The organism is Winogradskyella psychrotolerans, from assembly GCF_018860545.1.
GTDB classification, from domain to species: domain Bacteria; phylum Bacteroidota; class Bacteroidia; order Flavobacteriales; family Flavobacteriaceae; genus Winogradskyella; species Winogradskyella psychrotolerans_A.
This window is the reverse complement of record NZ_JAHKPN010000034.1, coordinates 1-94,094: the sequence shown is the minus strand read 5'-3', so window position 1 is coordinate 94,094 and position 94,094 is coordinate 1. Positions and strand designations below refer to the sequence as shown.

General features: G+C 33.1%; 85 protein-coding genes and 1 pseudogene. 50 read left to right on the top strand and 36 right to left on the bottom strand.

Annotated elements, in window-relative coordinates; all coding sequences use genetic code 11:
• The 5 genes from KO515_RS11865 to KO515_RS11845 form a co-directional block, all read right to left on the bottom strand.
• Positions 1–663: TolC family protein (locus KO515_RS11865; RefSeq protein WP_215936559.1), on the bottom strand; the 663-nt coding region annotated here is incomplete at its 3' end.
• Positions 664–674: 11 nt separating this feature from the next.
• A complete protein-coding gene (locus tag KO515_RS11860) occupies positions 675–3,833 on the bottom strand; it encodes an efflux RND transporter permease subunit (RefSeq protein ID WP_215936558.1) in 3,159 nt (1,052 codons plus the stop codon).
• A 12-nt stretch (positions 3,834–3,845) separates the two neighbouring features.
• The gene (locus KO515_RS11855) at positions 3,846–5,033 is read right to left on the bottom strand and encodes an efflux RND transporter periplasmic adaptor subunit (RefSeq protein WP_215936557.1); all 1,188 of its coding nucleotides are present in this window, start codon (positions 5,031–5,033) and stop codon (positions 3,846–3,848) included.
• Positions 5,034–5,192: 159 nt separating this feature from the next.
• Complete coding sequence (locus tag KO515_RS11850; RefSeq protein ID WP_215936556.1) at positions 5,193–6,395, bottom strand: DUF1566 domain-containing protein; 1,203 nt, start codon at positions 6,393–6,395, stop codon at positions 5,193–5,195.
• Positions 6,396–6,415: 20 nt separating this feature from the next.
• A complete protein-coding gene (locus tag KO515_RS11845; RefSeq protein WP_215936555.1) occupies positions 6,416–7,819 on the bottom strand; it encodes an MATE family efflux transporter in 1,404 nt (467 codons plus the stop codon).
• Between the two features lie 223 nt (positions 7,820–8,042).
• Between KO515_RS11845 and KO515_RS11840 the strand changes: the two genes are divergently transcribed.
• Positions 8,043–8,843 (top strand): AraC family transcriptional regulator, encoded by an 801-nt coding sequence (locus KO515_RS11840; RefSeq protein ID WP_215936554.1) that lies wholly within the window; start codon positions 8,043–8,045, stop codon positions 8,841–8,843.
• A 33-nt stretch (positions 8,844–8,876) separates the two neighbouring features.
• On the opposite strand, the gene KO515_RS11835 is transcribed toward KO515_RS11840, so the two are convergent.
• The 9 genes from KO515_RS11835 to KO515_RS11795 all read right to left on the bottom strand — a co-directional run bounded on the left by KO515_RS11835 (position 8,877) and on the right by KO515_RS11795 (position 18,454).
• Entirely contained in the window at positions 8,877–10,181 is a 1,305-nt protein-coding gene (locus KO515_RS11835) for a YHYH protein (RefSeq protein ID WP_215936553.1), read from the bottom strand.
• A gap of 11 nt (positions 10,182–10,192) precedes the next feature.
• Entirely contained in the window at positions 10,193–10,792 is a 600-nt protein-coding gene (locus KO515_RS11830) for a YbhB/YbcL family Raf kinase inhibitor-like protein (protein ID WP_215936552.1), read from the bottom strand.
• 13 nt (positions 10,793–10,805) lie between these two features.
• Positions 10,806–11,816: a hypothetical protein gene (locus KO515_RS11825; protein ID WP_215936551.1), complete on the bottom strand. Its 1,011-nt coding sequence runs from the start codon at positions 11,814–11,816 to the stop codon at positions 10,806–10,808.
• Between the two features lie 112 nt (positions 11,817–11,928).
• Positions 11,929–13,224 (bottom strand): DUF1566 domain-containing protein, encoded by a 1,296-nt coding sequence (locus tag KO515_RS11820; protein WP_215936550.1) that lies wholly within the window; start codon positions 13,222–13,224, stop codon positions 11,929–11,931.
• A gap of 28 nt (positions 13,225–13,252) precedes the next feature.
• Positions 13,253–14,473 carry an ABC transporter permease gene (locus KO515_RS11815; RefSeq protein WP_215936549.1) on the bottom strand — a complete coding sequence of 407 codons (1,221 nt, stop codon included), beginning with the start codon at positions 14,471–14,473 and terminating at the stop codon, positions 13,253–13,255.
• Between the two features lie 2 nt (positions 14,474–14,475).
• Positions 14,476–15,219 (bottom strand): ABC transporter ATP-binding protein, encoded by a 744-nt coding sequence (locus KO515_RS11810; protein WP_215936548.1) that lies wholly within the window; start codon positions 15,217–15,219, stop codon positions 14,476–14,478.
• Positions 15,220–15,225: 6 nt separating this feature from the next.
• Positions 15,226–16,428, bottom strand: coding sequence for an efflux RND transporter periplasmic adaptor subunit (locus KO515_RS11805; RefSeq protein ID WP_215936547.1), 1,203 nt, complete (start codon positions 16,426–16,428; stop codon positions 15,226–15,228).
• A gap of 100 nt (positions 16,429–16,528) precedes the next feature.
• Positions 16,529–17,857 carry a TolC family protein gene (locus KO515_RS11800; protein ID WP_215936546.1) on the bottom strand — a complete coding sequence of 443 codons (1,329 nt, stop codon included), beginning with the start codon at positions 17,855–17,857 and terminating at the stop codon, positions 16,529–16,531.
• A 243-nt stretch (positions 17,858–18,100) separates the two neighbouring features.
• Positions 18,101–18,454: a 4Fe-4S dicluster domain-containing protein gene (locus tag KO515_RS11795; RefSeq protein WP_215936545.1), complete on the bottom strand. Its 354-nt coding sequence runs from the start codon at positions 18,452–18,454 to the stop codon at positions 18,101–18,103.
• Between the two features lie 109 nt (positions 18,455–18,563).
• On the opposite strand from KO515_RS11795, the gene KO515_RS11790 reads away from it, so the two are divergent.
• From KO515_RS11790 to KO515_RS11750, 9 genes are all read left to right on the top strand, one after another.
• Positions 18,564–19,622 (top strand): acyl-CoA reductase, encoded by a 1,059-nt coding sequence (locus tag KO515_RS11790; protein ID WP_215936544.1) that lies wholly within the window; start codon positions 18,564–18,566, stop codon positions 19,620–19,622.
• Positions 19,623–19,741: 119 nt separating this feature from the next.
• Positions 19,742–20,803: a 3-phosphoserine/phosphohydroxythreonine transaminase gene (serC, locus tag KO515_RS11785; RefSeq protein WP_215936543.1), complete on the top strand. Its 1,062-nt coding sequence runs from the start codon at positions 19,742–19,744 to the stop codon at positions 20,801–20,803.
• A gap of 150 nt (positions 20,804–20,953) precedes the next feature.
• On the top strand, positions 20,954–21,904 hold the full coding sequence (locus KO515_RS11780) for a D-2-hydroxyacid dehydrogenase (RefSeq protein WP_215936542.1): 951 nt from the start codon (positions 20,954–20,956) through the stop codon (positions 21,902–21,904).
• Between the two features lie 103 nt (positions 21,905–22,007).
• The gene (locus KO515_RS11775; protein WP_215936541.1) at positions 22,008–22,646 is read left to right on the top strand and encodes a DUF937 domain-containing protein; all 639 of its coding nucleotides are present in this window, start codon (positions 22,008–22,010) and stop codon (positions 22,644–22,646) included.
• Between the two features lie 211 nt (positions 22,647–22,857).
• A complete protein-coding gene (locus KO515_RS11770) occupies positions 22,858–23,301 on the top strand; it encodes a DUF6146 family protein (RefSeq protein WP_252723855.1) in 444 nt (147 codons plus the stop codon).
• A 49-nt stretch (positions 23,302–23,350) separates the two neighbouring features.
• The gene (locus KO515_RS11765) at positions 23,351–23,845 is read left to right on the top strand and encodes a DUF6787 family protein (protein ID WP_215936540.1); all 495 of its coding nucleotides are present in this window, start codon (positions 23,351–23,353) and stop codon (positions 23,843–23,845) included.
• Complete coding sequence (locus tag KO515_RS11760) at positions 23,842–24,183, top strand: hypothetical protein (RefSeq protein ID WP_215936539.1); 342 nt, start codon at positions 23,842–23,844, stop codon at positions 24,181–24,183. Before KO515_RS11765 ends, KO515_RS11760 begins: the two co-directional genes overlap by 4 nt.
• A gap of 37 nt (positions 24,184–24,220) precedes the next feature.
• Positions 24,221–26,620 carry a TonB-dependent receptor gene (locus KO515_RS11755; RefSeq protein WP_215936538.1) on the top strand — a complete coding sequence of 800 codons (2,400 nt, stop codon included), beginning with the start codon at positions 24,221–24,223 and terminating at the stop codon, positions 26,618–26,620.
• Between the two features lie 16 nt (positions 26,621–26,636).
• Positions 26,637–27,206 (top strand): type 1 periplasmic binding fold superfamily protein, encoded by a 570-nt coding sequence (locus KO515_RS11750; RefSeq protein WP_215936537.1) that lies wholly within the window; start codon positions 26,637–26,639, stop codon positions 27,204–27,206.
• 49 nt (positions 27,207–27,255) lie between these two features.
• Here the strand turns inward: KO515_RS11750 and KO515_RS11745 are convergent, their stop codons facing one another.
• Entirely contained in the window at positions 27,256–27,534 is a 279-nt protein-coding gene (locus tag KO515_RS11745; RefSeq protein ID WP_215936536.1) for a hypothetical protein, read from the bottom strand.
• Between the two features lie 210 nt (positions 27,535–27,744).
• Here KO515_RS11745 and KO515_RS11740 point away from each other — a divergent pair, with 210 nt between their 5' ends.
• Both KO515_RS11740 and KO515_RS11735 read left to right on the top strand, forming a co-directional pair.
• Positions 27,745–28,407, top strand: coding sequence for an ABC transporter ATP-binding protein (locus tag KO515_RS11740; protein ID WP_215936564.1), 663 nt, complete (start codon positions 27,745–27,747; stop codon positions 28,405–28,407).
• A gap of 146 nt (positions 28,408–28,553) precedes the next feature.
• Positions 28,554–28,850 (top strand): hypothetical protein, encoded by a 297-nt coding sequence (locus KO515_RS11735; protein ID WP_215936535.1) that lies wholly within the window; start codon positions 28,554–28,556, stop codon positions 28,848–28,850.
• 4 nt (positions 28,851–28,854) lie between these two features.
• Here KO515_RS11735 and KO515_RS11730 read toward each other — a convergent pair whose 3' ends face one another.
• Together KO515_RS11730 and KO515_RS11725 are read right to left on the bottom strand one after the other, a co-directional pair.
• Positions 28,855–30,084 (bottom strand): DUF3999 family protein, encoded by a 1,230-nt coding sequence (locus KO515_RS11730; RefSeq protein ID WP_215936534.1) that lies wholly within the window; start codon positions 30,082–30,084, stop codon positions 28,855–28,857.
• On the bottom strand, positions 30,068–32,416 hold the full coding sequence (locus KO515_RS11725; RefSeq protein ID WP_215936533.1) for a DUF2339 domain-containing protein: 2,349 nt from the start codon (positions 32,414–32,416) through the stop codon (positions 30,068–30,070). Before KO515_RS11725 ends, KO515_RS11730 begins: the two co-directional genes overlap by 17 nt.
• Before the next feature lie 227 nt (positions 32,417–32,643).
• Between KO515_RS11725 and KO515_RS11720 the strand changes: the two genes are divergently transcribed.
• From KO515_RS11720 to KO515_RS11700, 5 genes are all read left to right on the top strand, one after another.
• The gene (locus tag KO515_RS11720; RefSeq protein WP_215936532.1) at positions 32,644–33,417 is read left to right on the top strand and encodes an alpha/beta hydrolase; all 774 of its coding nucleotides are present in this window, start codon (positions 32,644–32,646) and stop codon (positions 33,415–33,417) included.
• Between the two features lie 2 nt (positions 33,418–33,419).
• The gene (locus KO515_RS11715; protein WP_215936531.1) at positions 33,420–34,832 is read left to right on the top strand and encodes a leucyl aminopeptidase family protein; all 1,413 of its coding nucleotides are present in this window, start codon (positions 33,420–33,422) and stop codon (positions 34,830–34,832) included.
• Positions 34,833–35,010: 178 nt separating this feature from the next.
• Positions 35,011–36,210: an ATP-grasp domain-containing protein gene (locus KO515_RS11710; RefSeq protein WP_215936530.1), complete on the top strand. Its 1,200-nt coding sequence runs from the start codon at positions 35,011–35,013 to the stop codon at positions 36,208–36,210.
• 51 nt (positions 36,211–36,261) lie between these two features.
• On the top strand, positions 36,262–36,870 hold the full coding sequence (locus tag KO515_RS11705; RefSeq protein ID WP_215936529.1) for a hypothetical protein: 609 nt from the start codon (positions 36,262–36,264) through the stop codon (positions 36,868–36,870).
• Between the two features lie 14 nt (positions 36,871–36,884).
• Entirely contained in the window at positions 36,885–37,649 is a 765-nt protein-coding gene (locus tag KO515_RS11700) for an RDD family protein (RefSeq protein WP_215936528.1), read from the top strand.
• A gap of 83 nt (positions 37,650–37,732) precedes the next feature.
• Here KO515_RS11700 and KO515_RS11695 read toward each other — a convergent pair whose 3' ends face one another.
• The 5 genes and pseudogenes from KO515_RS11695 to KO515_RS11675 form a co-directional block, all read right to left on the bottom strand.
• Positions 37,733–38,935 (bottom strand): hypothetical protein, encoded by a 1,203-nt coding sequence (locus KO515_RS11695; protein WP_215936527.1) that lies wholly within the window; start codon positions 38,933–38,935, stop codon positions 37,733–37,735.
• Between the two features lie 6 nt (positions 38,936–38,941).
• Positions 38,942–39,760 carry a type 1 glutamine amidotransferase gene (locus KO515_RS11690; RefSeq protein WP_215936526.1) on the bottom strand — a complete coding sequence of 273 codons (819 nt, stop codon included), beginning with the start codon at positions 39,758–39,760 and terminating at the stop codon, positions 38,942–38,944.
• 114 nt (positions 39,761–39,874) lie between these two features.
• Positions 39,875–40,969 (bottom strand): carboxylate-amine ligase, encoded by a 1,095-nt coding sequence (locus KO515_RS11685; protein WP_215936525.1) that lies wholly within the window; start codon positions 40,967–40,969, stop codon positions 39,875–39,877.
• Between the two features lie 361 nt (positions 40,970–41,330).
• A pseudogene (locus KO515_RS11680) lies at positions 41,331–42,281 on the bottom strand (ATP-grasp domain-containing protein); the annotation flags it as partial.
• A 41-nt stretch (positions 42,282–42,322) separates the two neighbouring features.
• Positions 42,323–43,027, bottom strand: a complete 705-nt coding sequence (locus tag KO515_RS11675; protein ID WP_215936524.1) for an alpha/beta fold hydrolase — start codon at positions 43,025–43,027, stop codon at positions 42,323–42,325.
• A gap of 464 nt (positions 43,028–43,491) precedes the next feature.
• On the opposite strand from KO515_RS11675, the gene fumC reads away from it, so the two are divergent.
• From fumC to hutI, 3 genes are all read left to right on the top strand, one after another.
• Entirely contained in the window at positions 43,492–44,889 is a 1,398-nt protein-coding gene (fumC, locus tag KO515_RS11670) for a class II fumarate hydratase (protein ID WP_215936523.1), read from the top strand.
• A gap of 89 nt (positions 44,890–44,978) precedes the next feature.
• A complete protein-coding gene (locus tag KO515_RS11665) occupies positions 44,979–46,403 on the top strand; it encodes a T9SS type A sorting domain-containing protein (protein WP_215936522.1) in 1,425 nt (474 codons plus the stop codon).
• Between the two features lie 97 nt (positions 46,404–46,500).
• On the top strand, positions 46,501–47,736 hold the full coding sequence (hutI, locus tag KO515_RS11660) for an imidazolonepropionase (protein WP_215936521.1): 1,236 nt from the start codon (positions 46,501–46,503) through the stop codon (positions 47,734–47,736).
• Between the two features lie 60 nt (positions 47,737–47,796).
• Here hutI and KO515_RS11655 read toward each other — a convergent pair whose 3' ends face one another.
• Entirely contained in the window at positions 47,797–48,687 is an 891-nt protein-coding gene (locus tag KO515_RS11655; protein WP_215936520.1) for a chromosome partitioning protein ParA, read from the bottom strand.
• A gap of 101 nt (positions 48,688–48,788) precedes the next feature.
• On the opposite strand from KO515_RS11655, the gene KO515_RS11650 reads away from it, so the two are divergent.
• Positions 48,789–49,808, top strand: coding sequence for a formimidoylglutamase (locus KO515_RS11650; RefSeq protein ID WP_215936519.1), 1,020 nt, complete (start codon positions 48,789–48,791; stop codon positions 49,806–49,808).
• A gap of 287 nt (positions 49,809–50,095) precedes the next feature.
• On the opposite strand, the gene KO515_RS11645 is transcribed toward KO515_RS11650, so the two are convergent.
• The 5 genes from KO515_RS11645 to KO515_RS11625 form a co-directional block, all read right to left on the bottom strand.
• Positions 50,096–50,902, bottom strand: a complete 807-nt coding sequence (locus tag KO515_RS11645; RefSeq protein WP_215936518.1) for a mechanosensitive ion channel family protein — start codon at positions 50,900–50,902, stop codon at positions 50,096–50,098.
• 196 nt (positions 50,903–51,098) lie between these two features.
• Positions 51,099–51,692 (bottom strand): RNA polymerase sigma factor, encoded by a 594-nt coding sequence (locus KO515_RS11640; RefSeq protein WP_215936517.1) that lies wholly within the window; start codon positions 51,690–51,692, stop codon positions 51,099–51,101.
• A gap of 86 nt (positions 51,693–51,778) precedes the next feature.
• Entirely contained in the window at positions 51,779–52,183 is a 405-nt protein-coding gene (locus tag KO515_RS11635; RefSeq protein ID WP_178985182.1) for a DUF2721 domain-containing protein, read from the bottom strand.
• 137 nt (positions 52,184–52,320) lie between these two features.
• A complete protein-coding gene (locus tag KO515_RS11630; RefSeq protein ID WP_215936516.1) occupies positions 52,321–53,544 on the bottom strand; it encodes an alpha/beta hydrolase-fold protein in 1,224 nt (407 codons plus the stop codon).
• A 134-nt stretch (positions 53,545–53,678) separates the two neighbouring features.
• Positions 53,679–54,077: a MotA/TolQ/ExbB proton channel family protein gene (locus tag KO515_RS11625; protein WP_215936515.1), complete on the bottom strand. Its 399-nt coding sequence runs from the start codon at positions 54,075–54,077 to the stop codon at positions 53,679–53,681.
• A 548-nt stretch (positions 54,078–54,625) separates the two neighbouring features.
• Between KO515_RS11625 and KO515_RS11620 the strand changes: the two genes are divergently transcribed.
• The 3 genes from KO515_RS11620 to KO515_RS11610 all read left to right on the top strand — a co-directional run bounded on the left by KO515_RS11620 (position 54,626) and on the right by KO515_RS11610 (position 56,681).
• A complete protein-coding gene (locus KO515_RS11620; protein ID WP_252723853.1) occupies positions 54,626–55,321 on the top strand; it encodes a sensor histidine kinase in 696 nt (231 codons plus the stop codon).
• Positions 55,314–56,024, top strand: a complete 711-nt coding sequence (locus KO515_RS11615; protein WP_215936514.1) for a LytR/AlgR family response regulator transcription factor — start codon at positions 55,314–55,316, stop codon at positions 56,022–56,024. Before KO515_RS11620 ends, KO515_RS11615 begins: the two co-directional genes overlap by 8 nt.
• 66 nt (positions 56,025–56,090) lie before the next feature.
• Positions 56,091–56,681: a hypothetical protein gene (locus KO515_RS11610; protein WP_215936513.1), complete on the top strand. Its 591-nt coding sequence runs from the start codon at positions 56,091–56,093 to the stop codon at positions 56,679–56,681.
• A gap of 3 nt (positions 56,682–56,684) precedes the next feature.
• Here KO515_RS11610 and KO515_RS11605 read toward each other — a convergent pair whose 3' ends face one another.
• The 8 genes from KO515_RS11605 to KO515_RS11570 form a co-directional block, all read right to left on the bottom strand.
• Entirely contained in the window at positions 56,685–57,515 is an 831-nt protein-coding gene (locus tag KO515_RS11605) for a DUF922 domain-containing protein (RefSeq protein WP_215936512.1), read from the bottom strand.
• A 60-nt stretch (positions 57,516–57,575) separates the two neighbouring features.
• Positions 57,576–58,766, bottom strand: coding sequence for an enoyl-ACP reductase FabV (fabV, locus tag KO515_RS11600; RefSeq protein WP_215936511.1), 1,191 nt, complete (start codon positions 58,764–58,766; stop codon positions 57,576–57,578).
• 11 nt (positions 58,767–58,777) lie between these two features.
• The gene (gene lpdA / locus KO515_RS11595) at positions 58,778–60,178 is read right to left on the bottom strand and encodes a dihydrolipoyl dehydrogenase (protein WP_215936510.1); all 1,401 of its coding nucleotides are present in this window, start codon (positions 60,176–60,178) and stop codon (positions 58,778–58,780) included.
• 238 nt (positions 60,179–60,416) lie between these two features.
• Positions 60,417–61,553, bottom strand: coding sequence for a hypothetical protein (locus tag KO515_RS11590; RefSeq protein WP_215936509.1), 1,137 nt, complete (start codon positions 61,551–61,553; stop codon positions 60,417–60,419).
• 9 nt (positions 61,554–61,562) lie between these two features.
• A complete protein-coding gene (locus tag KO515_RS11585; RefSeq protein WP_215936508.1) occupies positions 61,563–63,524 on the bottom strand; it encodes a hypothetical protein in 1,962 nt (653 codons plus the stop codon).
• A gap of 140 nt (positions 63,525–63,664) precedes the next feature.
• Positions 63,665–65,272, bottom strand: coding sequence for a S41 family peptidase (locus tag KO515_RS11580; protein ID WP_215936507.1), 1,608 nt, complete (start codon positions 65,270–65,272; stop codon positions 63,665–63,667).
• A 311-nt stretch (positions 65,273–65,583) separates the two neighbouring features.
• The gene (locus KO515_RS11575) at positions 65,584–66,354 is read right to left on the bottom strand and encodes a LuxR C-terminal-related transcriptional regulator (RefSeq protein WP_215936506.1); all 771 of its coding nucleotides are present in this window, start codon (positions 66,352–66,354) and stop codon (positions 65,584–65,586) included.
• 170 nt (positions 66,355–66,524) lie between these two features.
• Complete coding sequence (locus KO515_RS11570; RefSeq protein WP_215936505.1) at positions 66,525–66,983, bottom strand: Lrp/AsnC family transcriptional regulator; 459 nt, start codon at positions 66,981–66,983, stop codon at positions 66,525–66,527.
• A 158-nt stretch (positions 66,984–67,141) separates the two neighbouring features.
• Here KO515_RS11570 and KO515_RS11565 point away from each other — a divergent pair, with 158 nt between their 5' ends.
• The 26 genes from KO515_RS11565 to KO515_RS11440 all read left to right on the top strand — a co-directional run bounded on the left by KO515_RS11565 (position 67,142) and on the right by KO515_RS11440 (position 93,901).
• On the top strand, positions 67,142–68,341 hold the full coding sequence (locus KO515_RS11565; protein ID WP_215936504.1) for an aminotransferase class I/II-fold pyridoxal phosphate-dependent enzyme: 1,200 nt from the start codon (positions 67,142–67,144) through the stop codon (positions 68,339–68,341).
• 147 nt (positions 68,342–68,488) lie between these two features.
• A complete protein-coding gene (nhaC, locus tag KO515_RS11560) occupies positions 68,489–69,958 on the top strand; it encodes a Na+/H+ antiporter NhaC (protein ID WP_215936503.1) in 1,470 nt (489 codons plus the stop codon).
• Positions 69,959–70,176: 218 nt separating this feature from the next.
• Positions 70,177–70,815, top strand: a complete 639-nt coding sequence (locus KO515_RS11555; RefSeq protein WP_215936502.1) for a peroxiredoxin — start codon at positions 70,177–70,179, stop codon at positions 70,813–70,815.
• Positions 70,816–70,920: 105 nt separating this feature from the next.
• On the top strand, positions 70,921–71,229 hold the full coding sequence (locus tag KO515_RS11550) for a thioredoxin family protein (RefSeq protein ID WP_215936501.1): 309 nt from the start codon (positions 70,921–70,923) through the stop codon (positions 71,227–71,229).
• Between the two features lie 2 nt (positions 71,230–71,231).
• On the top strand, positions 71,232–71,489 hold the full coding sequence (locus KO515_RS11545) for a DUF6952 family protein (protein ID WP_092443256.1): 258 nt from the start codon (positions 71,232–71,234) through the stop codon (positions 71,487–71,489).
• A gap of 311 nt (positions 71,490–71,800) precedes the next feature.
• Positions 71,801–73,153, top strand: a complete 1,353-nt coding sequence (locus KO515_RS11540; protein WP_215936500.1) for a TrkH family potassium uptake protein — start codon at positions 71,801–71,803, stop codon at positions 73,151–73,153.
• A 163-nt stretch (positions 73,154–73,316) separates the two neighbouring features.
• On the top strand, positions 73,317–73,886 hold the full coding sequence (locus KO515_RS11535; RefSeq protein WP_215936499.1) for a Crp/Fnr family transcriptional regulator: 570 nt from the start codon (positions 73,317–73,319) through the stop codon (positions 73,884–73,886).
• A gap of 62 nt (positions 73,887–73,948) precedes the next feature.
• On the top strand, positions 73,949–74,953 hold the full coding sequence (locus tag KO515_RS11530) for an NAD-dependent epimerase/dehydratase family protein (RefSeq protein ID WP_215936498.1): 1,005 nt from the start codon (positions 73,949–73,951) through the stop codon (positions 74,951–74,953).
• Positions 74,954–75,337: 384 nt separating this feature from the next.
• Entirely contained in the window at positions 75,338–75,916 is a 579-nt protein-coding gene (locus KO515_RS11525) for a hypothetical protein (RefSeq protein ID WP_215936497.1), read from the top strand.
• A 182-nt stretch (positions 75,917–76,098) separates the two neighbouring features.
• Positions 76,099–76,281 carry a hypothetical protein gene (locus tag KO515_RS11520; protein ID WP_215936496.1) on the top strand — a complete coding sequence of 61 codons (183 nt, stop codon included), beginning with the start codon at positions 76,099–76,101 and terminating at the stop codon, positions 76,279–76,281.
• A complete protein-coding gene (locus KO515_RS11515; protein ID WP_215936495.1) occupies positions 76,281–76,856 on the top strand; it encodes an ABC-three component system protein in 576 nt (191 codons plus the stop codon). Before KO515_RS11520 ends, KO515_RS11515 begins: the two co-directional genes overlap by 1 nt.
• Positions 76,853–77,371, top strand: coding sequence for an ABC-three component system middle component 5 (locus KO515_RS11510; RefSeq protein WP_252723852.1), 519 nt, complete (start codon positions 76,853–76,855; stop codon positions 77,369–77,371). The genes KO515_RS11515 and KO515_RS11510 overlap by 4 nt, the downstream gene beginning before the upstream one ends.
• A gap of 19 nt (positions 77,372–77,390) precedes the next feature.
• On the top strand, positions 77,391–79,277 hold the full coding sequence (locus KO515_RS11505) for an AAA family ATPase (protein WP_252723851.1): 1,887 nt from the start codon (positions 77,391–77,393) through the stop codon (positions 79,275–79,277).
• 202 nt (positions 79,278–79,479) lie between these two features.
• Positions 79,480–80,028, top strand: a complete 549-nt coding sequence (locus KO515_RS11500; protein ID WP_215936493.1) for a hypothetical protein — start codon at positions 79,480–79,482, stop codon at positions 80,026–80,028.
• 663 nt (positions 80,029–80,691) lie between these two features.
• Positions 80,692–81,948, top strand: coding sequence for an aryl-sulfate sulfotransferase (locus KO515_RS11495; protein WP_252723850.1), 1,257 nt, complete (start codon positions 80,692–80,694; stop codon positions 81,946–81,948).
• Positions 81,949–82,170: 222 nt separating this feature from the next.
• Entirely contained in the window at positions 82,171–83,844 is a 1,674-nt protein-coding gene (locus tag KO515_RS11490; protein WP_215936492.1) for a MutS-related protein, read from the top strand.
• A 151-nt stretch (positions 83,845–83,995) separates the two neighbouring features.
• Positions 83,996–84,397 carry a hypothetical protein gene (locus KO515_RS11485; protein ID WP_215936491.1) on the top strand — a complete coding sequence of 134 codons (402 nt, stop codon included), beginning with the start codon at positions 83,996–83,998 and terminating at the stop codon, positions 84,395–84,397.
• Between the two features lie 15 nt (positions 84,398–84,412).
• Complete coding sequence (locus tag KO515_RS11480) at positions 84,413–84,649, top strand: hypothetical protein (protein WP_215936490.1); 237 nt, start codon at positions 84,413–84,415, stop codon at positions 84,647–84,649.
• Between the two features lie 148 nt (positions 84,650–84,797).
• Positions 84,798–87,494, top strand: coding sequence for a T9SS type B sorting domain-containing protein (locus KO515_RS11475; protein WP_215936489.1), 2,697 nt, complete (start codon positions 84,798–84,800; stop codon positions 87,492–87,494).
• A 48-nt stretch (positions 87,495–87,542) separates the two neighbouring features.
• Complete coding sequence (locus KO515_RS11470; protein WP_215936560.1) at positions 87,543–88,379, top strand: helix-turn-helix domain-containing protein; 837 nt, start codon at positions 87,543–87,545, stop codon at positions 88,377–88,379.
• 87 nt (positions 88,380–88,466) lie between these two features.
• On the top strand, positions 88,467–89,021 hold the full coding sequence (locus KO515_RS11465; protein ID WP_215936488.1) for a YbhB/YbcL family Raf kinase inhibitor-like protein: 555 nt from the start codon (positions 88,467–88,469) through the stop codon (positions 89,019–89,021).
• A 203-nt stretch (positions 89,022–89,224) separates the two neighbouring features.
• Positions 89,225–89,680, top strand: a complete 456-nt coding sequence (locus KO515_RS11460; protein ID WP_215936487.1) for a GyrI-like domain-containing protein — start codon at positions 89,225–89,227, stop codon at positions 89,678–89,680.
• Between the two features lie 198 nt (positions 89,681–89,878).
• Positions 89,879–90,367, top strand: a complete 489-nt coding sequence (locus KO515_RS11455) for a hypothetical protein (RefSeq protein WP_215936486.1) — start codon at positions 89,879–89,881, stop codon at positions 90,365–90,367.
• Between the two features lie 175 nt (positions 90,368–90,542).
• Entirely contained in the window at positions 90,543–92,051 is a 1,509-nt protein-coding gene (locus tag KO515_RS11450; protein ID WP_215936485.1) for a TlpA family protein disulfide reductase, read from the top strand.
• A 333-nt stretch (positions 92,052–92,384) separates the two neighbouring features.
• A complete protein-coding gene (locus KO515_RS11445; protein WP_215936484.1) occupies positions 92,385–93,041 on the top strand; it encodes a hypothetical protein in 657 nt (218 codons plus the stop codon).
• A gap of 362 nt (positions 93,042–93,403) precedes the next feature.
• Entirely contained in the window at positions 93,404–93,901 is a 498-nt protein-coding gene (locus KO515_RS11440; RefSeq protein WP_215936483.1) for a hypothetical protein, read from the top strand.
• The last annotated feature ends 193 nt before the right edge of the window (positions 93,902–94,094 follow it).

Sequence of the window (94,094 nt, the reverse complement as noted above, 5' to 3'; positions counted from 1 at the left end):
ATCAACAATGGCTGATTCTTTAAGCAATTTCATGGTTTCTTGATCCTTTTTTCTATTCTCAAGGGTTGCTTTAGTAATTTCTAATTGAGCGTCTAATGCCAGTAAATTATAATAACTTTCTGTGATATCAGATATTAATTGGGTTTGCACTGCTCTGGTAGCGGCTTCCGTTTTTAAGAAAGAAGCTAAAACAGAACGTTTATTGCTTTTTAACTTTCCCCAAACATCTAATTCCCAACTACTACTCAGCTGACCAACATAAGAAGTGGTGTTCAAATTAATACCACTTACACCTCCTAAATTTAACGCTGCTTCCGAAGTTTTTGAGCGTGTTACTTTCGCTGAACCTTCTAAACTAGGCAAGAATTGTAGTTTCGCTTCTACTAAACTTGCTTTGGCTTGATTGATATTTTCAATCGCAACTTTTAAATCGAGATTGTTTTGCAAGCCTTCCTCAATCAGATTTTGTAAAATAGAATCTGATATCAAATCTTTCCATGGTATATTAGCCATAGATGTGGTGTCTTGCACTAAAGTATCTCTATAATTTTCTGCATGCGCTATATCTGGTGCGACATAGGTTTTAGTCACTACGCCACACGAATTCAAAGTAAGCACAAATAGCGTAATTAGAGTGATATATTTTAAATTTTTAAATGTCATAATGATCTAATTTATGCGTTTAATGCTGTGTTTTTATCGTCTTCTTCATCTTCCCAATCATGTGGTAATCCCACTAATTTTTCTTGAAGGTTTTGAAAGATGATAAATAGTACTGGTATAATTAAAACACCCAAAATAGTACCTATTAACATACCTCCAATAGCACCTGTACCAATAGCTCTATTTCCTGTTGCGCCTGCTCCGGTTGCAATCATCAGTGGCAATAAACCGAAAATAAAAGCAAAGGATGTCATTAAAATTGGTCGGAATCTTGCTATTGCGCCATCTAGTCCTGCTTGCACGATAGACTCTCCTTCTCGTCGTCTCTGTATGGCAAATTCCACAATTAAAATGGCATTTTTAGCCAATAAGCCGATAAGCATTACCAAGGTAATTTGAATGTATATATTGTTACTAATTCCGAATAGATTTGCAAATATCAATACACCAGATAAACCTGCAGGAACTGCTAATAGTACAGCAATTGGAAGTATATAACTCTCGTATTGACCACATAAAAGGAAATACACAAAGATGAAACACAACATAAAAATGTATACCGTTTGGCTACCAGCAGATATTTCTTCTCTTGTCATACCTGAATATTCGTAACCATAACCTGTAGGTAGTGTTTGTGACGCCACGTCTTCGATTGCAGCAATAGCATCCCCAGAACTATAACCATCATTAGGTGCTCCTGTAATTTTAGCTGCTGTAAAGAGGTTAAATCGTGTTACACTTTGCGGTCCGTAAACACGTTTCAACGTTACAAACTCACTTATAGGTGCCATAATACCATTGCTGTTTTTAACTTTAATAGCATTTAGACTTTCGGTATTTTCTCTAAAGCTAGATTCTGCCTGATAAATAACGCGATATTGCTTTCCAAATTTATTAAAACTCGACGCATACACACCACTAAAATAGCCTTGCATCACACTTAAAACGCCTTCGACATCCAAACCTGCTAACTTGGTTTTTGCCACATCGACGACCACTTCATATTGTGGGATAGTTGGATCGAACGTGGTATTGGCATACTGTATTTCTGGGCGTTCACTTAAGCCTTTTATAAAATCTTGACTAACCGTATATAACTCATCAATAGTGCCCCCTTTTTGGTCTTGTAATTGCACTTCAAAACCGTTACTCATTCCAAAACCTGTAATGGTTGGTGGTGCAAAAAAGATAATTCTAGCATCTTTAATATGTGCCGTTTTTGCGAATAATCGTTTAATAATCGATTGTACATCTTGATCATCGCCTGTTCTTTCACTCCAATCTTTTAATTTTAAAATGACCATGCCGTAGTTAGATCCTTCTCCACTAATCATGCCTCTACCATACGACCTTAAAACGGCTTTAACTTCAGGAATATCTCCTACAATTTCTTGTATTTTAGTTACTACCTCTTCTGTTCTTTCTAGTGAAGAAGCAGCGGGCAAACTAATATCTGCCATAATAGTTCCTTGATCTTCATCAGGCACAAAACCTGTTGCTGTGGTATTCATTAAATAGACAAACAACCCAATAAACACGCAAAGTATGGTAATAGCTATGCCTTTTTTATGCATTAAGAAAGACACCGACTTTTTATATTTTCCTGTGGTTTTTTCAAAGGCTGTATTAAAAGCGACATAAAAACGCTGTAAAAATCCTTTTTTCTCGTGTTCTTCTTCATGTGGTTTCAATAATAACGCACACAATGCAGGACTTAAGGTTAAGGCATTAATCGCAGAAAGAATAATAGCAATGGCTAAGGTTAATCCAAATTGCTGATAAAAAACACCCGATGAACCACTTATAAAAGTTACCGGAATAAATACGGCAGACATCACCAAAGTAATAGAAATGATGGCTCCGGAAATTTCATTCATAGCATCTAAACTGGCTTTTCTTGCCGATCTGTAACCTGAATCTAATTTTGCGTGTACCGCTTCGACCACAACAATAGCATCATCTACCACAATACCAATGGCAAGCATAAGTGCAAATAGCGTTAGTAAGTTAATAGTGAAACCAAATACACTCAAGAAAAAGAATGTACCTACAATAGCCACAGGCACTGAAATTGCTGGAATTAGGGTAGATCGCCAATCTTGTAAGAAGATGAAAACGACTAAAAACACTAATAAAAAAGCTTCAATAAGTGTATGTATTACTTTTTCAATAGAGGCTTCTAAGAAATTGTTGGCATTCATTAACTCGACATACTTAATACCTTCTGGAAAATTTACAGAAGCTTTTTCTAGCGTTGCAAGTGCATTTTCTACAACCTCTTGTGCGTTAGAGCCAGAACTTTGAGCAATAGCAATACCAACTCCTGGACTTCCATTTATCAACGTTGATGTGCTGTATGATTGTGAACCTAATTCTACACGAGCAACATCTTTTAATCTTAAGATACGTCCATCATCAGTCGTTTTAATGATGATGTCTTCAAACTCGGATGCATTTTGTAATTTTCCTTTATACTTTAAAGTGTATTGATAGGCTTGGTCGCCTTGCAAACCTAATTCACCAGGTGCAGCTTCTAAGTTTTGGTCTGCCAATGCGGTACTAATATCCGAAGGAATTAATCCGTAGTTCGCCATAATATTGGCTTTTAACCAAATACGCATACTATAATCTCTAGAGCCAAAAGAAGAGGCACTACCAACACCGTTAATTCTTTTTAGAATAGGAACGATATTGATTTCGGCATAATTCTGAATAAACTCTTCGTCATAATCATCGTTATCACTATATAAACCAACAATTAACACATTACTACTTTGTTGTTTTTCAGTTGTAACACCAGATTGCGTTACTTCTTCTGGTAATAAGTTAGATGCACTAGACACACTGTTTTGCACATTTACTGCCGCAATATCTGGATCTGTACCCAATTCAAAATATACGGTAATGCTGGCAGAACCACTAGTAGCCGTAGACGTCATATAGGTCATACCTTCTACTCCATTAATCTGTTCTTCTAACGGCACAATGACACTATTTAAAACCGCTTCGGCATTGGCTCCATCATAAGATGCAGAAACTCGTACGGTTGGTGGTGCAATGTCTGGATATTGTGACATTGGCAAACTTGTAATTCCTATAACACCCAACACTAAAATAATGATGGAAATCACGGAAGAAAGTACCGGCTTTTTTATAAAATTCTTAAACATATCTTTTCTTCTTTATGAATTACTATCGATTGTAATATCTTCAATTTGTAAAGCTTCAATGTCGGATGCATTTACTTGTACGGCTTTAATTTCTTTACCGTCAGACAAGGTGTTGATGCCTTCAATAATCACTTGGTCATTCGCTTTTAAGCCATTGGTTACAATGTAGGCTTTACCAGAGGTTGAAGATTCTACCGTTAGTTTCGTTGCCTTAGCTTTCGATTCGCTATCTAACACATAAGCAAAAACATTGCCTTGAATCTCGTAGGTTGCCGATTGCGGAATAAGTAAAGCATTCTCTACTTCTCTAGGGATTTTTACAGTAGCACTATTTCCTGTTCTTAGCAATCCATCCGGATTATCAAAAATGGCATGCACATTAAATGACCCTGTTTCTTCATCTACTTGTCCGCTAATGGCTTGTATTTTTCCCACTTGATCAAACAAGGTGTAATCTGGTAATAATAGATAAACTTCTGGTGTGTTTTTTGCGCGTTCTTCTGGTGTATTGCCTTTACGAGAACGCATCACTTCTAAGTGAAATTTTTCATTAATAGAAAAATATGCATACACTTGTTTGATGTTTGAAACGGTTGTTAAAGCGGCTGTAGAACTACTAACTAAGCTTCCTAATTTATAAGGTAATGTGCCAATATAACCAGATACTGGCGCTTTAATTCTAGTGTAATTATTGTTAGTAATTGCGTTTGCTAAATCGGTTTTAGCTTGCTCTAAAGCAGCTTTTTTTGCAGTCACTGTGTTTTTAGCAGAAGCCAATTCAAAACTACTTATGATTTCTCGTTCTACTAAAGGCTTTGCTTTTTCTACATCTAATTGTGCCGAGCTTACTTCTGCTTCTGCACTACTAATTGCCGCCTTTGCACTCAATAAATCTTGCGAATATTGTGGTGCGTTTAAGATAAAAAGTAGTTGCCCTTTTTCAACATAATCTCCTTCATTAACTAATACTTGCTCTATAAAACCTTCTATTTTAGGTGTTATTTCTATATTTTCAATACCCTCAATACTTGCAGGAAATTCTCTAAAAAGATGTACCGTTTGCGGACTGACCGTTAACACATCATATTCTGAAACTTGATTTGCTGTTTCAGCCTTTTTATTGCTTGTACAAGACACGGAAAGCAGACCTATAAATAAGCCAAAACACAAAGTCTGGAATTTAATTGTTGTAGTTTTCATCTATTTTGATTGTTATTTAATTCTAATTTTTAATGGTTTATAAACTGTATATGTAAATTTCGATATTTTATAAAACGACCACAAGTGGAATAGACCAACCTGAAGATTACACCTAAGTTTTGTAAGTTTCAATCGATGGAATTTATTATGATTTTTTACTTAGTTATTTCTAACCAATCTCACGTAATTCTTTATTCTTAAGGAATCTGCAGCGTTTACCGATTCTAATAGATAATCTTCAATGTTTCCAGATTTAGGGTCCGAACGTTGTGCGCCTGCACCATGCCAATCATAATATTCTGTAGCGCTACTATTGTCTTTACTATACGCTTTTCCAAAAGCTATATAACAGGCTGTGTATTTAAAATCGCCTTGTGTTGTACTTGACCAGAACCAACTATCATCATTGGTACATTCAAAAAAGTTTTCATCTATTGCAGGGAATGTTTCTTTGTCATAATCCACAATACTTTGTAATTCTTTAGTATTAGGTAATCTCCAATCGTCGTAACCTGCAATGGTGCTCTCTTTTGCAACTTGTAATGCTTCAGCCCAATTGTAAGTATTGCCATCGTCTGTTTTTTGCCACATTAATCCGGTTGCTTTATCTGTGATTGTTCCGTCTTTATTATCTATGAAATCGTTAACACCGTACACATTTTCTGTTCCTCTAACTGCTCTTACATTGTTTCCTGGATCATGAATGCCTTCGGAACCATCAAAAAACAAACCCGTTTCGTAGGCTTTTATATGACCATCGGCGAAATTGAATCCGAAAGCTCCTTCCATTTGTATATTCTGCAATGGTCCTTTCACATATTTTGTACTCGACCAATATTGTCCCGCATACGGCATTCGTTTATCGTATTCAAAATCGAAATAATCTGTATTTAAATATGGCTGTGATTTTTCTAAATCTTGAGGAAATAATTCGCCATTAGAATTCAAAAGTGAACACAATTCTTTAATGGTTGGTAGTCTCCAATCCGTGTAACCACCAATTTCAAGGCTATCCACATAATCAAAAGCATCATAATAATTATGGTGTTTAAAATCTGGTGTTTTTTGCCACATTAAACCTGTGTTATTGTCGGTTATAGTGCCATCTCCATTATCTGTATACGAAGATTGAATCCCTATAAATTGAGCATCTTGACCATAAAATGCATCGTCTATGCTAGGTTTATCAATTTGATTGCCTTCATTATCATAAAATTTATCTTGACTAGTATCTGTTAATACGAAATGTACTTCATTTTCAGAAACACCTGTTGTTTCCTTTTTAGCATCTTTACAAGACACTAAACTTAAAATGACTAAACACGTGATTGTTCTGCTTATAGTTTTGTTTATAATAGTCATATTTATAGGTGTTAGGTGTTTTAATTAGTCATCGATAATTTATGAATCGTGTATCTTTTCACGAAGCCTAAAGAGATAAGCGCTCCAATACTGTCGCTAACAGGAAAGGCCATCCATATACCTATTAAACCATAATAATTATGCAGTAAGTAAGCCATGGGAACAAATAAAATTATAGGTCGAAGTAGGGCTAAAAACGTCGCTACTCTATTTTTTTGTAGAGCTTGAAAATAGCGTGTCACAACAATTTGTACAGAATAAAAAGGTATTGTAATCGCAAAAATTTGCAATGCTATTTTGGCAATCCTAATCACGTTTTGATTGCCGTCAGCATCCACAAAAATACGTGTGATTTGAGTAGGAAAAACTTCTAAAATCACCACACCAATTAAGGCAACTGCACTTACTATTTTTAAAGCAAGCGCTAAGGTTTTTCTAGACCTTGCGTAGAGCTTTGCTCCAAAATTGAAACTAACAATGGGTTGCATACCGTCTCCAGTACCTAAGGCAATCATCATGAAAAAGGCATTTACACCAAACAGTATGCCCATGGCTGCAACACCATCTACTCCACCAGAATGTAGCAATAAGTTATTAGCAAATATATTTTGAAAGCTAATGGCTAAATCCATTAAAAATGGGGCAAATCCTACCATTACGATAGGGATAATAATTTCCTTTTTGAGTTTAATTTTATTCCATGTTAATTTTACGACACTCTTTCCGCTGATATAGTATCTCATTAATAACAAGACATTTGTGGCTTGGGCTATTAAAGTTGCCAATGCTGCACCACGTATGCCTAGATTAAATATTTTCATAAAAACATAATCTAAACAGACATTGATAACACAAGACAACACCACCAATTTAGCTGGTAATTTTGGGTTACCTTCTGCTCTACAGGTAAACTCTAAAGCTAGAAAGAAACTAAGCGGAAAACCTAAAATAAGCACTAATAAATAGTCTGCAGATAAGTTTAATAATTCTTCTGTCGCACCAAATAATCCTAGCATGGGTTTGTAAAACAACAACCCAGCACTTGTAAAAAGTAGCATGATTAAAAAAAGGCCTGCAATAGCATTTCCTAATACTTCTTCTGCTTTTTCGGGTTTAGATTCACCTAAATATTTGGCGATTAAAACACCAGCTCCACTTCCAAAAAGCAATACAAATCCGTATTGAAAAAGGTTTACAGGAAAAACCATGGTTACTGCGGATAAGCCTTCGACGCCAACAAACTGGCCCACAAATATGCGGTCTACAAAATTATACAATGCATTAATTAGCATTCCTAAAACTGCAGGACCTACAAAAATGAAAAGCAACTTCAGTACACTATCTTCTTTAAGAGAATACTTTGTGGTTTCCTTTTTCGATTTTGAAAAAAAAGTGTGTTTAAGTTTTGCTATTAAATGGGTCATTTTGGATGATATACTTTATCTGACACAAAGATATCACGCACACAAACTTTAATAGACATTGTAATTTGAGTAAAATAGATTATAATTTAGGTTTTTATACTCTGAAGGCTTAATTTTGAAGAAATTGCAAGAATTCATGGAGGTATTTAGCGACATAAACAACTATTTTCTGAATGGCTTAGAATCAGCCAACGATTATTCGAATAGCTTTTACATTAGACGAATGGCAAAAAACAAGCAGTTTATAGCACCCGACAAAAAGTTTTCTGGTCCGCATAAACGTGATTTTTTTGAAATTGGTGTGTTACAAAAATCCACAAAAAACATAAAAATTGGAAATCAAACACTTCAAGAAAGCACAAATAGTTTGGCTATTATATCGCCTTTTCAAGTGATTGACTATAACAACATTCCGCCAAATGATGATGAAGGTTATATACTCTACTTTAATGCTTCTATTTTTACCAATTTGAATCAATCTTATGGTTTGCAAAATGAATTTCCGTTTTTCAAAATTCATACCATGCCCATATATCAATTATCAGAAACGAATTTTAAAGGCATTATATCCATTGTAGAAGAATTGTACATAGAATCAAGAAGTAAAAAAGCACACAATTTTGAAATTGTACGCTCATTACTCCTCTTTTTATTGTACAAAGTGAAACGTGCCACACATGGCAATAAAGGTATAGTTACCATGAATCGTTTTGAAGTGATTATGTCTAAATTTGAACATGTGATGCTCTCTAGTGATCATCATTTTTTATCTGTAAATGACTATGCTAAAAAAATGCATATTAGCCCAATTTACCTCACGGAATGCGTTAAGAAAGCGACAGGTAAAAGTGCTCAAAAAGTAATTATTGATTATAAAATATTATATGCCAAAACACTCTTACATCAAGCAGATAAAACGGTTGCTGATGTTGCTTATGCTTTAGATTTTAATGAAGTGGCTAATTTTAATCAGTTTTTCAAACGGAATACAGGAATGACAGCTACGCAATTTAAAAAGCAGTAATTATTTTTAATCTATGCTTTAATCACTTAAGTTTCACTTCCTTTTATAAGAGGAATGTGTTGCCGTACCATCTGGATTAATGAATTCGTAATTATAATTCCCGTTAGTATCCCAACCATAATTTATACTATAAACACTAGAATCTACTTTATATTTTAATATATATTGGTTTGTTTCCGGATTTTCAAAGCCAATAATTTCTGCATCACGCAAAGGCCGTAAATCGGGCCTTACACCTCTTGTTTTAGCTTGTGGCATAATTTCATTTTCCGGTGCTTCGGTTTTAGGATTAATTTTAACTTTACCTTTCATGGCAGCAATTAAATAAGGATATTCTTTAACTGCATGATATTGATACGTACTATCAGAAGTAAATCGCCCCAAATTTTCGTCTAATTGCTCCGAAGTTTCTCCATACACCGGAAAGCCATCTAAAGCATAAGCAATCGGTTTATTATTTCCTACTTGAGACTGTAGATGTGTTGGTGGTAAATGGTAATGATAATCATCGGCTCTTCCACAATGGCCTCCATATTTATCTAGTTCTCCTATGGCATTAGCATCTTCTCCTCTGTTGTTTAATGGATTAAAGATTGGAATTCCATTTGCGCCAATAGCAATAGCACCTTTCATAAAATTATCTTTAGTAGATAACGGTTGTTCTGCTAACTCTGGTTGTAAGGGAATTGCCCAGGCATTATCTCCAGAATAATCATGATTAATAGGCACCTGCTGTTGCCAATTTGTAATTCCTGTCATCATTTCATGCGCTGGTATTCCATCTGACTCTATGTAGAAATACGTATCGTCATAACGTGTGTTTACTTTATCGAAAACACCAAAAATAGATTCTAAATAAGCTATATTATTAGGCGCCATTGTTATTCCTTTCGACGAAACATTGGATTTACACCCTACTAAAATTAAAGACATTCCAATAAGACTATAAGCTACTATTTGTTTTTTATTCCCTCTCCTAAGTTTGAAAAGTCCGAATAGTATCACAAACACACCTAAGTACATTAAAATTCTAGAATAATTTATGGTGATTAGTTCCTGCGTTTCTTGCGAATTGTTTATAGTATTTATCCAATTGGCTTTACTCAAAATATATTGCTGTTCTTGGTCTGTAAACTCAGAAATATTAAAAATTACAACGTTGTGTTCTTCATTTATTAGATAAACACGTTCTTCTATTTTCTCAATAAAATCGGCTTTTAAATTCTTTTCTAAATCTGTAAACTGCCACACTTTCATTGTCGATTCATGTCCGTATTCGTGCGCATAAAGGTTAGTTGTAAAAAATGTGATTAAAAGTAAGACAATTAGTTTTTTCATATCTATTTATATTAAACTTTAAAATCTAAAGTTGTTCTATCAATTATGGTAACTTCAGAAATAGCTCCCATAAATACATGATAATCAACTTGTAATGAATTTGATTTAGGAAGTGATTTTGGTATTTCAGATAGTGCAAATAAAGCAATAGTATACTCATGCTTTCCTGGTCCATGAGAACATGGCGAAGTATAAGAAATAGCTGTTCCGTCTTTATTAGAGCCCATAAACCAATTGGGGTTATTGGCCATTTTATAAGGAATTTCAGTGATACTTGAATCTATATCCCATAATAATAAATAAGAATTCACTTCTGTTTTATCATCTTTCTTTGGGTAATGATACATAACAATTGCAAGAGAATTAGTACCTTCAGGAACATTAGACCATGATAGCGGTATTGAGTTCTCAACATCACCCACCTTTTTCTCGCATTTATATTTATCTAGTAGTAAACCTTTGACAACAGCTTTACTTGATAATTTAAAATCAGGATTCAACGTTTTAAAATCCTCAAAATTATTAGTGACTTTATTTTTATTACTACAAGAAATACCTAAAAACAATAGTAATAACAAAAATGATGTTGAGCGTATTATTTTCGTAAACATATATTTAAGCTATTTATTTAACGGTATATCTTACTAAAACTTCATTATCTAATACCACATTGGTAGACCATATAAATTTTGCATCTTCTTCAGCAGCATCAAAAATAGATGTAAAATTGGTATAAGCAGGTTTATTATCTACACCTATAGTTTCGTTAGTAAACGTTGTGGCGTCAGGCCAATTAGAATCATCAAAATTTGTATGCGTCCATTCTTTAGGTAATTCCCAATGTAATGCGTAGAAAGAGTTTCCATCTTGACCTCCATTGGTATCACAGTTTTTAGAATATCTATAATTACCTTCTTCTGAGACACAGCTCAAGTCTTTTACTGGTGCTGTGTAGAACGTCTGTGCTTTCCAGTTTTCATTTGTCGTTGTAATAATTTTGTTTTGTTCATCTTTAATTACAGCAACCATTCCGCCGTCACCATTATGAAATGCTTTCCCTCTATTCGCTTCACAACCCACTCCTAGATGTTCTTCCCAATCCACTAATTTCATGGCGATAGTAAATGGTTTCTGAACTTTAAATTTTACAATACTCGCATTAAATTCTGTAAACGGCACATTATCCTTTCCTACAGGAACACCGTTTACATACATTTCAAAGTAATTATCAGCAAAAACATAAGCTGTATAAACCTCTCCATCTGTATCAATTTCTACGGCATTAGAATCATCAAAATGAGAAAGTGCTTCCTCCGAAGTTGCATAGTTTTTACCTTCGCAAGAATTAAACAAATCACCTGATACAGGAAAGTCTTCATTAGTGAAATTAGTCTCTGCAGGTACAACCCAGGTTTTACCATCAGTAGACACAATTTCACCAACATCTGTTTTTCGTCCACGTTCACAAGTGTAGATATCTTCAGCAATAGTCGTCGCCATACCTTGGGTGACACTTGCAGTTCCTTTATAACTTGTAGTTTCGGTTGTACTGGCAAGTTCTTTTGTTTTCGATTTATTGTCTCCACAACTTACCATTAGTAGTGTTGCTATTAATAAACTAAGTGTTTTTTTCATAGGTCTTCTTCGCTTTCGTTATAGAAAAGCTTAGTAAAATTAATCTTTACAAATACTCTCCTTTTAAATATTGATACAATTGTTCTTTTAACCACTTATAAAATAGGCTTTATTATTCTACATTCCTAACCAAACGCACATAATTATAATACCGTTCTCCACCTTCTCCTGCTGGGCCATTTTTATGTTTAGTATCAAATCTTACCGCTCCTGCGCCATGAAAATCTAATCCCATTGGATTAACAGCTCTACCAAAAGCGACATACCAAGCATAGTAATACGGTTTTCCTTTTTGAAACCTTGCCGAAGTACTCGTCCAGAAATAGGGATAATCTTTATCCCCATTTTCATTCGTAATTTCAGAAATATTAAATATAGGATGTATTGCTGCGCTGTTAAAATCAGAATCTTTTGCACCAGGTGCGTAATCATAATCTACAATACCTTGCAACTCCTTAACATTAGGCAAACGCCAATTGGTATAACCAGCTAAGTCTGATTCTTCAGCATATACTAAAGCATTTTTCCAATCGAACCCTTGTTGACTATCGTTTTTAGACCACATTAAACCAGTAGCTTTGTCTGTAATTGTTTGGTCAGCATTATCTACAAAATCATTTGTTCCGTAAATATTACCACGAACAGCTCGTACATGTTTTAACATTGGGTTTCCCGTTGGGCGCTCTCCATTTCCTGGAGGTGGTGGTCGATTGTCATCTTTTTGTTCTCCCTGTTGCCCTTGTGGGTTTTGATTTCCTGGAGGTGGACCTTTGCGGTCTCCTCTATCTTCAGGCTCCTCGCCAGGGTAGGCTTTAATATGACCTGTGGCATGATTGACTCCAAAAGCAGCTGTATACCCACCTTCTTCAGTATGACCAACGTATGGATTATCGGCCCAATATTGTTCGCTCTTATCGACATGTTCATTATTAACTAACGAAAAATAAGCGGTATCTAAGTACGGCCAACCTTCGCTAAAATCGCTAATAGAAAATAACTCTTTTAAGGTTGGCATTCTCCAATCATCATAGCCTCCTAATTCTAGATTTTCGACATAATCTTTTGCGCCTTGCCAATCAAAGCCTTCTGTGGTAGGCACTTCTTGCCACATTAATCCTGAATTTAAATCTGAAATTGTTCCGTCTTCATTTTTTTGGAAAGACATTTCATTTCCTTTTAAATACGTGGCATCTTGTCCGTAGAGAGAATCTCCAGGTTTTAAATCATTTAGAATCTCACCATCTTCTCCATAAGCTACAACTTGTCCTGTAGCTATTTGTGTATAGTTACGTTCCGAAACTGCAACCGTAGTGGCATTCGTTTTTTTGTCATTGCATGATGCCATTGAAATCAAAAGAAATAGCAAAAATGCAGGTTTTAACATCGTTTTATTAATAAGCGTTTTCATATTATAAAATATAAGAATTAAACTTTTTTTATTCGTAACGCAATGCTGTAATAGGATCTAAAGCGGATGCTTTTCGTGCAGGATACCATCCAAAGAAGATTCCCGTGACTGCACATACCGCAAAAGAGATAACAATGGAATACAGCGCAACACTTGTAGGCCAATTTAAAAAGTTTTCGATAAAAACAGTGGCTCCTAGTCCTAATATGACACCAAGTAATCCACCGGTAACACTGATTAAAATAGCTTCAATTAAAAACTGCATTAAGATGTCTGCACCTTTTGCACCAACAGCCATACGTAATCCGATTTCCTTGGTTCGTTCTTTTACGGAAACATACATAATATTCATAATTCCAATACCACCAATTAACAATGAAATACTTGCCACAGCCACTAACAGAATAGTTAACATTTCACTCGTTGAACTAAACGTTGAAATTAATTCTTCCATAGAACGCACGCTAAAATCATCATCTTCACTATCCATTAGCTTATGTTGTGAACGTAAAATTTCGGTGACTTGCGTTACTGCTTCTGGTGCATCATCCTCACTAATAGCCGAAGCCATAATTTGATTTAAATAATCAATCGCTAATATTCTTTTTTGAACCGTTGTGTAGGGTGCAATAACCACGTCATCTTGATCTTGCCCAAAAGTGTTCTCCCCTTTTTCTTCTAATACACCAATGACTTTAAATGGAATATTATCAAAACGAATCATTTGTCCCACAGGATCTTGACCATCTGGAAATACATTATCAACTACAGTTTGGCCTATTAAAGCGACTTTTGAAGCCGATTGCACTTCAATATTTGTAAACATACTTCCGCTTTGTAAACCAACAACTTTAATATCTAAATAATCTGGATTAACTCCGTAAATAGTACTAGGCCAGTTGTTAGAACCACTAATAACTTGTCCACCACCATTAACCACAGGCGTAATATAACTTAACGTCGTAGCTTGTTCTTTAATAACATTGTAATCATCTAAGGTTAAAGTCTGTACATCACCTCCACTACCTCTTGCAGGACCTCTATCATCAGCTCCAGGTCTAATAGTAATCATGTTAGAACCCATAGCAGAAATAGTAGATCGTATACTTTCTTTAGAACCTTCACCAATCGCTAACATCGCAATCACAGAAGCTACACCAATGATAATACCTAGCATAGTAAGCAATGTTCTTGTTTTGTTAAGAATAATAGCTTTTGTCGCGATTTTTAATAAATTTAATACTCTCATAACTAATCGTCTTGTTTAGGTAATTTGGCTAATTCATCTGCTGCGGATTGCACACTATGATTTTTATAATCTTGCATAATCTCTCCATCTTTTAGAACCACTGTTCTACTGCTAAATGTGGCAATATCTGGCTCGTGAGTTACGAACGTAATTGTAATGCCTTTTTTGTTCAGCTCTTGAAATAGTGACATAATCTCGTAAGATGTTCTAGTGTCTAAGTTACCAGTGGCTTCATCTGCAAGTATCATTACTGGGTTATTTACCAACGACCTTGCAATAGCCACACGCTGTTGTTGTCCTCCTGAAAGCTGCGAAGGTGTATGATGCAATCGATCACCTAAACCCACCATTTCTAAGGCTTTGACTGCTCTTTCCCTTCGCTCTTCAGAAGTTACTTTACTGTTATATAATAAGGGTAATTCAACGTTTTCAATAGCTGATGTTCTGGCCAATAAATTATAAGATTGAAATATGAATCCTATTTTTTCATTTCTGATGGTGGCTAATTGATTTCGAGTTAAATCCTTCACACTTACACCATCAATTTCATAAACACCAGATGTGGGTTGATCTAAACATCCTAAAATGTTAAGCATGGTACTTTTTCCTGACCCACTAGATCCCATTATGGTCACAAATTCACCTTCATTTATACTAAACGATATTCCTCTTAAGGCATGAACCGTTTCCGTACCCATGGTAAACTCACGTTTTAAATCTTCTATTTTAATGATTTCTTTACTCATGGCTTTTTATTTTTTTCCTGGTGGTTTTGGCATAAACGGACTTTCATTAGACCCTGAAGGTGGACCAGAAGCTTCTGCTCTAGAAACACCTTTTAAACTGTATACAAGTTCGTCTCCTTCTGAAATTCCACTTAAAACCTGAACATTTACACCATCACTAGCTCCTAAAGTCACCGTTTTAGGGACAATACTTCTATCTTTTTCTAAAACCCAAAGTGTCTTTTCATTATCCGATGGCATGGTGGTGTTACTCGTTAAATTATGATGCTTATTATAAGTTGCTAAAGTTTCGGTTTCAGGCTTAAAGTTTATGGCTTTTGCTTCCGCCGTTAACACATCATTTAATTCTAAAGTAAAAATCGAAATGGTCGCTGTTAATCCTGGTTTCAGTTTTAAATCTTCATTTTCTGCCTTAACAACAACGGTATAAGTCACCACGTTAGAGGTTACTGTTGGATCTAAACGCACTTGCGTAATCACTCCATTAAACGTTTCTCCGATATAAGCATCTACAGTGAATTCTACACGTTGCCCTTCTTTCACTTGTCCGATATCAGCTTCATCTACATCAGCTTCTACCTGCATTTCTTTTAAATCTTGAGCAATTGTAAATAAGGTTGGCGTACTATAACTAGCAGCTACAGTTTGGCCTTCATCAATATCTCTAGATAATACAACTCCATCAATTGGGGAATAAATATTAGCATAACCTAAATTGGTTCTTGCGGATTGTAAGTCCGATAAACGTTGCGTCACGGTACCTTTCGCTGTTTGATAGCTGTATTCTGCATCGTCAAAATCCGATTTGCTAATGACCTGATTTTCGAACAACGTTTTTTGTCTATCGTAAATTGTTTTGGTATAATTTCTTTGACTAACAGCATTATCGTAAGACGCTTGTGCCTGAGTTAAAGCCGCTTGTAAGTTTGTTTTGTCTAACTCTGCAATAAGCTGTCCTTCTTTAACTTCGCTATTATAATCCACATATATTTTTTCTACCACACCAGACACTTGTGTACCAACATCAACTTGATTGATCGGTTCAATAGTTCCTGTTGCTGTAACCATAGTGGTTACATCTGCTGTTTTTGCTGCAACGGTTTTGGCTTCGATAATTATGGCATCATCACCTTTTAAAAGACTAAAAGCTGCTATAGCTATTGCAACGAGTACAACGCTTATTATGATTATTTTCTTTTTATTATTCATGTGTTTATATTTAATGTTATTTATCTGTCACATGGTGCTTCCATATAAGAACTTCTGTAGGTATCGAAATTTAGTTATGGAAGGTTCATGATTATATTAATTAAAGTTTGATCTCGTTTCCTTGGTAAAATTGTAATAATTGATGGTACAGAATACTTAAGTATTTAGCTTGTAAATAATTCTGCTGCGCATTTGTATATGTGTTTTGACTGATCACTAAATCAGTTGTACTTAATGCGCCCAATTCATACTTTCTTTGCGCTAGTTTATACGTTTGTTCCGCAGCAGCTTGTGAGGCTTCTGCAGCGACCAATTGCTCTTGTGCAGAAATTGCATTTTGATAGGCTGTCTCTACTTTTTTATACACTTCCTTTTCTGTAAGTTGCTGTGAGATTTGTGCTTTTTCTATATTGATTTGTGCCGATTGAACCGCTGCCTTTGTCGCATTTCTATTAAAAATCGGAATGTTTAGTGATAATGAAATACGTTGATTAAAATTGATATCAAATTGATCTGAAAAATTATTATCATTCACACTTGTATAACCAGAACCAACACTACTAACTAATGATAAGGTTGGTAAATAAGCACCTTTGGCAATGTCTAAATCTTTTTCACTAACCTCTACTCCAATTTTACTCGCATTAATTTCTGGCATTATCCCTAGAGCATTATTGTAAATGGCCATTTTATCGAGTTGAAGTGTAACGTAATCAACATCAGAACTTAAAGTTTCAATCTCTATGTCTTCCGTAGGATCTAACTCTAATAATTGCTTTAACGCTATAATATATTGCTGATACGTATTCTTAGCCGTAATTATGGCGTACTTGTTAGTTGCTGCTTGGCTTTGCGCTTCCGTGTAATCGCTTAATGCAATAGTGCCAGCATCTAATCTTGCTTTTGCACGTTCCACTTCTTTTTCTGAAGCCGTTAAATTGTTTTCAGCAATGGTGATTCCTTCTTTTGCATATAGTATTTGCAAATAATTTTCTAGAATGCTTATAATGATATTGTTTTTAGTTTCTTCTTCTAAAAACACACTTTGGTTTAAAAGCAATTCATTTTGTTCAATTTGATTATTAATTTGATTCCCTTGAAATAAGGTCATAGAACTATTAAGACTAACATTAGTACTATAAATTTGATCCGTAACATAGTCGCTCGTAATCGGATCAATAGAGTTACCATTAGAAAACGTTTCTGAAGCTGTGCCATAAAGGTTTGGCAATCGAGAAGATCTAGCCTCACTATAATCCACTTCCGCTTGTTCTTTATTTAGAGCAGCATCTTTTATGGTAATGTTGTTTTCTAAAGCATATTCCAAACAATCATCTAAACTCCATAATTTTGATGTTTCAGTGGTAATCTCTTGCGAAATACCCATCTGAAATATCAGAACTGTTATTATGATAAAAAATCGTTTCATTTTGAGTGTTTTTTAATTTAACACTACAAAAATGAAACGATATCCTTATTATATAAAGTGTAATAGAAGTTTGAGGTAATTGACTATACTAAAGCCATTTTTCTATCGATGAGATTTTTTACTTTTTTTAAAATTAGGCCAAAATATTTTTTTTGTTTAAGCCCAGCGAAATTGATTTGCAATAAAAAAAATCCCAAGCCAAAGACTCAGGATTTTTATTATAATTAATTCAAAATGGTCAATTTAACCATCAGGATGCATAAACTTCTGTTTACCTAATAAAACGGCTTCAGATTCTACATGGTCTTCATCAGGCACACAACAATCTACAGGACAAACTGCAGCACATTGTGGTTCTTCATGAAAGCCCATACATTCTGTACATTTATCTGGTGCAATGTAATAGACTTCATCGCTTATAGGTTCTTGGGTTTCGTCTGCATCTACTTCTTTTCCATCTGGTAAAACTATTTTTCCGTTTAAGCTGGTACCATCAGAATAACGCCAATCATCAGCACCTTCGTAAATAGCAGTATTAGGGCATTCTGGCTCACATGCTCCACAATTTATACATTCATCAGTGATTATTATTGCCATAGTATTTTATCTTTTTCTTTTTACTTTGCGTAATTTTGCATCCACTTTTACGAGTTTCAGCGGACGAAGTGCAAAAATAAAGCCAAAACATCGCATAACCAAACCATATATGGAATTACAACAAAGAATTAACGCATTTGTAAAATTAGGCGCCTTTTTAAATCAATTTAAAGAAAATGAGGTCGTAAAAAATGATACTTTAGAAGCTAATGATTTGTTTTTTGACGGTTTTAAACACCAATTAAAATTAGCACAAGAGTATAATGGTTGGTTTACAAAATCTAACATCTCATACACTTTAAAGAATTGGTCTAATGCACTCACTAACCCTAATATTAACGCGTGGATTAGCAAGTACAACTTTAAAACGCTCAATCCACAAACAGTGGCCATTATTATGGCAGGCAACATTCCTTTAGTTGGTTTTCATGACTTTTTGAGTGTCCTAATATCTGGACAGAATGTTCTTGTAAAGCAATCCTCTAACGATAAACATTTACTTCCATTTTTAGCGAAATATTTAGAAGTTGTAGAACCTGGATTTAAAGGTAAAATTAAATTTACAGAAGAAAAACTAGAGAACTTCGATGCTGTTATTGCAACAGGAAGCGACAATACAGCACGTTATTTTGAGTATTACTTTAAAAACAAACCCTCTATTATTAGAAAAAATAGGAATTCGGTAGCCATTTTAACAGGAAACGAAACCGAAAGTGAGCTAGAAGCTTTATCTGATGACATCTTTAGATATTATGGATTAGGCTGTAGAAATGTCTCTAAATTCTTTGTACCCAAGGATTATAATTTTGATGCTTTTTTTAATGCTGTTTATAAATGGCATCCTATTATTAATGAATCCAAATACGCTAATAACTATGATTATAATAAAGCGGTTTATTTAATGAGTGAATTTGACATGCTAGAAAATGGCTTTCTTATGATAAAAGAAGACGACAGTTACGCCTCACCCATTGCCACGTTATTTTATGAAAAATATAACGACATCTCCGAATTACAAGACAAATTAGCAACGGATTCTGACAAAATACAATGTATTGTAGCTAATGGTTTTGCTGATACTGAAATTGCTTTTGGCGAAACACAAAATCCGCAACTTTGGGATTATGCGGACAATGTAGACACTGTTGAGTTTTTATTAGAAATATGAGATAAAAATTATCATTTTCGTAACATATTTTAAGCAATTAATTAGCACCTTTGTAGCTGTTTAAAAAATAATAGATTCAAGGTTTAATTGTTAAAATCTTGAATTAAATTCAAAATACAATGAAAAAACACAATTTTAGTGCAGGTCCATGCGTACTACCAAAATCGGTAATAGAACAAGCAGCAGCAGCTGTATTAAACTTTGACGACGGACTTTCTCTTTTAGAAATCTCTCACCGAAGTAAACCTTTTGTCGATGTAATGGAAAATGCACGTTCCTTAGCCTTAGAGTTGTTAGGGCTTGAAGGAAAAGGCTATAAAGCATTATTTTTACAAGGTGGTGCAAGTACACAGTTTTTAATGGTAGCGTTAAACTTATTAGAAAAAAGAGCAGGATACTTAAACTCTGGTACTTGGGCAGACAAATCTATTAAGGAAGCTAAAATCTATGATGATATCTACGAAGTAGGCTCTTCAAAAAGTGCCAATTATAACTACATTCCAAAAGGGTATGATATTCCAGAAGATTATGATTATTTTCATTGTACTTCAAACAATACCATTTTTGGAACTCAGATGAAAAGTTTTCCAAACTCACCAGTTCCTATGGTATGCGATATGAGTAGTGATATTTTTTCACGTCAGCTCGATTTTTCTAAATTTGATTTAATCTATGCTGGAGCTCAAAAAAATATGGGGCCTGCAGGAACAACGTTAGTCGTTATTAAAGAAGATATTTTAGGAAAAGTATCTCGTAAAATTCCATCGATGATGGATTATAAAACACACATCAGCAAGGGAAGTATGTTTAACACTCCTCCTGTTTTTGCGGTTTACACCTCAATGCTAACCTTACAATGGTTAAAAGATTTTGGTGGTATCAAAGCAATTGAAGAAGAAAACGAAAAGAAAGCACGTTTAATCTATTCTGAAATTGATTTAAACCCATTATTTAAAGGGTATGCTGTAAAAGAAGATCGTTCTATTATGAATGCTACATTTACTTTAGAAAACGAAAACCTAAAGGAAACTTTTGAAGCTATGGTAAAAGAAGCTGGCATTAACGGTATCAATGGCCATAGAAGTGTTGGTGGTTACAGAGCCTCAATGTATAATGCGTTATCTTTAGATAGTGTAAAAGCACTTGTTGAAGTGATGAGCGAATTAGAAAGCAAAGCTTAAATTTTAGTTGTCAGTGTGCAGTATTCAGTACGCACTCAGACACCATAAAACAGCGCTTTTCAAAAGAATAATAAAATTTAATATTAACTATAAAATTACCCGAATCAATTCTCTTTTTTAATGAATAATGAAAGAGTTAGGGATAGGAAAATGAAAGTATTAGCAAACGACGGAGTTTCTCAAAGTGGAATTAATGCCTTAGAAGCTGCTGGTTACGAAGTTATCACAACAACAGTTGCACAAGAACAATTAGAAAACTACATTAACAAAAATGACATTTCTGTTCTATTAGTTAGAAGTGCAACAACAGTACGAAAAGATTTAATAGACAACTGCCCTAGCCTAAAAATCATAGGTCGTGGTGGAGTTGGTATGGACAATATTGATGTTGATTATGCACGAAGCAAAGGTTTAAGCGTTATTAACACTCCTGCAGCATCATCACATTCTGTTGCCGAATTAGTATTTGGACATTTTTATGGTTTAGCACGGTATTTACATAACTCTAACCGCGACATGCCATTAGAAGGTGATTCTAAATTTAAGAACTTAAAAAAGGCTTACGCTAAAGGCACTGAACTTAAAGGTAAAACTTTAGGAGTTTTAGGTTTTGGACGTATTGGTCAGGCCACAGCTAAAGTTGCCATTGGAGCAGGAATGAAAGTTGTAGCTTTTGATCCATTTTTAGAAAAAGCGAATTTAGAGTTAGATTTCTTTGATGGTCAAAAAGTCAATTTTGAAATTGAAACTATTTCAAAAGAAGACGTTTTAAAACAAGCCGACTTTTTAACGTTACATGTACCTGCACAAAAGGACTATGTTATTGATGAAGCAGAGTTCAAACAAATGAAAGATGGTGTTATTATCGCTAACGCTGCACGTGGTGGAGTTGTTAACGAAGTAGCCTTAGTTCAAGCGATTCAAAGCGGTAAAGTTTCTAGAGCAGCATTAGATGTTTTTGAAAAAGAGCCACAACCAGAAATTCAGTTATTAATGAATCCTGCATTGTCATTAACTCCGCATACAGGAGCAGCAACCAATGAAGCACAAGATAGAATTGGTACTGAGTTAGCTGAGCAAATCATAACTATTTTAGGTTAACATTATAAATGTGACCAAATCAAATAAAATGAGTCCTACTAACGTGGGACTTTTTTTTGTACCTTCAAATGCTTAAATTTTATTAACCTTAATTATATACAAAATGGCAGGAATTTTAGACTTATTAAACAGTGATATCGGAAAATCAATTATTAGTGGTGTTTCTGGTTCTACAGGAACAGATCAAGATAAAACAAGTAGCGTATTAACAATGGCGTTACCTGTACTTATGAAAGCAATGGAGCGTAATGCTTCTACTCCAGAAGGTGCAGCAGGACTTATGAGCGCTTTAAGCAGCAAGCATGACGGAAGCATCTTAGATAACCTTGGCGGTTTATTTGGTGGTGGCGTTGATGATAACGTAAAAGATGATGGAGCTAAAATCCTTAGCCATGTATTAGGTAGTAAGCAACAAGGCGTAGAACAAGTAATCGGCCAGAAAGCTGGTTTAGATTCTAGTTCTGTAGCTAACATATTAAAAGTAGCAGCTCCAATCTTAATGGGAGTTTTAGGAAAACAAGCTAGCCAAAGTAACGTCAGTTCACAGTCTGATATTAGTGGACTGCTAGGGGGGTTATTAGGTGGTAGTGGCTCTCTAAACGAACAGAGTTTCTTAGAAAACATATTAGATGCTGATGGTGACGGTAGTGTTGTTGATGACGTAGCTGGTATGTTTTTAGGAGGAGACAGCAAAAGCTCAGGAGGTATCGCTGGTGCATTAGGGAATTTATTTGGAAAATAATTCTTTACACAATATTTTTAAAAGCAGTTCTAACGAGCTGCTTTTTTTATTACTAAATATCTAAACTTAAAAAAACTATAGTTTCACGCATTGAAATCTATGGTTTACTTATTAGTAATTGTATATCACTTTAATTTCAACTTGATTTGTAGTGTTAAAATGAAGTAAAACCTGAAGCACACATACATTTTTTTAATACCTTTAATTCATTATGAATATAAAAACAATTATCCCATTTATTTCTGTCCTAGTTTTGATTGCAAGCTGTAAAACTTACGATACTAGCCCAACAATTAATAATGCCAATACACATAGCTTAATTCAAAACGACACGGTCTCAATTAGTAGTGACGAAAATGATTATGAAATCATTATTATAGAACCTGGTTTTAATTCATGGTTATTAAGCACGGCTAGACCAGAGGGCTATCATTCGCAGGAATGGTTAGAATCTAGAAATGCTATTTTGGTACAGGCTTGGAATCAAAGAAATTTGCAACCGCAAACGTATGACCCAAATTTGTATGAAGTTAGAATTGATTATGATACACACTCAGATTATGGCTATGAAGTCAATTATAAACTGTACAATTACTTTCTTTATTTTCAATTAACCTATAATCAACGTTTATCTGCTTTTATGCCTCGAATTTAGGCTAGAAAGATATCATAATTCACTAATTTTGTAGCACTGAAAATGTGTTATGAAAAAATTTAAAGAACAATGGGAAATTCAACATAATTGGCAGTTGTTATTTCCCTTTTTTGGTTTGCTTATTTTAGGGTACTCGGCTTTTAAACTTTCGAAGGCTATGTTAGAAGGTTACGGATTAACGTTAACAATCGTTGCTTCACTCTTAATATTCTTTTTATTATTAAAATTTACATTGTTTACTTTTAAAAAGCTTGAAAAAAAATGGATTCTTGATTATAAATGGGAAATGATCCGCGTTTTTATGGTATTTGCGTTTACGGGAACCTCCTCTTTATACATTGGTAGACCGATTATAGCGTTCCTAGGAATTACTAAAGAAAACTTAAACCCTATTCTTTATTGGTTTTTATTCATTATTATTGGGCTCCTTTTCTATCAAATTCTTTTAGTAACCTTTGGATGGCTTTTTGGACAATTCAAGTTTTTCTGGGAATTTGAAAAGAAAATGTTAAGCAGATTTGGATTAAAACGCTTTTTAAATTGAATTTAAAAACAGTACTTACGTCTATTTTTAAAACATTAGCATTTTTGCTAGTGCTAGCAGTGCTGTTGCCTTCTGCGGTTAAACTAAGTCATGTATTTACACATCATACACATAAGGTTTGTGAGAATGATCAGTCTTTAGACACGCATTTTCATGAAGCTGATGTAGAATGTAATTTTTATAAATTCAAACTCACCAATAATCTATTTCTAGTTATTAACAACTATGAACTAGCTTCAACAAAAACAGCTGTGACGCAGCTGCCTTCCTATTACACTTCTTTAAAAAACTATCATTATTTAATAAGCTTTGTTAGAGGACCTCCTGCGGTTAGTTAGAATTATAATTTTCTAATACTCTCATAAATCTATTTGAATGAAACGACTAATTATGGGCTTAGTTATAGCTATTTCTAGCTTTAGCTACAGTCAAAATTGTGATTATATATTTTTAGGCGAAATCAAAGATTTTCATGACGGAACACCAATAGAATCTGCTACTATTCACATTATAGAACGTGATAAGTATATAGTTTCAGACTTCGATGGCAAATTCAAAATTGAAAATTTATGTGCTGGCACTTTAACTTTAACGATGTCTCATATTGGGTGCGAAACTAAAACCGTATCGTATACTATTGAAAATGATATATCTAAAATTATTTTATTAGAACATCATTTAGAAGAACTTAATGAAGTAACAGTGAGTTCTAACTTTAAAACAGAAGGTACGAGTATAGAACAATCTATAAGCAAAGCTGATTTAGAAAAATACACTGACAAATCTTTAGGTGATGCTCTAAATGCTGTAAGTGGAGTGTCTTCTCTTAATACTGGAAATACTATAGTAAAACCGATGATACATGGTTTACACAGTAGTCGCTTATTAATTATCAATAACAATGTACGCTTGTTTGACCAAGAATGGGGAGACGAACATGCACCAAATATTGATATTAATTCTAGCGACAGAGTTGAAGTCATTAAAGGAGCTAACACGCTAAAGTATGGAAGTGATGCTATTGGTGGATTGATTCTTTTACAGCCTAGACGCTATGCTGCTATTGATAGTTTATTTGGTAGTACTATGGTGTCGTTAAATTCTAATGGTCGTGGTGGTAATATCAATTCTGAAATCATTAAAACTTATGCATCTGGGTTATATGGTAGAATTCAAACAAGCTACAAACAATTCGGAGACTTTAAATCCCCAGACTATTATTTAACCAATAGCGGTTTAAAAAACATCAATGCTTCTGCACGAATTGGTTATAGAACTTTTGAAAAAGGGTTCGATGCCTACTATAGTGTTGTGAGTAATGAGTTTGCTATTTTACAAGCGTCGCATATTGGTAATGTCGGTGATTTGGTTGCCGCAATAAATAGTAGAGAACCACGTGTCATTGAAGATTTCTCGTATAATATAGATTACCCTAAACAAAATATTTTGCATCATTTAGCTAAGATTGAAGCTTATAAACGGTTTAAAAATTTAGGAAAGCTAACGGTTCAGTACGATATGCAAATCAACAGACGTAAAGAATTCGATTTAAGGCGTGGTGATTTAGCTGACACTCCAGTTATAGACCTTAGGTTATTCACCAATTCTTTACAGTCTAATTTACATATAGATTATATTGACAACCTTAAAATAGATTCTGGTATTTTAGTCCGTTATCAGCAGAATGATGCCGTTTCAGGTACAGGTGTAAGTCCTTTGATTCCTGATTTTGAAAAATATGATGCGAGTATTTATATTATAGGAAATTATAATCTCAATGAATCCTCTGAAATAAGCGCAGGTATGCGTTATGATTTTACAAGAATAGAAGCTGAGAAACGTTACAATGTAACGGATTGGAATGAAACTTATAATTACGATGAATTATTCCCACAGTTTGAAACTAATGACATTGACAATTCTGAAATCTTGACATATCCTGAATTTACGTTTCATAACATTTCTGCTAACTTAGGCTATTCAAAGCTATTTAATAATGACCTCTCATTATTTGTGAATTATGGTTTAGCAACACGAGTGCCTAATCCTTCAGAATTGTTCAGCGACGGTTTGCATCATAGTGCAGCAAGAATTGAAACGGGATTATTAACGTTAAACAAAGAAGTCGCTCATAAATTTGCGGTGTCTTTTGAGCGAAATAATCAAGATTTTGGATTTTCAATTAGTCCTTATTTTAAATCTATTAATGGTTTTATTCAACTTATTCCTACAGGAATCACTACAACAATTCGAGGTGCTTTTCCAGTTTGGGAATACAATCAAATTAATGCACAGATTTTTGGTGTTGATATTGACATTAATAAAAAAATTACAAATAATTTTAATTACAACGGTAATATTAGTATTTTAAAAGGAGACAACCTTTCTGAGGATATTCCGTTGATTCATATGCCGTCAACAAATTTTACAAATGGCATATCATATAATAATAAAGCGTTAAATAATTTGTCTATCAATTTAATTAACAAAACTGTATTACAACAAAAAAGATATCCAAATTATAACTTTTATACATACGATCCTGTATTACAAGAGGATGTATATGTAGATATTAGCTCTACACCTGCTGCCTATTCGCTATTTAGTTTTAATAGTTCTGTTAATTTTAAAGCATTTAAAACCGGAACGTTAAAATTAGAACTTAATATCGAAAATTTATTTAATACCAAATACAATGAGTATTTAAATAGACAACGCTATTTCTCTCAAGAATTAGGCAGAAACATTAATTTAAAAATGAAAATCAATTATTAATAAAAAAATTCAACTTATGAAAAATTTCAAATCAATAAATACAATTAAATTATTAGCAGTACTTTTTATGTCAAGTATAGCTTTTGTAAGCTGTTCTAGTGATGATGATGATCACGATGACCATGACCACGAAGAAGAACTTATTACTACAGTTCTATACACACTTACAAGCCCAACAGGTTTTGTTACTATAGAGTTTCAGGATTTAGATGGTGCCGGTGGTGCAGACGGAACCTATGACGTGTCTGGCCCATTATCAGCAAACACAACCTACACCGGTGTCATTAAATTATTAAATGAAACTGAAGATCCTGCTGAGGATATTACCTTAGAAGTAGAAGAAGAAGGTGACGAGCACGAATTTTTCTATACACCTTCTATTTCAGATATCACAATCACAAAAGAAGATGCTGATGTTGATGGCAATCCTATAGGAATTGAAACAACCTTCACTACAGGTGAAGCTGGTACGGGTACGCTAACAATAGAATTAATTCACGAGCCTACTAAACCAAATGATGGAACCTCTGCTAGTGCTGGAGGAAGTACTGACGTAGAAGTAACATTTTCTATAGAAGTTCAATAATTATTTTTTGTAATACAGTTAAAAAAAGCACTCATTTGAGTGCTTTTTTTTATACATTCTTTTTAATAGACTCCTTTTGAATAACATAGGTATAAAACCACATTAATGTAAATGTTGGTATTACATCAAAGCCAGGTAAGCCTTCTTCGACTAAAGTGATTAATCCTGCGACTTTACCAGCTTTGCCTTCATATAACTTAGTCATTAACCAACCTGAAATTGGTGCCCAAATAATATCTGAAAACTCACCGATTCCTGGTATTATAAATGAGATTAAACCTAAAACGTCAAAGAGAAGACCTAACCCTAATTTTTTGTATTTATTCATATAATGTTTTAATTACTAGCTAGTTTAAAGCAATAATTATTCCAAATAATTTTCGGCTGTCAATGTAGCATTCAACGTATTAATTTTTATGCTAGTTTGGTATTTATCGACAATAGTAAATTTAAGCATAATCTTATAATTAATAATTCTAGGTCTTAGTATTGTAGATTAATCTATTAAGTATTAATTTCACATCGTATGAGTAAAACAGTGATATCCGCAAAGAAAATTAAGAAAGCCTATAAAGATCTTCAGGTCTTAAAAGGTGTTGATTTAACCATTTTAGAAGGTGAAGTTATTTCTATTGTTGGCGCTTCTGGTGCTGGTAAAACTACACTACTTCAAATTTTGGGTACTTTAGACAAGCCCGATTATACCTCAGACACGGAATTAATTATAAACGACCAATCCATAAAAACTCTAAATGACAAAGCTTTAGCGAAGTTTAGAAATAAGAACATTGGTTTCATTTTTCAGTTTCATCAACTATTACCTGAATTTACGGCTTTAGAAAACGTCTGTATTCCGGCTTTTATTCATAACACACCAAAAGTTGATGCCGAAAAACGTGCAAAAGAATTACTCGATTATTTAGGTTTAAGTGAGCGCATACATCATAAACCGAATAGCATGTCTGGTGGCGAACAACAACGTGTCGCTGTAGCAAGAGCTTTAATAAATAATCCGAATATTATTTTTGCTGATGAACCTTCTGGGAATTTAGATAGTGAATCTGCTGATCAATTACATAACCTATTCTTTAAATTAAGAGATGAGTTTAATCAGACCTTTGTCATTGTTACGCATAACCAAGAATTAGCAGCCATGGCAGACCGAAAGTTAACAATGGTTGATGGGAAAATTGTGGGGTAATCAATTTTATAGTTGTTTCATAAATGAATCTGGAAAATAAAACTGAATTAATAAAACAAAAGAAAACAATTAGTAAGGTTCTAGCTTTAGTTTTTATTCCAATATTCATAATAATCATAGCGATTTCCTTAATTCAAAATAATTCATTGAGTTATCTCGAAAAAAAATATAAAAGCATTCACAACTCATACTACTCCGGAAAAATCACGAATTTATATTTAGAAACAAATAATGGTAGTATAAGAACTATTAGAATAGATAATAAATGGGATAAAGAAATTCCTTTTTTTATTCATAACGAATTAAACATAGGAGATTCACTATTTAAAATAACAGAATCTGATTTTGAATATTTTATTAAAACATCTAATCAGGACACTATTAGAAGAGATGTGAATACATTTTATAGAACTAAATACTTCGATAAACTTAAGAATCAATAAAAGCTTAACTCTTCTTCAACATCTTCAAAGTAAAACCACCGAGAATTAAAATCACAACCCCAATAATTCCCCAAAGCCAATAACTGTTTTCAAATAATGGCTTTACCGTTTGTTCTTCTGGTTTTAAAATCTCTTGCTCCTTACCCACTTTCAATGCCCTTAAATCTTTAGGTACTTTAGTTTCGAATCTAGCAATATCATAATTTGGTCGTCTTGTTGAAGAATTCCCATAAACCAACATATAATCCGCAGGCTCCGTAAAACGAGCAATCACTTGATATTCATAACCTTTTACTGAAACACCGTCTATAGACAAGGGTTGATTGTCACTGTTGTAAATCGTTAATTTTAAATGTTTTGCAATGGTGTTGTCAACATTAAAACTATTGGATTCAAGAGAATTTAACGTGGCATTTGTGATGGTTTTATAATAGTAATTCCAGCCTTTTTCAGTTTTGACACTATCATTCCGATACTCAATTTTTAGTGGTCTGTAATAGTCAAACGTGTTACTTACATCAACATGGATCTGACTCATGGAAACAGTTTGATCTAGCTCTAAATTTATTTCCGTGGTTTTAATTGTCTTAACATCATTAGTCTCAAACTTTTTGATATGATGTTCAACAAAACTTCCACCTGAAATTTCATGTTTAGATAATTGCGCAGATACCAATTCTGGTTGCTCGTTGTGTTTCACTATAAGCCTAAAAAAACTGTATTTGGCATCCGGAAAAACGAGTTTTGTAAACTTGTAATCGGTGGTTTCATTTCTAATTGATAGTATTCGGTAATCCTCAAGTAGTGTAAACCACTCTTGCTGATTCTGACTACCCTGAAGTTCAATTTTCCAATCAAAATTTTGCTCTTTAAAATTTAAATTGATTTGATTGATTGTTGCTTCGGAATTCAACTGAAATGTAAAATAATACCCCTTATCCCCTTTCGTTTTGTTAATTATATTAAATGGTTTGGTCTTATGAATAACGTGGTCTGATAGAATTTGTAATAAATATGGTGCTTCAATAGTATCATTTACCGTTATTCCATAAATTCGAAGATCTGACAAATCAGATTTCACCTTTCCAAATACATCATCTGGCAATTTAAGTTTGTGCCACTCATCAGTTACATCATCTAAAGTTCTTTTATAATTATAAGTTGCCATTTGCGCTGTGCAAAAGGTAGAACAACCAATAAGAAAACCTATGAATAGTCTAGTCGTTAACGTCATCTGTAATCTGGTTTTTGTATTTATTGTATAAAAATGAAATAATTAAAAGTAGCACACCAAGCGACACAAATACAATAGTTTTTGAAATGGTATTCAAATGCACTATATCATAAAAGAATAGTTTTATTAAAGTAATCCCAAAGAAAATCATGCCACCGATTCTCAAGTATGCTTTGTCTTTCCATATACCAAAAGCAATTAAAAGGAAGGAATACACTCCCCAAAGTATGCTTAATCCTAGTTTATAGGATTGCGTAGATTCAGACATATCCATCCAATGAATAAGTTCACTACTCAACACCCAAATTATGGATATGTGCAATAAAATATCGTAGCCAATTTTGAATGCTTTAGAAATGCCTTCACGTTTTATAAACTTGTAACATGTAAATAATGCTAGGGCTAAAAACACAAACGACACATACCGAATTCCTAAATAAAAGCTGCTTTCTGAAAAATATTCTGATGGATTTAAATAACTCTCTCTCAAATCACTTAAAGCTAATAAACCTTGACTTAAGAAGACAAATATGCTCATTACAGTGAATCCTAAAATGATTTTCTCTAATAACGTGTTTTTTATCAACTTGAAATTTATAAATGATAACAAAGCCACAAATAATAATGAATAATTGAGAATCCAAATGGTTTTAAAATCCCTCAAATCATAATTAAAGATAGACATATCATAACTATCCTCAGAAGGTATTATAATTTTGGTCGTATGATATAATTGATCCCAGTACAATTCAATTTCTAATCTAAAGGCATAATAAGCACTAAATGCTAATATAGAGGGGATGACATAAGTTAATACCCGAGACCAAATTGAACCCGACTTCAATGCTGAGGTATACTCGTCTTTAAGAGACAACCACACAATACTTCCAAATGCAGCAACAAATAATAGAGAGTTTAAAAAATGAATATTAAAAATATTAGTTATATGATTCTCTTCATCTAAACCGTAGTACGCACTATATGCAAAAGACCAATCTTGTAGAAGGCTCAAAAATGCTAAAATCATTAAAGGATATGATAATTTCTCGTACACTTTAATCCCTTTTGTTCGTCCTAACCAGAACAATAAAGCGGCTTCACTTACCCAAAGTAGCGTTACCCAATTACCATCTAATTGCACAGGAATTGTAATGGTAATAAACACCAAAACCATAGCTGAAGCTAGATAAAACAGATTCTTATCCCCTAGTTTCATTTTATAGAAAATAACACTTACTATAAAATGAATAACGGCATTTCCAAGTGTAAACAACCCTAAGAGTTGTGTACCTGTTTCATGATTATCTAAAATGGCGAATCCAAAGCCGTAAAATAAAAATGAATTAAGAAGTAACAACACTACATCACTTATTTTAAACACCTCTTTTTTCAACATTTTATACGCCAAAAATGTCATATAAAATATAATGAAGAATATGGTTAAAAAGCTTAAACCTAAACTAAAGTGTTCGTCTTCATAGTATTCGAAGGAAAACCAAGATGCAAAAATTAGCCATGTAAAAATAAAGGCTGAATAGTAAAGTGATTTCCAGTATTTTTTGAAAGAAATAATTAAAATGCCGATATTAATTATGGCCATGTAACTAAACAATATTTCTATGCGTCCAGAGCCATCACTTAATAAAAACGGTATGGCATAAGCACCAACCAAACCAATATGAGCAATCACTTGGCGGTTATAACTTATGGCTGCAACGACTGTAAATGCCGTAAAAATGACCATAAGTGCAAAGGTCGGAGACTGGGGAATTAAATCGTAAAAGCTATAGGCAAAAAATGTGATAAAATATAAGATTACAATTGAGCCACTCACTAAAACAGCACTGTACGCTTCATATTTCTTTTTGAGTTTGATGCCAAAACCTAATAGACCAATGGCTGTGAAATACCCTAGAATAATTCGTGTTAAAGGACTAATTAAATCATTTTCAATAGAATATTTTGCACCGATGGCCACACCAATAATAGTGATAATAATGCCTATTTTGTTCAGAATGTTTTCACCAATAAATTTCTCTAAACTCGATTTTCCTTTAGGCTTTTTTTCAACTATAGGCTCCTCTTCAGTCTCAATAAATTTACTTTGAAATTCTGTTTCAATAATAGGTTTAGCATCTTTCTGAATCTCTAGTTCAGGTTCAGCAATAACCTCTTCATTAACCGGAAGTGCTTCTTCTTCAACAGATCCCGATTTTAAATGGTACAATTCCTCCTTTAAACTTTCAATTTCAGAAGAAAACTCAGCTTGCTTTTTAAACAATATCTCTAATTTCTCAATGAGTTTATCAATAAGCTCTTGATTTGTTGCCATATACAGTGGATTTGGTCATCTTTTCATGAAAAAGACAGTACTAAAATAGTTTATATTATTAGAATCGACTATTTCACGGTCATAAGTTGCGTTATAAATCTAATTAATTCTATTTCAAATTGAGCATATAAATTACTCCATCATTAAAACATTGTTAACATCTGTTTAAGTTTTTATGGCAATTAATACCATAAAATAGTACATTCGCTTTGCCTAAATTAAAACAAATGACAGTGACGGAGTTTGAACCTATAATAGAAATACTAGAAGAAGCTTACGAAATACCACATCTAAATGCCACGCGTAAAATATCGGCATTATTACCGCATGATTATTATGAAACTGAAAAACGCTATCCTGTACTTTATTTGCAAGATGGCCAAAACTTATTTAATCCCGCAGCTCCTTTTGGCGATTGGGCTATTGATAAATCCATGGCACAACTCGCAGAACAAGGTCTCGGTGATCTTATAATAATTGCTGTAGACCACGGCAACGAGGAACGCATCAGTGAATATTTACCTTATTATCACCCTCGTTTTGGTGAAGGTAAAGGGAATTTTTACATTCAATTTATGATTGAAAAACTCATTCCATATATCAATAGCCACTATAGAACCTTAACCGATTTTAAAAATACAGGTATTGGTGGCAGCTCTATGGGAGGCTTAATTAGCCTACATGCAGGCCTTAAAAATCCAGGTGTTTTTGGTAAAATGATGATTTTCTCCCCTAGCCTATGGCTTTCTAATAAAATTTTTAAAAGCACCAAGTCTTTTGAACCGCTTCAAAAATCAAAATTATATTTATATTCAGGTGGACAAGAAAGTGCAGAGCATTTGCCAAATGCCCATCGCTTAGGAGGCATTATCCAAGAAAAAATGATTAATGGCTATCAGATTGATTTTCATTTTTCTATTAATGAACACGGAAATCATTCTGAAGCCCATTGGAGAGAAGAATTTCCGAAAGCCGTAAAATGGCTCTATTTTAATTCATAGTTATGACTTACAAACACACCAAAACATTAGATACCACAAAGGACTTTATTCTACCTTGTAGAAAAGACAATCTTGATACTATAAAAGACTTTTTACCTATCTCTCAACCCGATTTTGACGGTAGTTTCGCAACGTATCAACTACTTTATGGAAAAGACGGTAATAGAATATATCTCATTGGTTTAGGAGAAGAAAAACATAGCGCTCAGTTAGAAAACACATTCCAAAAATTAGCCTTCGAAACGCAGAAGCATTGGGATAAAACCATTCAAGTTTATGCTGAAGATTTAACTGAAGACGCCGTTAAAAAAGCCGTTATTGGGCTAGAAATGGCACAATATAACATTGGTGAATTCAAATCAAAAAAAGAGAAATCAAATAAAACCACAGTTTCCTTTGCGTCGACTAAAACGCTTAAAACCATTTTAGACGAAGGCCAATATACAGGAGAAACCATCAACAAAATAAAAGCCTTAGTTGATGCTCCGCCAAATATTAAAACACCTGAATTCTTAGGAAAATGGGCAGAAAAATCAGCAAAAAAAGCCGATTATAAATGTACCGTTTTAAAACACAAAGAGCTCAAAAAACAAGGCTTCGATGCCGTTTTATCTGTTGGAAAAGGTAGCATTAATAAACCTGTCGTTATAATTACAGAGCACACTCCAAAACCAAGTAAAAAAATTGACATTGCTTTAGTTGGCAAAGGGATTACTTTCGATTCTGGTGGATTATCCATTAAGCCTTCAACCAACCTACATTACATGAAAAGTGATATGGGAGGAGCGGCTGTCGTTCTAGGTGTGGTGGAATTGGCTGCTAAATTAAAGCTTGACATTAATATTGTGGGTGTAGTGTGTTCTGCTGAAAATGCTGTGGATGCAGAAAGTTACAGACCAGGAGATGTTATTAATTCCTATTCTGGCAAAACGATAGAGATTATCGATACCGATGCGGAAGGCCGATTAGTATTAGCAGACGGCTTGAGTTATGCTGTTAAAAACATAAAACCAGAATATCTTATTGATTTAGCCACCTTAACCGGAAGCGTTGTAAGAACTTTAGGTTATGAAGCAGCCGGCATGTTTACCCACAATCAAGACATGGCAAGTACGATGTCTGACATTGGTTATAAAGTCCACGAGCGGGTTTGGCAACTGCCTATGTTTGAAGAATACAAAAGTGACTTACACAGTGATATTGCTGACTTAAGAAATTTCAGTGGTAAACCGTTGACAGGAGCGACAAATGCTGCACAATTTTTAGAAGCGTTTACAGAAGAGCATAAAAATTGGATGCATTTAGATATTGCTGGTGTGTCTTTTGGAAGCTCTTCTTATGCCAAGATGAAAAGTGCTTCAGGTTATGGCATTCAATTAATTACTGAATTTATTAAGAAAAAGGCTTCAAAATAATTCTCAGTTTTGTAAATTGAAACGGTATAAATATGTTCGTCTATTCTAGTGAATTTTTCTCGTAAAAATGAGAAAAATTAGTATTGAGATTTTTTTTTAATCTAAAATCTGTTCTCGATACAATTCCGATAAAAATCGCAATCACTAGAACTGACGCCGTAATAACTAATAAACAGCCATGTCCAAACAACCGCTCAATTTCCTCTGCATTTCTACCTATTTTAAAGGTGAAGATTTTCTAAAAAGCGCAAAAGCCGAAGGTAATAACGTCTATTTACTTACTAAGAAAAAGTACGAAAACGAACCTTGGCCGTGGGACTCTATTGACGATACATTTTATATTGAAGAATGGAATCAAAATGATGTTGTTAAAGGTATTGCTTATAAATTTAGAACAATTAAATTCGATCGTTTTGTCGCCCTTGATGATTTTGATGTTGAAAAAGTAGCCCTAATGCGTGAGCATTTTAGAATGCCAGGCATGGGCAGAACAACCGCACATTATTTTAGAGACAAACTAGCCATGCGTGTTAAGGCTAAAGAAGAAGGCGTTAACGTTCCTGAATTCACCGATTTATTTAATAACGATTCCATTAACGACTATGCAGATCGCGTAAGTCCTCCATGGTTAATTAAACCACGAATGGAAGCCTCTGCAACAGGCATTAAAAAAATTCACTCTAAGGATGAATTATGGCAGATTGTTAATGACTTAGGTGATGAGCGCGACAATTATTTAGTAGAGAAATTTGCACCAGGAGATGTGTATCATGTTGATGGTTTAAATGTAGATGGAAAAGTTGCTTTTGCTAGAGTGAGTAAATATTTAGACACACCGTTTGAAGTGGCACATGGAGGTGGCATCTTTAGATCCGCAAGTTCTAAAATTGGTTCTAAAGAAGAAAAAGGCCTACAAAAAATGAATGCTCAAGTGATGAAAGCTTTCGGCATGCAGTTTGGAGCGTCTCATACCGAGTTTATACAATCTAAAGCCACAGGTGAATTATTCTTCCTAGAAACCTCGTCTCGTGTTGGTGGTGCTAATTTAGCCGAAATGGTAGAAGCTGCATCTGGAGTTAATCTTTGGGGAGAATGGGCTAAAATTGAAGCTGCAAATCTTAGAAAGACTGCTTATAAACTTCCAAAAATCAATAATAAATATGCAGGCATCGTAGTGTCTTTAAGTCGCTTTGAACATCCTGATACGTCTAGCTTCACCGACAAAGAAATTGTTTGGAGAATGAACAAAGCGTGGCATATTGGTTTAATTGTGGTTTCTGATTCTAGTGAACGTGTTTTAAAATTATTAGATCAATATACGGAACGTATTGGTAAAGAATTTCACGCAAGTTTACCTGCCCCTGATAAGTCTGAGTAATTTCGAAATCATTCTCTTATAATAACCTTTTACCTAAAATTGGAAAATAATATGCTGAAATTTTGGAAATTAAGTGATTCTAAAACCAATAAATTAATTTTAGTAAAAGATAACTGTATTTATAAAGGAAACCCAAACCCAGATGAATTAAATAAGCTAAATTCAAATTCGTCTGATCTCGCATTTTTAAATCAGCTCTTTAGTATCCCATATTCATATATCACGAGTATTCAGAATCAAGATGGAAAAAATGAAATTAAAATATATTTTGGGAATGGTTCAGAAGATGAACTCATTATAAAAGATAGAAGCACTAAAAAAGAAGTTTTTGATTTCCTAAAACAAGATATTCCCCATTTTAAATATAGTTCTGAATTGCCAAGTGTCTTGAAATATGCCAAACCTCAATTTTTCGCTTTATTATTTATGACAGCACTATTTATTTGGTCTTTATATTTAGCTATTCAAATTGAAAATGGTGTTGAATACGAAATTATAGGAGGTGGAAGAAGTATTACTAGTATAGTCCTAGCCATAGCAAATTTAGGTGTTTTAAAAAATATTATAGGCTATATCATATTGCTAGGAATAATATCAATATCACTATTTGGAAAATTAAAATCACGCAGTGAAACCGAGTTTTTAATTAGGCAGACATAAAAGATAACTATAGCATGAACACAGAAATGAATACCAAATTTCCATTAGCTAGTCGAAAAAGAAGAATCGCAGCGTATATGATCGATCATTTTGCGATGAGTTTTTTAATCCTTTCAATTGCATTTTTGGCGCTTGGATCAGATTTTTTAAATGAACCTGATTTTAAGACTATCACTGCAACGATGTTAATTGTTTTACTTCCTGGTTTCGTTGTTTATTTCGGAAAAGACGCTATAAAAGGCATCAGTATTGGTAAATGGATTATGGGAATCATGATTAGAGATGAAGCCAATCCTGAGCATGTACCGTCATTTGGCAAACTGTTATTCCGGAATTTGTTTCTTATCATTTGGCCTATTGAATTTATTGTTCTAGCAGCAAGTAACGAGAAAAAACGACTTGGAGATAAAGTCGCTAAGACCATTGTGGTTCAAAATCCTAACAAACCTAGCAAAACACCTCGAGTTATTGCTTTAATTGGTATTGGTATCGTTTTTATAATTTTTATGGTGCTGTTCACAGGGTCTGCAATGAAAAATTCAGACGCTTACAAAATAGCCGTTGAAAACATAGAACAAAATCAAAAGATTTTAGATGAAACAGGTGGCATAACAGGTTACGGCATGATGCCAACTGGCAGTATCAATATTAATAATGGCTATGGAGAAGCGCAATTAAAAATTAAAGTTCTAGGAAAAAATAATGATATAAGTGTTGGTGCTTACTTAACTAAGCAACCAAATGGTGAATGGGAAGTAATAAATCTTTCTAAAGAATAGTAACTTTACCGCTGATAATAATATTAATCATCAGCATTTCAATAAAAAAATAACTAACGGTTAGAACATAGCAACGCGAGATGTTATCCCTCAAAAAAACCAGTGCTACCTCCTACCCAAGTTTTGTCCTTGTTATACTTTACTCCAACCATTTCACCTTTACTTAAGCGCATCAAATTACTAACAATTTCGGTTTTGTTGGTTTTAGAATTATGAAGTAGCATCATTCTAATTTCACATTTCGCTGGCTCATCCATAGTTTCAATAACTGGTGCATAAGCCACTTTTTCTTGGAGTAAATAGTTAGCTTTGTTTGTAATCTTATCAATCATGTTTTTAGTGACATGAATCTCTACTCCTGCGCCTGCAAATGAATATAAAGGTTTAAGAACGTAATTCTCTAAATCCTCAGGAATGCTTTCTAGTTGATCTAAATAATAAGATTTAGGAACATAATCCCCTTTTAACAAAGGCATAGTGTATTTACTTATTCGGTAAAACCAGTTAGGATGCCCAATCCATTCCGCATCAATGTCATCTTGAAAGCTAAATTCTGTTTTCAAATCCGTACGTTGGTGTAATTCATCAAAGATAATACGGTTGTATATTTTTAAGACTTCAACTTCATCTCCATTATTATCTAAATAAAAGAGGGTTTTTCCTCTCTTTTTCAAATCTGTAATACAAAGCACTTTAATCCCAAGCTTAGCTGCAGTGGCATAAAAATCTATGGCGGTTGTTTGTTGTTCGGGTTCTATTTCTAAAAGAATAACCTGTTTTGGGTTAGTATCACCAACAATTTCTTGCTGTAACAGATTAATATAATCGTTGGTCGTCATACCATTAAGATGCTGTGAAAACTCACTTGGAATAGCATCACCAAAATGCTCACGGTATTTACCTCCAATAAGTTCTTGAAAAAAATACAACGACGGGAATCCCTGTAACTCAATTAGTTTAGGAGTCAACTCTCCCTTATCATCTTTACAAATACCGAAATCTAATTGGATAAATTTTGAATGTTCATCTTCATTTGGCACTATTGTATTAGCATCGAAAAATGCACCATCTGTTAACTCTTTAAAGTTTGGCTTATTAATAATAGCCATAATATCGTGACAAGCTTCAACCAATTTTTGTTTTAAATCCTTCGGAATAAAAACGGGTGTTTCTGCGATTTTAAATTTAACCTTAAAATTAAATAACATATCAATATCATTTATGAACGATTGATAGGTTTCTTCAGAAAACTTGGCATTATAAGCGTCGCGGATCTTCTTTATCATCTTCAATTAAGACATTACGGGTTGATTAACTTTACTAATGGCATTTCTAATAAACTTTGGTAAAATCGTATTGTAAGTTAACTCAATTTTTTCAGGGTCATCTATACGATCCATCATTTGGTTGTACTTCTCTACTCCAAAACTATCTATAACTTTCTTCTTATTTTCTGCTAAACCAAAATACGCTTCCATACTCACAGGTTCGGCTTCAGGGTGAAATTGTGTTCCTACAAACTCATCAGAAAAACGAACAGCCATAATAGCACGTTCTAATTCTACATGCGTTCTAATTTTTTCTAAACTCAAAATAGTAGATCCATGATTTTTAAATACCGTTAGGCGTGGCTGAACAAGTTGCCAATCGCGAGAATCTACCGCAAAAAACGGATCACTCAACCCTTCAAAAATAAGATCGCTATGCCCTTTTTTCGTTTTATGCATTCGTAAAATCCCAAAAGACGTACTACGCCTCGGTTTTAACTCTCCTAATTGAAAATAATGGCACATCACCTGAAACGAGTAACAGATAAAAAATACCGATTTCTTGTGATCAGTAGATGTTTTGTTAAAATCCCAAAGGTCTTGCATTAATTGCAGATACGGTTGTCGCCACTCTCCATCATCTAAAGGACTTCCTGGTCCTCCACTCGAGATATAAATATCGAATGATGTATCTGGCAATTCATTTTTTGCTCTGACATTGAATATTTGATACTCTAAGTCGTCATTAAAAGTACTCACAATCTCAGTGATACAACGCAAACCTTGATTGGGTTCATCGTTGTTCATATCTAAAATTGCTAGTTTTAATTTATCTTTTTTCATATTCATTTGCTGCCTTTCGACTTACTTTGTAATCTATTTTCGTAAGACATATATTTCTTACTCAATAATGCTCAAGATAAACTTCAGCGGTAATCTAATACCTAGGGTTTATTTTTATAATCCTGAAACAGTTTGATCTACAATATAATCAACAACCTTAGTAAGGTCTTTTGTTTGTTTAAATATTTCTAATTGACGGTCTGCTCCTGTTCCGTTCTTAAGCATTTGGTGGATGTAATCGATTTCTTTTCTCGAACCTAAATCATCTACCACATCGTCAATAAAATCTAGTAATTCTAACATCAAAAGTCTGGTTTCCACTTCAGACTCTTTACCAAAATCTATCATTTTACCATCAATTCCATAGCGACTTGCTCTCCATTTATTTTCGTTAATCAACGCGCGATGGTAATTCATAAAATTAAGATTATGTTTTCTTAAGTCATATAATTTAGCCACCAAGGCTTGAATGATTGCAGTAATACAAATGGTTTCATCAACAGTTAATGGCACATCACAAATCCTAACTTCCAAGGTTGGAAAAAATGGATGCACTCTAATATCCCACCAAATTTTCTTTGGATTATCTATACAATTGGTTTTCACTAAAAGATTTACATAATGCTCATAATGCGCATAATTTTCGAAAACTCCTGGAATCCCTGTTCTTGGAAATTTATCGAACACTTTAGATCTAAACGATTTAAAACCCGTATTTCGTCCTTCCCAAAATGGTGAATTGGTTGATAAAGCGTATAAGTGCGGCAAAAAGTAACGCATGGCGTTTACTAAATGTATAGCCATTTCTTTATCTGCCATCCCCACATGAACGTGCAATCCAAAAATTAAATTCGAGCGTGCTGTATCTTGCAGCTCGGTTATAATCTCATCATAACGTGGATTAGGAGTGAGGAGTTGGTGTTCCCATTTTGAAAATGGATGCGTACCAGCCGCTCCAATTTTAAACCCTAAATCACCTGCGATTCCAGATATAGATTTTCTAAGAAACGAAATTTGAGATCTTGCATCCGTAATGTCTTCACAAATATTGGTACCAACTTCTACAACAGCTTGGTGCATTTCTGCCTTCACTTGATCGTTAAGATATTTGGCAGCCTCAGTTACAATTTTCTGATCGTGAGAAATTAATTCGCGAGAAACAGGATCAATAATTTGATACTCTTCTTCAATACCTAATGTGAACTTCATATAGAACGAGGGTTAAATTAAACCTGATTATTAAAAATAATCAGGTTTATGTGAAATTCTATTTTTTGGCAGTTTTTGACTTCGTTGCCGCTTTTTTTGCTGGTGCTTTCTTTTTAGCGACTTTCGTTGCTGTGGCTTTTGGTGTCGCTACTTTTTCCTCAACTTTTTTTGCTGAAGATTTCTTAACTCCAACCTTCGCCGTAGCTTTAGCTGGTGCTTTCTTTACTCTAGCATTTGTTGCTGTCGACTTTTTACGTGCCGCAGCTTTTACCGGAGCTTTTTTTGCTACTGCTTTTTTTACAGGTGCCTTTTTAGCAGACGCTTTCTTTGCAGGCGCTGTCTTCTTTGTTGCTTTTGGTGCTTCAATTTGATCTTTTACAAAAGTTCCCCAAGTCAGATTCATTTGACCTTTCTTGTATTTTTTTGCTTTTTCAATGGCCAAATTAGCCGCGTTTTCTACAATCCAATCAAAATTTTCTTGTCCTACAGAATTAATATCAGCATCTGGAGCTGGATTACAAAAATCAATAGCATAAGGAATACCATCTCTCACTGCAAATTCAACGGTATTAAAATCATAACCTAAGGCAGTGTTTAATTTAATACAATAGGCTTCAACTAAGTCCAAAAGTTTTTGATCTACAGGAGGTCCATCAATGACATAACGCAAGTGATGTGGGTTTCTAGGTTCATATTGCATAATATGTATTTGATCCGTACCTAAAGCGTAACATCTAAAATAATGCGTAAAATTAATCTCCTCTTGCAACATCATCACTAAATTCTCTGTTTCTCCATGCTTTTCCCATAAATCTTCAGGACTTTCTACACGATAAACACTTTTCCAACCTCCACCATCATGTGGTTTCATATATGCAGGAAAACCAATAGTAGCAAACATTTTTTCCCAATCGAATGGAAATTTCATGTTTCTAAAAGAATTGGCATCAGTATCTGGTGGACGATGAGATGATGGTAAAATAAACGTTTTAGGCACTGGTACTCCAATAGATTCAGCAAGGGCATTATTAAAAAACTTTTCGTCTGCACTCCACCAAAATGGATTATTTATTACAGCCGTTCCGGTAATAGCTGCATTTTTTAAATACGCTCTATAAAACGGAACATCTTGAGAAATTCTGTCTATAATAACAGCATATTCATCAGATTTTGCCTGTTCTACAGTATCAATCGATACCGCTTCCGCAACCATATCTTTTATACCTTGTGCTTTAATTTTTTCGTTAACTCTGTCAATAAAAGCCCAAGGGAAGGTGTCTTCTTGACCAAATAAAATACCTATTTTTTTCATATTGAAAGTAAATTTGATGGTTTAATTAATTAGTTCGTTATTTAAATTTTTGATAAATAATGTGGAAACATTTTATTCCATAATGGCCAATCGTGCTCAGCCCACTTATGCTCATCGTACCAGAAAGGTATGTTTTTTTCTGTTAAAATACCAGCTAATCTTTTATTAGCATCTAAACAAATATCCCACTCACCTACTCCAAGAACAATTTTCATATTCCATAAATCTGGATGATTAGCTCCTGGAAGAAAATCGACCGGATTATTAAAAAATACATTATCGTCATAATGGCCATCAACGAAAGATTTGATATCGAAAGACCCACTCATACTAAACATATGGCTGACACGTTCTGGATGTCTAAACGCAAAATTCGCTGCTTGGTATCCTCCAAAACTTGGTCCAGCTACAGCTAGTTTACTTATGCCTCTATCATGACATATTTTATTCACCAATTCGTTCATTATAAACTCATCATACCACACGTGATTTTTAGCACGTTCTGCAGGATGAATATTCTTATTATACCAGCTTAATTCGTTGATGCTATCTGGACAATAAATTTGAACCAAACCTTGTTCAACAAACCATCTTGCTGATTCTACAAGTTTCATGTCTCGACATTCATTATGTTTCCCCATAGTTGTAGGAAATAGAATTAATGGATAACCAGCATGCCCAAAAACAAGCATCTCAATATCCTTGCTTAGTGTTGGCGAGTACCATTTAAAATGTTCTTCTTTCATGTGTATTTTCTATTGTTTTTTAAGCGTCACATGGAACATCTTTATCAATCTTATTTCTAATTGATTAGCCTTAAGAAGCAGATGTTTCAATTGTTTAGTTTTGAGTGCGTTAATTAAAAATTTAAGTCGGCAAAAATAAGCTATTTGTATCAAAATTTAATCCATTGCTACTGAAAACCAAACAGATAAACAAACACTTAGTATAAAGACGTTTTTAAATATCGTTATTTAAATTGTAAATCGGATAACTATAATAATTGTTTTTATATCTTTTTAATAATTCTACATTTACAGCTATTCAAAATTGCTAAATCTGCAAAAGTTAAAATGTTATAATTTTCGTAATAAAAGATCGAATACTTATTAACTAATTGAATTAAAACCTGTTCAAATAAAACCTTCTTTTACAGCAAATAAAACTTACAAAACCGTTAAATTTGTAGTACATCAAATATTTAGTACACATGAATTACAGAATAGAAAAAGACACCATGGGTGAGGTTAAAGTACCTGCCGACAAACTTTGGGGAGCACAAACAGAACGCTCTCGTAATAATTTTAAAATAGGTGCATCTGCATCAATGCCTTTAGAAATCGTTCATGGCTTTGCTTATCTTAAGAAAGCAGCAGCTTATACTAACTGTGAATTAGAGGTATTATCTAAAGAAAAACGCGATTTAATTGCAAAAGTTTGTGATGAAATATTAGAAGGAAAACACAATGATCAATTTCCTCTAGTGATATGGCAAACAGGTTCTGGTACGCAGAGTAACATGAATGTTAACGAAGTGGTAGCTAATAGGGCGCATCAAATTGCTGGACAAGTCATTGGGGAAGGAGAAAAAACGATTCAACCAAATGATGATGTTAATAAATCACAGTCCTCTAATGATACGTTTCCAACCGGAATGCACATTGCAGCTTATAAAAAAGTGGTAGAAACTACAATTCCAGGAGTTATTCAATTACGAAATACATTACATAAAAAATCTTTAGAATTTAAAACGGTTGTTAAGATTGGCCGTACGCATTTAATGGATGCGACTCCATTAACCTTAGGTCAGGAATTTTCTGGCTATGTATCTCAGTTAGATCATGGTTTAAAAGCGTTAGAACACACTTTACATCACTTAAGCGAACTCGCTTTAGGTGGTACTGCCGTAGGAACAGGATTAAATACACCAGAAGATTACGATGTCTTAGTAGCCAAGTACATTGCTGAATTTACAGGTTTACCGTTCATTACTGCAGAGAATAAATTTGAAGCTTTAGCCGCACATGATGCTATTGTTGAAACGCACGGAGCTTTAAAGCAATTAGCAGTATCTCTAAACAAAATAGCCAATGATATTAGAATGATGGCTTCTGGTCCTCGTTCTGGAATTGGAGAAATTATCATACCTGCAAATGAGCCTGGAAGTTCAATAATGCCAGGAAAAGTGAACCCAACACAATGTGAAGCATTAACTATGGTTTGCGCACAAGTTATGGGTAATGATGTTGCGATTTCAGTTGGAGGTACACAAGGTCATTACGAACTTAATGTTTTTAAACCAATGATGGCTGCAAACATTTTACAATCGGCTCAGTTAATCGGTGATGCTTGTGTAAGTTTCGAAGAACATTGCGTAAGTGGTATAGAACCAAACCACCAAGTCATTAAGGAGTTATTAAATAATTCATTAATGTTAGTCACAGCTTTAAACACTAAAATTGGGTACTACAAAGCGGCTGAAATTGCAAATACAGCGCATAAGAATGGCACGACCTTAAAAGAAGAAGCTGTCAATTTAGGTTATGTTTCTGCTGAAGATTACGACGAATGGGTAAAACCAGAAAATATGGTCGGCACGCTCAAATAACTCAAATAACGTCTAAACGACCAAAAAATCGACGAAATACACATTTCGTCGATTTTTTAGTATATTAGCATATCTAAACTAAAATAATTATGAAACAAAAACTACTCGTATTTTTAATTTTTGCTATCAGCTGCAATCTAAATTACGCTCAAGACTGGGTTTTAACTAATGTGGATCCGGACACTGGTGATGAACCTTATGAAATTGAAACCGGAGATATTAATGGTGATGGATATATAGACATTGTAATGGCTACCTACAACTACAACGGGGGTACTCCAAACCAAGATTATATTAAATGCTATTTAAATGATGGAAGCGGTAATTTCCCAACTGAAATCACCGTGTCATCAACGATTCAATGGGTAGATGGATTAACATTAGCCGACATTAATGAAGATGGTGCTATGGATATAATAGCCACTTCGGTGAACCAAAATAAGTTAGTCTATTATTTAAGTGCCACAACCATGGATGCTACCTATAGTTATACTGAAGTTTCTGTAGATAGTGCTATTAGTGGCCCAGGACAAGTAGTTGCTGGTGATATAAATAATGATGGGCATGTTGACCTCGTAGCTCCTTCTTATGATAACAATAGAACACAATGGTATTCTGGTGATGGTTCTGGTAATTTTACAGTAGAGGCTGATGTAGAAAATGGTTCTACAAATTATCCTTACTACGTAGACGTTGCAGACTTTGATGCCGATGGTGATTTAGATGTATTAGTCGGTTTTTTTGCCGGTAACATAGAAATTTATTATAATCAATATGATGGCACAGATCCTGATCCTAGCTCTACAGTTTCTTGGATAAAAGATACGCAGTCTGTAGATACAGGAAATAATTACTTATTTGCTGTAAAATTTGCAGATGTGAATAACGATGGAAATATGGATGCCGTAAAATTAGATTATTATGGTGATGTGGAATGGTTTGATAAAGTAGTAAACGGAACATCTACAGGAACAATTATTTCTAATTCTAGTATTATAAATAATCCTTCTGCCATGATTATAGCTGATATGGACGAAGATGGATTAAATGATGTTATCGTAACGGATTATGGCAATGCTGATGATGCTATTATATGGTTTAAAGGAGCAGCAAATGCTTCACCAAGCACAACAAATCAATTAATAATTGATAATGGTAATCAAATGCTAGATATCGCTGTAGCAGATTTAGATGGTGATTCAGATATCGATATTGCTGCTGTTGGTAATCAAACAGATACTGTCGATTGGATAGAGAATAAACTTAATGCATTAAGTATTAGTGATTCTGAATTAACAACCCTAAGTATGTATCCAAACCCTGCCACAGATCAATTGCATATCAATGGTTATAATTCTGAGAGTATAGAAGTTGTGGTTTATGATACGATTGGAAAAATGGTATTAGAAAGTACATTATTACATGGAGAGTCATTAAATGTTTCAACATTAGCTAGTGGTTTATACACCATTAAATTGAATAATAAAATAACCTCTAAATTTATAAAAGAATAAAAAAATACGCTTTATAATATCTAAAACGCTTGTATATTTATACTAGCGTTTTTTTTTGTTTGAAAAAATTACAATATTTACAAAAATAGCAATTCATATGTCTCTACTAATTACTAATATTAAACAACTCATTCAAGTCCATGAACATAATACTACCATCTTAAAAGGTAGTGATATGAAAAATTTACCGGTCATAGAAAACGCGTACCTCTATATCGAAAACGACACTATTATTGAATATGGTAACATGACTGATTGTGAGGGGTTTGATGCTGAAACGACTATTGATGCCACCGGAAAATTAGTTTTACCGTCTTGGTGCGATTCACACACGCATATTGTGTATGCAGGTGATAGAACGTCGGAATTTGTAGATAGAATAAATGGCTTATCCTATGCGGATATCGCTCATAAAGGTGGTGGTATCTTAAATTCGGCTAAAAAGCTTCAAGACACCTCTGAAGACGAATTATACGAACAGTCCTTAAAACGATTAAATGAGCTTATAGCTATGGGAACTGGAGCTGTAGAAATAAAAACAGGTTACGGCTTAACGGTAGATGCAGAGTTAAAAATGCTTAAAGTTATAAAGCGTTTAAAGCAGGCGAGTTTAGCGAAAATCATACCTACATTATTAGCGGCTCATGCAATCCCTGAAGCCTACAAATCAAATAAACAAGACTATATTAATTACATCACAGAAGAATTAATACCTAAGGCTGCTGAATTAAATATCGCAAATTATGTTGATGTGTTTTGTGAAGAAGGCTATTTTGACATTAAAGATACTGATGCCATATTAGAAGCTGGAAAAACATACAATTTACAACCTAAAATTCACGTGAATCAGTTTAATATTTTAGGAGGAATTGCGCTGGGTGTAAAACACAATGCATTATCTGTAGATCATTTGGAAGAAATCAACGATGAAGATATTGAAGCTTTAAAAGGAAGCGATACTATCGCGGTAGCTTTACCGGGTTGCTCCTATTTTTTAAGTATTCCGTATACACAAGCTCGAAAAATTATTGATGCAGGCTTACCATTAGCAATCGCCACAGATTACAACCCAGGTTCTTCGCCAAGTGGAAATATGAATTTTATCGTAAGTGCCGCTTGTGTAAAGTTAAAATTAACACCAGAAGAAGCTATAAATGCTGCGACTGTAAATGGTGCTTATGCCATGGGAATTAGTAATATGTACGGCAGTATTACACGAGGAAAAAAGGCGAATCTTATTATAACGAAAGCCATGAATCATTATAGTGAAATACCCTATGCATTTGCTCACAACCCTATTGAACAAGTGATTGTTAACGGTCAATTATTATAACAAAAAAAATCCAGAAGCGAGCTTCTGGATTTTTTTATGGATTAATACAATATTTCTTTTTTACTTCAATTCAAATTCAGAAGAAGACACTAATGCTTTATCACTAAAAACATTGACTTTATAACGTCCTTTTTCAAATTTTGAATCTTTCAATTCATTAATATATTCGCAGATATTTAAGTTTCTATTTTCGTAATTAAATCTACTGATGAGACTATAGTTTAATACCTCTTGGTTTTCAAATTCAATTTGATCGTTAGCCCCCAAAACGTTATTCTTAGGATCAATAACTTGAACGTATAATTCTTTATCACCAGCTTCAGCTAACATATTTTTAGCAACAGTAAAGCAAACTTTAATTTTATCACTTCGAGTGGCGCGTTCCGTTGGGATTTGTTTACCGCTGTTTCTTTCTATAACTCCCATGCCTACTAAACCAACAGTTTGTAACGCTGCTGCGTCTTTAACAACAGTAGCAAGTTCTGTGTTTTGAACTAATAAAGAATCGGTGAACATCGTACGTTCCGCTAATTGCACTTGTGTACTATCTAAAGATGAAGCCAAGTACTGGTTCTCGCCTTTTAAACGATCATTTTCAGTTAATAAAACGTCCATTTCTTCTTGTAACGCCATATACTTCTTCTTATAGTTCCACAAACTACCAACACTATTTTGAGATATCTTCAATGAATCCATTAAACCTTGAATACGCTCTCTTGCCGTAATTAAATCTTGATTTTTAATCTCACTTTCAGCAATGGCTTCATCGTAATCTTTTGCCATGTTATTCAAATCATTCATCACTTGATTCTTTTCACTGACTAATAATTTTTCATTCTCCTGCTTTTCGCTATAAAGTTTAGAGGTGTAGAAAGCAGTTACTAAGAATAATACTAATAAGATGCCTAATCCTACTTTTAATCCTGTGCTCGATTTTTGTGAACCTTCCATAAGTTATTGGGTTTTAAGTATTGTTTTAATTATTACTAATTCGAGGCCAAAATAATTAAATAAAAATGTACTTTTAGTTTATATTAAATTTATTTATTCAAATGAAGCATCTTAACGTATTTACAGAAAAAGATAAACAACTACTTTTAAAGAAACGAAAAGGTGAAACAAAATTTGGAGAACATATTCAGTTAATCCCTAACCTCATTAAGATATACGATGATATTGTTAATTTAGACGTTGAGTATGTGGTTTTTGGAGTGAAAGAAGATATCGGAGTTACAGCAAACTTCGGTAAACCAGGCACTTATAATGCATGGGATGCTGCCTTAAAAGTTTTGTTAAATATTCAGAGTAACGCATTGACCTCGGCAAAACGGGTTTTGATACTAGGCCATTTAGATTATACGGAACAACGAAAGGCTATTGTGGACTTCGATCTATCCAAAAAGAAACAAATCTCCAAGGTTAGACATCTTGTAGAGGATATAGACAAAGATGTTACCTATGTAGTATCGTCTATTATAAAAGCAGGTAAAATTCCAATTATTATTGGTGGAGGCCACAACAATGCTTATGGCAATATTAAAGGCTGTGCTTTAGCAAACAATGGCAAAGTAAATGTGGTAAATTTTGATGCTCATTCTGATTTTAGAGCAGAAGAAGGCAGACATAGTGGCAATGGATTTAGTTACGCTTTTGCTGAAGGGTTTTTGAAAAACTATTTTATTTTTGGGTTACATGAAAATTATACTTCTGAGACGTTATTTAAAAAGATGAAGAAGGTAAAAACTATAAAACACAATACTTACGAGGCTATTGAAGTTAGAAATGAACTCGACTTTTCATCTGAAATAAAATATGCATTAGATTATGTTTCTAGTAGAAAATTTGGAATCGAAATTGATTGTGATGCCATCAGAAACATACCAAGCAGTGCTATGACACCAAGTGGATTTAGTGTAAAACAAGCACGGCAATTTGTAAATCGTTTTGGTAAACATCATAATGCGGCCTACTTACATATATGTGAAGCTGCACCAACTGAAAAGTCTGAAACTAAAATAGGGAAACTGATTACCTATTTAATTACAGATTTTATACGTGCCCATAAATCTTGATATTCATAAATCAACTTTTAGAAACATATTACACAGTGTTTCATAACAAAACGAATTCATAATATCACCTATCGTGAGCCGCCTTTAAACATAAATTTTAACGTTTAACTTTGACATTTAATAATACTTATTGTTAATTAGCGTATTGTTAATTAAATTAGTTGAGCACATTATTGTACTATTACAAAAAAACCCTAATCAAATTAATGAAAAGGGTTTTAAATATTTCAAGCACATGCAGGATCGCATTTTATTTGAACATAAAATCTATGACCCTAACCTCATAGTTAATCCTGCATTTGTACTTGATTTTCTACTATATCTTTAATAGGAACTATAAGTTTTCCTTTTGAATTTTTTAGTATCACTGAAATACTTTGTACAGCTTCTACTGTATAGGTTTCATCATTAAAAACAATCTTTTGTCCTACTTCATAAATCTTACGCGCATAGAATGTATTCAATAATTTACCTACTACTTCCCTTGCTCCTAACCCAAACGCGATAGCGAATGCCAGTAAAAAAGCAGCAATAATCATATTAATATTGTTAGTAATGATCTCTGTATCTATGCCTGCTTGATTTAAAGCTGTAACAGAAATAAATGTTAACAATAGAAAAAATACAACTTGACTGATCGCTTTTCCACCAGACATATCCATAGATTCAAAGAGCGATTTTAAACCCTTCTTTACAAAATTTGCAAAAAGCAAACCAAAAACGAAGACTAATACAGCCGAAATTAATTTGGGGGCATAAGATATTAAATCACTGATTTGATTTGATATAATCTCTAAGCCTAATGTCTCAGAGGCAATCATTATTAAAAGAACATATAAAATGTATTTAATAAAGGTTGAAATAATTTTAATCGAATCTATTTTAAGTTTTTTACCTTCTATTATTTCTATGTCGTTCAACTTCGCATCTAACCTATAAATTTTAGCTAAATTTAAAAGCTTTATAATTATTTTCACGATCACTTTGATGAGATATAACGCTACAATTATACCGATAAAACCAAAAATAATTTTTAATAAAATTGGCCAGGATGACGACAATATATCAGTTATAAATTCTTTAGAATCTTCCATTTATAATAAGGTTTATTTTAGGGTTTTATAAATATTGGTTTATTTTTTTCTTTTACTACTTACACTTTCAATTATATAACTTAGATTATACGAAAACAGCTCAGCTAACTCCATAAATAACTTAGCCATAGCAATATCATGCATAACTCTGCTCTTCAGTTCCGCTGGAACTTCCTTTAAAGGCTGGTCTATTTGTTTAAATGGATTTTCCATCTTTCGTATAATTAGTGTACTTCTGTACAAGTTTTTCTTTTGCTCTTTTTAATCGCATTTTAACTGCGCTTTCTCCAATATCTAAAGCGTCAGCTAATTCTTTAATTGATAAATTATCTTGATATTTTAATAATAAAATCATTTTTTCATCAGGTGAAATCAACTCCATCACTTTCTTTAACTGCTCAACTCTCATGCTTTCAAACTCAACAGTAGAATCAATATCTTCTCCTATATTCTCAATGTCAAAATTTTCAGAACTTACAGATTTTTTCTCAAGTTTCTTCGCTGTATTTCTAGTGACATAATTTACACAATGATTATAAGTAAATGCATATAACCATGTAGAAAATTTTGATTTCCCCTTAAAACTAGCCAATTTAACAAATACTCTTAAAAAAACATCTTGAGTTAAATCTTTAGCTTCATCCACACCATTAGCAAATCCATAACATTTGTTATAGACCATACTCGCATATCTGTCGTACAGCACCTCAAACAACATAGTGTCGTTGGTTTTTACGATAGCTTCTACAAGCGCTTCATCGGTTAGGTTATGAATAGCGTCTTTAGTCAAGGTGATTTTTTAATCTATTATTAATTGGTTATTGGTCTTAAGACACTCCTTTTTTTAAGAGGTCACATTATTATTAAATAAAATTCCTACTTTTTTAAATGATCTTCAATGTCACCTAAATGATGTTGTAAGGCTTTAGCTGAAATTTGGATTTCCCATATTAAAAATAATAGTGATAAAATGAGGAGCAATAGTCCTAAACCAAAAGACCAAACTGCAACAATATGGTAATTTATGTAAATTAAAAACATAGTTAAAACACAAAACAACAAGCTACTAATACCTGCAATTTGCATATATCGCGTTAATTTTACTCTTAATTTTAAATTTTTAATCTGTCTAAGAATAGAAGCGTCTTGATGTTTTAGGTACTTTTCGCTAAGATCTCGAATTATAGCAGCATAAGCTAAAAACCGGTTAGTGTAAGCAAGCATTATTAACGAAATAGCTGAGAATAAAAGTGCTGGTGTTGTGAGCGTTAATTCTTCCATAAATCAATTTTTACAAAATTACAGAATAAAAACACTACAAATTAAAAAAGCGAACTTTATTAAGTTCGCTTGTAAACAATATTTGATTGTATTTAATGAAGTTGTTCAATTATATCGTTTTATGAAGATACGAGCTTCTACTGCCCTAATTTCAGAAGTTTGGCTTTGGCATGCTCATTACCATCTATCTCAACAGCTTTTTTATAATATTCAATGGCTAATACTTTCTCTTTTTGAGATATATAATAATCACCTAAAGCCACTTGACTTTTTGAATCATTGGGATAGAAATCGAGATTCATTTCTAAGTATGCCAACGCCTTTTTAGGGAGATTATGACCTCTAAGCATATAGAAACCAACATCATTTAGTAATTGCCATTCTGGTTTTACATCTCGTTTCATTCGTGTACTCAATTTTTTATAATGCGAATAATAAGGTTCTATCAATTGCTTAATCGAATAGCTTTTGGGTGTATTAAATCTCCACATTTCAGGAAATGGGAACCAAGAAAATACAGATCGTAATCCATTGTATTGAGCTGGTATAACTACACTACCATGATCTTCGTTCTTAAAATATTCCCAAGAAAAATTAAGTTTATTTCTATGCTTAACTAATATATCATGAAATTTTAAATTAGCTCTAATCTGTTCTGTAGGCTCAGTTTTATCCCTTCTTACTTTTACCGTATCCATAGCTTTACCAAGACTATTAGCGACTGCGATATATAATGATTTCTCTGTTAAGTTTTTCGTATCTATTTTTTCTTCAGCTTCTTTTACTAGATATTCTTTATCCCACCAAAGGCTTGGGTCTATTGCTAAATAGTTATCAAAAACTTTCTCATGATTCAAAAAAGTGTAGAGTACAAATAAGCCTCCTGTTGAATGACCTATAATTGTGCTGTTATTCTCTGTTGGATATTTGTTAGCTATAAAAGGTTTCAATTCTTTTTCTACAAAATTTAAGAAATTACGAGCACCTCCAGAATTTTTTGATTCTTGTCCACGTTGAAATGGGACATTAGTTGGTGTAAAATCTCTTGTTCTATCAGTATTGGTAATGCCTACAATAATTGAGTTGGGAATCGTCCAAGGTATTAATTGCTTGAGCATCGCAGTTACTGAATAGAAATTTTTAGAGGCATCTAATACATAAATTACTGGATATCTTTTTGTGTTATCTGTACCTTCTGGAACTTGTACCCACACTTCTCTTTGCTCATTTAATATTTCGGAATACAAACTATCAACTTTACCTATTATAATTTGTTTATCAGTATTTGGACTTAACTGAGCATTAACTTTAAAGTATGCACATAAAATAATTAATGCTATAAAAAATCTATTAATTCTCATTAGTTTGATATTTGCTAGTTTATATTGTTTAATCATTTTTTTGCTTAAAGGTGTTGTAACCTCTCTTTTCTTCGATTCTATTAGAATAACTGCGTTCAAATGATTCTTACGCAAAAAATCGATTATCACATTGATTAAGCATCTTCTTCTGACTTTAGACTCCATTTGTAGATGAGGATACCTAATCTGCCTATGATAAAAGCAAACAAGCCAAACGTTACAGTAAGTAAAGAGACTTTTACACCTGCTGAAAATAAATCTGGTCTTGTCTCGCCTAGAGCCTCTAACATATCAAATAACCCAATAATTCCTAATAATGAACCTAGACAACCTATAACTAGTGATAATAAACTTGAATCCACTGCTAAGCCAATCATTTTTTTAGATATCTCTTGGTCATGCTTACTTATAAATGCTCTTGCTATAAAAAACAAAGACATTAGAAAACAAATTAGAATTATGTACATTACAGGTCCTCCGTCTGTAAATATTCTTCCGATAAAAAGGTGTTTAGGTGCAAATGATAAAGCCATGATTTTGTTTTAAAATTAAATTCACTCAAATTTACATCAAGAATTCATTGATCAAAATACAATGCGACAAACTACCGTTTTAGGATTGGATTTAACGGAATTGTCAAATCCAGTATTAAATTGGTCATTTATCTACAAAACCTTAATCAGAAAAAAAAATAATCTAATATTGTAATATAGAAAGACCTTTTTAATAAAAACCACAGATTATCAAACAATTAAACCAATCAGTTTTACATATATTATTTTGGTGCACAGTACTATTATTTTTCGCATACCTTATTGGTGTAGACAATACAATTAACAGTAATATATTTTACTTTTCATTATTTTTAATGCCTGTAACCATTGGCACAACTTATATTTCCATATATAATCTTATCCCTAATTATTTGATAGTTAAACGGTATTGGTTATTTAGTCTTTATTGTATTTATACGTTGATCATTTCTATATTTGCTATAGCATTTTCTATATTTTTGGGCTTATTTTTCCTATCAAGCCTCGACATTGATATCAATACGATAAGTCGAAGTGCCATATTTATAATGATATGTGTCTACTTAGTCGTCATTATAGTCAGTGCATTTAAGTTGTTAAAATTTAATCTTCAACAATCTAAAACCAATATTAAACTCGAAACCAAAATCCTTGAAACACAACTAAAATTAAAAGAGCAAGAACTGAGGTATTTAAAAATGCAGATTCATCCGCACTTTTTATTCAACACCTTAAATACCATGTATGGGTTTGCTTTGAAGAAAGCAGAGGAAACACCCGAAATGATTCTAAAACTATCTAATCTCTTAGATTATTTGCTATACCAAGTTGATAAGCCTCTCGTGCCTTTAACAGATGAGATGAACCATATTAAAGATTATATAAGTTTAGAACAAATGCGTTTTAATGATACTCTAGAAGTTAATTTTAGTGATAAAAGTTGCTCTGAAAATATAGAAATTGCCCCAATGTTATATTTGCCATTCGTAGAGAATAGCTTTAAGCATGGCCAGATTATAGATGGTAAACTTACTATTGACATGACATTTAAATGCAAAAACAATACTATTTATTTTAATATTAAAAATTCGCATTCTAAAACAGGTACAATTCAATCTGGTATTGGGTTAGACAACATAAAGAAGCGACTAGAACTACTCTATAAAAATCAGTTTAACTTAAACATTATAGAGAATGACGATTTTTTCGAAGTAGAACTCAAACTATCATTAATCAATGTCTAAAACCATATCTTGTATTATAGTCGACGATGAAGCTATAGCTAGAGAAATCATAGCCTCTCATTTGTCAAAAATTGAAAACATCCAAATTATAGCGCAATGTAAAAATGCCATTGAAGCCTTCAATTTTATTAGTAATCATAATGTAGATTTGATCTTTTTAGATATTAATATGCCTGAAATTTCAGGTATGGCCTTCGCTAAATCCATAAACAAAGCCATAAAAATTATTTTCACCACAGCCTATAGAGATTATGCGGTTGAGGGTTTTGATCTGCAAGCTGTAGATTATCTTTTAAAGCCCATAGCTTTCGAGCGCTTACTGAAAGCTGTTAACCGGTATTTTGAAGTGACATCAACTAAAAATAAAAGTATCTCTGAACCTTCTAAATCCAACGATTTCATTTTCGTACGTTCTGACCGTAGAATGCTTAAAATAGAATTCGACGCTATTCTTTATATTGAAAGTTATAGCGATTATATTAAAATTCACCTTTTAGATCAAACAATTGTGACACGAGAAACCATCACATCGATTGAAGCTAAACTACCAACATCTCGTTTTATAAGAATCCACAGATCGTATATAATTGCTCTAGAACACATACAGTCATTTACAAATGAACACATTACAGTTAATCGGAAAGCACTTTCCATTAGTCGAAGTTATAAGAAAGAAGTTTTGAAACGTCTAGAAAATTATTAACTTTAGATAATTAATATCCCAAATCTAACGTTATAATAGTAACTGCTATTTTTTTATACCTACTAAATGAACGATTACTTACACAGAACTATTCCTAATTTAAAACCATTTAATTATGAGCGTCATCACGATACTCATTTTATAAATAAACCATGGGTATTGGTGAATGGTATCTCTAAAAAAAAATCGATTTACACCTTTAAAGCCGATAATGTTCTTGAAATCTCAAGGAAGGATAATGTCATTAAAACGACTTGGAATATTAATATCCTGAACACCTTTTCCATTGAAACTGAAGATGGAAAAATAACGGTAAAAGCGTTTTTTAAAGATGATGATATCTTGGTGCTTAATAATGAAAACAAGGAAGAATTCGCGATGTACATCAACGTGTCCAACTATGACGATGACATTAATTCGGTTGAAGATATTCAAGACTTCTTAAAAGAGAAATATAAAAAGAAAGTCAGTACCATTATCTATGATCACAAATTCTACTACATTGAAAAATCCAAGGAATTTGGTCCCTTTAAAGTTGAAGTTTTAGCTGAAAAAGTAAAAACTGGTGATATAAGTGCCTATTGCTTTGTGAGAGATGTTAATGAGCACGATTATAGTAATCGTATGCGGATTGAGGATTTGCTACACGAATTATAATCCTTATTTTTTATATAAATCATATTTGGCAAGTTCAATTTCTACAATGGCTTCCCAATGTTCTTGAGTTTCTTTTTTATCACCATATTTGGTTTCATTGTCATATCTATTTTGACGTTCATTCAATTCGTTAAAAACCTTATCAAATATGGCCTTAGCTCGCACAAGATTCTCACTAGTTACCTTAGCATCTATTAACTCTTTTCTTAATTTCCGAGTATAAATTTCGGTAATATCAAAGTGAATTTGCTCATGTCTCAAAACATAGTCATTTCGTCCATTAGAAACCACCCAACTCTCATGGGTACTAAATACGCTTTGAACAAAAATTTGACCTTCCTTAAATAAATTAATACCAGATTCGTAACCAAAACTAGAACACGTTAATGCTAAAGTGTTGGGATTATTAATGACATCTGGCTCACCTTTAAAATCATCCCAAGTTAATTTTCTATTTGCACTCCATTCGATTTCAGTTTCATAAATCTTCGGATTCGCAACCTTATAAATGGTTCCGCGTAAACGATGACATGTGCTCCAATTATCAGGAGTTTTATATTGCGTTATTTTTATAAGATTGGCACCAGCTGCTCTTGCCATGTTCTTAAGGTTAAGAATATTCTCATAATAGGTGCAATTCACTGCTAAACCTCCGTCTTTAGCTTGTACAACCCCAAAATGGTCTCCAGTAATTGCTTGACCATCGTGTATATCTAAAACAACCACTAATTCATCCTCAGAAAGTGGAGGATAATTTTTATCTATTTTACTCTTTAACTTAGGTGAACAAGTAATAAAAATCACAAATAAAAAATAGAAGAATTTCTTTTTCATTACAACGTAATTAAAATAAAAAAGCGAACTCTATAAGTTCGCTTTTCAAATAAGTTTATGTTAAGCTTGCAATCCAGGGATCGCAACCATTTCATCAACTTCCTTATCATAATCAACACCGTCAACATTAAAACCAAAGAGGTTAAAGAAATCCGTTTTATACCCCTCTAAATCACCAATTTCCGGTAAGGTTTCAGTAGTCGCTTCTTTCCAAAGTTCTAATACTTTAGCTTGAATATCCTCACGCATTTCCCAATCGTCCACTCTTATTCTTCCAGCATCATCTAATTGTAAATCAGCATCATATAAACGTTCGTTAAATAAACGTGCTATTTGCTCTATACAACCTTCATGAATACCTTCTTCCTTCATTACTTTATACAACAATGAAATGTATAATGGAATGACCGGAATTGCAGAACTCGCCTGCGTTACTAAAGCTTTGTTTACAGAGACATAACCTTTTCCGTTAATGTCTTTTAAAGAATCCGTAATTTTAAAAGCAGTCGCTTCTAAATCATCCTTAGCCTTACCAATGGTTCCTTTTCTATAAACCGCTTCGGTTAATGAAGGGCCAATATAAGAGTAAGCCACTGTCTTAAAATCTTCAGATAAAACATCAGCCGATTTTAATAAATCAATCCACATTTGCCAATCTTCACCTCCCATTACAGCAATGGTATTGTCAATATCATCACCAGAACAAGGTGCTATGGATATTTCTTTGACAACTCCGGTATGAAAATCAACCGTATTATTCGTAAATGTTTCTCCAATAGGTTTTAAAACAGATTTAAAACGCTCTCCGGTATCAGGATGTGTTCGTACTGGTGAGGCCAAACTATAAATCAACATATCAATCTTCCCTAAGTCGTCTTGAATCAATTTTAAAGTTTGTGCTTTAATTTCATTCGAAAAGGCATCTCCATTAATACTCTTTGCATATAAGCCGTCTTTATGCGCTTGGGTTTCAAAAGCAGCACTGTTATACCAACCTGGTGACGCTGGACGTCCTTCTGTTGGTGGCTTTTCAAAAAACACACCAATGGTTGAAGCGTTAGAGCCATAAGCACTAGTAATTCTAGATGCTAAGCCAAAGCCTGTTGAAGCTCCAATAACTAAGACCTTTTTAGGACCGTTGGTTGTTGGGTTTGATTTTATATAATCTATCTGATTTAATACGTTTTTTTCACAGCCTGTTGGATGCGATGTTAAACATATAAATCCTCTAGTTTTTGGTTCTATAATCATAGTTTTGTTATCTATACGTGTAAAGCTCTATCGTCTGTTGCAGCTAAAGCGGCTTCTTTTACAGCTTCTGCAAATGTAGGGTGGGCATGAGACATACGCGAAATATCTTCAGCCGATGCTCTAAATTCCATAGCGGTTACAGCTTCAGCAATTAAATCGGCACAACGTGCACCAATCATATGAACTCCTAAAACCTCATCTGTGGTTTTATCGGCTAAGATTTTTACAAAGCCATCAATATCTCCACTAGCTCTTGCACGACCTAAAGCTCTAAATGGAAACTGTCCCACTTTATACTCCACATTATCGGCTTTTAATTGGTCTTCTGTTTTACCAACAGCAGCCACTTCTGGCCATGTATAAACCACACCTGGAATTAAGTTATAATCGATATGTGGCTTTTGTCCTGCCATCGTCTCGGCTACAAAAACACCTTCTTCTTCAGCTTTGTGTGCCAACATCGCTCCTTTAATAACATCACCAATCGCATAAATGTTAGATGCCGACGTTTGTAAGTGTTCGTTAACTTCAACCTGTCCTCTATCATTCATTGCAACTCCTGCTGCATCAAGATTTAAGCCAGCAGTATAAGGTTTACGACCAACAGAGACTAAACAGTAATCTCCTTTAAATTCTACAACCTCTCCTTTTTTGTTTTCAGCTTTTACGATTACCTCATCTCCATTACGCTCTACAGACTGCACTTTATGAGACAACATCATTTTGCATTTAGCTTTCTTAAAGACTTTATTTAATTCTTTAGACAAACCAGCATCCATCGTTGGTATAATTCGGTCCATATACTCGATGACCGTCACCTCAGCACCTAAACGACGATACACTTGTCCAAGCTCTAAACCAATAACACCTCCACCAATGATGATCATGTGTTTTGGAATTTCTTTTAGTTTTAAAGCCTCTGTAGAGGTTATAATACGTTCTTTATCTAAAGTAATAAAAGGTAATGTTGAAGGTTTAGAGCCTGTGGCGATAATGATCTTTTTTGCTTCAATCTCTTGCGCATCCTTCCCTTCTATCTTAATATGTGTCGCATCTATAAAAGACCCTAAGCCTTCAAAAACATCGATGTTATTTTTCTTCATTAAGAAATCAATACCTCCAGTAGTTTGGTCAACAACAGCTTGCTTACGACCAATCATCTTTTCGAGATTCACTTTGATTTCTCCAGGAATTTCAATACCGTGTTCTTCAAAATGTTTTGTAGCTTCTTCGTAATGATGTGAAGAACTTAATAAGGCTTTACTTGGAATACAACCCACGTTTAAGCACGTTCCACCAAGTGTTGCATATTTTTCAATAATGGCTGTTTTCATGCCTAATTGTGCGCAACGAATGGCTGCTACATAACCTCCAGGTCCAGAACCAATTATGGCTACATCGTATGATTTCATAAAAATATTTTTTGTCTATTTTGTTTAACACCAACAAAAATACGAATGTTTTATGGGAAGACAAACAGACTAGAGTATTGAATTTAATACTTTACGCTTTCAAAATTATAAACGCCTCTTAATTTTTGATTTAAATAAAAATTTAATCTTTATATCTTAATTACAGTTGTATATCTCACTCCATTAAGTAAAAACACACCTTGATTTACAAAAAAGCTTCAACTTTAATAAATAAAAATTAATCATTTGAAACACCTAATCGCACTCTTAAGTGAGGTGTAGAGTGATAATTTACCCATGTATTCATAATTTGGGTTATATCCCTTTTGCTGCATCCTTCTATATTAGCATCTATTATTGCTTCTAAAATACCATCTATAGATCGCGTTGGAATTAACGAGCTCAAAGCCAAAGATTTAACATATTTCATATGGCAATTATGACTCATTAAATTATTATAAATTTCATTAGCGAAATCAATATCTTCCTGTGTTAAAACGCCCAAATTATTAGCTTTAGCTTCTCCAAAAACAAATTTATAAATTTCATACGCTGTTTGTCTTGTGTGAGCTTTTGGATCTGTAAGCATATTACGAATTTCTAAAGCTCTATTACAACCGTCAAGTATTGGTCCTATATTATCATGAAATTTATCTATTTTGTTTATTGTACCATCTTCAATGTAGTATTTTATAACACCATGTGTTACCTCATAGGTTGAAAGTCTTTCAAAATTTGTGATTTTCACCTTCATGGGAAACTCAGATTTCAGCCTACCTTTTTTGTGATTTTTAACTGCCTTATCGTCTTTTGCATATTCATATCTTGTACAGTCACAATCATTATAGACATATTCATACAAGGGGCTTACTGAATCAAAATAATAATTTGTCCAAGTCCCAGATTTGAGCCCATAATTATATTCCCCTTTTCTATATACTACTTCCTTTCCGTCATAATCAATATATTTTCCATGCTTTATTCCATTATTATAATTTATTACTTCTGCCAAAAAACGCTTCCCTTCTATTAATTTAAACCTTTTAGATTCTCCATGTAGTGCACCAAATCTGTAGTGAGACTCTACCTCTAAAAACTTTATTTCAGGCTTATCAGAGCTTTTACTGTATTTAAAATAAACACCATGCCTTACCCATTTTCCGTTTAATTTAATACCTGTATATTTTTCATTATTCCTTGTTTTTATTGCATAATAATTACCATCATCACCAAGCCACTCGTACAATTTATCATTTTCTAAATTTTCAAAATGTCTTTCGGTTACGAGATCAACATTTGTACCAATATAGGTTTGAGAAAATGCAAGATTGCAGGTTAATAGAATTAATAAAATTTTTAACACAATAGATTTCATTGTTATTTATTATTTTGAAAAAAAGTCATCTAATGATCTTAAAAATCCTACTTGAATAAATAAACCACCATTTACGTCATCTCGAGGAGCGGTGATTACTCCTGTATGAGGATACCTAGGGAACACTTCCACAAAGAGCTGACTTGTGTGATCATGAGACCACTCCAACCTATAACCATGATAAATTTGGAATTCATCTGAAAAGAAATAAGGTTCTTCAACTTCTAATCGTTCTACGTACGTTTCATTTTGCGATTTAGTAACTCTTTCTTCCACTATACCTACATAAATATGATCTCTTTTGGCTGTTCTATCGTTTCTGTACCAGCTAAATTTTAAGCCTGCTTTAATATTTTCGAAATCAAAATTAGATTTCCCCTTTCCAGATTCTTCTTCATTGTACCATTTACCTGCTGTATAATTACGATTCCCTTTTTGATACTCACCAAAAACTTTTACCCAAGTCCAACCAGCAAAAATGCGAGCACCATAATTATAATTTAAGTTACTACCATCAAATAATGGTGAACCTCCAGCTTCTCCTACCCCAAAAACATAACCTCCTCCATATTCAGTTTCATAACCCATTTGAAGATCCAATTTAAGATTAATGGCAATTGGACTAATATTATCTACTGACTCAGAACTATAATAATCATCAATTATAGGATCATAGCCATTTGTTTTACTATCAAAATAAAGTGGGTAATTAGTTCCTGTAAAACCAAAATTCATTTTTATATGAAAGTTGCTACCAGTGTATAATTGTTTTGGATCATTAACCATTCCCATATCAGCATATATAAAACCTCCAATAGTATATAGAAAACCTGCTGCAGCGACTGCACCTGCTGCCGCAATTGCTGCATTTTCTTGACGTTGATTTTCTTTTCTTTTTAAATATTCATTTACTCTTTTATTTTTATCTTCCTCTTTTTTTGCGTCGTCTGCCTTTCTTTTTAATTCTTTCCTTGCTTCAGCCTCCCTTTTAGTCGCTTCTTTTTCTTTTTTTTGCTCTAGTTTGCTTTTTTTAATTACAGGTTTACTTTCTTCGGCTTTTTCTGTCTCTGGATCGTCCTCAGCACTTTTTTCTTCACTTTTTAAATCTGTTAAAGCTTTGTTTACGTCATTGACCTGTCCATCATAGTCATTATTTACGTCAAGATTGCTTAATTTTTCAAGAAGTGATTTCTTCTTTAATAAATCTTCTTTTGTTGTACCTAAACTTTGAATTTCATCTTTTAAAGAATTAATCTGTTCATTTATCAGTTTCTTTTCATCTTCAATATCTTTTACTTTTTCTTCTAAATCAGCAATTTTAGAAGCATAATTAGAGTTTTTATCGATTTTTCTTAATTCTCTATATAGGTTTAATTTTTTAAATAAATCTGCTTCGGTATTACCATAAGAATATATATCATTTTTTATTCTCTCTATATCTGCTTTTAATTTATTCTCTGCTTGAATTCTGTTGATATAAGAATTCACCGTTTCATTGCAATCCAGACTCTCAGACATTGCAGAAACCCCATACTCTTGTCTATCATTATCACTAAAGAAAAAATTAACGCTACTAAAAGTAATTGAACGCTCTCCGGATTTCATTTTAAATGCAGCAAAATCTCCACCACCATGAGATTGACCAGATCTTATCGTAGTACTACCTCCAGTACCTCCAAGTCCCCATTTAGAACAAGTAATATCTACAAGGAAAGGTGAATTATTAATAACTTCAACTTTATATATGAGTTCGTCTCCTGACGATTTTTCGTAAACTCTTATTGTTAAAAAACTAAAACAACTTAATGTTGATGTCGAAGTTTGCTGCCATTTAGGGATATCCCATACGGATTTACCATCTTTTAATGTTTTACCTGGAATATGAGTAATATTAATTGTAGCAGATTGTTGTCCGTAAACATTAAATGCAGTTATTAGAAAAAGCGTAATAATTAGATTTTTGAAACTCATAATAGAAATGTATTTAGTTCATAGTTTACCCTTATGTAAAACTATGAACTATCATGAGTAAAAAGAATACCCAGTTTAGGGTATTTTTTTTACATTTCTACGTCTTAAAAAAGTTCTTTTTTAGAAAAAAATTATTACTTTTATCCTTCTATGTCTTCTAAAACCCATTGTAATTCTGGATCAATATGATGTAATCGATCTTCATACGTTGGGAGTATTTCTACATCAGGTTTTACACCATAACCATCTGGTGTGGTTTTATAAGGAGCATCAATATGTGCCAACCCTATCCTAGCACGTACTTTGGTATGAGGCATTTCGTATACTTTATAGAATCCAGCGACTGTGCCGTTGTACGCACCACCTGTTTCCTCACCAACAAAAGTCGCACGTTCATCCCCTTGTAATTTTGTAGACAAAATAGAGGATGCAGAAAAGGAATTACCATTAATTAGTACGTAAATTTCACCTTTAAAATTAAGCGGTTTTGGTTTCTGCTCTTTAGCGGATTTAAAAGTATAATATAAGGTATCATCTTTCTTTTTTGTTTTAAACAGGTCGATGGTAAGAAGAACGGGAGACATCATACCTGCGAAAACCTTTGCTGTGGTTGGTGTTGTGTTACTCATGACACTTTTTAGAAGCGGAAACCGTGTATTAACTTCACTTGGATTAATCATGGTAAAATTTTTATCCGTGAGATAAGAATACAAATAGGTAATTTCATTTAAACGTCCTCCAAAGTTGTTTCGTAGATCAATAACGAGGACCTCTGTTTGAAGTGAATCTAAGGTTTTAAAGCTTTCATCGTAAAAGTGCTTATAGTTGCCATTTGAGAACCCTCTTATTTTGAGTAAACCCACAACATTATCCGCACCTACAAAATTCAAATTTCGGGTGTATTCATTTCGCGATGCGATATAACCATAATTACGATTGTATTTTCGTTTCGCCTTATTGGCTTGCTTTTTAGCTTTTCGTTCGGCTTTGGTAAGTTTGACGACTTTTGGTTTTTCAATGGCAATAGAGTCTGTAGTTAAAGAATCTGTTTTTAATGCAGTTGTGTCTATTTTTAAAATGCGTTTATATGACTTTACAAACGTTGAATCTGAATTCCTAAAGGTTAGACTGATACTATCAAAACGCCCTTTGTCATAAAAATAATAACTCATAAAACGACGACCAGCAACTCTATTATGAAAGGTGGTATTATAACCATCTGAGGCAATAATTTTACTGTATTTTTTGATTAAATCTTGAGGGGTTTCACCTTCAACTTTTAAGACTTCGGCATTAATTAAAACAGAATCTGCGCCTCTTGCATTGGAGACAAAAAGAGTCTCATCTAAATATTCAAAATCTAAATTATTGATATCAAACTTTGCGCCTTTTAAGGCTTTTCTTTCTTTACGGTCAAAATGCTTACCTGGAGGCGACAATGACATATGGCCTTGTCCAACATATTTCGTAACAGCCGCTAGTTGTTTATAAAACGTACGACTATCCATCGGTTCCTTAATAGCCATTTTTAAGCTATCAAATTTATAATCTAAAACCTCCTTAGATGTAAACTGGTATAAATGCGGATGGTGACGTTGCAGTTGCTTATAAACCTTGTCTATGTCTTCGTGTAAATCTTCAACGGAATGTAATTTGGTGACTTGTAAATTGTGTTTCTCTACACTCGCACATGATGCTAATAGAACTAATAATGTAATACAAAATGTAAGTAATGATTTCTTGATCATGATTGATTGTTTGATTTTGGAAATTGATAGATGTTAAATTACACCCTTTACCTGAATAGACGTAAAAATAGTTAGAATGGTTGCTTTTAAAATAAATTTAAATCTAAAAACTTTTGAATTCCCTCTACATAAAGAAAGTAACAAGCAATAAAGGAAACTAATGAACCTGAGTTAAAACAAAAAAAATAGTCCAAACTTTTAATTGTTTAGAACAACCTTAAGCATGGACTTATTTCCCCTTGATTTATAGCTCTACAAAGTTGCACATTAATATAAGACTTAACAATACTTAATTTAAGTATTTTTTAATTTTATAACAAAAATTGATTCATTTTTAACATCCCAATGAGTTCGCCTGTCGATGAAATATTGAGTTTTTTCAATATATTTCTTCGGTGAGTATTTACCGTATGCGGACTAATACTCAGCTTTTTAGAGATTTCTTTACTGGATTGGTTCAGCACGAGTAATCTGATGATATCGCGCTCTCTATTACTAATCCCGTCTTTTAATAATTTTTGAGAAAAGTTATTAAAAAACAAGGTTTCATATTCATTATTAGCATTTAGCATTTTAGCGGATGCCGTTATTTCCATTTTAATATTGGGATCTAAAACCGTGTAATGGGCTAACCCAATGATAGGTTTACCTTCAGTATCAAAAACTAAAGGCGTGGTATTTTGGATGATATTAACGTAAACATCATCACTATTTTTAAGTCTAAAATTCCAAGTGTAATTAGCGTCCTTTCGCTTTTCTGTAGGAATCTCACTAAGCGTAAACTCCATTAAACGATTTAGAGCGTTTAACCAAGCATCAATATCATCTGGATGAATTCTACTCCATAAATAACGCATACCTAATGTTTTGAGTTCATTAACATCAAGACCCAAGCAGGTTGTAAAATTTTTACTGATATATTCAAAGGTTAAATCTTGCGTATTGGTCACACAAAAAAATGTAGAACTATAAGGGAGATACTCATCGAGCTCCATGAACTTTTCAATGTGCTCTTTTAGAAATGGCTTGTCATAGGATTTAAATATGTACTTGTATAAATCCTTTATATCATCGTATTTCATGTTATAAAGTTAGAAATTAAATTGAATTACATTCCCTAACTTTTTAACAAAAACGGCTCCAAAACTGAAACAAATAACGCAACTCACACATTATAAATGCTTTTAAGCTTAAAATTATTGTGAAAAACAAAATTGAAACACGCTCAAAATGCAGCGAATTACGCCTAATTTTAAAGTGAAATCGCCGTCGTATGCTTCACTTCGTTAATCATAAACATACTGTGTGTACTTCCAATATGATTAATTTTAGTTAATTTCTCAACCATAAATTCTCTAAAGGCTTTCATGTCCTTTACTAAAACTTTGAGCAGATAATCATAATCACCACTAAGATGATAGCATTCTAAAACCTCATTGAGTTGCTTCACTTCGCGCTCAAACATCACCACATACTCTTGTGAATGTTGCACCAGTTTCACATGGCAAAACGCAACAAAATCCTTTTGAACTTTGTTTTTATCAACTAAGGCCACATATTGCTTTACAATACCGCTTTTTTCGAGTTTTCTAATACGTTCGTAAACGGCAGTTACCGATAAATTTAATTGATGTGATAAAGCCTTATTGGTTTGCTTACTATTAGATTGTAGTAAATGCAAGAGTTCTCTGTCAATAGCGTCAAACGTCATACGTATCTTTTTTTCGGAATTAATTACACAATACTCAAATTTAATTATAATAAAACTATTAAAATTAATATTTACAGAATAATAATCTAAATATTGACACCAGTATTGATTAATAATCTAACATTATCGAAATTTGATAAACATTAATTAAAACAACTATGGCCTTTAAACCTGCAAACAATATTCAAGATTTACAATACTTCGGTGAATTCGGTGGTGTTAACCCATCCATTTCAGATTCATCAACCTATACCTTTTTATCGGCAAAAACCATGTTCGATACCTTTGAAGGTAATGCAGATGGTTGTTATTTATACTCACGTCATTCATCACCTTCCAACTTATATTTAGGTGAAGCTCTGGCGGCTATGGAAGGCACCGAAACCGCTACAGTAACCGCTTCTGGTATGGGAGCCATTACACCTGTCATTTTGCAACTTTGCGATGCTGGAGACCATGTGGTGAGTAGCCGAACCATTTACGGAGGAACCTATGCCTTCTTAAAGAACTTTACACCGCGTTTGGGTATCAACACTACCTTTGTGGACATCACGAAATTAGAAACTGTTGAAGCGGCTATTACACCAAAAACTAAAGTGTTGTATTGCGAGTCTGTTAGTAATCCACTATTGGAAGTGGCAGACATCAAAGGTTTGGCTGAATTAGCAAAAAAAAACAACCTTAAATTAGTGGTGGACAACACCTTTTCCCCATTATCCATTTCACCAATAAATTTAGGAGCTGATATTGTCATCCATAGTTTAACCAAATTCATCAATGGCTCGTCGGATACGGTTGGTGGAGTGGTTTGTGGTACGCAAGAACTCATAGACGATTTACGAAACGTCAACAGTGGAGCTGCCATGTTATTAGGATCGACGATGGATAGTCTGCGTTCGGCTTCGGTATTGAAGAATCTAAGAACCTTGCATATTAGAATGATGCAACACAGTTATAACGCCAACTATTTAGCTGAGAGATTTGAAAACGATGGCTTAAAAACAGTGTATCCCGGACTCGCCTCTCACCCATCGCATGAGTTATTCACATCTATGATGAATGACAAATACGGTTTTGGAGGGATGCTAACCATTGATGTGGGCACTTTAGATAAAGCCAATGCCTTAATGGAACTCATGCAAGAACGCAACCTTGGCTATTTAGCCGTAAGTTTAGGCTTCTACAAAACCTTATTTAGTGCACCTGGAAGCTCTACCTCTTCTGAAATTCCTGAAGAGGAACAAGAAGCCATGGGCTTAAGTGATGGACTCATTCGGTTTTCGATAGGTTTAGATGCCGATATCGAACGTACTTACAACACCATGAAAGCCTGTATGGAAGAATTAAATATTCTCTAAGCTAACATCATACGTATTTTACTAAAGATTAGATGCTTATATAACAATAAGTGTCTAACCTTTTTTTGGCGCCATATTCTATCATTTGTATTGCATTTGCAAATGGCTTAACAAAATCGTAACATTACGACACTAAACTGAACAAACATGCAAGAAAACGACAACCTAAGTGAGATTAAAACAGAAGATCAAGTAATTATTGATAATAAAGAACTTAGTTTTCTTGAAGCTTTAATTCCGGTTGTCATTTTAGTTGGACTATTAGCTTACAACATATTTTTCGTTGAAGACCAAGAATGGTTTGGCGCCTATACCAATCAAATTATTTTAGTACTAGGTGGTGGTATTGCTGCTGTGGTTGGCCTTTATAATAAAGTGACCTTTAAAACCATGCTCAAAGAGATTTGGGAAAACCTAAGAAGTGTTTTTGTACCTATCATGATTCTATTCTTAGTCGGAGCCTTAGCCGGCACATGGCTCGTTAGTGGCGTGATTCCTGCCATGGTGTATTATGGATTGCAAGTGTTGAGTCCAGAGATATTCTTACCTGCTTCCGTGATTATAGCAGCTGTCATCTCCATTGCTACAGGAAGTTCTTGGACCACATCGGCAACCGTTGGTATTGCCCTAGTGGGTATTGGTACCGCTTTAGGTATTAATCCAGGCATGATAGCTGGTGCCGTTATTTCTGGTGCCTATTTTGGAGATAAAATGTCACCTTTAAGTGATACCACCAATTTAGCTCCTGCTATGGCGGGTACCGATTTATTTACGCACATTAAATATATGTCCATTACAACCGTACCAACAATTATAATTACCCTACTTGTTTTCGGAATTATTAGTTTTAATATTGATACCACAGGAAGTGCAGATATCAGTAACCTCCTCGCTTCTATAGACAACACCTTTAATATTTCTCCGTGGTTATTTTTAGTACCTGTTGCTGTAGTGGCTTTAATATTATTAAAAACAAAACCGTTATTAGCCTTAGCATCTGGGATTGTTTTAGCGATTATATTCGCTTTCGTTTTTCAAGCTCCTATTTTAGACGGGTTAGCCGAATCTAAATTTACGGCCATTATAAATTCAATTTTCACAGAAACGGCTATTGTTACTGACAACGAAAAGTTAAATGACCTGTTTGCAGCTGGTGGTATGGAAGGCATGCTGTGGACCATCTACTTAATCATTTGTGCCATGATCTTTGGTGGCATCATGGATGGCATCGGAGCCCTCGCCCGCATCACAAAAGCCTTATTAGCTATAGCAACGTCTATTTTCGGATTATTTACCAGTACCGTGTTAAGTTGTATAGGCCTCAATATTGTCGCTTCAGATCAATATTTAGCGATTGTTATTCCAGGAAAAATGTTTAAACAAGCCTATGAAGATAAAGGTTTAGCTCCTGAGAATTTAAGTCGAACGTTAGAGGATTCCGGAACCGTAACCTCTGTCCTCATTCCTTGGAATACCTGTGGTGCTTACCAAAGTGGTGTTTTAGGTGTTGGTGTGGGCGAATACATTGGCTATGCTATTTTTAACTACTTAAGTCCGTTCACCACCTTAATTTTTGCCGCCTTCAGAATAAAAATTAAAATGTTAACAAAAAAATAATAGCGCACCCCTTAAGCTTTTTCCTCTAAAATTATCAAGTTAGTAGTTTACAAGCGTCAATATTGCGATTATAATAATATTTCACCCTCTTTTTTGGTGCCATAAACACATGCTATTTCACTATTCTTTATCATAATCTAAACCTATGTATTAGTACGAGGTTACTTACTAAATTTGCATTAGAAAATAAATTAACAAATTATAAAAAGACAAAACACATGGCATTAGTAGGAAGACAATTTCCAGATTTAAACGTAAACGCAATGAACGATATGGGCGACACTTTTAAAGTGAACGTTCTAGAAGAAGCGAAAAACAATAACAAAAAAGTAGTATTATTCTGGTACCCAAAAGATTTCACTTTTGTTTGTCCAACAGAATTACACGCCTTCCAAGCGGCTTTAGGTGAATTCGAAAAAAGAAACACCATCGTAATCGGTGCGTCTTGTGATACTGCCGAAGTACACTTTGCATGGTTAAGTACTTCTAAAGATAATGGAGGAATTGAAGGAGTAACATACCCAATCTTAGCAGATTCTAACCGTAACCTAGCCTCAGCATTAGGGATCTTAGATATCTTCAACGAACAATTTGATGAAGAAACAGGATTGGTAACTGTTGAAGGTGATAATGTAACGTACAGAGCTACCTACATCATTGACGAAGAAGGAACCATCCAACATGAAAGTGTAAACAACATGCCATTAGGTAGAAACGTTAACGAATACTTGAGAATCATCGATGCCTTAACACACGTACAAGAAAAAGGTGAAGTTTGTCCTGCAAACTGGGAAGAAGGTAAAGAGGCAATGCAAGCCAATGCTAAAGGGACTGCTGCTTATTTAGCAACACACTAATCTAAAAGTTTAAAATTTATGTCATTGCGAGCAAAGCGTGGCAATCTGTTTATTAAGATAGAGATTGCTTCACGTTGTTCGCAATGACGTATAAAACAACAAACTATGATACAAGAATTAGATCAAGATAACCTACAAGAGATCATCAATGGTAACGATACCGTGATCGTACAGTATTCTGCAACATGGTGTGGCAATTGTAGAATAATGAAACCTAAGTTCAAGAAATTAGCAACAGAACATGAAGGGGCAACCTTTGTGATTGCTGATGCTGAAAAATTTCCTGAAAGTAGAAAATTAGCTACGGTAGATAATTTACCAACCTTTGCAACATTCAAAGCGGGTGAATTTAAAAGTCAAGTGCAAACTAATAAGTTCGATGTTTTAAAAGAACTTGTTTCTGAAGTTATTTAATTATGAAGCTACCGGTAATTAAACACTTAACGCAGTTTATAGAAGACAATGACGAAGATTACATCATTGAAACTATAGAAACACTTGAAGCCTTAACCGAAGTACCATCGCTTAAAGATGAAGAATTAGACGTTATTGGAGAACTAATCTCTAATATGTATGGTGCTATTGAAGTCAACAAAATGATAAAAGAAGGCACACCTAAAAAAGAAGCCGTTAACGGATTTATGAAACGTGTGTTAGGGTCTATTGATAAATAATTGAAAAAGAGAATTACCCCTTTTAAAACCACGTTGCGAAAGCAAGGTGGTTTTTCTTTTAATACAGTTTCATTTCCTATGTAGCTAGCTATCAAGGCTTACCGTAACCTATACGCATTAGAGGATTGCAACTTGGGTTTTATCTGAGAAAACCAGTATGTAACTTTTCGTATAGATTTTTAACGAAATACATTTAACTTCGTTGCTAGAATATAAAAAGCTACTATATTTTGCTCTATTTTCGGGATATGAGTAATAAAAGTTACTGTATAACGAGTTGTGTGTCATTAAAAAAAACCGAAATACAAAGAATGGAAAATAAAACATACAAGAAAATATCTAATTGGTACCGAAAATTCCAAATTAGTAAATCACCTCAAATGAATTTAGTTTGGGGATTCTTTTTGTATACGCTAATTGGATTTATTTTACTGTCTATTCCTTTATTTCACAAAACCGACATTTCTTTTTTAGATAATTTATTTATTTCAACTTCTGCTATTTCAACTACTGGACTTGTGACAATAAGCGTTTTCGATTCCTATAATTTTTTCGGTCAATTTGTTATTATGGCTTTAATACAAATTGGCGGAATTGGATATATGACGCTAACGACATACTATTTATTATTTACTACCAAAAAAATAACACATTGGCATAGTAAATTAATAGGAACGGAATTTACATTACCTAATACAATTCAGATAAAAGATTTTATCAAAAGCGTTATTGTTTTTACCCTAATAATGGAAACTATTGGAGCTATACTTTTCTACTTTGCCTTTACCAATTCTGGAATGGGGAGTTTAAAAGCAATTTGGTTTTCAATTTTTCATAGTATTTCATCGTTTTGTACAGCTGGTTTTGGATTGTTTAATGATGGTTTCGAAAGCTATCAAGACAATACTTTTATAAACACAATTATTTCTGTATTAGCAATTTCTGGTTCTTTGGGTTTTATTGTAATTACAGATTTGTGGTATCGAATTAAAGGTAAATCAAAAGAAATTTCGTTCACAACTAAAATCATTATCTATGGGTTTTTGTTTTTACTTTTTTTAGGAACTTTACTCATTTACGCAACAGAATCATCCTCTATTCTCGGTTCAAATAGTTCACTTATGACCTCTTTCTTCCAAGCAATGTCAGCTATGACAACAGTTGGGTTTAACACAATACCTATCGGTGAATTATCCTTGCCAATATTATTGTTTATAACCTTTCTTATGTATATTGGAGCTTCGCCTTCAGGAACAGCAGGAGGAATGAAAATAACGACATTGACGGCAATGCTATCGATATTAAAAAGTCGATTGTTTGGTCAGAAAAAAATCACATTTTTAAACAGACTTATTCCATTTGAAAGAATATACGTTGCCACATCAACTTTTATGCTTTACACGAGTTTAATTTTCTTGTTTTCATTTTTACTTTCTTACTTTGAAAATTTTTCTTTTGACAGCATATTATTTGAAGTAGCATCCGCTTTAGGAACAGTTGGATTAAGTACAGGAATTACAGGAGATTTAACTAACGTTGGGAAAATATTGATTATTATTTTAATGTTTATTGGACGAGTTGGAGTTCTAACTTTTGGATTTGCATTATTGCATCAAAAAGAGAACGATTCTAAAAAAATTAGAACTGATGATTTGGCTGTATGAAAAAATTAATAATTAGAAAAATAGAAAAAACGCCACACAACACCGTATATAATTAATTGGGTAGTGCATTGCCAACTTACAAGCATTCCTGCGGAATACTATCTGTGATATATTTGCTAAATTAGGTGCTTAGCCATACACAAACACTATTTAAATCACACCCATGAAAAACTTACACCGCTATATCCAATCACGATGTAACATATCCCAAACCGATAGCCGTTTAGTGGAAACCTATTTTACCTCCCAAAATGTACCAGCTAACACCCTACTCTTAGAAGCCGGAAAAACAGAACGCTATGTGTATTTCCTAAGTGAAGGCATTGTAAAAGGCTATCAAAATGTAGATGGTAAAATTGTAGTGCAACATTTAGTCGCCGAGCACGATTTCTTCACCTCCCTAGAGAGTTTTATGAGTGAAACTCCAGCATCTGACTATTACGAAACCATTACCGACTGTAAACTACTTAAAATCTCTAAACCAGATTTCGAACTGATCCAAGCGCAATCCGCCTTTTGGAGCGACTTTATAAAAACAATCACCAACGAGCACCTCAATTGCAAAATAGAACGGGTTAAAGATTTCCAGGTATTAACAGCAAAAGAACGCTATTTAAAGTTTATAACACAACAGCCTAACCTAGCCCTAAATGTCTCTGTAGACAATATCGCTTCCTTCTTAGGTATGGAACCGCAATCCTTAAGCCGGATTAGAAAACAGATCACTATCTAACATTTGTTATTTTTCAACTCCACATTACGGCAGACCTTTACGCAAACAAAAAAACAATAGTGATGAGTAAAGACTTAGCCTTAGTAACCGGTGGCAATGGCCATTTAGCAAACAATCTAATCCGTTTGTTGCTATCCAAAAACCAAAACGTAAGAACAACCGTTAGAGATTTAAATAACACCGCACCGTTTAAAGGTTTAGATGTCGAGGTGGTACAAGCAGATCTTCTAGACAAAGCAGCCTTAAGAAAAGCATGTAAAGACGTCACGCATATCTATGCCGTTGCCGCCAACTTTAGTATGTGGGCAAAAGACCCAAAAACAGAGATTTACGACAACAACCTAAAAGGCACCCAAAACCTGTTCGATATTGCCAAAGCATGTGGCATTAAAAACATCGTTTATGTAAGTTCTGTGGCCGCTTTAGACTTTAACACCTTACCGGCCAACGTAGATAATGGTTATAATACAGACCGAAGAAACTGGTATTACAATTCTAAAAACGATTCTGATAAACTGGCTTTAGCCTTAGGTGAAACATACAACATCAGAACCGTTCTCATTTTACCATCGGCAATGATTGGCAACCACGCCCACAAACTGAGTTATTCTAACAACTTAGTCTATCAAATTTTAAAAGGCGAAATCCCAGTAGATACCAACGTCACCTTAAACTGGGTAGATGTCAAAGATGTGGCTTTTGGCGCTTACCAAGCCATGCTAAAAGGCAAAGACCAAGAACGCTATATCCTCTCTAACCCAACACACACCACTTTACAAGACAGTGTAAACATAGCCGCAAAGCTATATCCAGAATTAAAACTAAAAACACCTAAACAAGTACCCAAATGCTTATTGTACACGGTGGCTGGTCTCATGGAGTTCAGCAGTAAACTCACAGGAAAAGAACCCCTATTGCAGCGCCATTATTTAGATATGTTTTATGGACTAAAACAAGATTATGATATTAGTAAATCTAAAGAAGAACTCAACTTTAATCCTAAACCATCAAAACAAGCTTTAGAAGAGGCACTTAGATATTTAAAAACGGACTGGAAAGCGCAGTAGATGTAATTCATAGTTATAATTTATATGAATATAAAACCACTTGGCGCATGCTTGGTGGTTGTTGTGTTTTATAGAGTTTTACACTTTAGTTATTGCTATTACGGTTTACCGTAAGTGATATCATTTTGAGCGTTGTACCTTGGCTTTTGACGAAGAGGATCTGTACGTAACTTTACGTATTGATTTACTGATAAATAACGATTATGTTTGTTAGATGTCTATTTAATGTATAAAGGTTATGATTAACTAACTATATTTAGGGAATATGAGTCATAATAGTTATTATATAACGAGTTGGCGTTCATTGCTAGAAAGGAAGATGGATAAAGAGTAAATATTCAAAACAGAAATTGGATTTTACATTAAATCAAAATGATATAAGATATGAGAATACACAAAGACACATATCATGCAATAGTACAAAGCGTTATAAATGAGTATGACGAGCGTATAAAGACGACAATTGAAGTCATTGCACCAATGAATTATTTCAGAAGTAATATGTATGCTAATGTTATGGATATTACCAAAGACTTAATGTATAAGAGAGAGTATATCTACGACAGATATGACTATCCTGTACACACAATGAGTTATATAACAGGTGTTCATAACAAAATCATAAAAAGACTCTGTGATTATACTTATGATAAATGTTATGCCTACCGAAGCAACAAAGTTGACTCTGAAACAGAAGTGAAAACGATGTTTGATGTATCAGAACCTCTGGAAGATCAGCATGGGATAACAAGAAATGGAATCTTCATACCTGCAACTTTCGTAATAGGAAAATTTCACTATCCAAAAATCAATAAAAAGCGTGAAGATTATACTTGGAAAGAACAAGCAATGTCAGATGCGATTGACGCTTTAGAAGAAGATGAAGATAGAGGTAATATAGATATACCATATTTAGGTTTGCCTGACGATGAACAAGATATTGGACATTGGAATTTAGATTAACAAAATTATCACGAAAAAACAACGAAATGCCAACACCGTGTATAATTAATTGCTTGCTTCTAGCCTACTTGCGAAAATTCCTGCGGAATTTTCACGGGTTCGTAAAAGTTTACTAAATTAGTTGTTTAACCACGCAACTAACCATACACAATCACGTTGTACACAAGCTGAAAAAACAAACTATGGAAGATAATACTACAAAAATTATTATAGCAGTTATTGCACTAATTACAGCAATAATTGGTGGTGCTTTAATTTCAATAAATAAATCTCGTAAGCGAAATACAAAGACAAAACAGGACAATATTAAAATTAAAGGAGATAAGAATAAAGTAATTGGTGGTGACGATAACTCTAAAAGTTAATGCTAAAGAAGACGAATCAAAATAACGCCAATATATCAGGCTCAAAGAATAAAATAATTGGAGGTGATGATAATTCACAAACCCATAATTACATCGGTTCAAATGGAAAATTATCATCTCTATTTGAAAAGCTTAGAGGAAGTGTAGACAATAGTGAAGAAATAGAAAAAATATCAGATAACCTTAAAAGATATACTACACGTAGAGACACAATAGGTCTTGAACAAAAATTAATAAATGCAGACAAAAGTTACTTGTATGAAGATTTTGCTTGGCTAAAACAAGAGTTTCACAAAAAACTTGTTTACTACCAAAATTACGAACCAGCTCAAGAAATATTTGCCTTTATTTTAGCAATAGTACTAGAAAAGTATATTAACCTAATTAAGCCTATGTTACGCGAAGGCATACCAGAAATAGATATATTGGCAACAATATCAAGTGACGTTGTAAAACCGATTTTAGATTTAATCGAATCAGAAGGATGCGATGATATAATTGGTTTATCATCAACTGAAATTCAAGGAATGTTTCATTATCTCACAGGCAATTGCCACATAAATTGGGAAGTATGATTGTATATCAAAAAGCATATGATTTATATCACACAGTTTACAGAATGATGAAACTGCTTGCTCATTTTAAACAAGATGGATTAATAGAAATAGACAGATTAAGAATTTGGGATTACTATTTACTTTATCCAAATAAAATGAAAACCATAAGATTAAAACGTGAAGAACAAGACGTCAAAAAAATAATTAAAAGCTTCATCGTGAAAGAGGAAAATCCTTACGAAATGGTTATAAACGACCGAAAGATGTTTGAGAAAATTAAACCATATCAAATGACGGCTATAAAGTGTCTAGCTTCATATGGAATAGTGAATAAAGATTATCTTCAAGAAAACAGAATATCAAGTATTAATAAAAACATATTTGATGATTACGCAGATGATTTTAAGGACTTAAGTGTGCAAGAAGAAAATGCAATTAAACTTTTAACAAGTCATTTTTATCAAATTTCTTTATTTGGTGTTGACGGTTTAAAAAGTAGAACAGGATTATTAGAAAGTAAATATGATGCATAATAACCTCTTTTTTAACAGAATGAAAATTTACACCAGAAATGGTGAGATTGCTTATGATGAAATTTTTCATAAAGGAATTAATATTATAAGAGGTAATAATAGTAGTGGTAAATCTACTATCACTCATTTTATGTTCTATGTATTAGGTGGAGCTTTTAATGATTGGGTAAAAGAAGCCAAAAAATGTTCATACGTAATAGCAGAGATAGAGATAAATAAAGCACCTCTAACCTTAAAAAGAGAAATCAACCTTAACAAATACGGAAAAGGCAACAAAACAGAAGGTTTATTCATTTTTTGGGGAACTTTAGAAGAAGCCGAAAAAGAAACCGAAGGTTGGCAAAAATTTAATTTTAATACAACCGATAATAAAAAAAGCTTTTCAAATGTATTATTTGAAAATCTCGACCTTCCTATCGTAAAAGGTGAAAATAATATAACATTTCATCAAATACTTAGACTCCTCTATTTAGACCAAGATTCACCCACAAATTCTTTATTCTATTATGAAGAATTTGATACCACATTGACCAGAGAAACAGTTGCTGATTTATTACTTGGTGTTTATAGACAAGAATTATACGATAAGAAACAGAGAAAAGTTGAAGCCGATAAAGAACTCGATGAAACCAAAAGGGAAATCAAAGTAATAAAACGTTTTATTCAAAATCCGCATGACCTTATACCAAGCAGCTTAAATCTGCGCATTACAGAGAAAGAAAAAGAAATCAATCAAATTGAAAGTGATATTATTGATTTAAAAAACCAAGAGAAAAAAGTTCGTTTCACTCAAAAAACTCAACTAGACTTTGAAAAGCTAAATACACAAGCAATTTTACAGCGTCAAAAGGTAAAAAAACTTGAACAACAGATTAAGAACTTTTCATATGAAATTGAGGATACAGATTATTTTATTGAAGCACTAAAAAACAAACTTAAAGCTTTAAATAAATCTATTCTGACCCGAGATTTATTAGGCAATTTTCCTATCCAAAATTGTCCAGAATGCTTGTCCCCTATTGAACCAATCGAAACTGAAAATGTATGTAAACTATGCAAAACTGATATTGATGATAGTTTTGGTATAACTCAAGCAAGAAAAATAGAGCAAGAAATTGATTTTCAAATTAGAGAATCAAAAAATCTTATATCTATTAAGAAAAGACAACTACTAGAATTACACGCTGAATTAGAATCGAACAAATTAGAATTATTTCATATTCAACAAAAAGTTAATAGTAGTATTAATGATGTAAAAACAATAAGACAAGAAAAGTTAGACCAATTATATGTAGATAAAGGTTTTATAGAAGGAGAAATAATTCAACTAAGAACACTATTTGAAAATGCAGAAATGTACCAAAGTTTAATAAAACTTCAGTCCGATTTAGAACAAGAGATTGAAGCCTTAGACTTTTCCATTAAAAAGATATCAGCAGAACAAGAGAAGCTAAAATTAGATATCAAGAGTATAATAGAAAAAGAAGGTGTCTATCTCTTAAATAATGACCTTAAAAGACAAGAGGATTTCTATCAAGCTAAAGAATTTCATATTGATTTTAGAAATAATATGGCTTACATATCTGACAAAGACGCTAAATATTCAGCTAGTTCAAGTTTCTATCTCAAAATTTCTGCAAGATTTTCTATTTTCCTTGCTTCACTTGGTATAGAAAGAATGCGATACCCAAGGTTTATTTTCTGTGATAATATGGAGGATAAAGGTATTGAGAAAATAAGAGCTGAAAATTTTCAAAAAATACTCGTAGAAGAAGCTGAAAAATTTGATTCAAAAGACTATCAAATGATTTACACAACATCATTTATTCCAGCAGAATTAAATATTGATAAATACACAGTTGGAGAATTCTATACTGAACAAAATGCAAGTTTAAAACATGTCTAAAAGCATATCAAAAATTGAGATTGTAAATACACTACTTTTCTCATACAAGACTGTTAACCGTATTAAAACGAGACATTAAATATAAAAAATGAGGATTAAACATTTAGTTAATCGAGTATTCAAAGGAAGAGAATTTAATTCTTGAAATTATGACAATAGCTTACCTCTAGCCGAATTAAAAAAGCTTGGTCTCCCATATTCAATGATTTGTATTGAGATAAATGAGAACAGTATAATTGCAGTAGATACAGGAGAAGATTCACCTGTAGATTTTATGAAGAAAAATCAGAATACCGAATATATATTAGACGCATCAATACACCCAAGGATTATTGATTCGATGTTAGGAGAAAAGAATGTTTACTATGCATCTGAGTATAATGAATCCTCAATAAAAAACAATAATAGATGGAATCAATTTAAAGTTAATATTTTCAAAGAAGATGGAGAAATATCCGGAGCACCAATCGGAGGAATATTCTCACCTATGTTAATTGACTGTGCAATTACTGAAATAGAAAAAGTCACGAAAAAAATAAGACCGAATAGTATAGAATCAGTAGGAGTAATTTCACCTTTAGGTTTTGTTAGTTATAAAAAAGAGGAAATCGGTTCAATTTTTTTTCAAGTAGATTTTATTAATGAAGAACCACATACAATAACTGAATTTAAAATTAAAGGGTTTACATTTAACGAAATGATGGACATAATTCAAATAATTTATGATAATATTCCACCGAATCAAAAATAACAACTGCGTTAAATACCATATATAATTAATTACTAGTCCTAGCCTACTTCCATAAACCCCAAACGATTCCCTATTCCATTTTTATTTACTAAATTAGGTGCTTAATCTCCTGGAGACCAAAAGGCAAGACGTCTTGTCATTGGATAAAGACATACGTAATCAATCTAAAAAACATAATATATAAATATGACTTGGATCTTGATTACCCTGTTTATAATACTAGCCAGTGCTCTGATGGCGTATCTAAAAATAAGATACAACAGAAAATACCAAATGTAGCACAACTTAACGGAATTAAAATTAATACCATGTAACGTCCCTACTAAAGGGATAATTCGGCTCTGTTGTGCCATAACATCACATTTTAATATAAACACCGATAATACAGCAATATACAAAATATTTTAATACAGGTTATAGCGTGGTTATAGCATGCTTATAAGATACTTAAAACAAGCTTATAACATAACAGATAACAGGGAGTGAAGGATAATACCAATATTCAGAAGCGTAATCCAGACCTATTACCTTAAGAGGTGCATAATCAATTCCCAGCCTTAACCTACTAATTTACAAACAACTACAACACAAACCCCTATAACTATCATAACCAAGCGCGTGTTTTTATTAAAAATGGCATCTAAATAGATAAAAATAGATACTATGAAAAACACATTGAAAATGAATTCAGCGCGCGTTCCGACTTTAGTCTTAGTTGCCGTTATGGCACTTTTTACATCGTGTAATGATGATGATATTGAAAGTAGCGATACCGATACCACAACAGGAACAGACACCTCTACCTATATTTTGGTAGTAGACCAAACGGGGCAAGGTGCAGATATAATCAATCATGATGGTGACGACATATTTAGTTGGGACTTTGATACATCAATAGGAAATGATGCCAGCTTATTAGATGACGGTAGTATGTTAGTGTGTCTAAAAGACAACGATGCTGCCATTACCTTTGGAGGCTATGGTGGTGTGTTTCAAAAAATAAATGCCGACCAAACCACAGATTGGGAAGTATCTTATAGCACCACCACGCAAACAGCCCATCATGATGTCGATTACTTAGCGAATGGCAATATTATATTCCCGGTATGGGAAGAGCTTCTAGTAAGTGATGCAGCCGAAATGGGATTTTCAGGAAGTCAAGACATATATCCTGAGGCGATCATAGAAATGAATCCTGTAACCCAAGAAATCGTTTGGGAGTGGCATGCTACAGATCATTTAATTCAAGATCATGACAGCACCAAACTTAATTATGGTACCGTACAAGACAACCCTAATAAAATAGATATCAACTACAACAGCGCGCAAGCCAATGGAGATATCATGCACATGAATGGTATTACCATAGATGAAACCAATAATATTATCTACGTAACAATTAATAACTATAGCGAGATTTGGGTGATAGACCACAGCACAACCACAGCGCAAGCAGCAACAAGTACGGGCGGAAACTATAATTTAGGCGGAGATTTAGTGTACCGTTTTGGTAATCCATTAGCTTACGATAACGTAGGAGACGTCACCATAAACGATGTCCATTATCCTAATGTGTTAGATACAGGAAACATGTTAGTCTTTTCTAACAACATTTACGATAACCAATCGGCCGTTTTTGAATACCAATTAAATCCACCATATCAACTTGTTGCTGGTGAAGATAACGAACCAGAATTGGTATGGTCTTTCACCGATTCAGAACTATACAGCGCCGGATTAGGAGGAGCTGTGCGTACACCGAACGGAAATACACTTATTGCCGAAGGTAGAGACGGCACCGTTTGGGAAGTTTCCGATAGCGGAGACGTCTTATGGAAATATGCCGGATACGATACCCTTTGGAGAGTCTACGCCATACCTGTAGATGACGAAAGACTTTCGTTTCTGGGAGTGAATTAAAAAACAAAGCACTTACAAAAAATGACTTTTACTTAAATCTTAGTAAAAGTCATTTTTTTATGGCACAGAAATCCAAATCCATACCAATCAGCGCCAACCAAATACAAACACATCCTAATATACCAGCCAGTAATGCAAAAACACCTCGTTAAAATTCACTAAACAAACAATAAACTGAACATTTTTTGTAACATTACATAGAAAATCCACACTAATTGTTTAATGATTAAAGACATCATATTTCAAATTAAATACACTTTGTCTCAACTTAAATTCAATAGAAAAAAAGGGATAAATCAAAGATTAGAAGCATCTTTTGGAGCATTGAAAGATGATACCTTTGACTTTGACAGCATTGAAAAATACTTCAGAAAAAAAGACAATTCAAAAGCACATCAAGTACTATCAGACAAAACCTGTAACGACTTGGATGTTGATGACTTATTTATGTTTCTAGACCGAACGCATTCAAAAGTGGGTCAACAATACCTTTACAATAATCTTCGGACCATAAAGGTAAATGAAAAGCAAACCAAGCTGAACGAAGAAATAATAACGGAATTATCGGAAAATCTTGAATTAAGAATTTCGGTTCAAAAAGAGATTGAAAAACTAAAACATAAAGACGCGTACTACATAACTACTTTATTTCAAGACGAGCATATCAATCCACCAAAATGGTTTTTTGTTATAAAATTATTATCGTTTACAAGTTTAGTATCATTAATTTTCGCCTTTTTCAATCCTATATTTTTCATTGTTTTATTAGGTGTTTTCTGTGTAAATTTTGTGTTACATTATTGGAACAAAAATAATTTAGTTCAATACGTAGGTTCAATTCCACAACTTTTAAAACTTAATAATGTAGCGTCTCATTTATTTACCAACCCATTATTTAAAAAAATAAATCCGGACTTACCTAAGTCCATCAAAATAATTGATGAAGTTAAAAGCAGAATGTCATTTTTTTCACTCGAAGCCAAACTTCAAGGAGAATTTCAAATTATAGTTTGGTTTGTGTTTGAGATTTTTAAAACACTATTTTTACTTGAGCCCTTATTATTATTTGGAGTTTTAAAGCGGTTAAATAACAAAAGAGAACAAATAGAAAATGTTTTCAAATTTGTTGGCCATATAGATATGCTAATTTCAATAGCGTCTTTAAGAAACGGACTTGAAACGTACTGTTTGCCAACTATTAATAACGAAGACAAAATCAGTGTTAAAGATATCAGTCATCCTTTAATTTTTAATTGTACAACCAACAGCATTGAAATAGCTGAAAAGTCTATACTTCTTACAGGTTCAAATATGTCTGGAAAAACCTCTTTTATTCGTGCCATTGGATTGAATGTCATAACTGGATTGACAATTAATACTTGTTTTGCAAAATCAATGACTTTTCCTTTATTAAAAGTGTTTTCAGCCATCCGAATAAGTGATGATTTAATGAATGATAAAAGTTATTATTTTGAAGAAGTAGTAACCATTAAGGAAATGCTTAAAGAGAGCGAAAACAAAAATAAAAATCTCTTTCTTTTAGATGAACTATTTAAAGGTACAAATACAGTAGAGCGTATTTCTGCTGGAAAATCTGTTTTATCTGCTTTAACAAAGCATAACAATAAAATATTGGTTTCAACGCACGACATAGAATTAACAGATATGCTTTCGGACGAATATGAACTGTTTCATTTTAGCGAAACAGTAAAGGACAAGAATGTAGGTTTTGATTACAAACTGAAAATAGGAAAATTAAAAAACAGAAACGCAATTAGAATACTTGAAATTAACGATTACCCAAAAGAGGTTGTTAATGAAGCCATTGAAATAGCAAAAGAATTAGATAAAACATATGTAGCGAAAAACACTACTGGAAACAACGTATATAATTAATTGCATTGGTCGTTGCTTATTTGGAAAACTCCTGCGGAATATTCACGGCTTCGTAAATGTTTGCTAACTTAGTGGCACAACCACACAACACCCGAGCGCAGCGAACAGACGAAGCAAACCATATATAAAACCGTTGTAGCCAATTAGAAAAATGAACTCATACGAAACGATAAAAAACACAAGTTCAACTTTGTATCTCGATTTAAAAGATGAATCTGACATACAAAAACGACTTGAAGATGCTGTTCAAGAAATTCATTCCCAAATTTCAAGCGATTTCAAAGACTTGTTTGGACATGTATTGAGTCTAAGTGACTTTCATATCTTTGTCGATGACGAGACTTATAGACAAAGCGCAACTGGACTAATCTTAGATGAGACAATATTGAATAATGGAAAATTTAAAATCAGAATTGAATGCCTAATTGATCATGGCAAAATTTGGATTAAAGTGAAGGAGGGAAAAGAAATCCCTGACTTCAGCAAAATTGTAAAACGTATAGAAAGTGCTCAGAACTTTGAAGGGCTGACCGAATTAAAAGAAATTAAATAAACAATCCTGATTAAAATGGAAATTAAAGATTTAATTAGAATAATCAGTGACACATATCCATTGGATATTGTAGACTTTGAAAATGAGTACCCAAATAAATCATACTGCATTCGACAAAAGAACAGACAATGGGAAGTATACTATTCTGAAAGAGGGCAAAAAACAGACTTAAAAAAATTTAATTCAGAATCACACGCTTGTGAATATTTATTAGAACAGATAAAAACTGGCTACAACACCGTGTATAATTAATTGCTTTGGTCGTTGCCTATTTGGAAAATTCCTGCGGAATTTTCTCGCGTTCGTTTTTGTTTACTAAATTAGTTGCTGAAACACGGTACACCCAAGCGCAGCGAACAAACAAAGCAAACCATACACAAGACTAGTAACAAGCTGAAAAATGAAGAAAAACCTCAAATTTGAAATTTTAATAATTCTTACTCTTATTGGGATGTTTAATTCCAATGCGCAAGTTTTAGTGGGTAATGGCTCTTGTAGTGAAATTGATGAAGCCTCTATATATGGTTGCAGTTGGGGTGGTATAAACTGGGCTAAAACTTATGATTTAACAAATTTTGGAATAGACAATAATGAAGAATTATTATTAACAAGTGGCGAGATAGGTTTGGACTGGGTTGGCACATGGGATGTAAATATTAGGTTTAATATTTATGAAATTGATGCCGACTTTCCTAATTCATTTTCCGAAGCGGATTTGATTGGAAGTAGTCAGGTTGTCCCAGTCCAATATTTTGGACAAAATAATCCTCAAATAATAGCCGTAGATTTTGACACACCTATCTTAATCCCAAGTGACATTTCTTTAATTTTAGTAGAAGTAGAACAGCTTTCAAGTTTAAGCAGTGGTGCTGTTGCTTTTGCTGGAAATATACCATCTGACGGGAGTTTATCATGGTTTAGAAGTGGAAATGCAGGATGTCCACCAATGAATTATACTAGCACTGTAGATTTAGGGTATTCTGATGCAAACTTCCATATAACAGTTTCAGGTGGTATTAATAATATTAATAACCCCTTTACGTTAAATTTTTCAGATGATTGTACAACAACGTTTCGTGAGTTTAATCTAACCAGTATTAATGATATAAACTCTGTTGCATGGGATTTTGGTGACCCAACATCTGGCACTAATAATACTTCAACTTTAAATTCACCTACACATCATTTCACGGCACCTGGTCAATATTTAATCACTGTAACAATCACACCTACAGTTGGAGCAACCTATATAATAAGTGAAACTATTTCTGTAGCAGAACCACCAATGGCTTCCCCAATAAACAATCTTCATTCATGTGAAGATGCGTTTGGTTCAGGTATTTCTTCTAATTTTGATACATCCAACGTAGAATCACAAGTTCTAAATGGACAATCTGGAGTTATAGTTACGTATTATGACCAAAATTCAAATGAGTTACCTAGCCCATTGCCAAATCCGTATACAAATACGATTACCAATTCACAAGAAATAACCGTTAGAGTTAGTAATAGTAACAATTTATGTTGCTTTACCGAAACTTCATTTAATTTAATAACAGACCCTCTACCTATTCTACCCCAAATTGATACTATCTTCTCTTGCGATAATGATGAAGATGGTTTTACTGTTTTTGATTTAGCAAATGTCCCAAATGAATTAATAAATGGTCAATCAGGTCTATTGGTCGAATTATTTGACAGTAACAATAATTTAATCTTAGTTCCTAACTACAATAACTTTAATAACCTTACTGCAAATCAAGATTTTATAAAAGCGATAGCAACTGATACAACAACTACTTGCTCATCCGAAATTAATATCAACTTGATAGTAAATGATAACCCTGAGGCAAATCAATTACCAACTATTTATGGGTGTGACGACAATAACGATGGTATTTCAGAATATTTCGATACCTCTAACATTGAAAGTCAAGTCTTGAATGGGCAAACAGGAATGTCTGTAAGCTATTTTGACCAGTCAGATAATGAATTACCTAATCCTTTACCGAATCCATATACAAACTCAAATACATTTAATGAATCTATAACTGTAAGAGTTACTGATAATAATTCAACTTGTTATTCAGAAACGACTTTACAATTGCAAACTGTGACACAACCTAATATTAATCAACCAAATAATTTGTACGCATGTGACCAAGGGAACGGATATGCTGAATTTGATACATCTAGCATAGAACAACAGCTCATTGGCAATCAAACAAGTTTAACTATACAGTACTTCGATTCCGAAAACACCCCCCTTACAAGTCCTCTCCCTACATTATTTCAAAATACAGAACCTTTTTCTCAAACCATAAGTATTAGAGTTGAAGACGCTTCAAATCCAATTTGTTATTCCGAAACATCATTTGACTTAATTGTAAATGAATTACCTGTAATTAATTTAGAAGATAACTACTACATATGTAATTTAGAACCGTCTATTTCACTAGATATAAATTCTGGTTATAATTCATATGGATGGTTTTATCAAGACGGTACATTGATGTCTACTACAAATACTGCAGTAATAGCAGATGAAGGCACTTATGTTTTAACTGTTACAGAAATTGAGAATGGTGTAACTTGTGAAAACTCATTTGAGTTTAGCCTTATTCGCTCTGTTTTACCTGAAATTCAACAGGTGAATTTTAAAGAACTGGGCAATAATCACATAGAAATAATTGCCTCAGGTGATGGCGATTTTGAATACTCAATTGATGGTATAAATTATCAGGACAGTAATTACTTCTCAAACATCGAAGGAGGAATGTATACGGTATTTGTTAGGGATAAAGATGGTTGCGGACAAGATTCAGAAGAAGTTACAATAATTGATTATCCAAAGTTCTTTACACCAAATAACGACGGGTATAATGATTTTTGGCAGATAAAAGGTATCGTTAATTTTCCTAATTCCAAGACCTTAATTTTTGACAGGTACGGAAAGTTACTAGCTAAAATATCATCAAATGATTTAGGTTGGAATGGACTTTATAATGGTAAACAAATGATGTCAAATGATTATTGGTTTAGAACAGACCTTAGTAATGGTCGAACTTTTTCTGGACATTTTTCCTTGAAAAGATAGAAAGCCTGTTAACATTGTGACAAACCTAAAAACACCCGTAAAATGAGCATGAATATCATAAAGCTGCCAGAATCACTAAACTGTGAAGAGTCACAGACTGTTCAAGTTTATGACTATTGTAGTTCAAAGGAAATTTCCAAACAACAAATCATTCTAAATCAGAATACCTTTAGTTTTTTAATTGAAGGAAACAAAGAAGTGATTTTTGATAACTCAGACCTTTCTATTGATAATCGCAAGTTTTTAATTATGAAATCTGGTCATTGTTTAATGACAGAAAAACTATCCGAAATTAAAAATTACAGAAGTATTCTTTTATTTTTTTCTAACGAAACCTTATCCAAATTCATTCAAAAATTTGAATTAAACAACAATGAACCCAATGAAAATAAATCTATTTATTCATTTGAGTATGATAAATTTATAAAACGCTTTGTTGATAGCTTAGTAGACATTTCCAAACTTTCAAAAACAGTACAAAAAAAAATAATTGAAGTGAAATTTGAAGAGATAATGCTCTATCTAATAGAATTACACGGAACTCATATTTTATATTCTTTAACGTCCAATAATGATAATTTTACTCAAAACTTTACTCGCACTGTTGAGAGTAATCAATTGAAAAAACTAACCTTGAAAGAATTAGCTTTTTTATGTAATATGAGTGTATCAACTTTCAAAAGAGAATTTGAAAAACATTATTCTGAATCTCCTATCAAATGGTTTCAAAACAAAAGATTAGAACACGCTTACTATTTACTTAATCAAAAACATAAAAAATCTTCTGAAATATATTTTGAAGTAGGTTATGAAAATTTATCGAGTTTTATTCAAGCTTATAAATCAAAATATAATAAAACACCAAAACAGCACCAAACAGAATGAGCTTTTTGCAACACTTTTTGAACGTTTAACTATGTCCCTTTTTTCATTTAAGATTTAATTTTGTGTCAAATATTAAAACATAATAAAATGAAAAAAACAAGTTTAATCTTAATGCTGTCACTAATTTTCACGACAGCAAGTTTCGGACAAAAAACATTTACCTTATCAAGTAACGATTTAGGTGGAGAAGCAACAAAGACTCAAGAATTTAATGCATTTGGGTGTACTGGAGATAACCAATCGCCACAACTTTTATGGTCCAATGCACCTGAAGGAACAAAAAGTTTTGCAATCACAATGTATGACCCAGATGCACCAACAGAAAGTGGGTTTTGGCATTGGATCGTTTTTGATATTCCTGCTAACGTAAATGAACTGGTAACTAATGCAGGAGACGTTGCACTAAATTTAGCACCTAAAGGCGTTATTCAAAGCATAACCGATTATGGAATTAAAGGCTTTGGAGGTCCTTGCCCACCAAAAGGACACGGATTTCACCAATATATAATTACTGTTTATGCTTTAAAAACAGATAAATTAGGACTTGATGAAAATATAAATCCAGCCATTGTTGGTTTTAATCTTTGGAATCAAACATTAGCAAAGGCAAGTATTGTCGCTTATTATAAACGAAACGAATAAGTACCGCACACAATACCGTGTATAAAATAGCAGTTAAGAGCTAAACGTAAAGTTTATTTCTTTTCTGCTATCTTTGTTTTATAACGTAAAACTGATGTAAATAAATCTACTACTTTCCGCATACAACCACGTTACGGTGCATTTTAGAAACACCATAACAGAAATGAAAATTTAAGGAAAATTATAATAAACAACATTTATTAATGGAAAATATTGATAGTTTTAAAATAATTGGAATAGAAACGAATACCACAAACGAAAACGGAAAATCAGCCGAAGATTTAGGGAAACTATGGGAGCAATTTTATTCTGAAAATATTTCAAACAAAATCCCTAGCAAAAAGAATACCGAAATATATTCTATTTATACCAATTATGAATCTGATTATACCGGAAAATATACTTGTATAATTGGAATGAAAGTAGATTCTCTAGACAACATTCCGAATGGCCTAATTGGATGTGAATTTGAAAGTGGAAAATATCAAAAATTTCTTGCGAAAGGAAACATGCCAAATGCAATATTAGAAACGTGGCAAGAGATTTGGAAAAAAGACCAAGAATTGAACCGAAAATACACAGCGGATTTCGAAGTTTATGGGAAAAATTCACAAAACGGAGAAAACTCTGAAGTCCAAATTTATATTGCAAAAAAATAAATACGACACCATAACATCATATAATATGAATTGCAAATTATAGCCTACTTTAGAAAATCCCAGCAGACTTTACTCACAAGTTCGCTTCTCCCGTATCTATCTGTATTGATTTGCTAAATTAGGGGCTTAAAACACACAACGAAATCAAACACAAAACCCGTGTACAACATTTAAAAAACAGAACGAAACGACAACCGTATGGAAAAAAAATCAATTTTAAAAAAAACGACTAAAACGGTTACCGACAGTTCTGAACAAATACTAAATCAACTTAAAAACGGATTTTCTAAAATTGGGGATATTGGTACCACGACTAAAAACAAGTTTATAGATTATGTAAAAGATGTGTTTGAGGTTTTACCTTTAATTGAAAACGCTGGATTTAAAACAAATAGACTGATTGTTGGGATTTCTGTTCCTCCATCTATTGAAATTCACTTTAATAGATTTAAAGAACTTAGTCCAGAAGAAACTGAAAAGTTACTTGAATTATATGCTGACCGCAAAATGTTTAAATTAATTTTTAAAGCTTTGAAAATGTCAAATGAATTTCAAGGGAAATTATCATCAGACACCTTAGTTTTTAGCGAAACTTGTATTGAAATTTCAATTCCACCAAAAGTCAGTATAAAATATCTAAATAAAGACATTTCAAATCTGACCAAAATAGAAGCTGAATTTGATTAAAATACGTGACACACACGGTATAGAAATAATTGCGCAATTTTAGTCGCAGCCAAAGGGAGTTACCAGTTTGCTAGGTCTGATTTTTCTGTGGGAAATTCTGGCATACAAATCCGCAACTATTCATACATAAAATCGTTTTGAGTAATTAATCGCCAATCTATAGAATACCTTTAAAATGACGAAACACACTTCAATTTTCCCAATCTTTCTTATGCTTGTTTTACTATTAAGCTGTAATGAAAATGTTGACGAAGAAATTACCGAGAATAGCCCATCTGTAATAATTGCCGGCGCGTTTTATAATTTTCAGTCCGTCGATGCTTTGCCAAATATAGGTCTATATGCGCAAGACTATATAACAAAGAACATTACAAATACTGAAAAAGAATTAGATACTTTAGGGAGGTTTAAATTTGAATTTGAAATCACCGAACAACCAGGTGTTATGTTAATTCACAATACAATCATAGATTTAATTGTTAAACCTGGAGATAGTTTGTTTGTAGAGATTGACGCGACAGCTATTCGTAGAAAAGACGTATTTGAGCATCTCAACGTTTCAGGGACTTCAGCTGAAATAAATAAAAACGTAATAGACTTTTTTTATAATGACCCCATCGACTATGAGATATTTCAAAATAATCGAAGACATCTAAGTCCAACCAAATTTAAATCATATCGCGATAGTATATATTTAGTTCAATCGCGTTACTCAGACAGCTTACTAACTAATACTACATTTTCAAAACTTTTTACAAATTGGTTAGAAGCTCAGAAATTATTTGCGCTACCAAATAATTATAGTCTATTTGAATTTTATTTTAAGGATGAAAACGACCTTAAATCAGAATTAAATAAGGACGACTCAATAAGTGCTACTAAATTTAACATACATAACATACCACAAGTATTAAAAAAGCATAGAATAAATAGGATCGCATCGAACAGTATTCCTAAAAAACTTATTGATCATACCCTAATAACGTCTCAAAGAGGAGCGTCTAATTTGAACCCAACGGATACCTATAGCTATTATCTTGAAAAAATAATTGAAATATATTCGGACAAACCCGAATTACTAAAATTAATGGTAAATGATTTCATAAAATCAAATCTGAATATCGAAAATATAGAAATCTATGAAGACCATAGAACCCTAATAGATAGTATTCTTTTTAAAACCGATTTTGAGAGTTCTTTAAAAGAAAAATATGTGAGCTTAAAAATGAGAATTAACACCCCACAACTAACCGATAAAATCAACTTAAAAACGTATGCATCATCTAACATTGACAGCCTAATTCAAAAAATGATATCAGAATCTAATGGGAAACCGATTTACATCGATAATTGGGCAACGTGGTGCACACCGTGTTTATCTGAATTTAAGGAAAGCACACCAAAACTAATACGTCAATTTGAAGATGAAATTGAGTTTGTATTTTTATGCTATAAATCTGAAAAACGACAATGGAAATCTACAATATCAAAATATCAGCTAAAGGGTAAACATTATTTTATTGAGAAAAATCAGATAGAAGACTTAACAAACATATTTTCTATCAATGGTTTTCCAACTTATACTATAATTAACCAAGAAGGTGAAATAATTAATACAGGTAATGATTATCGCCCAAGTAATACAAAAACTGTTCAACTTTTGGAATCGCTATTAAAAAAATAACCACTTACCATAACTTAGAGATTATTTTTCAGTTTATACAATCTAAGGTACTGCATACGCTATGCGTTTTAAAAGGTCATAATTTGACTTACAACTTATACCGATGCAACTTTAGGTATCTAAGTTATAAGAAAAAGAACTAACTTCGTGATAGAGGACTCTAAACAAGTATCCTATCTTTTTTATCCTGGTTAATTTGCGGGATATGAGTGATAAAAGTCAGGATATAACGAGTTGGTTGCAATTTAAAACACACATTCCGAAATGACAATTAGAAACTTATTTTACATATCGATATTTTTTTCAGCAATCCGATTAGGCCTTTTGCTATTAATGCCATATTTAATTAATGAATTCGATATTTCAGCTCTTAACCATGGATTAATAGTAGGAACGGTTAATATTCTCTTTTGGATTTTCACCCTTTGGTTAGTTTTCAAAGTTTTTATGACAACTGAATTGAAAAAGTATATGAAACTTCTAATACCGCTCGTTGTTCTTGTTATAGCAATTACAAAAGGTAATGATATCGGAAAACTCATTTGGGAGAATGTTAATGATGAAGTAAAAACGGAAGAAGTTCTAGAGATTACACAAGCCGAATTCAATGCAACCCAGCCAAATAAAGTATATGTCAGTTCAGATTATGAAAAGGAAACTATTGACCCTGCAACATATAATGAGATTGGAAAATTTTATAGCATTTTTATTTACAATGAAACTGAAAACTCAATTATTGCCAATCAAAAAATAACAATTAAACCAAACGAAAGTTTTGTTTTTAAGATTCCAGACACAATGGGAATTGCATTTAATAACGGAATTCAGTTTTTCATTGGAGAAACAGAAGGACTAGAAGTAATAGATAATAAAATTCAAGTTTCAGGTTTAGGTGGAGAATGGCTCGATAAGCTAAATGTACCTGAATCAATTGACTTTGCGTTTTCAATTCTAAATCCAGGAGAAGGAGACCCAATTCCTGAAGAATAACGACTGATAAAATGAAAATAAAAAACTGCAACCAACACCGTATATAATTTATTGCTAGTTCTAGCCTACTTACGAAAATCCTCGCGGATTTTCTATTCGGTTTTTATTTGCTAAATTACGAGCTAAACCACGCAACAAACCATATACAATCACGTTGTAAAACATTTACGACCAATCAATACTAATAAATAACAAAAAAACAACAATCATGAAAAAACTAACACTAATTATTTTTTTATTTCTATTCAGTAATTCATTTTCTCAATCAATTATAATTACAAAAAAAAGGAGATTCGATAAAATATATTAATGGTTTTGAACATATAAATCAAAGAAAAAAACAATTCTTTTATTACACAGAAATGCCTTCAAAACAAGAATTAAAACCAAAGCTTTATGGCATTGGTATGGGAAAATTAAATAAAAAGTATGGCAAAACAATTGCAATCGAGCAAATTGATAAAATTTTATCACCAGGAGTTCTACAAAATACTGGCAAAAATAAGTTTGTAAATATACCTGTTGAAGTTGTCAAAATCATAAAAATAAAAAACAGGTATACAAGCGTATATGCCTTAACCGAAGGGGAATTCACATTATATTTATGTCCAAATTGCGGTAATAATGAATATTTAAGATACTATGTAAAGCGTGATGAAGAAAATTTAATAAAAATTGATGCAAATGGAACAGTATTAGCTGCAAATTTTTGGAAAAAATTAAAAAAAGAATTCTCTGATTGCCAAAAAACTGTTGAATATATTTCAACTTTAAAGAAAGATAAATCAAAGAAATATGAGACACATGAATATTTAATTGATATAGTTGATTTTTATAATAACAGTTGTTCAGCAAAATAAACCTAGGTCTAAAAAAAATAGTCTTTGATAGAGTTAAAAAAATAATTATTCTAGCTAATTAAAAAGATAATTTTGATAAAATAAAAAAAACGTTTTACAACACCGTGTATAATTAATTGCTAGGTTCTTCCCTACTTGCGAAAATTCCTGCGGAATTTTCACGGGTTCGTGAAAGTTTACTAATTTAGTTGCT

Bases quoted from the DNA above. Each gene is read 5' to 3' on its own strand.
- KO515_RS11860 (WP_215936558.1), bottom strand. From the start codon at position 3,833: ATGTTTAAGAATTTTATAAAAAAGCCGGTACTTTCTTCCGTGATTTCC.
- KO515_RS11855 (WP_215936557.1), bottom strand. From the start codon at position 5,033: ATGAAAACTACAACAATTAAATTCCAGACTTTGTGTTTTGGCTTATTT.
- KO515_RS11850 (WP_215936556.1), bottom strand. From the start codon at position 6,395: ATGACTATTATAAACAAAACTATAAGCAGAACAATCACGTGTTTAGTC.
- KO515_RS11845 (WP_215936555.1), bottom strand. From the start codon at position 7,819: ATGACCCATTTAATAGCAAAACTTAAACACACTTTTTTTTCAAAATCG.
- KO515_RS11840 (WP_215936554.1), top strand. From the start codon at position 8,043: ATGGCAAAAAACAAGCAGTTTATAGCACCCGACAAAAAGTTTTCTGGT.
- KO515_RS11835 (WP_215936553.1), bottom strand. From the start codon at position 10,181: ATGAAAAAACTAATTGTCTTACTTTTAATCACATTTTTTACAACTAAC.
- KO515_RS11830 (WP_215936552.1), bottom strand. From the start codon at position 10,792: ATGTTTACGAAAATAATACGCTCAACATCATTTTTGTTATTACTATTG.
- KO515_RS11825 (WP_215936551.1), bottom strand. From the start codon at position 11,816: ATGAAAAAAACACTTAGTTTATTAATAGCAACACTACTAATGGTAAGT.
- KO515_RS11820 (WP_215936550.1), bottom strand. From the start codon at position 13,224: ATGAAAACGCTTATTAATAAAACGATGTTAAAACCTGCATTTTTGCTA.
- KO515_RS11815 (WP_215936549.1), bottom strand. From the start codon at position 14,473: ATGAGAGTATTAAATTTATTAAAAATCGCGACAAAAGCTATTATTCTT.
- KO515_RS11810 (WP_215936548.1), bottom strand. From the start codon at position 15,219: ATGAGTAAAGAAATCATTAAAATAGAAGATTTAAAACGTGAGTTTACC.
- KO515_RS11805 (WP_215936547.1), bottom strand. From the start codon at position 16,428: ATGAATAATAAAAAGAAAATAATCATAATAAGCGTTGTACTCGTTGCA.
- KO515_RS11800 (WP_215936546.1), bottom strand. From the start codon at position 17,857: ATGAAACGATTTTTTATCATAATAACAGTTCTGATATTTCAGATGGGT.
- KO515_RS11795 (WP_215936545.1), bottom strand. From the start codon at position 18,454: ATGGCAATAATAATCACTGATGAATGTATAAATTGTGGAGCATGTGAG.
- KO515_RS11790 (WP_215936544.1), top strand. From the start codon at position 18,564: ATGGAATTACAACAAAGAATTAACGCATTTGTAAAATTAGGCGCCTTT.
- serC (WP_215936543.1), top strand. From the start codon at position 19,742: ATGAAAAAACACAATTTTAGTGCAGGTCCATGCGTACTACCAAAATCG.
- KO515_RS11780 (WP_215936542.1), top strand. From the start codon at position 20,954: ATGAAAGTATTAGCAAACGACGGAGTTTCTCAAAGTGGAATTAATGCC.
- KO515_RS11775 (WP_215936541.1), top strand. From the start codon at position 22,008: ATGGCAGGAATTTTAGACTTATTAAACAGTGATATCGGAAAATCAATT.
- KO515_RS11770 (WP_252723855.1), top strand. From the start codon at position 22,858: ATGAATATAAAAACAATTATCCCATTTATTTCTGTCCTAGTTTTGATT.
- KO515_RS11765 (WP_215936540.1), top strand. From the start codon at position 23,351: ATGAAAAAATTTAAAGAACAATGGGAAATTCAACATAATTGGCAGTTG.
- KO515_RS11755 (WP_215936538.1), top strand. From the start codon at position 24,221: ATGAAACGACTAATTATGGGCTTAGTTATAGCTATTTCTAGCTTTAGC.
- KO515_RS11750 (WP_215936537.1), top strand. From the start codon at position 26,637: ATGAAAAATTTCAAATCAATAAATACAATTAAATTATTAGCAGTACTT.
- KO515_RS11745 (WP_215936536.1), bottom strand. From the start codon at position 27,534: ATGAATAAATACAAAAAATTAGGGTTAGGTCTTCTCTTTGACGTTTTA.
- KO515_RS11730 (WP_215936534.1), bottom strand. From the start codon at position 30,084: ATGACGTTAACGACTAGACTATTCATAGGTTTTCTTATTGGTTGTTCT.
- KO515_RS11725 (WP_215936533.1), bottom strand. From the start codon at position 32,416: ATGGCAACAAATCAAGAGCTTATTGATAAACTCATTGAGAAATTAGAG.
- KO515_RS11720 (WP_215936532.1), top strand. From the start codon at position 32,644: ATGACAGTGACGGAGTTTGAACCTATAATAGAAATACTAGAAGAAGCT.
- KO515_RS11715 (WP_215936531.1), top strand. From the start codon at position 33,420: ATGACTTACAAACACACCAAAACATTAGATACCACAAAGGACTTTATT.
- KO515_RS11710 (WP_215936530.1), top strand. From the start codon at position 35,011: ATGTCCAAACAACCGCTCAATTTCCTCTGCATTTCTACCTATTTTAAA.
- KO515_RS11705 (WP_215936529.1), top strand. From the start codon at position 36,262: ATGCTGAAATTTTGGAAATTAAGTGATTCTAAAACCAATAAATTAATT.
- KO515_RS11700 (WP_215936528.1), top strand. From the start codon at position 36,885: ATGAACACAGAAATGAATACCAAATTTCCATTAGCTAGTCGAAAAAGA.
- KO515_RS11695 (WP_215936527.1), bottom strand. From the start codon at position 38,935: ATGATAAAGAAGATCCGCGACGCTTATAATGCCAAGTTTTCTGAAGAA.
- KO515_RS11690 (WP_215936526.1), bottom strand. From the start codon at position 39,760: ATGAAAAAAGATAAATTAAAACTAGCAATTTTAGATATGAACAACGAT.
- KO515_RS11685 (WP_215936525.1), bottom strand. From the start codon at position 40,969: ATGAAGTTCACATTAGGTATTGAAGAAGAGTATCAAATTATTGATCCT.
- KO515_RS11675 (WP_215936524.1), bottom strand. From the start codon at position 43,027: ATGAAAGAAGAACATTTTAAATGGTACTCGCCAACACTAAGCAAGGAT.
- fumC (WP_215936523.1), top strand. From the start codon at position 43,492: ATGAATTACAGAATAGAAAAAGACACCATGGGTGAGGTTAAAGTACCT.
- KO515_RS11665 (WP_215936522.1), top strand. From the start codon at position 44,979: ATGAAACAAAAACTACTCGTATTTTTAATTTTTGCTATCAGCTGCAAT.
- hutI (WP_215936521.1), top strand. From the start codon at position 46,501: ATGTCTCTACTAATTACTAATATTAAACAACTCATTCAAGTCCATGAA.
- KO515_RS11655 (WP_215936520.1), bottom strand. From the start codon at position 48,687: ATGGAAGGTTCACAAAAATCGAGCACAGGATTAAAAGTAGGATTAGGC.
- KO515_RS11650 (WP_215936519.1), top strand. From the start codon at position 48,789: ATGAAGCATCTTAACGTATTTACAGAAAAAGATAAACAACTACTTTTA.
- KO515_RS11645 (WP_215936518.1), bottom strand. From the start codon at position 50,902: ATGGAAGATTCTAAAGAATTTATAACTGATATATTGTCGTCATCCTGG.
- KO515_RS11635 (WP_178985182.1), bottom strand. From the start codon at position 52,183: ATGGAAGAATTAACGCTCACAACACCAGCACTTTTATTCTCAGCTATT.
- KO515_RS11630 (WP_215936516.1), bottom strand. From the start codon at position 53,544: ATGAGAATTAATAGATTTTTTATAGCATTAATTATTTTATGTGCATAC.
- KO515_RS11625 (WP_215936515.1), bottom strand. From the start codon at position 54,077: ATGGCTTTATCATTTGCACCTAAACACCTTTTTATCGGAAGAATATTT.
- KO515_RS11620 (WP_252723853.1), top strand. From the start codon at position 54,626: ATGATATGTGTCTACTTAGTCGTCATTATAGTCAGTGCATTTAAGTTG.
- KO515_RS11615 (WP_215936514.1), top strand. From the start codon at position 55,314: ATGTCTAAAACCATATCTTGTATTATAGTCGACGATGAAGCTATAGCT.
- KO515_RS11610 (WP_215936513.1), top strand. From the start codon at position 56,091: ATGAACGATTACTTACACAGAACTATTCCTAATTTAAAACCATTTAAT.
- KO515_RS11605 (WP_215936512.1), bottom strand. From the start codon at position 57,515: ATGAAAAAGAAATTCTTCTATTTTTTATTTGTGATTTTTATTACTTGT.
- fabV (WP_215936511.1), bottom strand. From the start codon at position 58,766: ATGATTATAGAACCAAAAACTAGAGGATTTATATGTTTAACATCGCAT.
- lpdA (WP_215936510.1), bottom strand. From the start codon at position 60,178: ATGAAATCATACGATGTAGCCATAATTGGTTCTGGACCTGGAGGTTAT.
- KO515_RS11590 (WP_215936509.1), bottom strand. From the start codon at position 61,553: ATGAAATCTATTGTGTTAAAAATTTTATTAATTCTATTAACCTGCAAT.
- KO515_RS11585 (WP_215936508.1), bottom strand. From the start codon at position 63,524: ATGAGTTTCAAAAATCTAATTATTACGCTTTTTCTAATAACTGCATTT.
- KO515_RS11580 (WP_215936507.1), bottom strand. From the start codon at position 65,272: ATGATCAAGAAATCATTACTTACATTTTGTATTACATTATTAGTTCTA.
- KO515_RS11575 (WP_215936506.1), bottom strand. From the start codon at position 66,354: ATGAAATACGATGATATAAAGGATTTATACAAGTACATATTTAAATCC.
- KO515_RS11570 (WP_215936505.1), bottom strand. From the start codon at position 66,983: ATGACGTTTGACGCTATTGACAGAGAACTCTTGCATTTACTACAATCT.
- KO515_RS11565 (WP_215936504.1), top strand. From the start codon at position 67,142: ATGGCCTTTAAACCTGCAAACAATATTCAAGATTTACAATACTTCGGT.
- nhaC (WP_215936503.1), top strand. From the start codon at position 68,489: ATGCAAGAAAACGACAACCTAAGTGAGATTAAAACAGAAGATCAAGTA.
- KO515_RS11555 (WP_215936502.1), top strand. From the start codon at position 70,177: ATGGCATTAGTAGGAAGACAATTTCCAGATTTAAACGTAAACGCAATG.
- KO515_RS11550 (WP_215936501.1), top strand. From the start codon at position 70,921: ATGATACAAGAATTAGATCAAGATAACCTACAAGAGATCATCAATGGT.
- KO515_RS11545 (WP_092443256.1), top strand. From the start codon at position 71,232: ATGAAGCTACCGGTAATTAAACACTTAACGCAGTTTATAGAAGACAAT.
- KO515_RS11540 (WP_215936500.1), top strand. From the start codon at position 71,801: ATGGAAAATAAAACATACAAGAAAATATCTAATTGGTACCGAAAATTC.
- KO515_RS11535 (WP_215936499.1), top strand. From the start codon at position 73,317: ATGAAAAACTTACACCGCTATATCCAATCACGATGTAACATATCCCAA.
- KO515_RS11530 (WP_215936498.1), top strand. From the start codon at position 73,949: ATGAGTAAAGACTTAGCCTTAGTAACCGGTGGCAATGGCCATTTAGCA.
- KO515_RS11525 (WP_215936497.1), top strand. From the start codon at position 75,338: ATGAGAATACACAAAGACACATATCATGCAATAGTACAAAGCGTTATA.
- KO515_RS11520 (WP_215936496.1), top strand. From the start codon at position 76,099: ATGGAAGATAATACTACAAAAATTATTATAGCAGTTATTGCACTAATT.
- KO515_RS11515 (WP_215936495.1), top strand. From the start codon at position 76,281: ATGCTAAAGAAGACGAATCAAAATAACGCCAATATATCAGGCTCAAAG.
- KO515_RS11510 (WP_252723852.1), top strand. From the start codon at position 76,853: ATGATTGTATATCAAAAAGCATATGATTTATATCACACAGTTTACAGA.
- KO515_RS11505 (WP_252723851.1), top strand. From the start codon at position 77,391: ATGAAAATTTACACCAGAAATGGTGAGATTGCTTATGATGAAATTTTT.
- KO515_RS11500 (WP_215936493.1), top strand. From the start codon at position 79,480: ATGATTTGTATTGAGATAAATGAGAACAGTATAATTGCAGTAGATACA.
- KO515_RS11495 (WP_252723850.1), top strand. From the start codon at position 80,692: ATGAAAAACACATTGAAAATGAATTCAGCGCGCGTTCCGACTTTAGTC.
- KO515_RS11490 (WP_215936492.1), top strand. From the start codon at position 82,171: ATGATTAAAGACATCATATTTCAAATTAAATACACTTTGTCTCAACTT.
- KO515_RS11485 (WP_215936491.1), top strand. From the start codon at position 83,996: ATGAACTCATACGAAACGATAAAAAACACAAGTTCAACTTTGTATCTC.
- KO515_RS11480 (WP_215936490.1), top strand. From the start codon at position 84,413: ATGGAAATTAAAGATTTAATTAGAATAATCAGTGACACATATCCATTG.
- KO515_RS11475 (WP_215936489.1), top strand. From the start codon at position 84,798: ATGAAGAAAAACCTCAAATTTGAAATTTTAATAATTCTTACTCTTATT.
- KO515_RS11470 (WP_215936560.1), top strand. From the start codon at position 87,543: ATGAATATCATAAAGCTGCCAGAATCACTAAACTGTGAAGAGTCACAG.
- KO515_RS11465 (WP_215936488.1), top strand. From the start codon at position 88,467: ATGAAAAAAACAAGTTTAATCTTAATGCTGTCACTAATTTTCACGACA.
- KO515_RS11460 (WP_215936487.1), top strand. From the start codon at position 89,225: ATGGAAAATATTGATAGTTTTAAAATAATTGGAATAGAAACGAATACC.
- KO515_RS11455 (WP_215936486.1), top strand. From the start codon at position 89,879: ATGGAAAAAAAATCAATTTTAAAAAAAACGACTAAAACGGTTACCGAC.
- KO515_RS11450 (WP_215936485.1), top strand. From the start codon at position 90,543: ATGACGAAACACACTTCAATTTTCCCAATCTTTCTTATGCTTGTTTTA.
- KO515_RS11445 (WP_215936484.1), top strand. From the start codon at position 92,385: ATGCCATATTTAATTAATGAATTCGATATTTCAGCTCTTAACCATGGA.
- KO515_RS11440 (WP_215936483.1), top strand. From the start codon at position 93,404: ATGCCTTCAAAACAAGAATTAAAACCAAAGCTTTATGGCATTGGTATG.